This is a genomic window from Oleidesulfovibrio alaskensis DSM 16109 (assembly GCF_000482745.1).
In the GTDB taxonomy this organism is placed as follows: domain Bacteria; phylum Desulfobacterota; class Desulfovibrionia; order Desulfovibrionales; family Desulfovibrionaceae; genus Oleidesulfovibrio; species Oleidesulfovibrio alaskensis.
Map to the genome: position 1 here is coordinate 1 of NZ_AXWQ01000013.1, position 112821 is coordinate 112821.

The following is a 112821-nucleotide window of genomic DNA, read 5'->3' on the forward strand; positions in this document are numbered from 1 at the left end:
CAACTAGCTAATCAGACGCGGACTCATCAGCACCCGGAAGCTTGCAAGCAGAGGCCCCCTTTACCCTTTCAAGACTATCCGGCATTAGCAGTCGTTTCCAACCGTTATTCCGGTGATGCAGGTAGATAATCCACGCGTTACTCACCCGTGCGCCACTTTACTCATCCCCGAAGGAACTTTCGCGTACGACTTGCATGTGTTAAGCACGCCGCCAGCGTTCAATCTGAGCCAGAATCAAACTCTCCAGTTAGAAAACTGAAGCCATAAAATTCTATGGCCAAAATAAAGCTGAACTTATTTCCTGTCCAACTCGCTATTTAATTGTCAAAGAACTCCAAAAGACCCGCCCTTGAAGCAAAAAGCGTTTCTCGCTGCGGGGACGGCCTTTTTAGACGAACCCGTTTTCCGCGTCAACAATTTTTTTACTTTTTTTTTCAAAAACCGCTGAGCGGTGTCTGCAAAGAGCGTTTGTCTGCGCCTCGTTGGCGCGGAGAGGGAATCTACGCTGAAGCAAGAAAAAGTCAACAGCTTTTTTCAAATAAAAACAACAAACATCTCAACACTCTTAATTCATAAGACTTTTGTCATGAAACAAACGCCGTTACAGCATGATAATCCGAGGGCATGTACCACCCTATGCGCTGGCGCACGGCGTGAAGATGCGCTACACACAGCAATCACATTTTATTGACCGGAGAGAACCAAATGGGTTTTTTAAATGCAAGCAGCAGCTTTACGCGCTTCAGGATTACCGACGACATACCCAAGGAACTGTGGGGACAGATACCGGAAAAACTCAAGCAGTTCGGCTTTAAAGAAATAGAGGACACAGCCGATGAACGCGGCTGGGGCTGGGTTTGTTTCGATGATATGCTGGATCCGTGGTGGCGTGCCGCTCCGCCGGAAAAAGGCAGCTACATAACATTTTCTCTGCGGCTTGATACGCGGCGCCTGTCTGCCGCGGTGATCAAGAAGCACCTCGCCCTGGCTTTGCGCGACGAAGAAGCCCGCAACAAGGATCAGGGGAAGAAGTTCATATCACGCGCGCGCAAGACAGAGCTGAAAGAACAGGTTAAGCTTAAACTGATGGCGCGCACGCTGCCGGTTCCGGCAGAATTCAATGTTGTCTGGAACATGCAGACCAACGATGTTTACTTTGCTTCCACCCAGTCAAAGGTTGTCGACCTGTTTACCGACTATTTCACTCTGACCTTTGATCTGCATCTGGAAGAACTGACACCGTACTCACTGGCGCTGCGTCTGCTGGGAGAAGAAATACAGCCCAGACTGGACGCCGTTGAACCTACCAGCTTTGCGTAACCTTAAGGATATATAATGAGCGACACACCATATATGGGTGAACTGACGGATGTTGTTCTGGGGCAGGAATTTCTTACATGGCTCTGGTTCAGAAGCGAAGCAGGCAACGGGCAGTTCCGCACCCCTGAGGGGGTCACTTTCGGACTGTTCATGGAACAGCGCATATCCGTTCAGGGCGGAGAAGGTGAAAGCCTGGAAACGGCCACTGTTTCCGGCCCCATGTCCGAGCTGCGCGAAGCACGGCTGGGTCTTTCCACCGGCAAAAAAGTCAACCGGGCACTGTTGCGCATCGAACGCGATGCCGACACATGGACTGTTTCCGTCAAAGCTGAAGACTTTCAGATGAACAGCCTGAAAACACCGGTTATTGAAAAAGACGGTGAAGATGACGACCCCGATGCTGCATTTCTGGAAAAGATATACCTGATCGAGACATGTCTCGGGTATATTGATGAAGTGTACAGGCAGTTTCTTACGGTACGTCTGGCTCCCGCTGACTGGCAGGAAGAAGTCAAAGCTCTGCGCAACTGGCTTGCAGCCGGAGACTAGGCAGTGAACGCGGCAACGGCAGAAGCAGCGGGACGGAAGGCTGCCGGACTGGCCGTACGGGCCGGCAGACGTCTTTTATGGGTTATGGCGGTGTTCTGGGGCATTACGCTTATCAGCTTTGCCGTCATACATCTGGCGCCGGGGTCGCCCACCGACCTGCAGACAACTCTGAACCCGCAGGCCGGAGCCGACGCCCGCATGCGGCTGGAAAAGCTGTACGGGCTGGACCAGCCGCTGCATGTGCAATACGGGCAATGGGTTAACCGGCTAATCCGGCTTGACTTCGGCATGTCCATGTCCGGAGACATGCGGCCCGTATGGGACAAAATCAGCGAGCGACTTCCGCTGACCGTGGGGATGAACCTTGCCTCCATGCTGCTGACGCTGCTCATTGCCCTGCCTGTCGGCATTGCTTCGGCTTACTGGCAGGGGCGCTGGTTTGACCGCGCCAGCACCGTGCTTGTATTCATAGGCTTTGCCATGCCGGGATTCTGGCTTGCGCTGCTTATGATGCTGCTGTTCGGCATTCATCTCGGCTGGCTGCCCATTTCCGGCATAACGTCTCTTGATTACGCCCAGCTGAGCACCACGGGCAAAATACTTGATGTGGCAGCGCACCTTGCCATGCCGCTGTTTATCTATACGTTCGGAAGCCTCGCCGGCATGTCACGCTTTATGCGTTCTTCCATGCTGGAGGTACTCCGGCAGGATTACATACTGACAGCCCGCGCCAAAGGGCTGGGGCTGGGCACGGTGATTTTCCGCCATGCACTGCGCAACGCCCTGCTTCCGGTCATAACCATTCTGGGGCTTTCTGTACCCGGCCTTATAGGCGGCAGCGTGATCATAGAATCCATTTTTGCCCTGCCCGGTCTGGGGCAGCTTTTCTACGGTGCCGTCATGGCCCGTGATTATCCGCTTATTATGGGAAACCTTGTTCTGGGTGCGGTGCTTACTCTGGCAGGCAACCTGCTGGCGGACGTCTGCTACGGACTGGCCGACCCGCGTATCCGCTCTGCACGGGAGGCTCGCTGACATGGCCGGTTTATTTCCCCTGCGCGTGGGTCTTTTCTTTCGCAAAGCAGCAGGACGTTACGGCATGCTGTGGACCGGCGCAGCCATAGTTGGCAGCATGTCCGTACTGGCGCTGCTGGCACCGTGGATAGCACCCTATGACCCCACGCTTCTCAATGTTCATGCCATACTGCAACCGCCCAGCACGGTGCACCCTTTCGGAACAGATGCACTGGGGCGCGACATTTTTTCGCGCATGCTGTACGGCGCGCGGGTATCTCTCTGGGTAGGGTTTGTGGCGGTAGGCATTGCCGCGGCCATCGGCACTGTTCTGGGGCTGGTGGCAGGCTATTTCCGCGGACTGACCGATGAGATCATCATGCGCTTTGTCGATGTGATGCTCTGCTTTCCTTCATTTTTTCTCATCCTCGCGGTCATTGCCTTTCTGGAACCGAGCCTTGGCAACATAATGATCGTCATCGGCCTGACATCGTGGATGGGAGTGGCCCGACTGGTGCGTGCCGAAACGCTGACCCTGCGGGAGCGGGATTTCATTGCGGCATCACGCCTTGCCGGGGCAGGTACGGTCCGCATTCTTTTTATGCACATTCTGCCCAACGCCATCGCGCCGGTGCTGGTGGCCGCCACACTGGGCGTGGCCGGCGCCATACTGACGGAAAGCGCCCTGAGCTTTCTCGGGCTGGGAGTTCAGCCGCCCATGCCCAGCTGGGGCAACATGCTGATGGAAGGCAAAGACGTGATGGAATTTGCTCCGTGGCAGTCTCTCTTTCCCGGTGCGGCCATACTGATCACCGTTCTGGGGTACAACCTGCTGGGAGAAAGCCTGCGCGACATTCTGGATCCGCGGCTGCGCCGCTGACTCCGCACCGGTCACCGCAACCCTTTCCCGCGTTGTTATGCGGCATTACCTCTTGCCGCCCTATACTCTTGAGGGTAGATACGGTAAAAAAAGTTTTCGCCCAAACCTGTCACCAGTATGTAGTGCACTGAATCATGCTAGAACTGCTTAGAATCCGAAATCTCGCGCTGATCGAAGATATGGAGCTGGAGTTCGCTCCCGGTATGAATGTACTCACCGGTGAAACCGGTGCCGGTAAAAGCTTTATCCTCAAGGCGCTCAATTTTCTTACCGGCGACAGATTGTCAGCCGACATCGTACGCGCCGGAGCTGATAAAGCCACGGTTGAGGCGTTGTTCGCCCTTTCCGACGGCGATCTTATCATCCGCAGAGAACTGACCGCCCACAGCGGACGCAGCCGTCTTTTTATCAACGACAAGCTGAGTTCGCAGGAAACCGTGCGCGACATGCGCTCTTCTCTTATCATCCATACAAGCCAGCACGGGCAGCAGAAACTGCTGCAACCCTCTTTTCAGGCTGCGTTGCTGGACACGTACATGAACCGCCCCGACCTGCTGGAGCAGCGGGACAGCCTGTTGCGCAGCCTGCGCAGCCTTGCCGAAGAAAAAGAAGCCCTGCATGAACGCAGCCGGTCGCTGGCCGACAGGCGGGAACTGCTGGAATTTCAGCAGCAGGAGATAGCCAAGGTTGACCCGCAGCCCGGTGAAGAGGATGCGCTGCTTGAACGTAAACGCCTGCTGCGGGGCCAGACTCAATCAAAGCAACTGGTTGAGGATGCGCTTTCGTGTCTTGGCGGGTACGAGGGAGGTATCATTCCCGCGCTGGGCACGCTGGAAAGCACTCTGCGCCAGCTGGCCGCGGCTCTGCCGGAATACGAGGAGGACGCAACCACCGTGTCCGGCTTCAGGCAGACGCTGCATGACATCGAAGGACGCCTGCGCCGTCAGCCCGTGCACGATGCAGACGAGGAAGATCTGGAAGAAATCGAAGCCCGGCTGTACGAACTTGCGCAACTGAAGCGCAAGCTCAAACGCTCGCTGGATGAGATTGTTGACCTGCAGCGGGAAATCGAGGAAAACCTGTCATTTCTAGATTCGTGCGGGCTGGACCTGAAACGGATAGCACGGCAGGAGCAGGAAACCCGTGAAAAGCTGGCCGCTCTGCTGGAAAAGCTGAATCCGGCACGCCGCAAAGCAGGTGAAAAACTGGCGGCGGACATTGTTGCGGAGCTGAAAGGGCTGGGTTTTTCCGATCAGGTGCAGGTACGTTTTACCCATACTCCGCACAAGCTGGCAGAAAACTGCATTGAAGAAAAAGCCGGAATGCTGTGGCTGCCCAACCCGGGCCAGCCCCCGCAGCCGCTGGATAAAATTGCCTCCGGCGGTGAGCTTTCACGTTTTCTGCTGGCCGTGGTGGGACTGATGGCCAGAGAGGAATCGGCCACGCTGATTTTTGACGAGGTGGATTCCGGCGTGGGCGGACTGACATTGAACAGCGTTGCAGAGCGCCTGCGCTCGCTGGCATCGCAACGGCAGATGCTGCTGATAACACACTGGCCGCAGCTGGCGGCCAAGGCCCAGCGTCACTTTCATGTCCGCAAAGAAGTACATGACGACGCCACATACACCTACTGCACGGCACTGGATGCAAAAGGCATAAGCAACGAGCTGAGCCGCATGGCCGGCGGCGGTGAACAGGGAGAAGCCTTTGCAGGCAATCTGCTGACACCGCACCTGCAGCATCGCTGAAGCGGAAAAGACCGAGGAGACCCGCATGAAACCAACGGACAACATGTCCCAGCAGGAACGGTTTTCCGCGTATGCGGCCAGACTCAGCAAAATGAAAGAAAGCCGCGCGGTACGCGAGATTCTGGAAAGAGAGCTGCTGCTTGAATTTATCAGAATCAACCGTGGCCGCATCAACGAATTTCCACTCATTGAAGCGCAGCAGCGATCCATTTCGGAGCTTTTCACTCTGCGGGGGCTGGAAGACCCGCAGTACGAGCGCGTGAAAAACATCATCACCGGTTTTATACAGTGTCTGAATAAATACGGAAAAGCGCTGGAAAACCAGAACCCCGACGAAACACAGCAGCTGATACCGGAACTTTCCAATCTGGAAGTGCTGCTGGTCAAAAGCATTCAGGGGGTGGTGTTTGTCTCGGCGCTCACGCTTGATAATCTTTCCGAAACGCTCACAGGCTATTTCGGCGAGCAGGCTTACAAGACCATTGATACCATCATTCAGGAAGAAGAACTGGGCGTAAGGCTGTGGCAGCGGTACTTTGAAGCTTTCATCGACAGTTCGGTGGAGACGGCCTTTGCCGCCATGACCCGCGAAGAGCAGTTTTCGCTCGGGCGGGAAGGCAACCTGCTGGTGCTTACTTACCGTTTTGACAACCTGCTGCGCACACTGGACGTTTCACCTGCCGCCCCCGAAAAAAGCCGGATTCAGCTGCGTTTTGAGGATGAAGACGCCAGCTTTGAATCACGCCGCACCCGCAAGCTGGTGATGGATTTTCTGCGCGCGGAAATGGCCCGAACCGGCAAGCCGTGCAGTGAATCGGATCTGGCCCACGTCAGCCAGCTTATCTGTATCGATCCCTGCACCGCCCAGCTTGATGCGGCCAGAACTTTTCTGCATTCCGGCGCCCAGCCCGAAGGCACAACTTTTACGCGGGACAGCGCACTGTTTGTGCTGGAACAGGTGGCGGCCATCGCCGCCGGGGCCATCATCGGCCTTAACGTCATGCGTGAAGATTTTCTGCGTGCGCCGCAGATGCTTACCCCCAAAGAACTTTCCGTTATCCGCGCTCTGCTGGGCCCGTTCAGTCTCAGAGGGCTGCACCGTGTGATCAGCTTTGTGCTGGAAAGCCAGTTTATCGCTATTCTGCGCCGGTGCTTCGGCGAGGATGCCGGTAAAATGCAGATACGCACGGTAAGGGAACGCCGCGTACCTGCGGCTGCAGTGGCTGATCTGGAAAAACTGGGCATGAACCGTATACGCCGCAACAAGATATGGCGGCAGGATCCGGATGATGATGAATCCATGCTTTTTCTGATGGCCTCAGTACAGGAACTGCAAAACATCATGCACCTTTTCCAGATGGAAGCGGCTCTGACTGACGCAGTGACAAAGCTGTGGGATTCCGCTGCGTTCAAAGTCGATATCAGGGTGCACATCAATCTTGAGCTGCTTTCACGCACAACAACCAATCTGAACCAGAAACTGGCTGAAATTCTGGCACGCTTCGGCATCAGCAGGCTCTGACCTGCTCCGCCCCGCCGGGCCGCGCGACGGACACAACTTCTGCGGCAGGCGGCACATAGTTCATTTTTCCGGAACCGCGCAAAAACGCCGGAGACAGCTTTCACTGCCTCCGGCGATATGGTGTACGGTTATTCACTCCACCGGCAATGCTCTGCCGGCCGTCTAAAACAGCGGCATCCGCCGTGCCGGAGTGTCTGCGCTAGGCAGTTTTTTTCTTTGTACCGCCCGCCTTTTCAGGCCTCGCGGCTGGTTTTTTCTTCTTTGCTCCGGCGGCTGCGGGACGCGCGCCGCGTTTTGCGTTTTTACCGCCTGCGGAATTGCCTGAAGCTCCGGCCGTTTTTTTGCCGGTCCTGCCTCCGGAAGAACGACGTGACCTGCCACGTGCGGGCTTGCCGCTGGCGGCGGGGCGGTCATCTGCATCATCGGCAACAATCAAGGAACCATCCTCGGCACGTACCAGCACATCCGCATCACCGGACTGCGCTGCGGGGGCCTGAAAGTCTTCGTGCTCCTGCGGTGCCCCGCCCTGCGCCCTCAGGCGTGCTTCCGCCTTGCGGGCCTGCGCGGCAACGGTCATACCTTTCCTGTCACCGGAACCGCCACGGCGCCGGTCACGCTCTGCGGAACGGTTTCCCTCTTTACGCTGCGGCACACGGCTGTCTTCATGCTCCAGCAGTTCAAGGTCAACCTCAAGCCGGGGTACATTGATGCCGGAAAGCAGCACCCGCACGCTCTGACCCAGCCGGAAGGTTCTTCCCGTACGCTCGCCCATCAGCTCCTGACGTTCGGGGATGAACTCATAGTAATCGTCATGCAGCAGAGAAAGACGCACAAGTCCTTCCGCCATGACCTCACCGAGTTCCACCCAGAAGCCGAAATCGGAAACACCGGAAATAACACCGCTGAATTCCTCGCCCACACGGTCACGCAGGTACAGCACGGTGATACGTTTTAAAATTTCCCGCTCTGCTTCCATACCCGCCCTTTCGCGGATATTCAGCTGATCGCCGATACGCAGCAGCGTGCGCGGCGCAGGCGGCGGCGTGGCACCGGCAAGTCCCAGCGCGTGCTTAAGCGCCCTGTGCACCACCAGATCGGCATAACGGCGGATGGGAGAGGTGAAATGGCAGTAACACTCTGATGCCAGACCGAAATGGCCTTCCAGGTCCGGTGTATACCGTGCCTGCATCATGGTGCGCAGTGCCAGCCTGTTTACCAGAAACTCCTGCTCTGTTCCTTCGGCCGCATGCAGCAGCGTCTGCAGCTGGGCGGCACCGGCCTGAGGCGGCACCTTGTGCGCCAGCGCCGTGCCGCGCATGAGCTTGAAGAAGTTCTCCAGCTTGTCAATGTCCGGCGCAGGGTGCACACGGTACAGCAGGCCTGTTTCTTTTTCCGTCAGAAAACGGGCCACCGCCTCGTTGGCGGCTATCATGAATTCCTCGATCATCTGGTGACCGAAATGGCGCACACGGCGGCCGATATCGACTGTTTCGCCGTAAATGTTAAAAATAATTTCCGGTTCAGGCAGATCAAAATCGAGCGACCCCCTGTCACGCCGCCTGCGCTTCAGCACGCGCGCCAGTTGCTCCGCCTGTTCAAGCATGGGCAGCACAGGCCCCAGCAGCTTGCGCTCGTGCGGGTCTTTCTGCAGCACGGCCCTGTTCACCTGCCCGTAGGTAAGGCGTGCCTTGCTTTCAATAACAGCGGGATAAAAGCGGCTTTTGCCCGGAGTTCCGTCGGCGTAAAAATACACCTCGGCCACCATGGCAAGACGCGGCACCCGCGGATTGAGGCTGCATAATCCGTTCGAAAGCGCTTCGGGAAACATGGGCTCGACAGACTGCGGAAAATAATATGAGTTGGCTCTGGTCAGCGCTTCCTCGTCCAGTGCGGTGCGCGGCTGCACATAATGGCTCACATCCGCTATGGCCACCCACAGCCGCCAGCCGTCGTGTTGCTCTTCCACATAGACGGCGTCGTCAAAATCGCGGGCTTTGGCACCGTCTATGGTCACGAAATCCACATGCCGCAAATCCACACGACCGGCGAAATCGTCCTCGGATGGCTGGTCGGGCAATGCCGCGGCCTGATCCAGAACCTCCTGCGGAAACTCCGTGGGCACGTTATGATTCAGCTTGACCAGCACTTCCTGTGTGGAAACATCCTCTTCCACACCCAGACTTTCAACGGCCACACCGGACCACAGGTTGGGTTCCAGCCGTTCGCCCGGTTCGACCAGCAACAGCTCGTTTTTACGCGGTTTGCCGTCCAGAGCCCCCCTGCTGACAAGCATGCTGAACCTAAGACGTGTGTCGGCAGGCTGCGCCAGCACACCGGCTTTGCCCATCAGCTTGACCACACGGGCGGGTACAAGCTCGTGCCCGCGTTCAAGTACGCGCACAATACGGCCTTCGGGTTTTCTGCCTGCCCGCTCGGAAAGCAGCGCCACCATAACCTTGTCACCGTGCCATGCCTGCCCCATCTGCGCGGGACTGATAAAAATATCGGCCCGGCGCTTGTCTTCGGGCAAAACAAAGCCCACTCCTGAGCGCTGCACTTCCAGCGTGCCGGTAACCATTTTCAACTGTTCCGCCAGACCCCACGAGCCGCCGCGCAGCTGCAGAATGCGCCCTTTGGCCCGCAGGTCTTCCAGCGCTTCCTCCAGCGCCGCCCTGTAGCTTTTGCTCAGTCCCAGCAGCCGGAAGAAATCCTGCAGTTTAAGAGGGCGTTTTTCGTCCTTGAACAGTTGCAGCAGATCACCGCTGCGTACAGGCAGACTCTCGGCCTGCTTTCTTTTCTTTTTACCCATAAAAAAACCTCATGAATCCGGAATGAAAACAAGCCGGAAACGTATAAAAATTTGTAACCGGATCATCCCTGCCCGGCATTGAGCCGCGGGAAGTACCGGCAAGGACGGCAGCCCTCTGCCCGCTTTCTGTAAAGAAAAAAGCCTGAGGGGTGCCTGTCTGCATCAGATGCCGGCATACCGCTGCAAGCGGCATGAAAGGCATGCAGACCGCGGCCGGTGCAAACCGGCCCCGAAAGAACCTTTGAAAAACCGGCAGCTGTCATGCTGCCGTCATCCGGCAACATGCGGACATACGCCACCGTATATCCGGCATGCCGCACCTTCAGCGCAGGCCTGCCAGCCGTTGCCAGCGGCACTGCCACCATTGCGCAAAACCTTCACCGGCCTGCCCTGCCGGAGGTTGCGCGTTCCATACGGAATGAAAATTTGTCTCCAGCGACAGGGTCCACACCGGAACCCCGCACGGTGCCGTCAGTTTTACCGCATCTTTGGGAGTACACACCAGCGGCAGCCCGTAACCGGCCATGCGATCCATGTCCGCCTGTGTATACCCGTGATGGTCGGCAAACACATGATGCCTGACGGGATCATACCCTAAAAAACTGCTGACGGTAACTGCAACCTGAGCAGGGTCGCCCACACCGCTGAAAAGCACATACGGCGCCCCCGCAGGCAGCTGCGCACCTTCATGCGCACCGCAGACAGGTATCAGGGCGCCGGGCCGCAGTGAAAAACCGAACACCGGCACTCCGAAGCTGCCCAGCCGGTTCTCAAAATCCGGAACAAGACCGGAAAACTCACCGCTGCCGCACTTTATGCAGAACGCCGCTGCGCGTGAGAGGGCTTCCGGCCCTTCGCGCCATGAACCGGCAGGCAATACACGCCCCCATTCCGCGTGCAGATCATCTTTTTTCAGCAGAACCAGATCAGTATCGCGGGCTACCTGCACATGCTGGAATCCGTCATCCAGCACAAAAAAATCGGGAGCCAGCCGCTCCTGCGCCCAACGGGCGGACCGGCTGCGCACAGGGTCCACTACCACAGTGGCCTGCGGACAGCTGCGCGCCAGCATCAGCGGTTCGTCCCCCGCATGTGCCGCAGAGCTTTGCGGCGTCACCACATAAGGCAGTCCGGGCGGCGAAGCCTTGTAACCGCGCGTCAGCACCACGGCGTGCAGGCCGTGTACGGCAGCCCACTGCAGCAACCACTGCACCACCGGCGTCTTGCCGCTGCCGCCCCAGCCGATGTTGCCCACGGAAACACACGGAACATCAGTGCCGCAGGCGGCGCCGTTTTCGTACCGGCGTCTGCGCGCCCGCATCAATACACGATATGCCGCGCCCAGCGGACGCAGCAGGGGGTAAAGAGATTTCTGCAACGGCAGAGAAGACATGCAGCCACCACAAAAAAGGGAGCCTCACGGCTCCCTTCGTGTACTCATTTGACGGTTAATCCCGTGCTCCGCCGAAGAGCCTGAGAAGCATCAGGAACAGGTTGATAAAATCAAGGTACAACCGCAACGCGCCAAGAATGGTTCCGCGGCGTATGGCCACCGGATCATCCATGGGAGCGGTTTCACCCATCTGGCGCAGCTGCTGGCTATCGTACGCGGTAAGCCCGGTAAACACAATGACGCCGATGGCGCTGATAACCAGCTCCATCATGGAGCTGCCGAGGAAGATATTAACCACCGAGGCGATAAGAATACCGATAAGCCCCATGAACATGAAGCTGCCCATGGATGTAAGGTCGCGTTTGGTGGTCATGCCATACACCGTCATGGCGCCGAACATGGCCGCCGCGGTGACAAAAGCCTGAAAAACCGAAGCTGTGGCATAAACAATGAGTACGCTGGAGAGCACAACGCCGTTCAGCGCGCTGTACACCATAAACAGCGTGGTTGCCGTGCCTGCAGACATGGTGCCGATGCGGGCCGACATATAAAACACCAGCCCCACAAGGCCGATCATAAGCACAAGAGGCAGCATGGGGGTGCCGAAAATAAGCTGCAGCAGCGCGGGGCTGCTGGCCACCGCAAAAGCGGATACGGCTGTTACGGCCAGTCCTGCCGCCATCCACTGGTACACGCCGCGCATGAAGGCATTGACGACTTCAGTACGGCTCTGGCTGCGCTGGGCGGTTCTCAACATTGTAATTATCCCTCCTTGGGAAATTGAATACAAATTTTTAACGGGCCTGCCCTGTCTGCAAAAGCGGCAGGCGCGTGCAACGCATCCGGCGGAACCGGGTGCGAAACAGGGTTCTACCGGGTGCGGTACCGGCAGGTGCGTTGTGATATAATGGGTAACAACGCTTGCACCGCTTGGCAAGGGTAGAACAATATGGAACAATGCCCGCAGTAAGTAAAGTTCCGTCTCTGACGGCTGAACCTCTGCGCTCCGGCACCCCGGCTGCCGGACACCCAACGGGAGCTGCCATGTCTTATTCCGTCGTATTTCATGTTGACCTTGCCGACCCGGCCCGTCTGGGGCTGGCTCTGACCAATATCGACAACTACCTGAACGCCCTGCCCGAAGAGCAGTTTGAAACAGTCATGGTTGTCAACGGCCCCGCGGTGCAGCTTTTTAAAACCGCTGAAGCCCCGCATGCCGCGCAAATCAAGGCATTGCAGGAACGCGGAGCCTCTTTCCGCCTGTGCGCCAATGCGCTGCGCAAATTCGACATAGCCCGGCAGGATCTGCTGGCAGACTGCATTGTCGTGCCCGCGGGCGTGGTTGAAATAGTGCAGCTGCAGCAGAAAGGATTCGCCTATATAAAACCCTGACGTAACGCGGCGGCCGCCACATGCGGGCCGCCGCGCACTTTTTGCGCACCTGCCTGTCCGCCGCTGCAAAAACGGTGTATGCTGACTGTGTTTACCGGCGCCCTGCCAAGACATCTTTACCGCTCCGGAGGTCCGGCATGGACAAATACCTGTGCATTCACGGCCATTTTTACCAGCCCCCCCGCGAAGACCCGTGGCTGGGCACCGTGCTGCCCGAAGGCAGCGCCGCACCGGCCTGCAACTGGAACGAGCGCATACTGCGTGAAAGCTATGCCCCCATGGGCTGGGCACGCAGGCTGGACGGCTCCGGACGCATTGCAGACATATTGAACTGCTATGAATGGATCAGCTTCAATGCCGGCCCGACCCTGATGCGCTGGCTGGAACGAGATGATCCGCACACCTATGCCCGCATGCTGGAAGCCGACAGGCTGAGCATGTCGCGCTGGGGCCACGGCAACGCACTGGCGCAGGTCTATCACCACATCATTATGCCGCTGGCCGGCAAGGAACAACGCAGGCTGGAAATACAATGGGCACTTGACGACTTCGCCCATCGTTTCGGCAGACAGGCCGAAGGCATGTGGCTGGCAGAAAGCGCCGCAGACACCGCTACACTGGAAGAACTGGCTGCACACGGAGTGCGTTTCACCGTGCTGGCTCCCCGGCAGGCCCGCCGGATCTGCACGCCGGACGGCAGCTGGAACGCCGTGGACGAACATTCTCTGGATGTAAGACGGCCCTATCGTATAGATCTGCCTTCCGGCGCCAGCATCACTGTATTTTTCTATCACGGTGCCATCTCGCGCGCCGTGGCGTTTGAAAAGCTGCTGCGCGACGGAGAAAGCTTCTGGCACCGCATAGCCGCAGCAGCAGGCGAAGGTCTGCTGACACTGTGCACAGACGGAGAAACCTACGGCCACCACTCCACCTTCGGCGAGATGGCACTGGCCCACGTCCTTGCGCAGGCCTATTCCGGCAGAGACGGCATCCGCCCCACCAACATGGCGGCCTTTCTGGCCCGGCACCCTGCAGAATGGCGCGCAGAACTGCACGAACCATCCTCGTGGAGCTGCGTTCACGGCGTGGAACGCTGGCGTTCGGACTGCGGCTGCACGGACGGCGGGCATCCCGGCTGGAATCAGGCATGGCGCAAACCGCTACGGGACGCACTGGACATTGCAAGCCATGCTGTTGACGCCCATTTCGAAAGCAAGGCACCGGCTCTTTTCACAAACCCGCAACAGGCGCTCTCCGGTTTCGGACTGGTGCTGTGCGGTGCGGAGCAGCGGCAGGACTTCGCCGCGCGGCATATCATGCTGTCAGCTGATGACGCCGCGGCCGGTTCAGCTTGGAAACTGCTGACCATGAAAGAACAGATGCTGGCCGCATATGCCAGCTGCGCCTGGTTTTTTGACGAGCTTTCGCGCATCGAACCGGTCAACGCTCTGACCTATGCCCTGCGGGCACTGGAAATCCGGCGCCAGACAGGCGGCGGAGACATTCCCGAAGAGTTTCTGCGGCAGCTTGAAAAGGCCCTGTCAAACAAGCCGGAAGAAGGCACCGGCAGAACCATTTTTGAAAACCGCGTGCTCCCGCGCTGCGAAACACAGGCATCGCTGGTGCTGCAGGCCCTGCTGACCACAGCCTATCAGGGGAGACTGCAGGCCGGAGTACCGGCCTGTGCCTCGTGGCCGGCAGTGGATGTGGAAATAACAGTCGTTCCCGCCGGCACGGACGGGCAACCCGCGGAAAACAGCCGGAACGCGCCCGCCGCCAGCGGCACGGCCCGGATACGCTGGCATCCCGCGGCATGGGATCAGCCGTTCAGCTGGGAGCTGTGCAACACCTGCGGCCGGACGCTCCGGCGCGGCGGCAACATTCTGCTGTCGCCGCCCGACGGTCTGCAGGTTACGGTGACCGGCACACAGGGGGGCGACTCGTCGTGCGGCTTTGACCAGCTGCCATGGAACAAAAAACAGGCGCTGGCCATGACATACATTCTGCATTCGGTGGCCCAGCGGCGGGCGGATGCGCTGGCCCGCACGCCCGATGCCCTTGCCCTGTTCCTGCCGTGGGAGGAAGCGCAGCAGGATCAGCCGGACGCACACCTGTGGGAGGAATTTGCGCCGGAAATGCTGCTGGCGCTGGCCACCGGAACGGGCCCGCAGGACGCCCGCGCACAGGCCGCCGCGGCATGGCTTTACAAGGTGGAACTGCCGGCAGGTGCGCGCCGCAGGCTGGAAGCAACAGCCCAGCAGACCGCGTTGAAACTGCTGGAGTCCCCTGTGCAGTGGACGGCGCTGGAAAAACTGGTACGCACCCTGTCGGAACATGTGGCCGGACTGGACTGGTGGCCCGTGCAGAACCGCGTATGGGCCATGCGTCCGTGGAACGCGCAGGCAGGTGCGGCAGCCCGCGCGCTGGGATTCAGGCCGGACGAGCCGCAGTAGTCCGCGCGCAGCGGTGTTCCCCGATATGATGTTTCCGTACACAAAAACGCCGCAGCAAATGCTGCGGCGTTTTTTGTCTGCAATAAAAACCGCGGCGACCGATAGCGTATGCCCCTACAGGAACCGGCAGCATCCCCCCACAACGACCGGCAGCATGCCACTACAGGGAACGGCGGCATGACCCTACAGAGACCGGCGGCAAGCGCGGTCAGGTCATCTCGCCGCTTATTTCACGGTACAGGTCGGTAATCATCACCACACCGATGACCTTGGGTCCTTCTTTGACCACGGCATAGCTGCGGCCACGCTGTACTATCTGTTCCAGCACCAGCGGCAGGGGCTCATCAGGCCGCAGCACGGTCACATGCCTGTCCATTATCTTGCTGACAGGGGTTGAGCCGGCAACTTTACAGGCGTTGTGAAACACCCTGTCAAAACCGCTTTCGTCAAATCCGTTCAAGGCACTGCCGCGCAGCAGATGCCTTTCCATAAAACGCATGGTGTCCCATACGGAAATTGCACCGGCAAAACTGCCGCCCTCATCGTTGACCAGAGCGCAGATACAGGCGGAATCCCGCGCCTGAAATTCTCTGAGGCGGCGCATGGCCTCGGCCAGTGAATCGGTGGTGCGGACAACGGGAAACTCTTCCCGGGCTATATCCCAGGCTCGTTTACGTAACAGCATATCAGGCTCCTCCGCGCAGACCGCCCGTGCCCCAGCGGCCCGCAGAAAACTGTTTGGCAAAGCGGACACCCCTGTCCGCAGAACGGCGCAGCAACGCCCTTTGCAGCGTATATACAGCACCACCATACAGCAGGGCTGCAAAAAAATCCATAAGAACGGCAGATTGCACAAGCACCCTATGCAACATTTCAGTCAAAGTCGGCAAAAAGGGCTCCCACATGCACCGGCCCGATGACCGTGCGGCGGTTTTTGTCACGCAACCGCCACAAAGCCGCCTGCAGCTGATCAGAACTGATGCCGTTGCGCACAGCGGTATACGCCTCGATAAACGCGGCCAGCGTATCGCAGGTTTTCAGCATTCTTCCGTCGCGCGGGTCAAACCGGTCGTGGTTGTACCTGCTCTGCAAAAGCTCAAAGTCCACCGCCAGTACATTGCCGTTATCCACAACCGCCTCTGTAAACTCCGACCCCACCTCCAGACCAAGATAATACGACAGACGCGCGGCAATGCCCCCGAAGCCCTCTTCTTCCAGCGGGTTCAGCACCTTGCGGCGCAGTTCGGCTTCTTCGTATTCCTTTATCACAGCGTCCAGCTCTTCCACCGACTTTTTTACAGGAGAAATAATGTCGCGGGTCAGCAGCTCCGGCAGGTCGTGAAACAGACCGATGAAAAAATTATTCTGCCTGCGCGCGCCGCATGCGTTGACGGCAAGGCTGAAAAAATACGAATAGCATGCCACCAGAAACATATGGCCGAGCACTGACGTTTCGGGGATGCGCGGTGTCTGCGACCAGCGTTTCTGAAAACGCAGCTGGCCGCACAACGCCGCAAACCGGCCCACTGCCCCCGTGGCATGCCGCAGGCTGTCCATGCCCTTCAGGTCATCAAACCCCGCCAGCTTGGCATCGAACGAAGCTCCGATATCTTCGATTTCGTCGTCAAAACGGTTCAGCGACTCAATAAGCCGGAACTCCCAGTTGCTGGCAAAAAGATGCGCGGCATCCAGAATACGGTCCGCTCTGGAATTTTTTTCCGGACGCTGCACCCACCCGCGCATACGCCCCCAGAAATCTTCGCCCAGTGGCTGCACCAGCGGTTCCAGTTCATCCAGCACCCAGGCCGAAAGCTGGGCATAATGCTGGGCATTGTCCTTGATGCGGTAAAATACGGGCGGCTTGATGTCTGTGATGACAAGACGGTAAAAATAGTCAAAAATGCCGCCTTCGATAATGTCGCTGCCCAGACGCAGACGGCTTGCGTCGTCAAGGTCATCCGAATTCTGCTGGTAAAGCAGCCACGCCACGATCATCTTGTGCGCCTGTTTGTCCACTTCCAGCAGTTCCACAGGGCGCAGTTTGTCATTCCAGCGTTTCATGTAAGAGCCTGCAAATACAAACTGCAAAAGGCTCTTGCGGATGCTCACCATGACGTCCTCCAAATTTTATCCAATAAACTACTTGGCAAAGTAGGCTATCTTGGTATAACCCACAAGGGTTGAAAGCAGATGGCAGGGACTAGCCCTAACCCCGAACCCGTTACCCCTGTTGTCGGGCTTTTTTTCCGTTGACACGAGAAAAAAAACTCCCTATGTAGTTCGCCTTTCGAGCTTCGCAGGTCAAGGAGTATTATAATTATGAAGACGTTCAGCCCTAAGCCGCAGGACATCACCCGCGACTGGTATGTGGTGGATGCCGAGGACAAAATTCTCGGTCGTCTGGCCGCACAGATCGCGCACCGGCTTCGCGGCAAGCATAAGCCTGAATTTGCCCCGCACGTGGACAACGGCGACTTCATCGTCGTGGTCAACTGCGAAAAGATTGCAGTAACGGGTAAGAAACTTTCCGACAAGAAGTACTACCGTTACTCCGGCTACGTTGGCGGTCTGCGCGAGCAGACTCTGGCAAACGTGCTGGCAACCAAGCCTGAGCGTGCGCTTATCAACGCTGTCAAGGGTATGCTGCCGCGCAACCGTCTGGGTCGCGCCATGCTGAAAAAGCTGAAGGTGTACGCTGGCAGCGAGCACCCCCACCAGGCTCAGAACCCTCAGGCTCTTGAGCTTAAGTACTAATACAGAGGTGGAGATACTATGACTCAGGAATTCAATTACGGCACCGGGCGGCGCAAAACCGCCACTGCCAGGACCCGCCTCTACAGCGGAACCGGTAAGATCGTTGTCAATGGCCGTCCCTATGACGAATACTTCCCCCGCAAAAGCCTTCAGATGATCATCCGTCAGCCTCTGGCGCTGACCAAGAACGTCGAAAGCTTTGACATTCATGTCAATGTGCAGGGCGGTGGTGTTCGCGGACAGGCCGAAGCCGTTCGCCACGGTATTTCCCGTGCCCTGCTTGAAGTGGACGTTGAAATGCGTTCCTCGCTCAAGCGCGCAGGCTTCCTTACCCGTGACGCACGTAAGAAGGAACGTAAAAAGTACGGTCAGCGCGCAGCTCGTGCCCGCTTCCAGTACTCGAAGCGTTAATTCCGGCTGCTACGGAACATCACAAGGCAGACCCTCTGGGGTCTGCCTTTTTTTACATCCGCGCCGGTCCGCGGCTGCTGCGCCACCTGCCGCACAGTCCTGCAGCGTCCGCGGTTGACACCGGCCCGCCGCCGCAGCAAACTGCCGCAGACAACACCGCCTTCTTTCACAGCAAGGAAACCAGACCCATATGACGCAGAATACATATATTCCCCGTCCCGAACCATCAGAACAGGACGGGTGCATTATCCTCATCGGCATGGCCGGTTGCGGCAAAAGCACCATAGGCGCGGCGCTGGCCCGGCACATGAACTGGGCACACATGGACAGTGATCATCTGATAGAAGCCCATTACGGCACCACCCTGCAGCAGGTTGCCGACAGCATGGACAAAGAGACCTTTCTGGACGTGGAAAGCGCCGTCTGCCGGCGTATAAACGTACGGCGTACCGTCATATCGACCGGCGGCAGCGTGGTGTACAGAGCCGCGGGAATGGCACATCTGAAGTCACTGGGGCCTGTGGTGTACCTGCAGGTTGATCTGCCGGTGATACTGGAACGCATAAGCCGCAACCCTGACCGGGGTCTGGCCATCGCCCCCGGACAGACTGTTGAAGACCTGTACAACGAGCGCATCGCCCTGTATGAAACCTATGCCGATATAACCGTTCCGTGCACCACAGCCGGTGTACAGGAATGTGTCACGGCCATCAGCGGACTGCTGACGGAGTTGAGATGAAGCACAGCAGAACAGCCGCAGCAAAGCGGAAAACAGGTGTTTTTGCGCGCCTTGCAGACCTGTACACCCGCATGGAACAGGAATACAGCGACAAAGCCCGGGCTGCGGGGCTGACCTGTGCAGGATGCCCCGACAACTGCTGTACGAGCTATTTTCAGCACCACACCCATGTGGAGTGGCTGTACCTGTGGCGCGGCATGAACCGGCTGCCGGAAGCACGCCGCGCGGCATATCTGGCACGCGCAAAAGACGTGGTGGAACAAAGCCGCGACCTGCTCGCCCGTGGCATACGCCCCCGCCTGATGTGTCCTGTCAATGATGACGGGCTGTGCGGCATATACGAGCACCGGCTGATGATCTGCCGGATGCACGGCACCCGCAATGTGCTGGCCCTGCCCGACGGCGGCCTGCGCAGCTTCAGCGGGTGCTTCCGCTTTGTGGAATGCACGGCAGGACAACAGGCCGAGGCTGTGCCCACGGTGGACAGAACCCCCTACTACCGCGAGCTGGCGGCACTGGAAATGGAACACGTGGGCCCCAGACTGAAAAAGTTGCCCCGGGTTGACTTGACGCTTGCAGAAATGCTTTTCTACGGTCCTCCTAAACTGTAACCCTGTATGGCGGTGACACATGAATCGGCCTTTCTCACTGCGGTTCCTGCTGACGGCAGGCCTTCTGGCTGTTCTGACCATGGGCGTGCTGGCAGGATGCTCCGGCCAGAATGTCCGGCATCTGGCTCATGAGACGTGGGGCAGATCCGGCGACAACCACATAGGCATGCAGTTCTGGCGGTTCGGTTTCACCACCGTGGATATGGGCGACAGCGTGGGTGTGATCGGCACCGCCCTGCCCAACTCCGAACTGTATCCGCAATGGGCGGCATGGTACGGGCAGCTGACCATCACGGCATACCTCAGCGACCACACCGGACAGGTCATCGCCCGCGACACGCATACCTATGTTCCGCGTCCCATAGGCAAAGAACGGGGGATTCCGCTGGAATTCACCTTTGACGCCGGCACCGTGGACGCACAGTACATTTCATTCGGCTACCGCATGCTGCTTACCGAACAGCCGCCCGATGCCGTTTCCGGCGGGCAGCAGGGCAGAATGCAGCTTGTACAGGAGGACGCGCTGCGGCAGTAACATAGCTGCGGCATGTTCCTTCCCTCCCCCGCCTTTTGCTTATGAAGCAGAAGCAGCCATATTACCGAAAAGCAGAACGGCCGGCAGCAATGCCGGCCGTTCTGCCATGACAGAAGCATATAATAAAAAAATGACCTGATTGCAGAATGCGGAGCAGCGGCTGCCCCGGACTGCAGCTGCAGGGCACCGCGGCACAGCGGCTGACTGTCGCGGCACAAAAAACGGCCTGTAAAACTACAGGCCGTCGGTGTTATTCAGCAGGTTGCTTGCGGCGTTTTTCCCACAGCTGCATATCTTTCATCTTTTTGCGGCGTTCACGCTGCAACGATTTGCAGACCAGCGGGGTATTCTTTTTAAATCCCCATTTTTCACGGTAGGAAACGGCATCAAGGTCGTGCAGAGCCAGATGCTTTTTAGTGATAATTTTAAAGCTCTTTCCGCACTCAAGGCAGGTAATTGTTTTTTCCTTGATAGAGCGCTGCGCAGCCTGTGCGTCCATCCCCCCGTCAGGAGTCACAGAGCCTTCGCATATTCCTTTGATTCCACTGGCAAGCTTCATGACCATTGACGTAATTTCATCTTCAGTCATATTCCGAACGCTTGCCTGCGCTTTCACAATCTCCAGCGCTTCCTTCAGATAGTCATCCATGTTCACCTCTCTCGCATGGTATATTGCAAGTGCCAGTTTGTTACAGTTGACCCCCAACTTGTACATTTTCATTAAGTCCCTAAAATCACGATGTCAACAACAACCACAGTGTACACCACAGTATGCTGCGTTTGTGTGTCATAATGATCCTGTTATGCCCCGCATGATGCTATCGTACAAAAAAACCGCGTAACGCTTTGTTCCGCCATTGCGTAAACACAGCATAGCGGTGCAAAAGCAATGCGGGCTGTCTTTTTGCGGACGCATCTTATGCATAAAAAAAGGCGGTCCGGGGACCGCCTGTTGCATTGCTCCATAAAATAATTACGGCGCCATTATACCGGCAGCCTGCTATCCCAGCTTTTCCGTCAGCAATCCGGTGACCACGGCAGGATTGGCTTTGCCTCTGGTCTTGCGCATGACCTGCCCCATAAAGAAGCTCATCAGTTTGGTCTTGCCGCCGCGGTAGGCTTCAACCTCTGCAGGGTTTTCAGCCAGCACCTCGTCCACTGCGGTTTCTATGGCGTCCGAATCAGATATCTGCACCAGTCCCTTGGCCTTCACATAGGCTTCCGGCATGGACCCCGATGTGAACAGGTCAGAAAAGATATCGTGCACAATCTTGCTGCTCACCACACCTTCTTCCTGCAGCCGTACCAGTTCGGCCACGGCTTCGGGAGTCATGGCGGCTTCGTTCACGCTGATGCGCCGCTCATTAAGCTCGCGCATGAATTCACCCATCATCAGATTGGCCACCTTTTTCGGCACGCCGCCGTGCCGCACCGCAGCCTCATAAAAATCCGCCAGCTCACGTTCGGCGGTAAGCAGTTCGGCGTCCTGCACAGACAGTCCGTACTGCTCCATAAAACGTGTTCTGCGGAGTGCGGGCAACTCGGGCAGCGCCTTGCGCCATTCCTGCAGCCATCCGTCTTCCAGATGCAGAGGAATAAGGTCAGGATCGGGGAAGTAGCGGTAGTCGTGTGCCTCTTCTTTGCCCCGCATGGATGCGGTGACATTGCGGGCGGCATCGTACAGGCGTGTTTCCTGAACCACTTTTTCGCCGTCTTCCAGCAAATCCTGCTGGCGGGCTATTTCCACTTCAATGGCCCGCTGCACGTTGCGGAACGAGTTCACGTTTTTCAGTTCCGTGCGGGTGCCGAATTCTTTCTGTCCCGCAGGGCGCAAAGAAACGTTGGCGTCGCAGCGAAAGCTGCCTTCTTCCATATTACCGTCACAGATACCGAGATACAGCAGTATGGAGCGCAGTTCCTTCAGATAGGCCACGGCTTCTTCCGCGCTGCGCATATCCGGTTCGCTGACGATTTCAATCAGCGGCGTTCCGGCACGGTTCAAATCCACATAGCTGGCGTTGTCCGCAGCCGAATGAATGTTTTTACCGGCATCATTTTCCATGTGTATACGCGTTATACCGATGCGCTTTGTGCCGCCGTTCACCGGAATATCAAGATGCCCGTGTTCGCACAGCGGCCGCTCGAACTGCGAAATCTGATAACCGTAGGGCAGATCGGGATAAAAATAGTTTTTACGTGCAAACACCGAATCGTTATTGATGGTGCAGTCCACAGCCATGCCCATCATTACAGCGTATTCCACGGCTTTTCTGTTAACCACCGGCAGCACGCCGGGCATGCCGGAACAGATTTCACACACGTTGGTATTGGGTTCGCTTCCGAATTCCGTGGAACAGGCGCAGAACAGCTTCGAGCGGGTGCGCAGCTGGGCGTGCACCTCCAGCCCTATGACGACTTCGTATTCAGCCATACAGATACTCCTTGGACAAAAGCATGTGCCAGCAGGGCGGCCCCGCAGCGCTATGCCTTTCCTTTTCTGTTGCCGTACAGTTCCGGATTCAGATCTGGGTCGTTGTACATCTTGAACTGGTAGTACGTTTTAGGACGCTTCACGCCGCGGGCATAATCGTCCAGCAGCTCCATGACGGCACGACTCAGATCGTGCCGCTGTTCGGCCAGCACGGCCAGCTTGGCGCGGCAGTTTTCTCTGTGCTGCTCCGGCGCGTCTTCGCGGGCGGCCTGTTCCAGCATATGAAACATCTTGAGGCTGAGGATGGACAGCCTGTCCACCGCCATGCCCAGCGATTCTGTATTGATGCGTACCTGCTCATGCGCCGGAGGCAGCAGCGGCTCCATAAGCGATATCATGCAGATATCCACTTTTTCCATGTAGTCGTTGCGCTGCTGGTTGTATCCGTCGATGCGGTATTTGCAGTCCGCGATGACTTCCGGCCCCACATCCTTCCGCCTGGCGATGTCTTCCACATGCCACAGCTTGAAATTCATCAGATGCTGAGCCAGCACCAGCCTGTGCAGCGCGGCCAGTGCCGGTTCATTTTCTGTAACCTGTTTGCCGGCCTGCGTTGCAGTGTCGGGTTCGCTGTCATGCCAGCGGGCGGTGGCATCCGCCTGCGCGTCAAAGGCGCGCTCCAGCCCGCTCTTTATGATTTCAAAAGAAATAGTGCTCATTGTACCGTTCCGGAAACTATATTGCATTGTGCAGGCTATTTAATGCCCGCGTCAAAGAATTTGCCCACGCCGTATTCACGCCGCCGGAAAAACTTGTCCGGTGCAGGGCCGATGATCTGCAGCTCGGGATGTTTTTTCTGCATATCTATGGCGATATGCATTTCCTTGGTGCAGCCGGTGGAATAGGTTGAATCCTTGCCCGACCACACGGGCGGCACTTTGCGGCCCATCAGCGCAAAGCTGGTTTCTATATCCTCTACTGTCTGAAAACGCCAGACATCAATAAGTCCGCTCCGCTGAACACGCTCCCACATGAACATGAGGTCGTCGCCGTCCATGCCTTCAGAAAAATGCTCTGCGGGGTTGATGACGAACACCTGCTCCATGCGCTCGCGCAGATGTGCCACAAAGGTGTCCACCACGCTGATGGCCGTGGCTGTCTGCCCGGGTATGGAACCGATGACGCAGCTGTAGAAAATGATGGTGCGGCCTGCGTGTTTGGCTTCGCGCATACGGCGTATGATGGTGTCCGCCTTGCCCAGCAGATCCTGCTCCGAAAATTTACGCACTCCGGCGGCCCGGGGCTTGGAAGCAAAGTGGAACTCACCCTGCTTGTCTCTGTGAAAACACAGAATGTCGCGGGTATAATCATGGCTGCTTTCTATAAGCACTTCATGATTGCGTCTGCCTTTTGCCAGAATGACATCACATTCCTTCCATGCACGGGCAAAGGTGACACTGGTGCGGTACAGATTAAGCTGTTCGCGCGTTCCGTCCGAAATAACCACAAACCGGTGTTCACGCAGGGTGGCCAGCAGGCTGTTCTTGGTCACGGCCTCGTCATGCAGAAACATGGCGCCCTCCAGCTGCTCTTTAAGCACCGGATCAAACTCGGCATCCCACATGGTGGGGGTTTTGAAGTGAAAGCCTTCCTTGAGCACCAGCACCACCTGATGCCCCATACGCAGCAGCGCCCTGATTATACGCAGGTCATAGATAATGCCGCCGCTCACATCGGGCAGATACATTACTTTCCGACGGGCTTCTTCTTCCGGACCGAAAACCAGCCGCAGTCTGGCGCAGTCACCGCAGGGCTTGTTCAGCTCCGCGGCAAAGTCCACACCTTCCAGACTGGAATTTTTCCACAGTTCGGACATGGTGGAAAGATAAAGCAGACGGCGCAGCTCTATCATATCAAGCTCCCACCGGAAGTCGCGGATATCGGTGCATGCTGCGGGCAGGTCTTCGGGACAGGCCTGCAGGGCCCTGTTCACTTCCGGGCTGCCGGCATTGTCCGCCGCCTGCCGGTTGGCCTGCACTTTGGAATCACGGTAGGGGTCGGGAATGCCGCACTGGGTCAGCACAACGCTTACCAGCCGTTTGACCAGCCGCGAAGGAATGATGATGCCCGATTTTAGCGCCAGCTGAAAACGAAGCCGCGCAAAGTGGATGACACGCCGTTCGTTGAATTTGTCAAAGCCGTGGGCCTTAATCATCATAACGATAAAACGCCATGCACGGGCATACTCGCGCACCAGCTCCATGGGCGGCTGAGGCTGGACAAGCATGCGGAACACTTTGTCGGAACAGGGGAAATAAATCTGGTCTTCGTCCAGAGCCACCATAAACCGCAGCTGTTCGGGCGTGGCAATAAGCGTAGGGTTGAGCAGATGCTCTATATTATTCTCTGTGCGAAAATGATGCAGCCATGCATCCAGCACAGGATCAACCCCCTGGCGCACTTCGCGCACGGAAGCAAGTTCGGGAAGCGCAGTCATTCTAACCTCCGGAAAAACGGCCGCGCATCAGCTTGATGCGGGAACGGCCCGCCCGCGTCCTCTCGGGTCGCGTACAAAGCCTTTGGCACGCAGCCGCGTGAAATAGGTGGAGCCTTCAACAGCGACAAAAAGCAACCCGCGGGAAGCCTGCGTGACGGTGACAAGATCACCCGCCTGCAGGGCAAAGCATTCCTGACCGTCCTGCGTCACATACACTTCCTGCGGCCCTTCCAGAATCCTGATCTCGAACCGCATGGAACCGGCCAGCACCATGGGATGAAAATTGTTGAGAAACGGACAGATAGGTGTGATGGCATAGACAGACATATCGGGATGCACCAGCGGTCCCCCCGCCGATACGGCATACCCGGTGGCTCCGGTGGGGGTGGACACGATAAGCCCGTCCGCACGCAGATCACCCAGCCATTCGCCGTCCACGCCCAGCCCCAGATTGATCACCCGGGCCAGTACGCCGCGGTGCAGCACAACATCGTTGACGGCCGTGCCCTCAAAAACGCAGCGTCCTTCCCGGCTCACGGCAAAATGCAGCGCCAGCCGCTCCGAACACGTCAGGCCGTTTTCCGCCAGCCGGGTAAAAGCCTGCTGCCAGCCTGCGGCTGAAACCTCTGCCAGAAAGCCCACCTTGCCCAGATTGACGCCGAGCAACGGCACATCAAGCCCCACTGCTCTGCGCGAAACACTCAGCATGGTGCCGTCGCCGCCCAGCACCATGATGCACGAAGCACTGCGCGCAAAGTCAGGAAGAGCCGATGCGGTATCGTTTTCTTCCGTTGCCGCTTCTATGCCGCGCGCGGCAAACCATGCCTGCATATCGGCGGCAAGGGCAGCGGCTCCGGCATGGGCCTGCTTGGTGACTATAAAAACTCTTTTCAATTCGCGATGCATGACTATCCCTAGTAGAAAGCACAGATTCCATCAAGAAGCCGTAAGGCTTTGCGGCAGGGACTACCCCACATGCGCCCGCCGGACAAGAATAAAAGCCCGCACCGGCCGCGGCACAGGTGCAAACACCCGCCGACGGCAAAGACAGACTCATGCAACATCAATAATACCGGATTGATACATAACAATGCCACGAAACATTGCGAGCCTGCGCCATTTAGGGTAGTCCCAAGTGGTTCCGTTTCGCCCCTTGCGTTTCGCGGAATGTTTCAACAAGGAGCCCCGATGTCAGACACTGCCAAAATAATGGTCATGGAGCACGCGCTGGACGGCAGCCGCCTGCGGGAAGCGTTTTTTCAGGAAAACGCCGACGCCGTGGTGGATGTGGCGCGTATCATGGCCGTATGCATCGCGCGCGGCGGCAAGGTGCTGCTGTGCGGCAACGGCGGCAGCGCGGCCGACGCGCAACATCTGGCCGCCGAATTCGTGAACAGATTTATTATGGACAGACCCCCGCTGCCTGCCATCGCCCTGACCACCGATTCCTCCGTGCTCACATCCATCGGCAATGATTTCGGGTTTGAGCAGGTTTTCAGCAAACAGGTGCAGGCGCTGGGCCAGCAGGGCGATGTGCTTATAGCCATATCCACTTCGGGCGGCAGTCCCAACGTGCTTGCAGCACTGCGGGCCGCTGCCGAAAAAGGCGTCATCACCGTGGGGCTGACCGGCAAAGGCGGCGGCGCCATGGCCGAACTGTGTGATTACCTCATCGACGTGAAAGACAGCCGCACTCCGCTCATTCAGGAAATACACATAGCCGTAGGACACCTGCTGTGCGGTCTGGTGGACCATTATCTTTTTGAAAACGTGCTTGAACTGCAGCCCTGGCTTGAACAGCCGGCGGAAAGCCGCTAGGCGGGGCTTGCCATATATCCGTTAAGTTTCAGCAAAGAGGAATACCATGCCCATTTACGAGTACACATGCAAAGCCTGTCACAAGGATTTTGAAGAACTGGTTTTCGGTGCGGGTGACACGGTCAAATGTCCGGCCTGCGGCTCTACAAAAACCGAAAAACTAATGTCCTGCTCCTGCTTCAAAACATCCGACGGTCAGGGCGGGTACTCTCTGCCGGCATCATCCGGCGGCTGTTCCGGCTGTTCCGGCGGCAACTGCTCTTCCTGCAAATAACGCCGCCCCGCCAATTCTCTAACTCTCACAGGCGCGCACATGAAAAAAATCGTCATCGCTACCCGCGGCAGCAAGCTCGCTCTCTGGCAGGCAGAACATATCAAAGAACGCATCATGCAGCAGTACCCCGACAGTTTTGAAGTCGAACTGCTGGTTCTGAAAACCAAAGGCGACATCATTCTTGACGTGCCCCTGGCCAAAGTGGGCGGCAAGGGTCTTTTTGTCAAAGAAATCGAAGAAGCGCTGCTGGACGGCCGCGCAGACATCGCCGTGCACAGCATGAAAGATGTTCCCATGGAACTGCCTCAGGGACTGACTCTGGGAGCCATTCCCGAGAGGGAAGTCCCCACGGACTCGCTGCTTTCGGCCAGATACGACGGGCTGGACGCCCTGCCGCAGGGTGCCGTGGTGGGCACAAGCAGTCTGCGCCGCCAGTCACAGATTCTCGCCATGCGTCCCGACCTTGAAGTCAAATGGCTGCGCGGCAACGTGCAGACCCGCATACGCAAACTGATGGACGGAGAATACGACGCCATCATCATGGCCACATCAGGGCTCAAGCGTCTGGGCGAAACGGCTCCCTTTCATTCCGAGCTGGGACCGCCCCTGTTCATGCCCGCCGTGGGACAGGGAGCACTGGGTCTTGAATACCGCAGTGACAGGCAGGACCTTGCCGAGATGCTGGCATTTCTTGACCACCGCCCCTCGCGCATATGCGTCGAGGCGGAACGCGGCTTTCTTTTCGGGCTGCAGGGCGGCTGTCAGGTGCCCATAGCCGGATACGCCGTCATGACCGGCGACAACAGCTTTGAGCTGACGGGACTTGTGGCCGAACTGGACGGCACCGCCGTCATCAGGCGCACTGCCGCGGGCACCGAAGCAGACGCCCGCGATACCGGTCTGACGCTTGCAGCACAGGTAAAGGCCGCCGGTGCCGACGCCATTCTGCAGCGCGTCTATGAAAACGGCCACGCCTCGCCGCAGGCCTGAGTCTGACAAACGCCATACAAAACGGGCGGCGCAGATATTATCTGCGCCGCCCGTTTCTTTCAGAAAGAAACTCCGGAAAATCAGGGCACCATTTCCACCTGATCAATAAAGGTTGCGGGCAGAACCAGACCCCAGCGCGCAAGCCCGCTGCGGCTGAATTTCAGCATGCCCTGTTCGGCCAGTACCGGCTGCACCGGCAGCGGCTCTCCGGCCAGCATGGATTCGACCAGCCCTGCGGCCCTGTGTGCCTGTTCTTCTGCAGAGTGCAGCAGCCCGCCTATGGCAAGCCCCGGTCCCACGCTGAATTCCCATACGGCAAAACACGGTACCGGACTGTGCTCCGCCGTCCAGCGCAGCACCTTGTCATCGGGCACAACACGACCGTCTGCATCACGCAGCGTCTGGTACAGACCGATGATAAGGATATCGGCCCCCTGCCCGCGCGCCGAGAGCACATGTTCACGCCATTGCTGCCAGCTGCCGACGATGCGCGTCTGCAGTTCGATGCCCATGACATTCTGCTCTGCGGCACCGCGCAGAACAGTGCGGAAAATAAGCTGCGACGTTGTGCCGCTGTCAAAAAGCATCAGCGCACGCCTGAGTGTCAGGCCTTCAAGGCGGCTGAGGTAACTCAGCGTGCGCTTCACCAGCGGACGCTCGATGACTCCTGCCACGTTTTCCGGCCCGTGCAGCCCGTAATCGCGCGGGTTGCCGTTGACCCCCATGTAAATAATACGCGCACCTGCCGCCACAAGCTGCGGCCCCAGCAGACGGCAGGCATTGTCGTCGGCCAGCACCACCACATCCGGAGCATGCCGCCTGTACGCATCCATGGCCAGCCCGGCGCGGGCGGCAAACTCTTCCCGGGGCAGACGTTTGGTATCAAGCTCAAAGGTCAGCAGGGTATGCTCCGGCGTCAGCCGCAGGCGCAGGGTCTGCAGCCATTCTGCGTCCCAGGCGTATTCCGCATGGTAGCTCTGAATGACCAGTATGGTGGCCGCAGCGGCACGCGCGGCACACAGTCCGGCAAACAGCAGCGCACACAATACTATGGCAGAAACACGCAGCAGCAAAGCGATACCTCCGTAGTCAGCGCAACGGTACCGCAGCACGACACGGCACGGTATTATTTACCATGCACTAAAACGTAACGGCAAATGTAAGCGAACCGAAATGCTGCCGCCGCTCCTGACTATAAAACTCGCGAGTACGCAGCACATGGGTGTAGGAAACACGGTAGCGGCCGTACATCAGGGCGATGCCCCCGTTTACGTCGGCCACCAGCGTTTTTTTGGCCACATGGTGACTGCTTGTAAATGTGTTGCCGTCCAGAAAAATGTTACGCGCCACGGCCCGCAGGTCTGTACCGGCAAAAAAATACACCCCGAAACCTTCATCGCCGGCATGCAGACGGGGGTCATCGTCGTCTGTGGGGGCACCGATGGCCGCCCCCGGCCTGATAAGTGAAGTGCCGAAATCTGCAGGCAGATTGTACCCGAAGCGCACCTCGCCGCCGGCATTGGCATACGTCAGCACGTTGCCCGCCGTCAGTCCGGCATGCGGAAGCACGTCCCAGCCCCACCCGCTGCCCGAACTTTCGGGGTTCAGCCGCCACGCCCGCTCAAAGGTGACCATAAGCGCAGGCTCGTTGTGCAGCTGGTTTTCCCAGCCTTTGGCGGTGGGAATGTTGCGCACGCTGTGCACGCCGTTCTGGGCAAATTCTCCCAGAGCGGCCGGTCCCACCATACCCATGGTGACCATAAGCGTATCCAGCCTGTCGTGCTGTTTGGCATGCAGCCCCACGGCACCGTACAGATATCCGGCATACGGCCGGTCATCTTCCAGCAGGTGCTCCACCTGTGTGTCCGAAGGCGTGTAAATGTGCTGGCCCAGCGTTAGCGAGACGTTGTACTGCGAGTCCTTACCGGCCTCCAGCGGCAGCTCGTCCAGCAGGCCGTCCAGACTGTCCGGCAGCATGTCATCCGCCGCCAGGGTGGGCAGATCGCGCGATACAAGCGTCATCTGTACGGCATTGGTGTAGTACTGGTCAGTTCCGCCGAACAGGTCGTTTTCAAAATAAAAAAGCAGCGTACGCGTGGATTTGGCCTTGGTGCGTACATAGCTGTCTTTAACGGTTGTCTGCGCCGCGGTGTCGGCGCGCGCCGGCACTGCGCAGCACAGCATGCCGCACAGTGCGAGAAAAAGCGCGATATTCCGCATGCGCGGTCTACTCCTTTTCCACCGGAGCCATGCCCGGCAGATCTATGTCGTACTGCCTGATCAGTGCGTCATTTTCGCGCAGCAGCGCGTAAGTGGACGACCGGCGGAACGAACTGTTTTTGTTGGTACGGTACAGCACGTTAAGATCCCATACCGTGTCCACATCGTTCCAGTCGGGCAGCTGCAGCACCTCAAGACGGGCCCTGCGCATTTTTTCCACCGTGGGCTGATATACGTCCGCCTCGCCCCAGCGTATGCCGTCAAAAACATCGGGACAAAAGCTGTCTTTACGGAATCCGATAAGATAATACCCGCCGTCAAAAGCGGGACCTATGGCCGCATCATAATGCTGCAGATCGTTCAGCGCCTTCTGCACCAGTTCGCAGGGATAGTCCGGTATATCACTGCCCATCAGCACCACGCGGTCATAACCGTCGTCAAAGGCTTTCTGCATGGCATGCTTCATGCGTTCGCCCAGATCAAGCCCCTGCTGTGCCGCAAACATATGCTGCGGGCCCAGCCATGCCTTGAATTTTTCGGGCAGATCGGCGTCACCCGGCACATAACAGATGCGCAGGTCGGCATGCAGGCGCGCAAGCCCCTGCAGCATGTCCTGCACAAAATGCCGGTACAGCATGGCGGCTTTGTCATTGCCCACCACTTCGCCCAGACGCGTTTTCACCTTTCCCGGTTCAGGATACTTGACAAAAAAAAGAATGCAGGATTCGCTCATGATCATCCCCTGTGTGCGCGATACCATCGTGAAAGAGAGTGCGGAGAAACGCCCAGCGCATACAATGCGCGCAAACATACGTTACGCGCCGAGCAGTACAGCAGACCTTCCTTGTGCCAGCGCCGCGCCGATGTGGCAACACGGCTTTTCACTATTTCTATGGGGTCGCCCCTGCGCCGGATGCGGCGCATGATGTCCACATCCTCCATCAGAGGGATATCGGCATACCCGCCCAGCTGCCGGAAATACGCGGTGCAGAAAAACTGCGCCTGATCACCGTAAGGCGTGCGCGTAAGCCTGTTGCGGGCGTCGGCCACCCGCTCCGTCAGCCGGAAAAAAAGGCCCCCGCCATCAATGCCCAGACTGAACGCCCCGGCCTGAACCCGCGAGAGCGCATCCAGCATATGCGCAAAAGCATTATGCGGCAGGCGGGTATCGGCATGCAGAAACAGCAGCACACGCCCCCGGGCGCATGCGGCGGCGGCATTCATCTGGCGTGCCCTGCCTATGGGAGCGTGCCTGTGCAGCACGGCGGCACCGCACAGGCAGTCCGGCTGCGGCAGCGGCTGCTGCGGGTCGCCGTCCGCTATTATCAGCTCAAAGGGCACACCGCCGCTTACCGCCTGCAGATGCTCCGCCAGCCTGCCTGCCATGCCTTGCCCCGCAAGCACCGGCACCACCACGGAAACAACCGCGGGGTCTGCACCGTTTGCCCCGCAGGCCCGACCACCGGAGTTTCCGCTCGTCTTGCAACGCCGGACACAAGTACCGTTCTGACACGTCATTGCCTGATATCCCTGAGTATATAGACAGCCCGGCCGCCTGACAAACGCTATTGCCTGATGACTTTCAGCATATGCTGCGATATACTTTCCCGTTGAGCAACTGCGTATCGCTTTTGCCCAAGCAAATTCACTGCCCGATCAGGAGAATCATGAGCAGACCCAAGCCGCTACCGTCTTCCAAGCTACGCACCAGACTGGACCCCGCACGCATTCCCTGCGACGACAGCCGCACGCTGCCCCGTTCGGCCCCGCGCGGCAGCGCCCAGCCCCGCGCCATGCAGGCGCTGGAAATGGCGCTGCACATACGCGACACAGGCTATAACATATATCTGGCCGGCGAAGCCAATCTGGGCCGCACGTACATGCTGATGGACGTGCTGACGCCCCGCGCCCGCAAAATGCCCGCGCCGCCCGACCAACTGTATGTACACAACTTTGACGACCGCGACCACCCGCGACTTATACTGCTGCCCGCCGGCAAGGGGCGCGCGCTCAAAAACGACCTTGCCCAGACCATAACGCGTATCCGCAAAGAGATTCCCTCGCGCTTTGAAAACGATGCCTATGTCAAAAAGCGCAACGAACTGCTGGAGCGTTTTCAGGACATACGCGACAAGCTGCTCAAGGAAATGGATTCCGTGGCCGTGGGCAAGGGATTCAACCTTGATCTGGATGACGCGGGCGGAGTCACGCTGTACCCGCTTATCGAAGGCAAACGCCTGAGCGAAGAAGAATTTGAACGACTGGACGAAGGACTGCGCAAAAACCTGAAGGTTAAAAGTGACGCGCTGCTCAAGGTAATGACAGGGCTCATGCGCCAGCTGAGCAAAGCCGAACAGAGTTTTTCCGAAGGCGAGCGCTCGCTGGACCGTAAAGTCATGTCCGAAGTGCTGGACACACATCTGAAGCCGCTGGCGGAAGAATACAACAGCGCCTGTGCCTGTGCCGTGCTGTGTGATTATTTTGAAGATCTGCGGGCTGACATGCTGGACAATCTGGACAGCTTTGTGGCCAAGCAGGACACCCCGCAGCAGGGCGATGCCTCCGGTGGTTCCGCCAGTGAAGAGACTCTTGGACGGTACGAGATTAATCTCTTTGTCGATAATTCCGAGCTGAAAGGCGCCCCCATCGTCACCGAAGACCACCCCACCCCCGCCAACCTGCTGGGGTGCGTGGAACGCGAGGCCGAAATGGGCGCGCTGGTCACCGATTTCACGCTGGTAAAAGCAGGCGCCCTGCAAAAGGCCAACGGCGGTTTTCTGCTGCTGCATATGGAAGATATTCTGCAGCACCCCGCCGCATGGGAAGGGCTGATGCGCGCCCTGCGGTCTTCACGTGCGCGCATCGAAGACCCCGACGACGGTGTGGACACCACCAAGACCAAGGGCATAGAGCCGGAACCGCTGGATCTGTCGCTCAAGGTCATCCTCATCGGTGATGAAGAGCTGTACGAACAGCTGACAGAGCACGACGACCGTTTTCCCAAGCTGTTTAAAATCAAGGCACATATGGCCGAAACCATGCGGCGCGACGCTGCAGGGGTCAAAAATTACCTGCACCGCATAGGCCGCATCATAGAAGAAGCCGGTCTGCCTCCTTTCACCCGCGAGGCCATGGCCGGCATTGTCGATCATGGTTCGCGGATTATCGAAGACCAGAAAAAACTGTCGCTCAAATTCCCTCTGGTGCGCGAGCTGATGCTCGAAGCCGCCGCGCTGGCTTCCATGAAAGGAAAAAAAATGGTGGATGGCGCCACGCTGCATAACGCACTGGAAGCACGCCATTACCGCAGCAATCTGTATGAAGAGCTCTTCATGGAGGAATACGACCGCGAGCTGATAAAAGTGGCTACCAGCGGTCAGGCCGTGGGACATGTGACAGGGCTTTCAGTCAGCATGTACGGCGACTTTGAGTTCGGTCTGCCGCACTCCATATCGTGCACGGTGGGCGTGGGCACAGGCGGCATCATCGACCTTGAACGTGAAGCCCAGCTTGGCGGCCCCATTCACACCAAAGCCATGATGATTCTTAAAAGCTACCTGCTCAGCCAGTTCGCCCATAACAAACCGCTGGTACTTTCCGGCAGCCTGTGCTTCGAACAGAACTACGTGGGTGTGGAAGGCGACTCCGCCTCCGGTGCGGAACTGGCCGCGCTGCTTTCGGCGCTGGCTCAGGTGCCCATAGATATGTCGCTGGCGTTCACCGGTGCGGTGTCGCAGTCCGGTTCCATCATGGCGGTGGGCGGTGTGACGCGCAAAATCGAAGGATTTTTCGACCTGTGTGTGCGCCGGGGACTTACCGGCAGACAGGGAGTTATCATTCCGCATGACAACACCGACCATCTTATGCTTAAATACGATGTTCTCAAAGAAGTTGATGCGGGAAAGTTCGCCATATATCCGGTGCGCCACATCACAGAAGCACTTGAACTGCTTACGGGAATAAAAACAGGTAACAGACGCAAGGACGGCTCTTTCACGCCGGACTCGCTGTACCATAAGGTGGACAGACGCCTTGCCGAAATGGGCAGACTGGCCACCAGAGCATTCCGCTCGCGCTGATTCCGACGGATCAGAAAACCTTTTACAGGAGTCACTTTGATGGCAAGACGTTGTGGTGCTGTTCTCTCTCTGCTTGCTTTTCTGCTGCTGGGGGCCGCCGGTGCCCGGGCCGAAAGCGAGCACACACTGAAACTCAACCTCGAAAGCGCGTACACAGCCAAGGCCGACCTTGATGACGGCGGCTCCTTTGCGCGCACATCGACCAGAGTGCGGGCAACATGGAACGAGTTTTCGTTCTTTTACCGTAACGACAACTATGACTGGAGCGACACTTCCGGCATGCGCTTCGGCAGAGACGGCAAGACGCCCTTTGAAAACCTGCAGCGCATCGGCGTGATGTACAACGACACGTTCCGCATCAGCGGACCGTGGTTCACCACTGCCTCGCTGGGCATCACGTCCATGTTCGAAGAAGATTTCGTCAATGACAATCTGACGTTCTTCGGCGGCGGCATGGTGGGGTATGCCTTCAGCCCGCAGGCTTCTGTGGCGGCTGGTATTGCCGGCATACGCACTCCGCTGAAAACATACGCCTTCCCCATGTTCAGCGCACGCTATGCAGAAGGCCCGTGGACCCTGCAGCTGGGCTTTCCCAAAACGGAAGCACGCTATGCCGTGTCTGAGGCGCTGGATGTGCGGCTGGCAGCCGATTACGACATCGGAGTATACAGACTGCGCGACCACAGCCCGCTTGCCAAAGAAGGCTTTCTTGAAATGCGAGAAATCATCACCGGTCTGTACCTTGACTGGAAGCCTCTGGACGGGCTGGTGCTTTCCGCCGGTCCCGAGCTTGTCTGGGGCCGCAGCATGAAGGTTTACGACGACAACGAAAACAGACGATGGGACAAGCAGGAGCCCGACGCTGCCGCAGGCGGCCGGATCAGCATTTCCTACTCATTCTAGCCTCAGCCTCAGGGCATTCAACGGCCGCGCTCCGCAGAGAGCGCGGCTTTTTTTTACATCCTGCCTGCGGCCGCAGACCCCGTCACCACGCCCCGCAGCCCTGTTTTTTTTCTTGCCCTGCCCGCAAAATGTATTACATAGCAACCATGAACGTTTTGCATGCAGCTGCGCCGCGTAGCGCGTTTTCAACCGGCACATCCACAGGCAGACAACTGCGCCTGCGCCGCACAAAGGCGGCATGCCGTGCAGTGCTGCTTGCACTGCTGTTTGCGGTATTGCCTGCAGCGGCCTTTCCTGCCGGTGCAACGTCTCCGGTGCAGTCATCCGGAACCGGTGCAACAGATATTACAGGTGAAGATACTGCTGTACCGGCAGGTTATCGGGGCAGCTACTATACTTTTGCACTGGGCTTTACCGGCAGCGGAAACGAGGCGGAAGTGCTGCGCAAGCTGGATGAGGCAGCCCGGCATGACGACCCCGTGCTGCTTTTTGCCGTCACTCCGGCGGCAGATACGGCAGGTTCTCTGCTTGCAGTGCCCATCACGCCGGAAATCAGCCTGCTGGGCGATTCGTCCGGTGCGCAAGACCTGACCACCTTTTCTGCAGAGACATATGGCAACGCCCGTGCCACGCTGTACTATTCCGATGCCCCCGACTGGGCCATCCGCTCGCAGATTGCCACCGATGTGGTGCCCGTGCCCGCAGGAGATGACGCACAGCGCATGGCTCTGGAAATGCAGGGAGTACGCGCCGGAATATACATGGACTGGTCCCCCACCGAACGTCTGCAGCTTTCTTTCGGGCCTGAATACGGCACGGCCAGAAACATTCCCCTGCTGGGAAATCCCAACCCTGCAGAAGCAGAACATGGCGCCGGAGCCCGTTTTCATTTCCGCTGGAATTTCTGACGGTGTGCCGTTGGCAAACCGGCCGCCCGCACCGCGGGCACAACACAGCTGACCTGCCACCGGAAATCGGGTCCGGTCTGTACAACCTGCGCCTGAGCGCCGTCGTGAAAAGAACATGCGGCGCCACACCGCAAAATGATTCTGCCGGACTGTTACCGCATATGCGGTAACAGTCCGGCAGGGGACTGCTGTTTCAGATATAACGAAGGAAAACCGGTGCGGCAGCAGCCGGTGGCGGCACAAGCTCACCGGCAGTTACGCCCTCGCAGTGCTCAGGCTTTTGCGCGCTGTTCCAGCATGGCCACTGCCGGCAGCTCCTTGCCTTCCAGAAACTCCAGAAAAGCCCCTCCGCCCGTGGATATATAGGATACGCCGTCACGGACGCCGTATTTATCCACAGCGGCCACAGTGTCACCGCCGCCGGCGATGGAAAAGGCGCTGCTTTGCGCCACAGCCCTGCACAGCGCTTCTGTACCGGCACCGAAGGCATCAAACTCGAACACCCCGACAGGTCCGTTCCACACGATGGTTCCTGCTCCGCGCAGCACCTCTGCATACATGGCGGCGGTTTGCGGCCCGATGTCCATAATCATCTCATTCTCGGCCACCTGATCCACCGGCTTGCAGACAGGCGTTGCAGTTTCGGCAAACTCCGTGGCCACCACCACATCCACAGGCACGGGAATCTCTCCTCCGGCTGCGGCTGCGGCCTGCATCAGGCGGGCGGCTTCGGCCACCAGATCTTCTTCATACAGTGATTTGCCCACGGCAAAACCTGCGGCACGGATAAACGTATTGGCAATGCCCCCGCCCACAATAAGCTTGTCGACCTTGGAGGAAAGCGTTTCCAGCAGAGTGAGCTTGGTCGAGACCTTGGAACCGCCGATGATGCCAACTACAGGGTGGCGCGGGGCGCCAAGGGCCTTGCCCAGAGCTTCCAGTTCCGCCGCCAGCAGCGGGCCCGCGCAGGCCACGGGAGCAAATGCGGCAACGGCATGGGTGGAAGCCTGCGCACGGTGCGCCGTGCCGAAAGCATCCATCACATAAACATCGCACAGGGCCGCCATGCGCCTGCCCAGCTCTTCGTCGTTCTTTTTTTCGCCCTTGTTGAAGCGTACATTCTCTGTCAGCACCACGCCGCCTTCGGGCACATCCACCCCGTCCAGCCAGTCCCGCACCACCGGCACGGGGCAGCCCAGAATATCGGCCAGCCGTGCCGCCACAGGCGCCATGGATGCCGATTCGTCAAACGCGCCTTCTGCCGGACGGCCCAGATGCGACATCACCATAACCCGTGCTCCTGCCTGCATGGCAAGGCGGATGGTAGGCGCGGCTGCGCGCAGCCTGTTGTCGTTGGCCACCGCCCCGTCCTTGATGGGAGCGTTCAGGTCCTCGCGGATAAGCACACGCTTTCCGCGCAGATCAAGATCAGTCATTTTCAGTACGTTCATATGAAGTCTCCTGCGGGCTAAGACTGAAGGATACAGCATAAAAAAGGTGCGAATGTGATCATGCATCACACCCGCACCTTTTGTTGTACATGGAACAGCGTCCGGGGTCATCCCCGAAAAACGCTACAGCACTTCTTTTGCCACGGCAGCCACATTGTCTGCCGTAAAGCCGAAGTGTTCGAACAGCACCTTGCCGGGGGCGGATTCGCCAAAGGTGGTCATACCCACCACGCGGCCTTTAAGCCCCACGTATTTCCACCAGAAGTCAGAAGCGGCGGCTTCAACGGCCACACGGGCCTCAACAGCTGCGGGCAGTACCGATTCACGGTAGGCGGCGTCCTGCCGGTCGAAGATATTGCTGCACGGCATGGAAACAAGCCGTACCCTGCGGCCTTCGGCTGTCAGCCTGTCGCAGGCTCCGGCGGCCACGCCCACTTCCGAACCGGTGGCGATAAGGATGACTTCCGGGGTACCCTCGCAGTCACGCAGCACATAACCGCCGCGGGCGATGTTCCGCACTGCGGCATCATCACGCTGCATGAAAGGCACACCCTGCCGCGTAAACGACAGCGCTGTGGGGCCGTTTTTGTATTCAACGGCACTCTGCCAGGCAACCTGAGTTTCCACGGTATCGCAGGGGCGCCACACATGAGCCCCGGGAATAAGACGCAGACCGGCCAGCTGTTCCACCGGCTGGTGCGTGGGGCCGTCTTCGCCCACACCGATGGAGTCGTGCGTCAGCACCCAGACGGTGCGGATGCCCATCAGCGCGGAAAGACGGAACGCATTTTTGGCGTAATCGGAGAAGATGAGGAACGTACCGGCGTAAGGCAGGAAGCCGCCATGCAGGGTCAGGCCGTTCATGATGGCACCCATGGCGAACTCACGCACACCATAGGAAATATAGTTGCCGCCCCAGTTGGCGCTGTCCAGCAGCCTGCTGCCGCTCCATTTGGTACCTACGGAGCCGGTAAGGTCGGCGGAACCGCCCACCATTTCGGGCAGCGCAGGGCCGATGGCTTCAAGCGATTTGTTGCAGGCCTTGCGGGTGGCAAGGTTTTCGGCAGCGGCCACAATCTGCGCCAGTGCTTTTTCGCAAAGCTCCTTCCAGCCTTCGGGCAGATCGCCTGCCATGCGGCGGGTGAATTCCGCGGCAAGCGCAGGGTGTGCTGCGGCATAAGCAGCAAACATGTCATCCCATACCTGCTGGGCGGCAGCGCCTCTGGGCCGTGCGTCCCAACCTGCATACACATCGGCCGGAATCTCGAACGGAGGATGATTCCAACCTATGTTGGCGCGGGTGGCGGCTATTTCATCCGCACCCAGCGGCGCACCGTGCACTTTGCTGGAATCAGCCATATTGGGGGCGCCCATGCCTATCTTGGTCTTGCAGCAGATCAGGCTGGGACGTCCTGTTTCTGCTCTGGCTTCTTCAATGGCTTTGCGCACGGCTTCGGCATCGTGCCCGTCCACACCGGCCACCACATGCCAGCCGTAGGCACGGAAACGGGCGGGGGTATCATCGCCGAACCAGCTGTCAATACGACCGTCAATGGAAATGCCGTTATCATCGTACAGCGCCACAAGCTTGCCCAGGCCCAGCGTACCGGCCAGAGAGCAGGCTTCATGCGACAGACCTTCCATCATGCAGCCGTCACCCAGAAACACATAGGTGTGGTGATCGACAACGGTGAATCCGTCGCGGTTGAAGGCTTCGGCCAGCATGCGCTCTGCCATGGCCATGCCCACGGCCGTGGCGATGCCCTGCCCCAGCGGGCCGGTGGTAGTTTCCACGCCGGGGGTCACGCCGTATTCGGGGTGGCCCGGAGTTTTGGAATGCAGCTGCCGGAAATTTCTGATGTCGTCGATGCTGAGATCGTAGCCGGAAAGGTGCAGCAGCGAATAAATAAGCATGGAACCGTGTCCGTTGGAAAGCACGAAGCGGTCGCGGTCTGCCCAGCCGGGGTTGGCGGGGTTATGCTTCATGAAATCGTTCCACAGAACTTCGGCCATGTCGGCCATACCCATGGGCGCACCGGGGTGGCCTGATTTGGCCTTTTCCACGGCGTCCATGCTGAGTGCGCGGATAGCGTTGGCAAGATCCTTGCGGGAAGCCATCTGATCCTCCTGAAGAGTGACTGATTGCCGGTGCGTAAACCCGCGCCGGCTGGTGCATCCCTAGTCGCTTGAAGCGGGGAAGACAACCACTGAAATCATTTTTCAAAAAACGGCGGCACCGACGACACCGCGGCACCATCCGCCGGACGCGACTGTTCATCCGCACAGGAATCAAGCCGGAAGCCCGAAAAAGGGGCACGTGTTACCGTGCCCCGTTCCATTACATGACTGCTACCGGGCTGCCGCTGCCTGAAAGGCATCGTGCCGCTGACGATAGGGAGGATGCCCGAAAAAAGCAGATCCGGAGACCAGCACATCCGCCCCGCGGCGCACCAGCTCCGGTGTGTTTTCAGGATCCACGCCGCCATCTACCTGAATGAGGGTTTTCAGCCCTCTGGCGGTGATCATGGCGGAAAGTTCTTCTATTTTTCGCATGGTGAAGGGTATGAACTTCTGCCCGCCGAAGCCGGGGTTGACGCTCATGATCAGCACCATGTCTAGCTGATCCAGCACGTACTCAAGCACACAGAGCGGCGTATGCGGATTGAGAGCCACGCCGCACTGAACGCCCATGCGGCGGATTTCGCTCAGGGTACGCTCCAGATGGTTTGTGGCTTCGGCGTGCACCACCAGCATATCGGCACCGGCGTCGGCAAAATCCGCTATATAGCGTTCGGGTGCCTGCACCATCAGGTGCACATCAAAAAAAAGTCCGCTGGCTTTGCGCAGCTTTTTGATGATGGGTGCTCCCAGCGTGATGTTAGGCACAAACATGCCGTCCATGACATCCCAGTGCACCCACGAAAGGCCTGCGTCTTCAAGAGCGGCAAGTTCGTCCGCCAGCCTTCCGTAGTCGGAAGAAAGCAACGAAGGAGATAAAATCATAGTGGTTCCCCGGGACCGTTACATGCGGTCCGTTCCGGCAGCGTGCAGCATGGTGCGCAGCACCTGAAGCTCGTCTATGACTTCCCGCACGATACCGTTTTCAGCCACAGGCGCGGCAGGGGCGCATGTCTGCGGCTCCGCCTGCTGCTTCCGGCTGCTTTGCTGTTCCGCCAGCACTTTTCTGGCGCCTTCAATGGTCAACCCCTGCTCATGCAGCATGTACCGTATCTGCCTGAGCAGCGCTATGTTCTCTTCGGTGTACAGGCGCTGACCGCTTTCTGCACGCTCCGGCACCAGCTGGGGAAACTCCGTTTCCCAGAAGCGCAGAACATACGTCTTCAGGTTGAGTAATCTGGCGGCTTCGCCTATCCGGTAAACGGTGCCTGACATGCCTTCTCCCTTTGCTGGAAGCAGCACGCACCAGCCGGTGCTGCGGATGTCCGTCCGTGCCGCGGCAAGGGCATATGCCCGCAGGCGGCGCGTCAGCCACGTCCGACCATATGACGGAATGCCGACGAAACGAATGATTCCCTGCTGTTAAGCGCAACCTTCACAGCACTGTCCGGCCGCACGCCGGACAGTGCTGTGGCGGATATATGCGTCTAGATACGGACTCCCAATGCTTCCGTAAGCGATTCTGCCACTTTGTCGCGTTCCTTGTCCACTTCCTTGTCCTTGAGGGTACGCTCAGCATGTCTGAACGTAAGCCGGAAGGTCAGGTTGCGCTCCGGAGTCCCGCCTTCAGGCGTTTCCGGTTCAAACACGTCAACCAGCACGATGTCGCTGAACAGCTTCAGGCTCATGCCGCGTACATGGTCTGTCACGGCAGACACAGGCACGGAGGCAGACGCCATGACGGTGATGTCGCGCTTGACCGGCGGAAACACCGGCAACGCGCTGAACTGCACCGCCACATCGCGGCAAAGGGTACGCAGCGCGTCCAGATCGATTTCCGCCATCCACACGTCCTTGCGGGCATGATAGGCATCGGCGATATCGGGTTTTACGCGGCCTGCCACGCCCGCGCACACACTGCCCGCGCGTATTTCCACGCAGGGCAGCAGCCAGCTGTGATCCTTGCGCAGGGTAAAGGCAGCCGGACCGAGATTAAGCACGCGCAGCAGATGCTCCACAATACCCTTAAGGTCTTCGTAGCCGGCATCTTCTTCGCGGCGGGGCCAGCCGTCCTGATAGCGCTGACCGTAAACCAGCAGCCCGAGCCTGCCCGATTCACGCGCGGTAGTGTCAGACGACTGGTCGGCCTCGAATATGTGCGCCAGTTCAAACACCTGAAGTCCGGTGCTGCCCTGAGCAAGGTTGTGCCGCAGAGTGTTCAGCAGACCGGGAGCAAGTTCTGTGCGCAGCACGTCCTGCTCCGAGGTCAGCGGATTCATGATGGATATGCGGTTGCCGGCAGGCAGGCCGAGAAAATCAAGATCCTTGTGCCCCACAAAGCTGTAGTTCACAGCCTCGTTAAGCCCCAGACCGCGGCCCCATGCCTTGATACGCGCCCAGAATTCATATTCGCTGTCCGTACGGCCCTGCTCCAGCGGCTTGGAAACTTTGGGCAGCACGGGAGGAATGTTGTCCATACCGTAAACACGGCCGACTTCTTCTATCAGGTCGGCTTCGCGTTCAAGGTCGTGCCGGTGACTGGGGGCGGTTACCGTCCATTCGGGCGTATCAGCACCGCTCAGCGTGCATCCGAGCTTCTGCAGCGTTTCACGGCAGAAGCCGTCATCAAGCGATATGCCCAGAAGCGCTGCAGCACGGGCGGGGCGGAACCGCAGCTGTGCAGCCTGCCACGGAGCGGGCTCTGCACGGCATACGCCGGGACGCAGCACGCCGCCGCTCAGTTCGCACATCAGCTGGGCTGCGCGGTTCATGGCAAATGTGGAAAGCACCTGATCCACACCGCGCTCGAACCGGTAGGAAGATTCACTGCTCAGCCCCAGCCTGCGGGCTGTTCTGCGAATGGTGGCCGGTTTGAAGACGGCGCATTCCAGAAACACCCTGCGGCTGGCATCGTTGATTTCAGTGTTGGCTCCGCCCATCACACCGGCCAGCGCCACGGCTTTGGCGCCGTCCCTGATGAGCAGGTCCGATGCCTTGAGCACCCGTTCCTGACCGTCCAGAGTGGTAAAGCGCTCACCCTCCGCCGCCGTTTCCACGACGATGCGTGCCCCTTCAAGCAGGTCAAGGTCAAAGGCATGCAGCGGCTGGCCGAGTTCCATAAGAATATAGTTGGTCACATCCACAATGGCGGAAATGGGACGCACACCCACCGACTTGAGCCGGTGGCGCATCCAGAGCGGAGAAGGACAGGTGCTGATACCTTCGATGATGCGGCCCTGATACACTGGGCACTGCGCACCGTCTGCAATGGCTATGGTCACGTCACTGCCGGCGTCTTCGCCCTGTTCGCGCAGTTCAAGCTGCGGCATGGTCAGCGGCAGATCAAAGGCAAGCGCCACTTCGCGTGCCAGCCCCAGAACAGAAAGGCAGTCTGCCCTGTTGGGGGTGATGCTGATATCGAGCACCGTGTCGTCAAGCTGCAGCAGGTCGACCAGCCGCACGCCGGGTACAGAATCCTGCGGCAACACCATGATGCCGTCGGATTCGTCGGAAAGCTCAAGCTCGGATTCGGAACAGATCATCCCGCAGGAAGGCTGTCCGCGCAGCTTGGCTTTTTTGATTTTCAATCCGGAAGGCATGGTGACGCCCACTTTGGCCACCGGCACCTTCTGTCCGGCAGCCACGTTGGGCGCGCCGCACACGATATCCAGCACCTCGGTGCCTACGTCCACCCTGCACACGGACAGCTTGTCCGCTTCGGGGTGGCGGCCGCATTCAAGCACATGGCCCACTACTATGTCGGCTATGGCGTCGAACGGGCGGATAATTTCCTCAAGCTCAAGACCCAGCATGGTCAGCCGGTCGCCCAGCTCCTGTGCCGTGCCTGTATAGGGAACAAATTCCCGCAGCCAATTAAGACTAAGAAGCATCCTCGTCTCCCGTGGCCGGACAGCGAGTCCGGTCATGCAGGCTTGAATTCTGGTTTGCCGCGCATCCGGCAGGCCACGCAGCGGGGCACATGCAGCGCCCCGCAGCAAATACGCAACAGGTCATCCGCACCGGCCCGCAGGCCGCGCGGCACAACCGCATCAGGCAAACTGCCGCAAAAAGCGCACGTCGTTCTCAAAGAACATACGCAGATCGCCGATGCCGTATTTGAGCATGGTCACACGCTCCACACCCAGACCGAATGCAAAACCGGAGTAGACTTCAGGATCATAGCCGACGGATTTGAAGACCTCGGGGTCTATCATGCCGCAGCCCAGAATCTCCACCCAGCCTGTGGTCTTGCACACGCGGCAGGGCGCACCGTCTTTATGATAGCCTTTGCCCCCGCACATGCAGCACGAGATATCAACCTCGGCACTTGGCTCGGTAAAGGGAAAAAAGCTGGGACGGAAGCGCACTCTGGTGTCTTTGCCGAACACCTGCTGCAGAAACGAGGTAAGCGTGCCCCGCAGATCGGCCATGCTGACGTTACGGTCGACCATGAATCCTTCAATCTGATGAAACATGGGCGTATGCGTAAGGTCGGAATCGCGGCGGTACACCTTGCCCGGAGCGATGGCGGCCACGGGGGGCTTGCGCTCTTTCATGGTGCGCACCTGCAGGGGCGAGGTGTGCGTACGCAGCAGGATATTTTCCGTGACGTACAGCGTGTCCTGCATGTCGCGGGCGGGATGCTCCGGCGGCATGTTGAGCGCTTCAAAGTTGTGGTAGTCGTTCTCCACCTCGGGACCGGTGACGATATCATAGCCAAGCCCTTTGAAGACCTGACAGATTTCGTCCATCACCTGCGTCACGGGGTGCAGCGAGCCGACACGGGGCATACGTCCGGGCATGGAAGGATCGAAACGCGACAGCTTTTCGGCTTCGCGTTCTTCTTCCAGCGCGGTTTTGCGCCGGTCGAACAGGTTATTGAGTGATTCCTTGACGGCGTTAGCCGTCTTGCCCACCACGGGACGCTCCTCGGGAGCGAGTTCAGGCAGGCGGCCCATGATCTGCGCAAGGCGGCCTTTACGGCCGAGAAAATCAATGCGCAGCTCTTCCAGCATTTCTAAAGAAGAAGCCTGATCCAGGCCCTTGGCAAGGTCCGGGACCAGGCTCTCCAATTCATTGACCAGGGTCATAGGGATGGAGTCCCGATTCGTATCTAGCTGAGTTTCGACTTCACGAGTTCCGCCAGCTTGGCGAAGTCCTCTTTTTCACGAACGGCGAGATCGGCCAGCACCTTGCGGTTGAGTTCGATTCCGGCCAGAGCCAGGCCGTGGATGAACTTGCTGTACGAAACACCGTTTTCACGTGCTGCTGCGTTGATACGCAGAATCCAGAGCTTACGGAACTCACGCTTACGAACCTTACGGTCACGGGTGGAGTAGGCAAGCGAGCGTTCTACGGCTTCCCGCGCGGTACGGTACAGTTTGCTGCGACCACCGCGGTAGCCTTTGGCCATCTTCAGGTACTTTTTATGGCGTCTGTGAGTCGCCATTCCTCTCTTTACACGCATGGATTACCTCCATTTATGAACTCCGCGAGGCGAGAGACCGGCCAGCGGAGCCTGCTATGAAAATCCGGATGCCGCCTGCGCCTAGGCGTAGGGCAGCATGCGCTTGACAGCCTTTTCGTTGGTCTTGTCCACAAGCGCGGGTTGTCCAAGCTGCATTTTGCGCTTGGAAGCCTTTTTGGTCAGAATGTGACGCATATTCTTGCGACGGCGCTTGAACTTGCCGGAGCCGGTCACAGAGAAGCGCTTTGCAGCGCAGCGTCTGGTTTTGATCTTAGGCATGTGATCACTCCTTGCCATATGCTTCGGCCGTGCGGCAGTGCTGCCGCCGACCGGACGAAACATGCCCGGTACGGGCAGCTCCGTGTTACTTCCATCCCTGGTCAAATCTGAAAGGAGCACAGTACGACGTGCGCACTTCTCCCCAGAACGGAGAAAAGGCGATACATCCGCGCAATGCTCAAGTCAAGTCGAGAAATTTACACTTTCTTGGCGAGCGGTGTCAGCAGCATATGCAGGGTACGGCCTTCGGCGCGGGGCTCCTGCTCCACCTTGGCGATATCTTTGGTATCTTCCTGCGCGCGCTGCAGCAGCATCATGCCTCTGTCCTTGTGGACAATCTCACGACCGCGGAAAAACACAGTAACCTTGCATCTGTCACCGTCTTCAAGGAACCGGCGGATGTGCTTGAGCTTGGTCTGGTAATCATGTTCGTCCGTCTTGGGCCGAACCTTGATTTCCTTGACCTGAATGACAGTCTGCCGTTTTTTGGCTTCCTGCTTTTTCTTCTGCGCCTCGTACTTGTACTTGCCGTAATCCATAACCCTGCAGACAGGGGGCACGGCACCAGCAGCCACCTCAACAAGATCCAGTCCCTGTTCCTTGGCGACGGCAACTGCGTCGTTACGGGACATAATACCAAGCTGGCTGCCATCTGCATCGATGACACGAACTTCGCGTGCACGAATCTGCTCGTTGCGACGCGTCACGTCCTGCGGCTCCTGCCGACGAAACTTAGGAGAAGCTATAGCGCATCCCTCCACTTTTAAACGGTTCCTCACAATCGGCCCTGATGATGTCCACTACCTCATCCAGCGTCTTAAGGCCAAGATTATCACCCTTTCTCAGGCGCACGTTCACGCCGCGGGCTTCCACTTCCTTGTCACCGATGACGAGAATGTAGGGAATCTTTTCCAGCTGTGCCTCACGTACCTTGTAGCCGAGTTTTTCATTGCGGGTGTCCACTTCCACGCGGATACCCTGCGCCATAAGAGCGGCGCGGGCTTCTTCGGCAAACTCGTTCTGGGCGTCCGTCACGGTGAGCAGACGTGCCTGAACAGGAGCCAGCCACGTGGGGAAGGCACCGGCAAAATGCTCTGTAAGCACACCGATGAAACGCTCAACCGAGCCAAGAATGACGCGATGCACCATAACCGGTCGATGGCGTTCACCATCCTGTCCGATGTACACCAGATCAAAGCGGTCAGGCAAGGTGAAATCACACTGCACCGTGGCGCACTGCCACTCTCTGCCCAGGCAGTCGCGCAGTTTTACGTCAATTTTAGGCCCGTAAAAGGCGCCGTCGCCCTCGTTAATCTCGTAGGGCAGTCCCTGCCCTTCCAGCGCCTTCACAAGCGCGCTGGTGGCGCGGTCCCAGTCTTCGTCGGAACCGATGGACTTTTCGGGACGGGTGCTCACTTCCATGGAATATTCAAAGCCGAACACGCCCATGACATCCCGCACAAAATTCAGCACACCCACGATTTCGCTTTCCAGCTGGTCAGGAGTGCAGATGATGTGCGCATCATCCTGCGTGAACTGGCGCACCCGCAGCAATCCGTGCAGAACACCGCTTTTTTCATGGCGGTGCACCACGCCCAGCTCAAAAAGGCGTACGGGCAGGTCGCGGTAGCTGTGGCTGCGTGATTTATAGATGAGCATATGAGCCACGCAGTTCATGGGCTTTACGCCGTAGGGCTGCTCATCAATATCCGTAAAATACATGTTTTCACGGTAGTTGTCATAGTGACCGGATTTTTCCCACAGCTCGCGGCGCAAAATCTGCGGCGTCTGCACAATCTGGTAGCCGCGCTTCAGGTGTTCCTTACGCTCGAAGTCTTCCAGAATGGCGCGCACAAGCGCCCCTTTGGGATGCCAGTACACCATGCCCGAGCCGCCTTCTTCCTGAAAGCTGAACAGGTCAAGCTGCGTGCCCAGCTTGCGGTGGTCACGCTTTTTCGCTTCCTCTATTCTGTTCAGATAGCTTTTCAGCTCTTTTTCATCAGGAAAAGCCGTGCCGTACACACGCGAAAGCATGGCATTCTTTTCATCACCGCGCCAGTAGGCGCCGGCAACGGACATCAGCTTGAAGGCATTGATACAGCCGGTATCGGGAATATGAGGACCGCGGCACAGGTCGACAAAGTCGCCGCTGCGGTAAATGGAAACAATATCGTCGGGCACGGCGTCGATAAGCTCAAGCTTGTAGGTCTCGCCCATGTCGGCAAACATTTTCTTTGCCTCATCCTTGGACATGACACTGCGCTCGAACGGATGCGCCGCCTTGATGATCTTGTCCATCTCTGCTTCGATGGCTTCAAGATCATCTGCGGTGAACGGACGCTCGTAGTCGAAATCGTAATAGAAGCCGTTTTCAATGGCAGGCCCGATGGTCACCTTTACGCCGGGGAAAAGGCGCTGCACGGCATCGGCCATTACGTGGGCCGCACTGTGGCGGATAAGACCAAGCCCTTCGGGCGAGTCTGCATAGACAGGCTCAAGGGTTTCGCAGGCGGTCGGAACGGTCGCGGTCAGATCGAGCATGGTGCCGCCGCAACGGGCAGCCAGCACTTTTTTAAATTTCTTGCCGCTCAAGGCCTGCTTGAGCACGTCCCGGCAGCTTGCGCCGGACTCGACCTCCACCACTGATCCTTCGATGGAAACCTTCACCTTGCAAACTCCTTGCTAATCAATTTATCCGCCACCAATGACAAAAAGGGGGAGGCTACGGGCCTCCCCCTGCTTTGTTCGATGTGGTAGGCACGGGCAGGATTGAACTGCCGACCCCTTCCGTGTCAAGGAAGTGCTCTCCCACTGAGCTACGCGCCTACATCGCGAGGCAGAGGCGCAACCTATACAGGACCCCCTTCCTTGTCAAGCGACTTTTTCTTTTTTTCCATTTTTTCTGTCACGCGCGCCCAGTATATCATGTATGCACAAAATAATGCTGCTAGGGTGCACATTGTTATGCCCTTTTGTGACTCCGGTCACATCCCCTGCCCCGCAGGACGGCTATGGTGTCTTTAACAACGGCAGACAACCTGCCCCGCTCCGGCGGAAACCAGCTGAACCCGGAAGAACCGGACAGGATTCCGGTTTATTTCGAAACCAAGCCGAAGGAGTACAGTATGTTTTGCAACCAGTGTGAACAGACAGCCAAGGGAACCGGCTGCACCGCCATGGGCGTGTGCGGCAAGCAACCCGAAGTTTCCGACCTTCAGGACGCCACCGTATACGCGCTGCGCGGCCTTGCCATAGCAGCACAGGACGCTGCAGCCAAAGGCGTGAGAGAACAGGGCATGGGCCATTACACCGCCGCCCGTCTTTTCAGCACGCTGACCAACGTGAACTTCGACCCCGACCGCTTTGTGCCGTGGGTGCACGAAATAACGGCCATGCGCGACGACCTTGTACGCAAGGCAGGCCTTTCCTACACCTCCGGACCGGCGGCATTTGTTCCCGGTGCCGATGCGGCGGCCATAGTGCAGCAGGCGGCGGAACACGGCACCCTGACTCTGGCACCTGACGAAGACATCCGTTCGTGCATGCAGATTCTGCTCTACGGTATGAAAGGCGTGGCAGCTTACGCCGACCATGCAGCCATTCTGGGGCAGGAAGACAACGCGGTGTACGACTTTCTGTACAAAGGTCTTGCCGCGGGCTTTGACGGAAAGGCCCGTGATCTGAATGACTGGGTCGGGCTGCTGCTTGAATGCGGCAACGTGAACCTGCGCACCATGGAACTGCTGGACGCCGGCAACACCGGCACCTACGGTCACCCCGTGCCCACGGAAGTGCCTCTGGGACACAGAAAGGGCAAAGCCATACTGGTATCAGGCCATGACCTTCGGGATCTGCATGAACTGCTTAAACAGACCGAAGGCACCGGCATCAACATTTACACCCACGGTGAAATGCTGCCCTGCCACGGCTACCCCGAGCTGAAAAAGTTCCCCCATTTCTACGGACATTTCGGCACCGCATGGCAGAACCAGCACAAGGAATTCCCGCAGTTCCCCGGCGCCATCCTTTTCACCACCAACTGCATCCAGAAACCGCAGGCATCGTATCAGGACAATGTCTTCACCACCGGGCTGGTGGGCTGGCCGGGCCTGACACACTGCGAAAACCGGGATTTCTCGGCCGTCATCAAACGCGCACAGGAACTGCCCGGTTTCACGGAAGACGCTCCCGGCAAAACCGTTATGACCGGATTCGGCCACAATGCGGTGCTGGGCGTGGCAGGGGCAGTTGTCGACGCGGTGAAAAGCGGCGCCATCCGCCACTTCTTCCTTGTCGGCGGCTGCGACGGAGCCAAGCCCGGCCGCAACTACTACACCGAATTTGTGGAAAAAGCGCCGGCAGACACTGTCATCCTGACGCTCGCCTGCGGCAAATTCCGCTTCTTTGACAAAGAACTCGGCACCATAGGCGGCATTCCCAGACTGCTGGACGTGGGACAGTGCAATGATGCCTATTCCGCCATTCAGATAGCAGTCGCACTGGCAAAGGCTTTCGACTGCGGCGTCAACGACCTGCCCCTTTCTCTGGTGCTGTCGTGGTACGAACAGAAAGCCGTGGCCATCCTGCTGACGCTGCTGGCACTGGGCATCAAGGACATCCGCCTCGGCCCGTCACTGCCTGCTTTTGTCAGCCCCAATGTGCTGAACTTCCTTGTCGAAAACTACAACATCAAGCCTATTTCCACGGCTGAAGAAGACCTGAAGGCCATTCTGGGTTAACAGCGCCGCGGCGGGAGGCTCTGCCTCCCGCCGCCCTCTGAGGCGTATTCCCCGTGCCCATGCCCGTCCTGCGGCCATGCGCACCCGGAGTACCCGCAAGCACACAGTGCGGTACCGGCAAACACACCGCCGCTCTCATGCGGCATCAGTCACACGGGGGAAATATAATGAAAAAACAGATACGCAAAATAATACAGATAGATGAAGAGCGCTGCGATGGCTGCGGCCTGTGCGTGCTCGACTGTGCCGAAGGCGCCATAGCCATCATCGACGGCAAGGCGAAACTGGTCAAGGATTCCTACTGCGACGGGTTGGGAGCCTGTCTGGGTGCCTGCCCGCAGGATGCCCTGCACATCATAGAGCGCGAAGCCGACGAATTTGACGAGGAAGCCGCCATGGAACACGTACGCCGGCGCGATGCCGCGACCGGACAACCGCCGCAGCCCGTACGCCCGCATCATTCAGGGGGCTGCCCCGGGTCCATGGTACGCTCGTTCGGCGCAACCGGACAGCAGAGCCCGCAGCTGGCACAGGCTCATCAGCCGGCCGCCGGTCCCGGCCACTGGCCGCTCAAAATACGGCTGGTGCCGCCCACAGCGCCGTTTCTCAAAGGGGCCGACGTGCTTGTGGCCGCCGACTGCGCGGCTGCCGCTTCGCCTCAGTTTCACAGCCGGTTTGCCGCAGGCAAAGTGGTGCTCATAGGCTGCCCGAAATTTGACGATACCGCAGCCTACGCCCAGCGGCTTGCCGACATACTGACAACCAGCGGCATAGCTTCTCTCACCGTGCTGCGCATGGAGGTACCCTGCTGCAGAGGCCTTTCAGAAGCGGTGAACAGCGCTGTGCGCCAGTCCGGCAGTTCCGTGCAGATAAACGAGGTCATCATGACCTGTCAGGGGCACGAGGCGCAGAACACCCTTTTCGGCTGACGGCAATGCCGGCCGGCACAGGCCCCGCCGCTGACGGCGGGGCTTTTTTGCGTCCGGCCGTCAGCAGATAAGATTCTCATGGCTGCAGGGCTGACACCCCCCGCAGCCGTTGTTATATCCATGGTAAACCAGCAGTAAGGGAGGTTTTATGCAGCCCGTCAAAAAAATACTATACGCCACCGATCTTTCAGAAGATTCCCGCCATGCGCTTTCGTACGCGTTCAGTCTGGCGCAACAGTACGGAGCAGCGCTGCATGTGCTGCATGTGCTGCCGGACGTAAAGCAGAACTACCTGACCACATCGGGGCTGGATTTCGCCACAGTGTTTGACGATGCCACATGGCGGCTGTTCACTCCGGAACAGCTTGTGGAAGCCAAACACAAGGTAAGAGGGCGCATTACGGGCATATGCAGTCTGGAAGGACTGGCGGACACAGCCTGCATGCCCGTGGCGGAAAACATCGAGGTGGCCGTGGGGCAACCTGCCGATGTCATTCTGGAACGCGCTCCGCAATTTGACATGGTGGTCATGGGTACACAGGGACACGGACGGTTGACCGGTCTGCTGCTGGGCAGCGTGACCCAGAAAGTCGTTTCGCGCTGCCCGGTGCCTGTTCTGGTGGTCCGCCTGCCGGAAGCTGATCACAAGGTCTGACAGACCGGCAGCACATACACAGCGTCCCCGCTACGCGCTACAGCGACTCATGCCCTTCGGCCAGTGCGGTCAGGTATTCACGGTCTGTAATGGTGATGGTGCGGCCTTCCATGGTTATGGCCCCTGTTTCCACCAGTTTTGCCAGTGCCCGCGAAAGAGTTTCACGCGCAGTGCCCAGCACACCCGCCAGCAGACTTTTGGAAACATCCAGCCTGATAACGTCCTTGTGCCCTTTTTTCACACTGAGATGCAGCAGATACGCCGCCAGACGCTGGGGAATCTCCTTGAGGGTCAGCGCCTCCACCTGCCGGGTGAACATGCGCAACTTGCGCGAAAGGGCAGCCAGCATGTTCATTGCCAGTGACGGGTCTTGGGCAATGCGGTCCACAATACCCCTGCGCGGCAAAAAAAGAACGCGGCTCTGTTCCACCGCCATGGCATTGGCCGGAAAGACATCGTTCTGAAACACAGCCACCTCGCCGAAAGGTTCTCCCGCGCCGAACACATGCATCACAGCCTCGCGTCCGTCCGGAGCCGTCTTGAATATTTTGACACGGCCATCCAGCACTATGTACAGCCCTTCTGCACGCGTTCCTTCGACAAAAATAATCTGCCCCTTGTCCACCGGCCTGTCCACGGCTATGGATGCCATGGATTCCAGCTGCTGAGCCGACAACCCGCTGAAAAGGGGAATACGCCCCAGAAAAAGACTGTTTTCCATTCTGTTCTCCGCTCCGTGCGGCACCTTGCCCACAAAGCCGACAATGATTACACCATGGTTCATACGCAGACAGCACCGCGACACCACGGCGCGGTGATTTCATAGTCACATACTTACGGAGGATTACACAGCATGGCAAGCACCCCGCGGAACATCGCCGGAAGAGTGGAAGAGCTGCTACGGGAAGAACTGCTGGAAATGGGCGAAGACCCTTCGCGCCTTGAACCGCACGAAATTGCCGAAAACATGCGGTGCGAAGTACGCCCGGACGACAGCATGATATACAGCTGGAAAGGAACCCCCATCCTGCGCGTACAGCCTGAACATCATCAGGACGGCAGCGTCACATGGCGCATGTTCACCCGCGACGAGGTCATGACCCCGCAAACTGAAATACTGCAGTAAAGGAGCCCTGATGCAACCTTTCACCGTCACCCCCATCGGCGTGCTGCGCACCCCGCATACATCGCGCGAAGGAATGCCCATACAGCCCACGGGAGCTTCGGCATGCAGAGGAGAAGCCCGCATCAATCCGGAACTGGCAGACGGGCTGAAAGATCTGGAAGGCTTTTCCCATCTTATCCTGCTGTATCACTTCCACGAGTCCAGCGGGTACGATCTCACGCTCACGCCGTTTCTGGATACCTGCAAAAGAGGGCTTTTTGCCACACGCTCGCCGCGGCGTCCGTGCGGTATCGGCCTTTCCGTGGTGCGGCTGACGGCGGTACACGGCAATGTGCTGGAACTGGAAGGCGTAGACATGCTGGACAACAGCCCGCTGGTGGACATCAAACCCTATGTGCCGCGCTTTGACACGCCGCAGGGTGACATACGCTGCGGCTGGCTGGAAAATACCGCCGAGCAGGCGCAGGAAATGAAGTCGGATGACAGGTTCGTACAGCGCGACAGCACACGCTGACCCCGCCCGCGGCCGCGCGGCACACAACACACAGACACTGACCGCTGAAACAAAGGATATTCCCATGCACGATTCCACACTCCAGCAGTTCATCGAAAAAGAATTCCCCTTTCACGTTCATCTGGGAGTGCGCGCCGACTATCTGGGCCGTGATGCGGTACGCCTGTATATCCCATTTGCACCGCAACTCATAGGACATACGGGGCGGCCCATGATTCACGGCGGAGTCATAGCCAGCCTTGTGGATATATGCGGCGGTTTTGCCGTATGGGCTCACTGCAAGCCCGAAGACCACGTGGCCACCATCACCCTGAGCGTTGACTACCTGAGGCCTGCCAATCCGGCGGACCTGTATGCCGAAGCACGCATCCGGCTGCTCGGCAACAAAGTGGGCAACGCCCATGTCATGGTCTGGACGGCGGACAACAAAGACGTGAATGTGGCCGAAGGGCGCGGGGTGTACAACATCCGGCGCGGATAATTCCCCTCCGCCGCACAGCCTCCTTTCTCAAAAAAAGCAGCGCCGTATCCATCAGGATACGGCGCTGTATTCATTGACGCACAAAAACAGAATTACAATGCCGCCGCACGGTCAAGGCGCGCCAGCGTGCGTTCCCTGCCCAGCAGGCCCATGACGGCGGAAAGGTCGGGTCCACCCATGGCCCCCAGCAGGGCCACACGCAAAGGCGGCCCCACGGCCTTGAATTTCAGCCCGTTGTCAGCCACATAGCGCTGCAGCACTTCATGGGCGGTGTGCCCGTCAAAGTCAGCACAGGCGGCAAGCGCCTGCCGCAACGCAGCCAGATGCCCGCGGCCTTCAGCCGTCAGTGCCTTTTCCACGGCTTTGGCATCAAACTCCAGCGCGTCATCAGCACAGAGCACGGGTTTCATGGCTGCTGCCAGCTCCACAAGATCGTGGGCGCGTTCCTTGTACAGGCCCGCCGCAACAGTCAGAAAAGCTGCATCAATCTGGCCGTATCCCGTTTCTGCCAGAAAAGGCCGCACAAGACCGGCCAGCTGGTCGTCGGGAGTTTCCCTGATGTACTGACCGTTAAGCCACTGCAGCTTTTCCGGATCGAATCCCGCAGCGGAACGCGACAGATTATCAGTGGAGAACTTCTCTATCAGCTCATCCAGCGAAAATTTTTCCTGATCTCCGTATGACCAGCCGAGCCGTACCAGATAGTTCACAAGCGCCTGAGGCAGCAGGCCGGTTTCTTTATAATCTATAACCGCCTTGGCCCCGTGCCGCTTGGAAAGCTTCTGTCTGTCCGGCCCCAGAATCATGGGCACATGGCCGAATTCCGGCACGGGCAGTCCCAGAGCTTCGTACAGCAGAATCTGCTTGGGGGTGTTGTTCACATGGTCGTCGCCGCGCAGCACATGTGTTACGCCCATGGTGGCATCGTCCACCACCACGGCAAGGTTGTATGTGGGCGAACCGTCGGCCCGCCGGATGATCATGTCGTCCAGCTCGCTGTTATCAAAGGCTATGGTGCCCTTTACCAGATCGGTAAACACCGTCTTGCCGGTAAGCGGCGCCTTCAGCCGCACCACGCGGCCTTCACCGCCCTGCAGGCCGCGCTCGCGGCAGCGGCCGTTGTATTTGGGCTTCAGCCCGCGGGCCCGCGCGGTTTCACGCATGGCTTCCACTTCTTCGGGCGAACATTCGCACCAGTAGGCCTTGCCCTCTGCCAGCAGCCTGTCGATGTACTCGTTGTACAGGTCAAAACGGCGGCTCTGGTAGACAGGCTCGCCGTCCCAGTCCAGCCCCAGCCATGCCATGGAAGCCAGAATGGAGTCTGTGTACTCCTGCTTCGAGCGTTCCATGTCGGTATCTTCGATACGCAGCACAAATTCACCGCCGAAATGGCGGGCCAGCAGCCAGCTGAACACGGCGGTGCGTGCACCGCCGAGGTGCAGATGCCCCGTAGGGCTGGGAGCAAATCGCGTTACAACCTTGCTCATGATGCTTCCTTGGTGCGCTCTGCGAACAGAGCGCCGTTGGACGGGGCGGCGCGCCCCGCGGCTAAATATGTAAAAGGGCGAACACCATGTCCGCCTGAAAAAATACCTGCTTCGGGCTCGCAGCGCCCGGGCGTTTTACGTACTTGCTAACCGGTACCGTGTCAAACGGCAAAGGCGGCGCAGAATCTCTGCGCCGCCGGTACAGCAGCGTTGACGCGCGCCGGCCAGATGCCGGCCAAATGCGGTCAGATGTCGGCCAGTTGTCGGCCAGATGCCAGACAGACGCCGGACAGCGCCCGGTCCGTCACAACACAGTGACGGTGCTTTTGCGCAGCCAGTCCGCAGGGTGATAAGTCAGTTTTGCCTTACGCAGACCCTCGTCGCCCAGATCCTGCTCGCGGTTCACATATGTATATCCTGTGCCCTCATGCTCAACAAAAATCTGATTGATTGCCTGATACACCCCGCGATACTCCGAACGCGCCTTTTCAAAATGCACCACCAGAGTATCGTCTGTCAGTGCTTCGCCCACGGTATAGGCCACCATCACATCATTGACATACAGCGCACCGCCCTTCAATCCGGGTATGGTGTCCCAGTATTCCAGCACACGGATGACCGCTTCATTTTCCGCCAGCAGGGTTTCCGACTCTTCGCATTCACGCGAAAGACACCATTCCTGCTGCAGCTGCAGCACGGCTTCTATGCAATCAGCCGTCATGGGATGGTACTGCCAGTCATACTGCTTCTTGAACTGATTCACATGGTTCTTTTTTTTATGGTACTTGTTGCCCGAAAGCGTAGCCAGCTTTTCCGCGTCGTACAGATAGTCCCACTGATCGCGGTCCTCCTGCACCTGCACGCCGTCGCCCAGCGCCGCCTGCCACAGGTCGGCAAGCTGCTGCGGTACGCGTATAAAGGTTCTGCCCGCCGTCATCATGGGGCATTTTGCCCAGTCGGCCACGGCGTTCCAGTCACCCACGGGCGCCCAGTAACCCACTTCCGGTCTGGTCTGGCGTATCCAGAAAAGATTGGGCGTGCGGCCCACTTCCAGCCCGTATTCGTTGGCCCAGCCCCACAGATTGGTAAAACTGTAATCAGAAGCCCGCGACGGTGTGCCGGAGAAAAGAGTCAGATACTCTTCCATCACGTCCATGGTCAAAGGTTTAAATTCCACTGCGCACATTGCTTTTCACTCCTTCAAGAGCCGCCCCTGCAGGCGTCTCCGTGGTGTTCTTTCTGTTGCCGTTGCGCTTGATCATGCTGAAACGGCTCCAGTCGTGGTACCAGAACAGCCAGAGCATGGTACCGGACTGGAATATCTGTGAAATCAGCATGGCTACAAACACACCTTCGGAGTTCCCCCACACATGGTGCCCCATGACATAGGCCACCGGCAGCCGCACCAGCCATGTGGCGGAACTGTACACAATAAAGGTGTACAGCGTGGCGCCGGCGCCGGTCATTATGCCGCCCAGCGTCATGCTGGCCACGGTGAAGGGAATGGATACAAGATTATATTTCAGATACACGGCCGCCTGCGCCTGCACCGCCGGTTGCGGCGACAGAAAAGCGCAGATTTCCGGCACAAAAGGCCACATGAAAACAGCAACCACCGTTAACGACCCGCAGGCCATCAGCAGAAGACGCAGCCCCACGCGTTTGGCCTCGGCCTTGCGCCCGGCCCCCAGAAAATGCCCGACCAGAATACTGGCTGTCATATTAAAAGCGAACGCAGGCAGAAACAGCAGAGATTCTATGCGCATGCCTGCCGTCATACCGGCCAGCGCATCAATGCTGCCCGCAGGCAGCGAGCCGGTAATGGCAAACAATACCAGATACCCGGTCTGCCACATTATCTGCATGCCGCCTGCCGGAAGCGCCACCTTGATAAGATACGGTGCCGCACAGCGGGCCCAGCGCCACGGAGCGCCGGAGTCGCGCCGCAGCAGGCCTTTTCTGACCAGCATCACCATGTTGAACAGCGCACCGGCCGTAATGGAATAGAATGTGGCCCATGCCACACCGGCATAGCCCATCTGCGGAAAGCCCCACCAGCCCAGCCCCAGACCAAAATCCGCCACGGTGTTCACCAGACTGACAATCATCATGCAGCCCAGAGGAATCAGCACCATTTTGCGGGCGCGGAACATGGCATTGGTCATGTTGAGCATGTAGTACATGGGCAGCACATACAGATACACGTCAAAAAAATACGACGTGATGGGGCGGATGCGTTCCGGCACCTGCAGCAGGTTGAGAAACGGCTCCTTGAACAGCATGCCGCAGACCAGCACAACCAGACTCATGACAACGCCCAGCTTGATGACCAGCGCCACATAGCGCCGCGCGCGCCTGTACAGTCCGGCCCCGGCGGACTGACCTATGGCCGCCACGGAAGCATTGGCCACGGCTATACCCACCACCATCAGAAAAAAAAGACACTGCGTGATGATACCCAGCGATGCCTGTACATCCTGATGAATTTTGCCTGCCACCCACACATCCACAAAACCGATGATGAAATGAAAAAACATCATCATCATCTGCGGCCATGTAAGGCTGAAAATGGCGGTATCGGAACCGGAATCCGGTTCGGGCGCAGCGGCGCCTGCCCGCGCCGCCTGCATGGTTCGGGTACTATCCGACGACATATATGAACCTGCCTTGCAGGGTAATGCAGAACCTGCTGATTTCACAGAATTCTGCCACCGGTTAACTGAAAACAGCCTGAAAGTATGCCTCAGCGGAAAAAACGGGTCAACGCACCGGAAAGTAACTGTGGCTTGATCTCTTTGTACGCATTATGTACAAAATATGTACAAAGAGACCTCACCCGTTTCACAGGAGGCACCATGCACATATTCAAAAACGAAAAAGAAACAAAACGCGTCATCTTCAACATTGATTCCGGCCTTGCCCTGCGGCTGGAAAGAGCAAGACACCGGGCAAGAAAACTTTCCCGCAAGCTTAATGTCGACGAAGCCGTGGACCATGCACTGGAAGCTTTTCTGGCCGAAGCGGAGCACAGGCTGGACGCGCTGGCGCAGAAAAAAAACGCCGCACCCGCCGCACAGGGCCCCATCATAATGGGTCCTGCGGCAGCCGAAGAAGACAGCCGGGGCGACACTTCGGCCGTGGTGCTGCGCAAAAGCATGGTGCCGGAACAACGGAACAGACAACGCTGACGTAAGAGTAAGTCTCCGCTGCCGCATGGCAACACCCTGACCGCACACCCGTTGCACGAAATCATTCCCCGCGGCACCGGCTCGGGACGAAACGGCAATGACGGACTGCCCGCAGCCTGAAAACCCGCAGAAAAAAGCTGACAGCCCGCAGGTACGGCGCGGCGTACAGCCAAGTACACGCGCCGTGCTCCTGCCCTCAACCGGCAGCAGGATGCCGGTTGAGGGCAGGACCGTGACACACGCGGAAAGCCGGAGCTTTCCGGCCAGTCTGATGCTCCGGCGCTGCCGCACGCGGACAGCCAAACAAAAAAGCGCACCAGAGGTGCGCCCCGTGCCGGTCCTGAAGCCGTAAAAACAATCAGCCGTCCAGAATGTCTCCCGCCGGCAGACGGTGAACAGTGCCGCTCTCATCTTCCAGCAGCAGCCAGCCGTTGTCATCCACATCGCGGACTTTTCCCGTCAGCACGGCATCCCCCCTGCCCAGCCGTATACTGCTGCCGGTTATGCCCGCCAGCTGCTTCCACCGGGCCACCACCGCGGCACCGCCGCCGCTGCGGAACAGTTCATAAGCTTCTTCCAGCGCTTCAAGAACCGCGCGGGCCACTCCCGCACGGGGCAACTGCGGCTGCTCCGTACCGTGGTGCGCCTCAAGCGCCCCGCGCAGCGAAACAGCCCGCATACCATCCCTCTCCAGCTCGGAACAGACGGTATTCACGTTGATGCCTATGCCCGCAACGGCATAGTCCAGCGCATCGACAACCAGTCCTGCTTCAATAAGCACACCGCTCAGCTTGCGGCCATGCACAAGCACATCGTTGGGCCATTTGGGCATTGCAGGCAGACCCGTAAGCCCGCGCACCGCCCCCACCACGGCAACCACAGTCATCAGGGTCAGCACGGGCACCTGCTGCGGGGCGCACTGCGGGCGCAGCACCACAGACATATACACCCCCCCGCGGGGCGAAAGCCATGTCCGGCCCTGCCGCCCGCGCCCCGCCGTCTGGCAGTCGGCCAGCACCACAGACCCTTCTGGTGCTCCGCGCTCCGCCAGCACCCGGGCCTCCATGTTGGTTGACGGCACGGACTCCATGTGCAGCACCGTGCCCCGCCCCAAAAGCCGGGTTCCCAGACCGTGGCATACCGCTGCAGGATGCAGGCTGTCCGCATCGCCTCCCAGCCGGTACCCCCGCCTGGTCATGGCCTCCACAGGGTACCCTGCGTCGCGGATAAGCCGCATGTGCTTGGAAACGGCAGCACGCGACATTCCCAGAATCCGGCTCAGTTCCTCACCGGAAACCCAGTTGCCGTCATGCTTTCGCAGCACTTCCAGTATGGCACCGCGTACAGCGCCGCCTTTTCCCTGTTCCTGAAAAGCCAATTGTAAACCCATTTGAACTTAAAAAGTTGACAATAAGCCGTCACGCAGGCTAGGAGTCGGCCGTTGACCGCGCCGGGCGGTCTTTCCTGACATGCTGCCACGCTGCAAGGATACACGCCCATGACCATAAACCCTGACGACCTGTGCCGCCGCATTATGGCGGACCCTGAAGCCTGTGCCACGGAAGATGAGGCACTGCGGCTTCTGGAACTGCCCGCCGAGCAGACTCTGCCGCTTATCGCCTGTGCCCAGCGCATACGCACGGCACATGCCGGACCGGCGTTCACCTGTGCCATTGTCAACGCCCGTTCCGGACGCTGCCCCGAAAACTGTTCATTCTGCGCACAGTCGGCCCATTATGCCACAGGTGCGCCCGAACACCCCATGCTGAACACCGCCGCACTGGTGGAGCACGCCCTGAAGCTGGCCGACGCCGGTGCGGACAGATTCGGCATTGTGACCAGCGGCACACGCCCCGCCCCCCGCGAACTGGAAACAGTATGCGAAGCCGTGGTCCGCATACGGGCGCGCACGCACCTTTCGCCCTGCGCATCACTGGGCCAGCTCAGCCCGCAGGCAGCTGCAATGCTGCGGCAGGCGGGACTGGAGCGCTACCACCATAATCTGGAAACCGCACGCAGTTTCTTTGCATCGGTATGCACAACGCATGACTACGACGAAGACATATATACCGTCAAACTGGCGCGCGAGGCCGGACTGGCTGTGTGCTGCGGAGGCATACTGGGGCTGGGCGAAAGCCGCGCGCAACGGGCGGAGCTTTCCGGTCAGATAAAACGGTGCAGGGCAGATTCGGTGCCGGTCAACCTGCTGACCCCTGTGGCAGGCACGCCGCTGGAGCGCATGGATCCGCTGCCGCCGTTTGAAGCGCTGCGCACCATAGCCGTATTCAGATTCATGCATCCGCAGGCCGACATACTGGTGGCCGGAGGCCGCGAACATGTGCTGGGCGAATACCGTTCGTGGACATTCATCAGCGGCGCCAACGGGCTGATGGTGGGCAATTATCTGACAACCGCGGGCCGCAGCACCGCTGACGACTACACCATGCTGCGCCATATGGGAGTACTCCGATGAACGCACTTCAACCCGACACGGAACGGCTGCGCGCACTGGACGCGGCCCATGTATGGCACCCCTTCACCCAGATGGCGACGTGGCACGAAGACGCGCCGCTGATAATCGAAAAAGCCCGCGGCAACTGGCTGGTGGATACCGACGGCAACCGCTATCTGGACGGGGTTTCTTCGCTGTGGACCAACGTGCACGGCCACAGACACCCGCATATTGATGCGGCCATACGCGCCCAGCTGGACAACGTGGCACATTCCACGCTGCTGGGTCTATCGAGCCGCCCTGCCATTGAGCTTGCGGCCATGCTGGCCCGGATAGCCCCGCAGGGACTGAACCGCGTCTTCTATTCCGACAGCGGCTCCACTGCGGTGGAAGTGGCGCTGAAGATAGCCTACCAGTACCAGAAGCAACGCGGCCCCGCCGGAGAAGGTCGCAGCAAGTTTTTATGCCTGCGGGGAGCGTACCACGGCGACACCGTGGGGGCCGTTTCGCTGGGCGGCATAGACCTGTTTCATGCCGTGTACGGCGGGCTGCTGTTTGAAACCGTACGGGCCGAGGCACCGTACTGCTACCGGTGCCCCTTCGGCCGGCAGAAAGAATCATGCCGCCACGAGTGCTTCACCCATCTGGAAGAAACGGCCACACGCCACGCGCCGGAACTGGCCGCCATGGTCATAGAGCCGCTGGTTCAGGGTGCCGCCGGTCAGATAACACACCCCGACGGTTATCTGGCCCACGCCCGCGCCCTGTGCGACAGGCTCGGTATTCTGCTTATCGCCGACGAAGTGGCCGTGGGTTTCGGCAAAACCGGAACCATGTTTGCCTGCGAACAGGAAAAAGTGGCTCCCGACCTGCTGTGTCTGGCCAAAGGCATTTCCGGCGGATATCTGCCGCTGGCAGCCACCATGGTGACCGACGCCGTATACGAGGCTTTTTTGGGCGACCACGCGCAATGCCGCACGTTTTTCCACGGGCACACCTATACCGGTAATGCGCTGGCATGTGCCGCAGGCATAGCCAGCCTGCAGCTTTTCCGCACCGAAAGCACACTGGAGCGGCTGCAGCATATCATCACCATATACGATGCACTGCTGCGGCAGCTGGAAACACTGCCCCATGTGGGCGATATCCGCCGCAGGGGCATCATGACCGGCATAGAGCTGGTGGAAGACCGCGCCACACGCCGTCCGTATCCTTTTGCCCTGCGCACCGCGCACAAGGTGGTGCTGGCAGCACGCAGGAGAGGAGTTATCATCCGGCCGCTGGGCGACGTGCTGGTGCTCATGCCGCCCCTGAGCATCACCGCGCAGGAGTGCGGCCTGCTGGTCGAAGCCACGGCGGAAGCCATACAGGAAGTGACCGGAGGCCCCCGTGTCTGAAAAAAATATGCCTGAAAAAACTGTGTCTGAGCGGGACGGGGAAAGTTCGGACGCCCCCCGTGATACCGCCATGTCCGGCGCGCAAAAACACCCCGCAGAAAAAATGGGCCGGAAAAGCTCCGCGGCTGTTCCCGCCGCCCGTACCGCTTCCGTCTTCTGCTGTTTTCCTGCGGATGATCCTGTCTACGCAGAGCATTTTCCCGGTGCGCCCTGTGTGCCCGGCTCGCTGCTCATGCAGGCGTTTATCCGCGCCGCGGAACAGATGACCGGCCCTGCACCGGACGCGGGACAATGGACATTCACGGGGGTACGCTTCCGGAAGTTTGTGCCGCCCGGCACTCACGTCTGCACGGTCAGCGCAGTCACGGACGGCAGCGGCAGCGCATACCGGTGCACCCTGCTTGTGGACGGCGTCGCCGCCGTCACAGGAACCATACAATGCGCCTAAGCCATACCCGCGGATGTGTACTGGTGGCGGGCGGCGGCAGCGCGCTGGGCACCGCTTCGGCCACGCTGCTGGCCCGTGCGGGCGTACCGCTGTGCCTGACGGCAGGCAGCGCAGAGGCAGCCGCCCGCATACACAACGCTTTCAGCGCAGCGCACCTATCCTGCCCGCCGGTACTCATCGTGCGCATGGAAGACACAGCCCGCGCCGATGCCCTGCCGGAACAGGCGGCAGCAGCCGCAGGCATGCCCGCGGCATATCTGCTGGACCTGATGCATACGGATCATGAAAGCCTGCTGGCATCGGCATCACCGGACACAATCAGCGCATACATAGAAGCCAATATAACATGGCGTGCCCGTCTGGTGCGTGCGGTCAGCCGCCATATGCTGCACCGCCGCTGCGGCCGCATGGTTTTTGTCTCGTCAACGGCTGCGGCGCTGCCCGCCGCCGGACAGGGACTGTATGCCGCGGCAAAACTGGCTGCCGAAGCCCTGTACCGCAGCACCGGTACAGAACTGGCCGCACGGGGCATCACAACATGCTCGCTGCGTCTCGGATATGTGGCTGCAGGGCGCGGAGCCCGCTATCTGAAGCAGCATCCGGACCTGCTGCAGCGCATTCCGCTGCAACGGGCGGTGGACGTGCACGAGGCTGCCGGAGCACTGGCGTTCCTTCTCAGCGACGAAGCCGCCGCCATCAACGCCACCGCCATCACCATGGACGGCGGTCTGACCGCCTGCAAATAAAAGGAGACCACAGCATGACTCAGCAGACCGCCCCCTGCGCCGTGACAGAACGGGTCATCGGCATCATCGCGGAAGTTCTCGATATTCCGCCGCACACCATCACTCCGGAAACCCGCGTATTACGCGATCTTGAAACCGAATCCATCGATCTGCTCGAATTCGGCGTGGGGCTCAATGCGGCATTCGGCATACCGGTCGCCGACGACACGGTGTTTCTCACCTCACTGCGCGTGCACCTTGAAGAAGCCCGGCATGCAGATGCTGACCCGTACAAAATGATGGCAGGACGGTATCCTCACCTGAGCTGCGACCGCGTGGCCTGCATACTCCGCACACTGGATGATGGGCCCGTGCTGAGCGTACAGGATATTGCGGATTACGTGCTGCACGCCCTGCGCGCCGGACAGCATGAAAAGGCTCCGAGCCATGCAGGCTGAACGCAGGGTGGTCATCACCGGCGCCGGTGCCGTCACCCCGCTGGGGCATACACCGCAGGACATCCGGCAGTCGGTGATGACCGGCCGCACCGTATTTGAACCTACTTCCGTGCCGGCGGGGTATGCACAGGCACCGGCGCAGTTCGATGCCGACGATGCACTGCGGGGCTGGCGGCACCGGCGCTATCTTAACCGCGGTGCGGCCATGGCCGTGCATGCCGCACGTCAGGCTGCCGGTGCTGCCGGTTTTGCTGCGGGTCTGCCCGGATACTGCGGAATATTCGCCGGAAGCGGTCCGCATCTGGATATGGACAGCGACTACGCACAGCCGCAGCATCTTCCGCAACGGCATGATACGCTTTGTGCCTTATGGATGCTGCGCTATCTGCCCAACACGGCAGCTTCGGCCATCAGCCAGTTGCTGGGCGCCCGCGGCGAAAGTCTGGTGACCGGTACTGCCTGCGCGGCCTCGCTGCAGGCAGTGGGAGAGGCCTTCCGCCGCATCCGCCACGGGGTACTGCCTGTGGCGCTGGCCGGCGGAGGCGATTCGCGCCTGTCATACGGCGGCCTTTTGGCCTATGCCAAGGCGGGCGCACTGGCTCCGTGTTCTGAAGACACTCATGCCGCAGCAGCAGCGGCATGCAGGCCCTTTGACACCGGTCGGCAGGGATTTGCCGCAGGTGAAGGAGCCGCTTTTTTTGTACTGGAATCGCTGGACCATGCGCAAAAACGCGGCGCTGTTCCGCTGGCTGAAGTATGCGGATACGGCTGCAGCATGGACGGCCACGCCATGACCGCACCGCACCCGCAGGGCATGCACGCGGAACAGGCTGTCAGAACCGCTCTGCACGAAGCAGGGGCCGGACCGGCCGATGTGACCGCCGTCTGTGCACACGGTACGGGCACGCTGCGCAACGACACCGCCGAATCAGTCATGCTCACGCGGCTTTTTGCCCCGACCGGACACCGGCCGCCGGTTCTTGCCCTCAAATCATGGACAGGACACTGCGCCTCTGCCTGCGGTGCCGTGGAACTGGCCGTACTGCTGGCCTGTGCCCGGCACGGTTTTCTGCCCCCCGTGCGCAACCTGCAGGCTCCGCTGTGCGACAGTCTCTCGTTTGTCCGCCGCATTCAGCCGTGCACCGCTGCAGAGCTGTACGCTGCCGGACGTCCGGAAAAGCTTTCCGCCCTGACGCTTCTGCAGAGCTTCGGGTTCGGCGGCCAGAACGCCGCGCTGGCGGTACGTCCCTTCCGCGCATCAACCGCCGCGGCAATACAGGATGACAATATACCGGCATGAAACATAAAAACACTATCACGCTGCGCTGCAACGCCGCTCCGGCGCCGGAAACGCTCCATACGCCGGCCACGGCCCTGTTCGTTGTACCCGCCGCGGTAAGTGCGGTCTGCAGCAGCAGCATACGGGGGACAGTACGCGGGGGCGGGCATTCCGGCGAGCCATGGTTCATGACTGAAGCACTGGCCCAGTTTGCCGCGCTGCACACCCGCTGGCTGTGCGGTTTTTCCTGCCACGCATTTCTGCTCTCGGTACGGCGCATGCCCCATATACGCCTTTCTGCCGCCGACCTGCCCGCAGGGGCAACCGCACCGGTGCATGTGCTGCTGACATCACGCACCGGTTCGGACAGCAGGCACGCATTTGAATACACCGTGCAAATGCAGCTGGGTGCCCGCACCGTGCAGGGAATACTGCTTACCGGCACCCTGCCCTATGACGACAGATTTTCAGCTGACCGGCTGCAGAAGCGTTACAGGGAGCTTTTCGCATGGCTTACGCGGCATTGAACGCGCGGTTGCGGGCACTGACGGCCGCAGGACTGTACCGCAGACGCATCTGTCAGGAATCCCGTCAGGGAAAATGGGTGACCGTGGACGGCAGGCAACTGTTGAATTTTGCCTCAAACGACTATCTGGGACTGGCAGCGGATACAGACTGGCAGGCTCAGGTGGCCCGCTGCTTTGCACAGCATCCCCCGTCCGCCTCTGCTTCGGCTCTGGCGGGGGGGCACTCGCGCACCATCAGGGCCGCCGAAGAATCACTTGCCGAATATTTCGGCTATGCGGAATGCGTGCTGCTGCCCAGCGGTTATCAGGCCAATCTGGCCCTGCTGCAGGCGCTGGCCTTTTGCGGCGATACAGTGCTGTACGACAAACGCATCCATGCCAGCACTGCAGCAGCCGTACGCGCCGGTGCCGCAACGCCCTGCGGTTTCCGCCACAACGATACACGGCACCTTGCCCGCAGGCTGGAAAAAACGGACAAGCCGGACAGTACGGGCACAAAAGTTATTCTGGTGGAATCGCTGTACAGTATGGACGGCGACAGTCCGGACTTTGCCGCACTGCACCGGATCAAGGAACGGCATAACGCCATACTGGTGGCAGACGAGGCGCACGCCTTCGGCGTGCTGGGCACAGAAGGCAGAGGGCTGGCAACCGGCAGTGCCGACATGGCTGTGGGCACGCTGGGAAAAGCGCTGGGACTGTTCGGTGCATTCATTCTGCTGCCGCGCGGCGGAACAGAATTGCTGTGCAATCTGGCGTCGCCCTTCATTCACTCCACGGCACTGCCCGACGCGCACGCCGCATGCGCGGCCATGCTGCCCCGGCGCATTGCACGCATGGAGGAACAACGCGACCGTGTGGCCCGGCTGAGCCGTCTCATGCGGACGGAACTGCAGGGGCTGGGGCTGCCTGTGCACGGCACAGCGCACATCATCACGCTGGAAACAGGCGACGAAGCACTGACAAGCCGGACAGCTGCCGCGCTGCGGCAGCACGGTATTCTGGCACTGGCGGCACGGCACCCCACCGTGCCCGCACGAAGAGCCGTCATACGTCTGGGCATGACGGCTCTGCATTCGGCCCGCGACGTAGAGGTATGCGTGCGGAGCCTTACGACGATCCTGCGAGGTATTGTATGAATCATCGTGAACCGATGCCCCTGCACCTGTTTGTCACAGGAACGGACACCGGTGCGGGAAAAACCGTGGTCAGCCTGCTGCTGCTTAAAGTTCTGCACGGGCGCGGGCACATGCCCCGTTACTTCAAACCGCTGCAGACCGGCTGTATTTCTCCCTCGGATGCGGACAGTGACGCCCGTTTCATCCATAACTATCATGAGCCGCTGCGGAACATTGCGCCGGAACATTCCACGGGGCTGTGCTTCAAGTCTCCCAAGGCTCCGCTCTATGCCGCACGCGACGAAGGCCGCGGCATAGAGGCGGAAACCGTCTTGCGCAGGCTGGCATCCCTGCGCAGGGAAAAGGCGCCCCTCGTGGCGGAAGGAGCAGGCGGGCTGCTGGTACCGGTAACCCCGCACGCCACCGTTATCGATATTATCGAACAGTCGGGCATGCGGCCCGTACTGGTGGCCCGCACGGGGCTGGGCACCATCAACCATACGCTCCTTTCACTGGAGGTGCTCAGGCTGCGGAACATAAAACCGGCAGGGATTGTGTTTGTCGAGGCAAGGGATGAACCCACGCCCGCAGCCATGATTCAGGAAAACATGGACGCCGTGTCCGCATTTTCCGGAATATCCGTCAGCGGCGTTGTGCCGCATATTTCTGATTTTCATTCACCGCCCCCGCAGGCTCTGGCCGTCGTGGAGCGGCTTGTGGACGGGATGCTTTAGCCCCGTCCGCCTGCCACCCGCACAGACCCGCCGGTCTTTTCCGCATGCTCCGGAAAGCAGGCCAGCAGGTCGTCCAGAGTTTCGCGGCGGCGGATAAGCCGGTCGCGGCCGTCTTTGTCCACCAGCACTTCGGCCGGACGCAGACGCTGATTGTAGCTGGAACTCATGGCAAAACCGTAGGCTCCGGCATCCAGCATGGCGATGATGTCGCCTTCCTGTATCTCGGGCAGGTCGCGGGCGGCAGCCATGATATCGCCTGATTCGCAGATATTGCCCACGATGGTCTGCTGCATGGTTTCCTGCTGCGGAACACCGTCTTCGCGGTATATCTCCACATCATGAAAAGCGTCGTACATGACCGGACGCTGCAGAACGTTGAACCCGAGATCTGTACCGGCAAAGCGGCGTTCGCCGTTGTTTTTGACGGCATGCACGGTACCCAGTACCACGCCGCACTCAGCGGTCACATAGCGGCCCGGCTCGATCATAAAGCGTCCGTTGTATCCCGTGCGTTCCGCCCATCTGCCGATGCAGTCATCCAGCATGCGGCCCGTGGCTTCCATGTCCAGCCGGGGCTGTTTTTCATATTTGCGGTACGGAATGCCGAATCCTCCGCCGAAGTCGATGACCTCCAGCGAATCCCACTGTTCCGCCTCGCGCAGAAGAAACTCCACGGCTTCCAAGTAGCTGTCCGGCTCCATGAACAGCGAACCGATGTGCTGGTTAAGCCCTGCAAGAGTCAGGTTGTGCCGCTTGAGAATGCGGCGCACGGCATCGCCGTCGTCCGGCCCTATGCCGAATTTCGTTTCCTTGCCGCCGGTGACAACCTTTTTGTGGTGTCCCGCGCCGATGCCTGGATTGATGCGGATCATCACCTTGCCGCCGGGGTTCACCTGCCCCAGCAGATCAAGCTGCGACAGAGAGTCCACGCTGACCAGCAGACCGTGATCGACAGCATTGCGCAGTTCTTCGGCAGAAACGTTGTTGCAGACGTAGGTTATTTCGTCGGGCGTGAATCCCGCCGCAAGATGCATGGCGATTTCGCCGGGAGACATGGCATCCACCACCAGTCCTTCGGAACGGATAATGCGCAGCAGCGAAAGATTGGCATTGGCCTTGGCCGAATAATTGACCCGGAACCCCGGATGACTGCTCAACCCTTTCAATTCGCGGCATCTGCGGCGCAGTACGTTTTCATTATACACGTACAGCGGGCTGCCATAGGTTTCCACCAGCTCCATGGGTGTGGAAAGCCCGTAAAAATCCAGTTCATCTGTCACGGCGGAACGAACGTTCGACATTATTTCCCCCTTGTGGGACTCTCCTCCGGTTCTGCACCGCTCATGCCGGACCGGATCTTGATAAGTTCAATTTCATTCAGCAGCGCCTCGCGCATCAGATACACCAGATGCTCGTTGGCGGAGTACAGACACTGCCCTGTTCTGGCGGCCTGATCCACCACGCCGGTAATCACTTCGCGCGTGTCGGCAATAAGCTTGATATGCCCCGTACCCGCGGCATTATGCATAAAAATGGCTCCGGAAATCTGCGGGTCGGCATCCGACAGAATAACCACCTTGAGTCCGCGGGCGGCACAGGCGGCCATGTCTTCCTTCAGCTGCGCGGCATTGCCCGAATGCATCGAAATATACACGCGCAACTGCGCCAGACGCAGCATGTTGCGCACTTTATCCATGGTGTTCTGATACCCCGTCACCGTCAGGTAGGGCATTTCCACCGGCTGCTCTTCGGGCAGATGCTGTTCGAGAAACTCCAGAGTCTCGTCACAGTGCCTGCGTATGGTGACCAGCAGCTCCTTGCGGGGTGTGGGCACATACTTGCTGGTGTCGTCGCTGGCCACCACGGCCCCGCCCTTTTCCACCAGACTGGATAACGCCGCATATGCGTTGGAACGCGATATGCCCGCCAGCTTTGCCGCCTCATATCCTGTAAGCGCACCGTGCCTGCACAGCGTCACGTACATGATGGATTCCTGCTGGGTAAACCCGAACCGCTTAAGAGCCTTTATGATTTCGCTATCCATGCAATTTCCTGCCACGCCTAACGTGGTACTATTTAGTACTACTAATTACCCTGAACCCGGTTGTCAATATCCGGTCTGCAAAAAAACACCCTGCGGCCGGAGGCATGCCCGGCCGCAACCGGCCAGACAGTGTACGCCGCCTCGGCCTGCCGGGCAACGCGGCAGCCACCCCTTTACGCGGAGACTTACTTTTTTTAGCGTAAACAGCAGCCTGCCGTGCACGGCAACGCGCAAACAAAGGATGGTACAATGCAACACCCCGTACATGAAAGCACCATAGCCGCACAGACTGCCGCCATACTGCCACAGGTCATCAGCTGGCGGCACGACCTGCACCGCATACCCGAACCCGGGCAGGCCGAAGAAAAAACCGCCCGCTATGTTTCCGCCTGCCTCGAATCTCTGGGCATAACGCACAGCACGGGCATTGCCGGTCACGGCATCTGCGGCATCATCGACACCGGACGGCCCGGTCCCACCGTGCTGCTGCGCGCGGACATGGATGCGCTGCCGGTGACAGAACTGGCCGATGTGCCGTTCAGGTCCGCCCATGACGGCTTCATGCATGCCTGCGGTCACGACTGCCATATGGCCATGCTGCTCGGGGCGGCGGGCATATTGCGGCACCTGGCGGACGAGCCGCACAGCGGCATGTGCGGTGCCGTCAAGCTGATCTTTCAGCCTGCCGAAGAATACCCCGGCGGAGCAAAGCCCATGATTGAAGCCGGTGTGATGCAAAATCCCGCCGTGGATTACTGTCTGGGGGCGCATGTATGGCCCACGCTGCCCGAAGGCACAGTATCGGCCTGCTCCGGTCCGGTTATGGCCGCCATGGACAGGTTTGACATAACCATCAGAGGCCGCGGAGGCCACGCCGCCAAACCGCACCATTGCGTGGATGCACTTGAAACCGCCACGCAGGTTGTTTCGGCCATGCAGCGCATCATCAGCCGCAAGGTCGACCCGCTCAAACCCGCGCTGCTCACCGTAGGGCAGTTCAATGCGGGAACCGCATTCAACGTCATTCCCGGCGAAGCCTTTATCAGCGGCACGCTGCGCACTTTCGATGCGGACATCCGCAAACAGTGGGAACCGCTGCTGCGGCAGGTCACGCAAGGTGTGTGCAGCTCCATGGGCGCCACCGCAGATATACTGTTCAGCCCCGGCTACCCTGCCGTGGTCAACAACGCAACAGTGACGGACATAGTCCGTCAGGCTGCCGCGCATACAGACGGGGTCACCTGTCCGGACCGCCATGAGCAGAGCATGGGCGGCGAAGATATGGCGTATTTTCTGCAACGCGCTCCGGGGTGCTTTTTCTTCATCGGCAGCGGCTTTGAAGGCTGCGCTCCGGCCCATAACGCACATTTTCAGGTGCACGACCACATACTGGCCCACGGTATCGAAATTTTCTGCCGGGCCACATTGCGGCTGCTGCTGGACAAACCGGCAGCCACAGCCTGAGGTCTTTGGCTTTGCCTGTTAATACAGGCTGTAAGCCACATGAGACACGCACAGAAGCATAAGAAACGTTTTGACTTTCATGGCTGAACAAGCCAAGGTGACGATGTTTCTTTATGCCAAAAACCATGCAAGGAGTTTTTACATGGCAATCAAAAACGGCGACACCGTGCGTGTCCACTATACAGGAACTCTTGATGACGGCACGGTGTTCGACTCATCCCGCGACCGTGAACCGCTGGAATTCACCATGGGCGAAGGTATGCTCATTCCCGGTTTTGAAGCGGCTCTGATGGGTCTTGCCGCTGGCGATACCACCAAGACCACCATCCAGCCCGAAGACGCCTACGGCGAGCCCAATGACGAACTCATTCTGGCCGTTGCGCGTGAGCAGGTGCCCGACCACATCACCCCCGAAGTGGGTCTGATGCTGCAGGTGCAGACTGAAGAAGGCATGATGGATGTGACCATCACCGACGTAACCGACGAACAGGTCGTGCTGGACGCCAACCACCCGCTGGCCGGCGAATCCCTGACCTTCGAAATAGAAGTGATGGAAGTTCTCTAAGCCTCAGTGCCGCCCGTGCGGCTTTGACAGGGCGCCGCGGTGTATACCGCGGCGCCCTTTTTTTTGCAGCACGGAAAAAAGGCCGGAGAGGCGAACCTCTCCGGCCGGTTACCGGTATGATGATGCGGCGGGGGATGCAGTTATAGCGACCCTATCTGGTACACCACCGTGGCCACCGCAAAAGCCAGAATGGTGTTGAAGACAACGCTGAACCCTGCCCAGCCCCACGAACCGGCCTCCTGCTTGATGGCTACCACAGCCACAAAGCACGGAGCGTACAGCAGCACAAAGAGCATGAGCGCCAGCGCACGGGCGGGATTCCACGACGGGTCGTTGGCTATGCGTTCTGCCAGACTGCCGCTTTCTTCGGGGTCAACCTCGCCCAGTGAATACGCGGTGCCCAGTGTGGATACGATAACTTCCTTGGCCGCGATGCCGCCCACCAGAGCAATGTTGGTACGCCAGTCAAAGCCGGCCACAGAGGTTACGGATTCAATGGCAGTGCCCACACGTCCCGCTGCGGAGTACCGCAGTCCGGCCATGGCTTCTTCCGCATCCACTGCGGCAAGGGCTTCTTCCATGGGGGCCACATCATGGCCTTCGGCCTCGGCTGCTTCCATCTGACCGGTTATAAGCTGCCGCTGGCTTTCAAACTGCGCCACCTGAGTATCAGGCAGCTCCGGAAAGGTCATGGCAACCCAGAGCAGAATGGAAATGGCCAGAATAACGGTACCCGCTTTTTTAATGTACTGCCACGTACGCTCCCATGTGTGAATGAGCAGTCCGCGCAGCGTGGGAATACGGTAGGGAGGCAGTTCCATGACAAAGGGAGTGGATTCGCCTTTGATAAGCGTGGAGCGCAGCAGGCGTGCCACAAGCAGCGCCGCCACCCAGCCGCCCAGCGTCAGCGAGAACATGACAGCCGCTTCATTATCGGCAAAGAAAATACCCACAAAAAGAATGAATACAGGCACTTTTGCACCGCAGGCCATGAAAGGCGCCGTGATGAGCGTGGCCAGTTTTTCCTTGCGGCTGCGCAGGGTGCGCGTGGCCATAACGCCGGGCACGGCACAACCGCCGGCAATACCGCCGGAAACGATGAACGGCATTACCGAGCAGCCGTGCAGGCCGAACATGCGGAAGACCCTGTCCAGCATATAGGCGATACGCGCCATGTAGCCGGAGTCTTCCAGAAACGCGATCTGCAGGAACATGAACAGAATAAGCGGCACAAACCCCATGACACCGCCCACGCCGTCTATGATGCCGGATACGATAAGCGATTTCAGCAGGCCGTCGGGCAGTGCGGCAGAGGCGGTCTCGTTAAGCCAGCCGAACATTTCTTCCACCCAGCCCATGGGAATTTCACCGATGGCGAAGGTAATTTCATAAATAAGGTACAGCAGCCCCAGCATGATCAGCGGGCCGAACAGCTGATGGGTAAGCACTTTGTCAAGACGGTCGGAAAACTGAATACGGTCCGTCATCTCGTCGCGGCGCTTCACCACGCCGTCACGCAGCACGGAAGCAATGAACCCGTAGCGGTAGTCGGCTATGACAGCTTCGGGGTATGTATTGAGCGTGCTCTGCAGGTGGTCGGCCACTTCCTTGACCTGCGCTTCCAGCTCCAGCGCCAGCGGACCGGCATCACGGCCGAGACGCATCATTTCCTCGTCGCCTTCGATATATTTGATGGCCACCCAGCGTGCGGGGTATTTATCAAGAAATTTTTCCGACTCGATACGCGCAGTCATGGCGCGCAGCACAGGGTCGATGTCTGCCCCGTAAGAAATCTCCAGCGGAGTCCATGGCTGCTTGCTGCGGGAATCGCCGAATTCCACGGCATCCTGAAGCAGTTCTTTCACGCCCTCGCCGCTACGGGCAACGGTTTCGCGCACGGGCACACCCAGAGTTCTGGAAAGACGGGCCACGTCAATCTCGATACCCTGCTTGCGGGCTTCGTCCATCATGTTCAGCCCGAGCGCCACGGGTACGCCCATTTCAAGAAACTGCACGGCAAGATACAGGTTACGCTCAAGCGCAGCCGAGTTGAGCACGTCCACCACCACATCGGGGCGTTCGTCCACCACATAGCTGCGGGCAACCAGTTCTTCCTGCGTATAGGCGGTAAGAGAGTACGTGCCCGGAAGGTCGATGATGTGCACTTCCCGTCCATCAAGGCGCACTCTGCCCTCTTTTTTATCCACGGTGATGCCCGGATAGTTGCCCACATGCTGGCGGGCGCCTGTCAGTGCGTTAAAAGCCGTGGTTTTGCCGGAGTTCGGGTTACCGGCAAGTGCAATGGTAGTAATTTTCATTCCTGATTCCTGTTCCCCATACTGTTGAGCCGGACCGCGGAAGCTTCCGGCCCCCGCAACTGCCGGAAACATCCCCTGTTCCGGCAGGCTGCCGTGTCGCGACCCGTTTTACGTTCAACCAGACGTCTGACGATGCCTGCACCTTGCAGCCGTGCGGCTACACTGCTTCCACTGTGATGTAGTCTGCCTCGTTGTTGCGCAGCGACAGGGTGAAGCCTTTCAGACGCAGCGCCACCGGATCCTGCAGCGGAGCCCTGCCCATGATTTCAAGCTCCGCACCGGCAACCAGCCCCATATCACGTATGCGGCGGCCCAGTTCTCCGCCTGCGCTTACAGAAACAATGCGGGCCCGTTGCCCGACCTTGAGCTGGCGCATCGGAATTGACTGACTCATTGTGTTCCCCTTTTCCCCCCGCGACTGCCTGCGTCAGGGGTGTGAAATTGAAAATCCTTCTCATCGAATGGCCGTAAAAAAAGCGTGTGAGACATCATCACGCATCCGGCCCAGTCCCTGAACCTGCTATTTATGATTGGCTCCGCCGCAGCAGGTGTGCTGCGAAGAAGACTTGCCTTTGATATCCTTTATCTGCCCGCTGCCGCATCCGCCGCTGCATCCGCAGCCGCATCCGCCGGACCGCTTGCGCGTGTACCTGTAAACCAGATACACCACCGCCAGCAACACAATGACCGCCACAACGGCTGTCTCCCAGTTCATAGCAACTCCTCGGATTAGTTAAGGGTGCACCGCAGCACGGTCGGCATCGGCGGTATCGCACAGGGGTTCGCACAGCACCTGATCGGCCATGCCGTTACCCAGCACAACGCAGCAGTTGCGTACTTTCACGCTGCAGGGTCCGCCATTACGCGGGCCGCCGTTGCGCGAGCACACTTCCACTTCCGTGCCGGGGGTCAGCCCCAGCGCGCACAGCCTGCCCCGTGCTTTGGGGCAGTCGCCCAGCGCGCTTACACGTACCTTTTCACCAACCGCAACCTGATTCAGCTTACACTGACAACCCATAGTTAATCCCCTTGAATGAGCTCCACTTAATCCCGCATGAGAATGATTGTCAAGTTCCTTTTCAGCTTTTCGGAGGATGTCCTGCCGCGCGGTCTTTTTGCTCCGCCGCACCGCTCTCAGGTAAAAAAAGAAACGAACAACGCCACGAGATACGGCTTTTACATGCAGCCGCATCACTCCGGTACGCAGTAAGTGAGGGCTTTACAAAGACGGTACAGTTGCCTAGGTTTCAGATAATTCACAGACAGGAATGTTTATATGCCGAAAACAGTTGTCATTGTAGAGGACATGGGCATTGTCCGCGAAGGGGTGCGTGCGCTGTTGGGCGGCTGCCCCGGGTACCGTATTGCCGGAGAAGCCTCTGACGGCATAGAGGCCCTGCAGGTCGTGGAGCGGTGCGCTCCGGACGTGGTGCTGATGGATATAGGCATGCCGCGCATGGACGGTGCAGACGCCATACGCGAAATCAAGCGCCGTTTTCCCCGCACAAAAGTCATAGCCCTGACCGCGCATAACAAAAGCGCGCTCATTTTCCGCACGCTTCATGCCGGGGCAGACGGATACATGCTGAAAACCGGCAACTGTGAAACACTGGTCGGCGCCATACAGACGGTGCTTGAGGGACGGCGGTATATCAGCCCCGACATTTCCCAGTCGCTCATCGACTCGTTAGCGGGTTCAGACCCCATGGATTTCGCCAATCCCATCGACACGATATCTGTCAGAGAAAAACAGGTGCTCAAGCTGATAGCCAGAGGCATGGGCAACAAAGAAATCGCAGCGGAGCTGTGCATCAGCCACAAGACCGTGGAAAAACACAAAGCCAGCCTCAAACGTAAACTGAGAGTGAACAGCAACGCGGAGATGGCCACGCTGTCCATGGAGTACGGTCTGCTGGAACCCTGAGCCGCGTCACCCGCCGCACAATATACAGCCGCGCCCGCTCCACCGCGGGCTGCAACCTTCTTTGCCCCCCTGCATCGCGGGATACCCGCAAAAATTACCGTGCTTCCAGCGCTTCGCAGGCTGTATCCAGCAGGGCACCCGCAACCGCCGCATGACGCATGCATTCCTGCCTGTCCCGCACAATCAGCGCCTGTTCCAGCCCGTAAGCCGCCTGCGCCATATCGACCCATCCGTATTGCATGGCGGCGCCTTTCAATGAATGAGCGGCATCCGCACCGTCCTGAAAAGCCCCGGCCGACATGGCATCGGTTACGGCACGCAGCAGCCTGCGGGCCTCATCCAGCAGGGCGGGCAGCAGATGATGCAAAGCGGCGGGCACCTGCCGCGTCACAGCCGTATGCATATATACCTGTCCTTTCAGCTGCCCGCGTACCGTGCAAAAGGGCGGACCGGTAACCGGCCCGCCCTGCTATACGGCACGCGGCGCCCCGCAGGGCGGCGTTATGATTTCTTCTTTTTTTTGTCACGGCATTCTCTGCACTCACCGTACAGGTACATCCTGTGGCTGGTCAGCACAAAGCCGTGTTTCGCGGCCAGCTCTTCCTGAAGCAGCTCAATGTGCTCGTCCAGCACCTCGATATTTCTGCCGCAGGTTTCGCAGATAAGATGGTCATGGTGCTTGCTGCCGTACTTCTGCTCATACCTGGCCACCCCGTCGCCGAAGCGGACTTCCTTGGCTATGCCCGATTCGCTGAGCAGCTTCATGGTGCGGTACACAGTGGCCTGTCCCACGGAAGGGTCTTCACGCTTGACCTTCTCGTACAACTCCTCGGTGGTAAGGTGGCCATCCTCCCGCAGAAACACATCCACAATCAACATCCGTTGCGGGGTCATTTTCAGGCCGTTGGCAACGATGTAATCCGTGAATACCTGTAACGGATCTTTCATAGGCGACTCCAGAGGCTCTGTATGACCGGACAGTATCCGCAAGACTGACAATACGCAACCTTGCGGATTACATAATGCTCTTCACTGCCCAGCCGTTCCGCTCCGCAGCCTCTTCCACTCCGGCCCCGCCCAGAACGCACACAGTGCCTGTCCGGGCCGCCTCGGCCAGCACATCGGCAAAGCGGACAAAGTCTTCGGGGGTGGTGGACAGAATCTCATCACGCATCTGCTGGCGGCGTTCTTCCGTATCACCCGTCAGTGTGCGCGCCAGCGATGCCATGCCGCGGTCATGGGGCAGCATATGGGCGTCCAGTTCGCCGATGGCTCCCACCACCGAGGTGACCAGCTCATCCTTTGTCAGAGACAGCGAACGCAGATATTCAGCGCTGCGGTCATACACGTCAAGCGTGGCTTCCAGATTGGGGTCGCGGTACGACACCTGTGCCAGAACACCGCTTGCACGGTCAAAGGCGCAGAAAGCACCGTAGGCCCCGCCCTGCACCCTCACCTTGTCCCACAGCCAGGCCATGCGCAGATGCTTGAAAATCACATTGGCCGAACCGTGATACCGGTACCCCAGACTGTAAAGGTCGGCCGCCTTGCCCACGTAGTTAACCTGCGACGGGACGCACAGTGCCTCATGCACAGGACGGATATCGGCAAACCAGGCCGGGGGTACATCCTGTCCTTCGGGCAGCGAAGCGGCAAAAGACGATGCATGCGGCATGGCCGCTGCCAGTGTTGATCCGCTGCCCGTCATGTTGAGCACCGCACCGGCTCTGCCCACCAGCGCCTGACGGACGGCCGTCAGGTCGGCCAGCACGCCGTTCCAGTCTTCATCAACACGCCGCACAAGTTCGCGCAGGTATTCCAGCGCAGCCAGACCGTCCATCTGTTCACCCAGCCAGCCGCTTTTGCCGAAATGCGACCGCAGACGCGACATGACCACCATATGTCCGGCAGGTACCAGACGGTGCTCCATACGCGCTTTTTCTTCCAGCAGAATGGACCGGAAGCGCTCTTTCTGGTCAAGCTGCGCGTCCAGCAGCACATCGCGCATCAGTTCAAACAACGCTGCGGCGTTAGCCTGCGTCGCCTTGCCCTGCACAAACAGACGGGCATCGGGAGTACGGTCGTCCACACGGGTCAGCACCACGCTGTCGGCATCTATACCGCCTGTCTTGCAGGCTATGCGCATGCCCATCTCCACAAAATCATACCGCGATGTGCCCATTTCCACCATGGCCCTGCCCAGCAGCGGCACCAGCGGCACCAGTCCCGCGGGAATCCTGTTCAGGCTGAACCCTGCATCGACATACAGAATACCTTTGGCGTCAATGTCGTGCGTTATCAGACGCATGCCGTCCAGCGGCGATTCCTGTGCCGGTATGGGCGTATTGACGACGGCAAGGTCATGCAGCCCCAACCGCGGTATGGTGGACAGCGCCTCGGGAGTATCAGGTTCTTCCTGCATGCGGCGCAGTTTTTCGGCATTGGCGCGCACGGCCTCAAGCCCCTGCTCATCCAGCGAGGCACGCACAGCGGCCAGCCGCGACTTTTCTCTTTCCGCACGGGCTTTGTCGCTGTTTTCAGCAGGCACCAGCACCACCGTGGCCCTGTGCGTGTTGTCCAGCAGCCAGCGGCGGATAAGATTTTCAAACACGGGCTCACCGGCGGCCACACGCGCCCTGATGGCGTTGACGGGCTTTTCAAATGCCAGCTGCGAAAAAGGATCGCCGTCATAAAGCCACGTGGTCAGCGCGCGGGTCATCACCGCCAGCCCCACGGGAAAACGGCCCGTATTGTTTTCGCGCAGATCGAATTCCACCGTGTTCATGGCAGCCTCGATGCTGGCGGCAGGCACGCCGTCTTCGGCCAGCCCGCGCAGCACCGAAAAAATCAGACTGCTGATCTGTTCCTCATCTGCGGGGTCTATCCCTTTGAGTCCGGTGGAAAAATACAGCTGCCGCAGTTCATTTTCCAGTCCGCCTCCGGCAAGATCTTCACCCAGTCCCGACTCTATGAGCGCCTTGCGCAGCGGCGAGGCAGGCAACCCCACCAGAATGTGGTCAAGCATCTGCAGGGCAAAGTTGGTCTCCGCGTCGGATGTTTCCGGCAGCAGCCAGTTGACGGTCATCATGCCCCGCCTGTCGCTGTCCGCACCGGCGGCGTACGGTACTTCCAGACGTTTCGGCGTATCAAATGTCTGCTGCAGCGGCACTTCGGACTGAACATCCAGCGGACCGAAACGGTCCAGCAACTGCGACAGCACGGCCAGACGACGGTCTTCCGGATCATCGCCCCAGAAATAAAAACGTGCGTTGGCAGGATGGTAGTACGTTTCATGAAACGCCTTGAACGCCTCATACGTCAGATCCGGAATATGTTCCGGATTACCTCCGGAATCGAGCCCGTAGGTTATGTCAGGAAAAAGCGCCTGCTGCGAACGTTCGGCAAGAATGCTTTCAGCAGACGAATACACGCCCTTCATCTCGTTGAAGACCACGCCTTTGTAGGTCAGCGTGCCGTCCTGCGCCGTCTCGTAATGCCAGCCTTCCTGCTGAAATATTTCGGGAGTGATCCGCGGGAAAAACGCGGCGTCCAGATACACGTCCACAAGGTTGTAAAAATCGGCCAGATTGGTACTGGCAACCGGATAGCACGTTTTGTCGGGATAGGTGAACGCATTGAGGAACGTCTGCAGAGAACCTTTGAGCAATTCCACAAAAGGTTCTTTCACAGGGTATTTTTCTGACCCGCACAAGACCGAGTGCTCCAGAATATGCGCGACACCCGTGGAATCGTGCGGCGGTGTGCGGAAGCTCACCCCGAAGACCTTGTTTTCGTCGTCGTTGGACATGGAAAGCAGCGCGGCACCGGTGGCATCGTGCCGCCACAACCGCGCTCTGCTGGAAAGCTCTTTTATCTCGCGTTCTTCTACCAGTGTAAAACCATGCTTGTGCAAGGTGAACCTCCCGTATCCGGATACTCGAAAAAAACTCCGCTCTGGGCGGCAGTTCAAGACTAATGACAATAGCTGCAGATACCTGCGGCGCAGCGCATGCGGCGTATGTCCGGCAGCCGGACACAACCGCGCCAGCGGAATATAGGCACCCCTGCGGGGAAAGCAAGGATCACTGCAAAATGCAACACCGCGCAGCCCGCCGTACCGCGCGCAGACCAGCACCGTGCACGGCGGTTCCGGCACACTACCCCATAGCGATGATAATGAAAACCAGTCTGAATTCCGGCGGAACTGCCGTGGCGCGAAAACCGTCAGCACCTGCCGGACAACGCACTGCGCGGTGCAAAAAAGCTATTCCAGCCGCCGGCTGATCACACGCATAACACAACGGCACTGCCTGTCCAGTTCGCACCACAGATCTTCCAGATCCGCCGTACCGCCCGAGCGGGCCTGCCGCTCTATACGGCGGGCAACCTGCGCGGGTCCGTACGAAACCATATCCAGAAAAGAACCGGCCATACTGTGGGCGATACCGGCCACATCGGCCAGCCGGCCTTCGGTGACGGCTCTGTACCCCTTATCCAGTTCCTGCGGCAGCGTTATCATCATCCGGCGGTAGAGTGTTGTCACATCCTCCGGTTCCAGTCCGAAATCCTCCGCAATCTGCACTGCGGACATGACCATGCAGTCATCTGCCGGCTCGCAGGCCGCCGGGGGCTGCTGCCCGCCCGAAATCCGTTCATACAATGCGCACAAATCCTGCAGCTGCGCCGCAGTAAGGGGAACCTGCAGCACACAGACAAAACCTTCGGGAGCAGCCCGTTCGACCTGCTCTCCCGCGCCGGTTCCGGATTCAGGCATCAGAGCGGCCACCGGCAGTTCTGTTCTGACCGTACTGACAGATACCGTACGCAAGGCTGCATAAAACCGCAGCGCCTGCCCTGCCGCCGAAGTGAAATCGAGCACCACAAGGCAGGGTTGTGCCCCGAGCAGCACTTCCACTGCGGCGCCTTCATCCTCCACCAGCCGCACATCAGCACCACATGCGCCCAGACGGCTGCCCACTTCACGCACCATGCTGCCGCATCCCAGCACCAGCACCGCGTCGCCACGCTGCTTCATGGCTGCTTCACGCTCCTTTCTCCGCCGCGGGGGCGGCCAGTTCCACACGGTTTCTGCCGTTTGCCTTGGCCCTGTACAAAGCCTCATCCGCTTGTTCCATAAGGTCATGAGGCAATACAGGCACCGATCCGGCTTCCATACAGGCCACGCCCAGCGACACCCTTATGGTGGTCTCGCGTCCGCCGCCCACAGGAATTATCTGCTCTTCCACAGCCGCGCGTATGCGTTCCGCCAGCGCGGCGCCACCGTGCATGTCCGTACGCGGCACCACCACGGCAAATTCTTCGCCACCCACGCGCGCCAGCACGTCTTCGGTGCGCACACAGCCACGCAGTGTGGAAGCCACAGCCATCAGCACCACGTCACCGGCCTGATGGCCCAGCGTGTCGTTGACTTTTTTGAAGTGATCAAGATCGAGCATGATGACACACATGGGTGAGTCCTCGCGCTGATGGCGGGCCACTTCCTGCCCCAGCCGCAGATCAAAATGACGCTTGTTGAAAAGAGAAGTGAGAGGATCGATAAGACAGAGACCGGCAAACCGGCGTTCGTGCCTGCCGATGATAAGGCCGAACAGCATGAATACCAGCACGGTACCCACAAGCATGTAGGCAAACAGCCAGCGTTCATAAAGCGGATGCTGAGGATGGATATCGCACAACCACCTGATGACAAACCAGCCAAGAGGGGCACCCAGCCCCAGTGCGGCACCCTGCAGGGGCCTGCGCAGGGCCTGCAACAGCGAAACGGCTCTGGTCGTCAGCATGGTGCGGTCTCCTAACGGGGCGGGCCGTCCTGCCGACGGCCACGGTTCAGCGCATCCATGACCGTGCTATACGGAACACGTCTTCATAATCCAGCCTGTCGCGGATACCCAGGCACAATTCCGTGGACATGCGCATTTTATCCTGCACATCGCGCAGCAGCACCATTTTGTGCTCGCGCAGCCATTTACGGACAAAAGGAGCATCCATACCATCGATAACCAGCGCAAGACCGTCCACAAAGTACGTCGAAGTTATGACGGGAAGATACGGCTGGCAGGCATCTTTGCCCTGCTGTCTTGCAAGCAGCACGTAAAAAAGCAGCGTGACCATCAGCTTGTCGTCCTGCTGCCGGTGGCTGACATCAAAATATCTGTCCTGCACGGCTTCACGCTCGCTCATCAGCTTAAGCAGTTCATGCGCCAGCGACAGGGCCCGCTGCTCCGTAAGCGGGCAGCGGGGGAAACGCGCCGCCATCTTGGCCATGCTTTTTCTGGGGTTTTCCCCCTGTGCGATATCCATCAGCGCTATACGCATAAGGTCATAACGGCGCTCAAGTTCGGACAGCACGGTTTCTTCGCGCGCTGTGGCCAGCAGCCGTATGCGCGACTCACTCATGGAGCCGGAGCATATTTCCAGCAGATGACGCACAAAAGGCTCGGGGGTATGTTCCGCCTCGCTGTAAAGCGCTTTCATGCTGCGTCTGCCGCCCGCCAGTTTTTTTAGCGCCAGCCAGTACGCGGCCACACCTTCCAGCGGCATTTCAAGAATATCAATTTCGCGGTGTTCGTGCATGGAGCATCCCGGCTGTATCGCTAAAAGCTGACAGAACAAAAACCCTGCGGCACTACATAGCATATAGTGTTGCCGCGTCGTCTTTCAAGCTTTTTCAGCCGGATACCGCAAAAAATAAAAGGCCCCGCATGGGGGCCGGATGTGTGCCGCTGCGCGCGGGGCAGAAGCAGGCAGTGCGGGTGCTACAGTTCCACCACGGAATTCTCTGTGCGGGCAAACTCGCACCAGACATAGGCATCCGCAGCATCGTCATTAAGCCACCGGGAACCGTCGGCCAGATAGCGGAACTGATACTGCCGCCCGGTTTCCAGCCCCACCTCAACCGAAAAAGAACCGTCCTTGAGACGCTTCATGGGGGTGGAAGTTTCATCCCAGCCGTTAAAGTCACCCACCACGGCAACATGCTGCACGCCGGAAACCGCTTCGGCGGGCAGACGGAAGCGCACCCTGCAACGGGGCTTCGTTTTCAGAAACTGTTTGCTAAGTGACATGCCGACCTCCAGAATTGCATGGACCAGGGTTTACCGGTATCACGCCTGTCCGTTTCCGAATAATGGTTTTTTTCGTATCCCACTATCAGCCCAAACACACCACGGCGTCCAGCCGCAAAGCAAAAAAAGACTCCGGATTCCCTCATTGCGTGCCATGGACACCAACCATAAAAAAATAATGCCCCCCTTTACCGCCCAAGGCAGCCCGCAGCAGTCTGTGCAGTGCCTAACCATGCGCCATACTGCGGCAAACATACTTATGCCGTATATAGTGCTGCCGACATGCCTGTGCCTGATACGGGTTGAGCTTTGTTGACACCAGTTAACTTAGAGTGGTAACGGCGTTACTGAGTAATGGTACCGTTGTCCCGGACAGTCTGCCGTCAATAAAGGCCGACCTTTAGCCCTGCTGCCGACCATGAAAAAAACAACGTTCACAGTAGGCGAAGCCGCAGAGCTTCTGAGCTGCCATAAAGAGACCATCAGGCGCGCCATAAAAGACGGCAGCCTGAGGGCCGCGCAGCTGGGACGCGGGTACCGCATTTCCCGGGCCGATCTTGAAGCTTTCTGGACGGCAAAAGGCGGAGGATCTCTTTTTGAACAGGAGCCGCCCGAAGGCACTGCGCCTGCCCCGCCCGAGCCTGCACGCAAAGAAAAGCCGAAGAAACCCAAAGGTCCGGAGCAGCTGACCCTGCCCACTTCGTAAGAGGAGGTTGCGGCATGAGTACAACCCAAGGCAACGGTGTTATGGAAAAACTGACCCTGCAAAGCGATACCGGAGCGGATATCACCTTCCGCGGACGTCTGTTCTCCGAAAGTTCGTATTTTGATGAAGAGACAGGCATGATGACCCGTCAGCGGCTGTATGTGACGGATCAGAACCAGCAGGTATATTCCATAGTCACCAGCGACGGACGCAGAAAAGAACGCAGAGTCTACCTGCTGAAGGCGGAAGAGGGCGTCTGCCGGATTAACAACGGCCTGTACGACGTCACCGTGCCCGTGGAGCTGCTGATGCTGGCCGTACGCGGTCTGTGCGGCCTGACGGAAAGCGAGCAGAGCACGGATTTCTTTGCCGCGCTGGAAGAATCGCTCAAAGCTGCCAACGCCTGATCACCGGATGGTACGCCGGTCGGCCCCTTGTATGCAAAGGGCCGTCTGTTGTGGTGCCGCACGCTTAAAAGCTGCGGCCGAAAAGCTGCGACTGTAGAACTGCGACTGAAGGACTGCGGTCGAAAATCCGCAGCTGAAGCCGTGTGCCGTTCCACCGCCTGCGTTCTGAAGAAAACGCGGCCTGTACATGCGCGCGGAGCACATTCCCCGCCCCCCGAAGCCGCGCGACCGTGTGCCAGTTTGTGCCCGTGCGCCTGCGCGCTTTCAGCGGCGCATGAAAACAGATCCCCCCCCTAACAGCATGCATCGCCGGACCGCACCGTGCCGGCTCCCGTGCGGCTCCCGTGCGGCGGAAAACGTCGTGCTCAGCTCAGCACCGCGGGAAGCCACAGGCGGAATGTGGTGCCTTCACCCTCGCGGCTTTCAAATCCTACGGAACCTTTGAGATAGTTGTTGGTAAGCAGCTTCATGCTGTATGTGCCAAGCCCGCGCCCCGTTCCCTTTGTAGAAAAAGAACGCTGGAACACAAGCCACCGATGTGCCTCTGGTATGACGCAGTCGTTTCTGGTGTAAAATTCTGCGCCGCCGTCTGCCGGACAGCAGCCCACCGCCACGCAACCGTCCTGCGGCGAGGCTTCCATGGCGTTTTTCAGCATGTTCAGCATGACACGGCGCAACAAGGTCTGATCGCTTTCTATCATCAGACTTTCCGCCGGTGCCTGCACGTCGAAATGCACCCCTTGGGCCATTTCCATCTGCTGTACCGATTCCAGCACATCATTCATCAGTTCAGCCAGACACAACCGTGCGGGGCGGATACTCAGTTCATCCGATTCTGCGGCCAGAAGCAGACGCTGAGCCATGATCTCGTCTACCAGTTCTTTGGAAAAGCGATGCATAAGCAGACTTTCACCCTTCAGGTCCAGCGGAACCTCTTCAAGAATCATCTGCGCAAGGTTCTGCAGTCCGCCTGCCGTATTCAGTATGTCATGGAAGAAAATCCGCTCCAGTGCGCGGCGTCTTTTTTCGTCGCTGATATCGTGGATGGCGAACAGTACAAAATGCTCATCGTGCACAGTAAGCGGCGAAGCGCAGATTTTCAGGTCATAGGCCACCAGCACTTCATCTTCGCGCTTGGTTATGCGGCATTCCGCTTCGCGGCGTCTGCCACTCAGTCCGCACAGTATGGCGTGCACGGCTTCACAGCTGTGGCATGCGGGCGAGGTGCCGCATCCGGCCGCAGTGCAGCAGGCGTGTTCGCACGAAAACAGTTCGCCCGGGCGCATGCCTATCACCCTGTCTGCAGTTTTTTCACCCAGCAGAGACAACAGATTGCGGTTGGCAAAAACAATCTGTCTTGTATCATTAAGAATAACGACAATATCCGTTACTGAATCGAGCAGTGTGACCAGTGTTTCATCTGCAAAAAGCCTGCGCTGGCGTGCAAGCTCCGGCAATGTACTGCGTCGTGCGGGGGCAAAGTGTGTTTCAGCAGGCATAGCAACCTCAAAATGAATTGTCTGTAGGCAATGACCTACAATAAAACAACAGCATTTCCAAGCACTCCGGCGCTGTGTATAAAAAAAGACCTGCAGGGCAGGTCTTAATAGTTAGCAACAGCGATAGTACGCAGAAACAATGCAGAATCAGTCCTGCAACAGTGTTCCCGCAACAACTGCCGCATGATTGGGCGGTCCGAACCCCTTACCGGGGGCATAGCTTTCACGCAGGCAGAGGTTGAGATACTGCTGGGCTTTCAGAATGGCCCTGTCGAGCACATGCCCCTTTGCCAGCATAGTGGCGATGGCAGCCGAAAGCGTGCAACCTGTTCCGTGGTTGTTGGGCGTATCAACCTTTGTCTGCGGCATGGACACAGGCTCTCTGTTGGGCAGCCCCAGCCAGTCGATCAGGGTGTCGGTGCCCTCAAAGTGGCCGCCCTTGAGCAGCACGGCACGCGGCCCCATATCCAGCAGACGGCGGATAGCCTCTGCCACATCTTCTTTGGTCTCCACCGCCATACCGGCCAGCAGCTCGGCCTCGGGCCGGTTGGGCGTCAGCAGATAGGCCAGCGGCAGCATGCGTTTTTTCAGCGCCTCCACTGCATCCTCCTGCAGCAGACGGTGTCCGCTCTGGCTCACGCACACAGGGTCCACCACCAGAGGAAAACGTGCCTCCTGCGGCAAAGCTTCCAGCACATCGGCCACAGCCTCGATAATAGGCGCAGAAAAAAGCATGCCGGTCTTTGCAGCGCGCACGGGAAAGCCTTCCAGCACCGTTTCCAGCTGCAGGCGTACAAAATCAGCATCGGGGGCATGAATGCCGGTGACACCCAGACCGTTCTGCGCGGTAAGCGCTGTAATGACACTCATGCCGAAGCCGCCCAGCACCGTCATGGTCTTCAGGTCGGCCTGAATTCCGGCCCCGCCGCCGGAATCGGAACCGGCAATGGTAAGAACACACGGAGTCTCAGACATATATCCTCACTTTATCATGACCGCGGCGCCGCAGGTCACACCACGGCGTCCATCAGCATATTATCGCGGTGGATGGCTTCCGGGTACTGGTTGTCACCCAGAATGGCCGTAAGTTCCGCCGTGCGGTGGCCCATGATGCGCCGCAGGTCGGCGGCGGGATAGTTGCTGAGGCCCACCGCCACCACGGCACCGGCCGCAGAAGTGACACGCACAAGCGCACCACGCCCGAAGCCCCCTTCAACACCGATGATTCCGGCAGGCAGCAGGCTTTTGCCCGCCTCAAGCGCTTTTACAGCACCGTCATCCACCACCACCGATCCTGTGGGATCGGCGTGATACGCCAGCCAGAATTTGCGTGCCGAAACAGTTTTCTTTTCCGGTCGCACCCATGTTCCGGGTTCGTCACCGGCAAAAGCCCGCAGCATGGCATCGGGCTTGCGTCCGGGCAGAATAAGCGTGGGCACCCCAAGCTGTGCTGCCCGCCGTGCCGCCAGCAATTTTGAATACATGCCGCCCGACCCCACAGCGGTTTTACCGCCGCACATCACGTCCAGATTAAGCCCGTGCACATTTTCTATGCATTCCATGACACGCGCATCGGGGTTGGTGTCGGGGTTGTCGGCATATACTCCGCCGGCCGATGTCAGATTGATGAACAGGTCGGCATCCACCACATTCAGCAGCAGACTGGCCAGACTGTCATTGTCGCCGAATTCCAGTTCGCGTACGGCCACTGTGTCGTTTTCATTGACAATGGGCACGGCATGCCAGTCCATAAGTGCCGCAAACGTGTTGCGGGCGTTAAGAAAACGGTGACGGCTGCGCAGGTCGTCCTTGGTGAGCAGTATCTGCGCGGAAATAATGCCGTGTCTGCCGAACGCCTCGTCATAATAATGCATGAGACGGCTCTGCCCCACGGCCGATGCCGCCTGCTTGTGCGGCATGCCTTTTATCTCGCAGCAGCGCCGCAGCACGGCACGCCCGGCCGAAACCGCACCGGAGGACACCAGCACCACATCTACGCCGCGGCCGTGCAGGTCGGCAATCTGGGCCACCAGATTATCCACCACGCCCACATCCAGCCCGTTGCCGGAAGTAAGCACCGCACTCCCCACCTTGATAACCACTCTGCGGGCGGAATCCAGAACCTGCCCGCGCTCGGTCTGCCAGTCCATGGCTTTCAGACGCCTCCGCTAAAAGACTATTCGCGCACCCAGACTACTTCCACATCAAATTCCTCTTCGGGTTCAGGCTCTATCTGGCGCGAAGAATCAAGAGGAACATTCCTGTCCAGTTCGGCGAGCATTCGCCACATTTCACTTACAACCGCGTCCAGTCCTTCACCTTCCAGAGCGGAAATGAAGAAAATCCGGCGGCCGTCAGCTTCGGCTCTTGCGCGCAGCCCGTCAACCTCTTCAGGAGGCAGCAGGTCTATTTTGTTGACAACCTGAATCTGTTCGCGGCTGCCCAGCGTTTCGTCAAAACGCTGCAGTTCGTCGTTGATCAGGTCGAAACCGGCCCACGGGTTTTCCATGTCCACATCTTCTATGCTCAGAATGTGTACCAGAAAACGTGTGCGCTCCACGTGCTTGAGAAAACGGTGCCCCAGTCCCTGCCCTTCGTGAGCACCTTCAATCAGGCCCGGAATGTCGGCGATGACCATGCGTCTGTCCGGATCAAATTCATCCATCATCACGCCCAGATTGGGCACAAGCGTGGTGAAAGGGTACGCGGCGATTTTAGGCTTTGCCGCCGAAACCTGAGATATGAAAGTCGACTTACCGGCATTGGGCAGACCCAGCAGACCGGCATCCGCCAGAATTTTAAGCTCAAGCCTCAGAGATTTTTCTTCGCCCGGTTCGCCCGGCTGTGAAAAACGGGGAGCCTGCATGGTGGATGACTTGAAATGTTCATTTCCCTTGCCGCCACGGCCACCGTGGGCAATGACGACTTCTACGTCCGGCTCCGAAAGATCGGCGATAAGGCTTTCGGCACCGTTTTCACCGCGCTCGAAAACCAGCGTGCCCACGGGCATTTCCACCACCAGATCCTTGCCGCCGCGGCCGTGCATCTGGCTGCCCTGGCCGGGACGGCCGTTTTCTGCCTGATATACCCGCTTCAGACGGAAATCGTACAGGCTGAGCAGGCGAGTGGATGCCTTGAAGACCACATTTCCGCCATTTCCGCCGTCCCCGCCGTCCGGTCCGCCTCTGGGAATGAATTTTTCTCGGCGGAAAGAAACACAGCCATGGCCGCCGTTGCCAGAAATAGCTTTGATTACTGCTTCGTCTACAAAACGCATAAATATCTGCCTGCTGCAAAAAAGTGTCGTTACATGCCGCCCGGAAGGACAGCAAAAAAGCCCCGCCGTACACCAACGATGCCATAAAGCGTCCCGCGTGGAAACAGCACGCCGTATCCGCCGGATTGCCGCCCGCAACTGCTGCAGACGACAGCCCAACGAAAAATAGGGCGAAAGACGCAATGCGACTTTCGCCCTTGACGTATCGTCAGAAAAGAGACGGGCTTACTGCTCCGCGGGCAGCACGTGCACGCGGGTGAGAACCCTTCTCTTACGGGTAAATTTTTCGTAGGTCACCACGCCGTCGCACTTGGCGAACAGGGTGTAGTCTTTACCCAGACCCACGTTGTTACCGGGGTGAACTTTGGTGCCCAGCTGACGGACAAGAATGTTGCCAGCCAGAACGGACTGTCCACCGAAGCGTTTTACGCCACGCCGTTGGGCGTTAGAGTCGCGACCGTTCTTGGAACTGCCGCCTGCCTTTTTATGTGCCATGACTCGGACTCCTTACTTGTTAGGCCGTAATGGTCTTGATTTTCAGGGCAGTGTAGTCCTGACGGTGGCCCTGTTTCTTGCGGGAGTCGTTACGACGCCACTTGCGGAAAGTGATGACCTTTTCACCACGGCCATGCTCGATAACTTCGGCGGTCACCTTGGCGTTTTCCACATAGGGAGCGCCCACAGCGAACTTGTCGCCGCCGAGCATGAGAACTTTATCAATAGCAATTTCGCTACCGGCATCGGCGGCCAGCTTTTCGACGAAGATCTTGCAGCCTTCTTCGACACGGAACTGCTTGCCACCCGTTTCGATAATCGCGTACATTTCAAAACCTCCAATGAAATGGGGAGAGGCAGAGTTATCCTCTTTTTCAGCGGGAGTCAACAACAATTTCCGCAGCCATACTCTCCGCCAGCCAACCCCTTCCCATATCCTTCTCCTGATATATTTGCAAGCATCAGCCACGGCAAGGTCCCGAACACGGCAAAACGCACAAAACTAATCACAACATAACAAGCTGATATAAAATCAAAAACAACAATCGCAATTACTATTTTTCACAGAAGACTATTTTTATAAGTGACAACCGTTCAAAGATAACCTATTTCTCTCCCTGAGTGTGTCTCATCTCGTGTCCGGGGAGAAGCACCGCACCAAGGCCCTCCCCCAAGGCTTGTTCTCCCCGGACCCCTTTTCTCTCTTTCTCCCCCTTTCATTATCTCTTTATTCCACGCCATGTTTTGCGTATGTATGACGTTCTGCACGTCTGCATACCACATCAATGAACACGAGGTTTTGGAATGAAAGGCATCATTCTGGCGGGCGGTTCAGGCACGCGCCTGTACCCCATCACCCGCGGCGCCTGCAAACAGCTGCTGCCGGTATATGACAAGCCCATGATATATTATCCGCTTTCCGTGCTGATGCTGGCAGGCATCCGCGAGGTGTGCATCATCTCCACGCCTGCCGACCTGCCGCGTTTCCGCGATATTCTGGGCGACGGTTCCGCGCTGGGGCTCAGCTTTTCCTACATTGAACAGCCAAGCCCCGACGGACTGGCTCAGGCTTTTGTACTGGCACGCGACTTCATTGCCGGTCAGCCTGTCTGCCTTATACTGGGCGACAACCTGTTTTACGGCACCGGACTTGCCACCCTGCTCGAAAATTCCGCACGCCTGCAGCAGGGGGGCATCGTTTTCGGCTACAAGGTGCGCGACCCCGAACGGTACGGCGTGGTGGAATTTGATAAAAACGCGCGTGTGATCAGCATAGAAGAAAAGCCGCAGAGCCCCAAGTCGCGCTATGCCGTCACCGGACTGTATTTTTATGACGGCCGTGTGGCCGATGTGGCGGCCGGGCTGACTCCGTCTGCCAGAGGCGAGCTGGAAATAACCGACCTGAACAACGAGTACCTGAAACAAGGCAGGCTGCAGGTGGAATTTCTGGGACGCGGCGTGGCGTGGCTGGACACCGGCACATTTGAGTCACTGCATCAGGCATCGTCTTTTGTACGCGCGGTACAGGACAGACAGGGCCTGAAAATAGCCTGCATTGAAGAAATCGCCTACCGCAAGGGATACATCTGCGCCGACAGACTGCGCGAACTGGCAGCCCCCATGATGAAAAACGAATACGGCAAGTACCTCATGGAGGTCGCCTCCGAAGCGTTGCGCTAGCCGCAGACCTGCCACCGGAAATCACGGCGCAGACGGGCTTTGCGCCAGATCAGGAGCATGGCGGCGCGGCATCGCCTGTCACGCGCCGTACGCGCCCCGCAGTCGCAAGCAGCAAAAAGCCGGCTCCTTCCGGTCAGGAAGAAGCCGGCCTGCAAAACACCCAAAACACCCAAAAACCATTGACGCGCTGCGAAACAGCACGGCAATACATCAACCGCATAAGCGCAAACAACGGCACCGGCAAGCGGCCTGCTGGCCTGTGGCGGCCCGCCATGCCGCGACAGCATTGAAGCAACTATACAAGGTGACCGGCGCGGATAAAAAAAGTATATCCGCCTCCGCGCGGCACATCCTAGTGGTCGAGATGCTCACCTTTGCGGATACGGTAAAATGCGGTGTACAGAATGATAGCGAAATAAATGAAGATGAGGCTCACACCCACAAAGCCCTGCGGGGTGGAGTGCATCATGTTGTGAAACAGCTCGGTTAGCATGGCACAGCTCCTTGTTGTTCGGCGTTGCCGAAATGTGACGACTGCTGTCTACTTGCCGGAAAATCAGCGCATAAGTCAAGTTCCGTTTTGTGATTTTGCGCACAAATAAAACATAGCATACGATAATTACAGAACATTCCTGAACGAGCAAACACTCGCTTTATAAGAGCAGCACAAACATGAACACCCCGACCACTCCCGCCGAAGGCGACATACTGCACCTGCAGCCGCACACACTGACCACCGGAGGCCGCGCTCTGGCCCGCCACGGCAGACTGGCCGTTTTCATCGACAACGCGCTGCCCGGCCAGACAGTGACAGCCCGCGTGACCAGATGCCGCAAAAATTATGCAGAAGCCACACTGCTTGGCGTTACCGCTGCCGCAGACTATCAGACCGAGCCTTTTTGCCGCCATTTTGCAGAATGCGGCGGGTGCAGCTGGCAGCACATGCCGTATGCCATGCAGCTGGAATGGAAGCAGCGTCTGGTGCACGACGCTTTTGTGCGCATCGGCAGAATTGCGGAACCGCCCGTCCTGCCCGCGCTGGCATCGCCCGCACAGCGCTTCTTTCGCAATAAAATGGAATTTGCTTTTGAAAATGACAGTCCGCAAGGAATCCGCCTTGGTCTGCGCGCCAGAGGTTCGCATGACGTGATCAATATAAGCGAGTGCCAGCTGCAGTCGCAGCGCTGCGTGCGCATCGTGGATTCGGTAAGGCGCTGGGCCGCACAGACCGGACTGACAGCATGGGACGTGCGCGGCGGAGAAGGATTTTTCCGCTATCTTGTCATCCGCGAAACTCTGTATACCGGCCAGTGTATGGTACAGTTGATTACCGGTCCGGAAAAAACCGGCGGCAATGCGGGAGCCCGTGCGGTCAGACAGCTCGGCGATCTGCTGGCAGAGAGCGGCGAAGGTATCACATCCTTTATACATGGCGAACGCCGCTCGCCCGTACAGGCCGCGTATGCCGAAAAGACCTTGTACAGCACAGGAGACAGCCACCTGACGGAACAACTGAACGGCAGGACGTTCACCATGGCTCCGCATGCCTTTTTCCAGACCAACACAGCGGCGACGGAGATTCTGAGCAGAACCGCCGCTGACTATGCCGGTCAGGGCGGCGTACTGTGGGACCTGTACTGCGGAGTGGGCACCATGGGACTGGGCATGGCTGATCAGGTAACGTCGGTGACGGGCATGGAAGTATCTGAAGAAGCCGTACAGTTCGCCACACTGAACGCCCGTAATCAGCAGGTGCCGCAGGCCCGTTTTTTGGCGGGCGATGTACGCAGACTGCTTATCAGGCACAAGGAAAAACCCGACATAGTCATCACGGACCCGCCCCGCGCCGGCATGCATCCCGATGTGCTCTCGGCTCTCATATCCCGCGCACCGCGCAAAATTGTCTACATATCGTGCGATCCGGCCACGCAGGCGCGTGACGCAGCGGCTCTGACAGACAGCTACCGGCTTGAAGCTGTGCAGCCCGTTGATATGTTTCCTCATTCTGCGCATATAGAAAGCGTCGCCCTGTTTTCAATACGATGACGGCATGGGCCGGAATATCCTCGCCGGACTGATTCTGCAGGATTTACCGGACTGCCCCGACGCCCTTTCCGGCGCACTTTATAGCGCGGCAGCATGCGCTGAAGCCGCACAGCTGCAACGCCAAGGATGAGCCGCCAGTCCGCCGCGGAAAAATGCAGCCGCTGCCGCGCGATGCCGTCACCTGCCAACACCCGACAGCGCTCAGGCACGACGGAAAGGAGCACCGGACACAGGCCAGAAAACCACACAGAAAAGCTTGCCCAACCCGGCTTCAACCGGCACCGTGCGGCACAGCCTGTGGCAGCCCGCCGCTATTTTTGCATTGCCGCCGCAACGCGATAAACGTACACTGCCGGCGCCGTCCGCGTGTCGTTCCGTACACGGCAAAGCGGCACCAGACCCCGGACTGCAGCGGCTCTAACATCAAGGAATACACGCAGCTGCCGAGCTTGTGAAAAATTTCTAAAAAGGCTGTCAGCAACCCTTGTAATTCGTTGACTTGCCCTATCAGCCGTGATAAATCGGTTTCCACTTGTGAAGGAATGCACGAACATAAACCTCACAGTGGGCGCTGTCGGGGCGTGGGAGTGCAATCCGCTATGTTCTTTAAGAATCAGTTCAAGGTCAAAGACAGGTCGTACTTTGACGCGCTGACCGTAGCCGGTTCCATGGGACTGCATATGGTCACGCACACTCTCGTGGGGGGAGTGGCAGGGTACTATCTTGATGAATGGTTAGGGACCAAGCCCTGGCTGCTTCTGACTTTTCTGATATTCGGCATCGTTGCCGGATTCAGAAGTGTCTTTCAGGACACGAAGAGACTGTCGAGAAAACAGGCGAAGAGCGATGCTGAGAAGTTTGATTCTAAGGATTGACAGGCATCTGTGGACCAAGGGGTTCAAGGCGCAGGAAATCCGGACGGTCGCTCGGAACCAGATTCTTCTGACTCTTGGTGCAATCCTGGCAGCAGCGGCGCTGGGATGGAAGTTTCAATGGCTTTTCTGGTTCGCGCTGTGCGCGGGACTGGCTTTATGGAACTTTTATTCACTGGCGCAGTTCATTCAGCATCTCATTCTCCGGACTTTTACCAGAGACATGGTGCTGGGGATGCTGCTGCGGTTTTACGGCAGGCTGGGTGTGACCGGTATAACTATGGCCGGTCTGATTGTTTGGCTCGATGTATCGCCCTTTGTGTTGATCGCAGGTTTTTCAACCGTTGTGGCGACCACACTGGTCTGGGGTCTTTCCAGACTGGCCGGGCATAAAGTCAAGGAGGCATGAGGGAATGGCAAGTGGGCTGCCGCATCCGGTACTCCTCAGTGATCTGGTCGGACTGGGTCACATCAATGTCGGCGGACAATCCGTCGAATTCAAGCACGTTTTTTACACATGGTGTGTCATGGCGATGCTGTTCGCGGTTTCATTCATTGTCCGCGGCAAAATCAAAATGGTTCCCGGAAAACTGCAGAACATCTTCGAAGTCATCATCGGAGGACTTGAAGAGTTTGTAGTTTCCATCACGGGCGAAGACGGACGCAAGGTTTACCCTGTCCTCATCGTCTTTTTCCTTTTCATTCTCTGCATGAACCTGACCGGTCTTGTGCCCGGCTTTGACGCGCCGACCGCGAACATCAACACCACCGCTTCGCTGGCGCTGTTCTGCTTTATCTACTACAACTACATCGGCATCCAACGCTGGGGCGCCGGTTACATCAAACACTTCATGGGACCCATGTGGTGGCTTTCGCCCCTCATGCTGCCGCTGGAACTTATCAGCCACACCGCCCGTCCGCTTTCGCTCTCTCTGCGTCTGTTCGGTAACATCCGCGGTGAAGAATTCGTGCTGATTCTGTTCTTCATGCTGGCACCCATCATCGGCACAATTCCGATCTACTTCCTGTTCACTCTGGCCAAGGTACTGCAGGCGTTCATCTTCTTCATGCTCGCCACCATCTACCTTAAAGGCTCTCTGGAACACGCCCACTAATGGGGGAAATGGTCTTAGACCAACAACATAACCTAACTTACACGTAGGAAGGAGTTATCATGCGCAAGTTTCTGATGATCGCCCTGAACACCCTGGCTATTCTTTCTGTCGCAAGCCTCGCATTCGCCGCTGACGGCGGTGCCGGCGACGGCCTCGTCCTCTTCGGTGCAGCCATCGGTATGGCTATCGCCGCTGCAGGTTGCGGTATCGGTCAGGGCATGGGCCTGAAGGCTGCTTGTGAAGGCACCGCCCGCAATCCCGAAGCCGGCGGCAAAATCATGGTTACCCTGATTCTGGGCCTTGCCTTTGTTGAATCTCTGGCAATTTACGCCCTCGTTGTTAACCTGATGCTGCTCTTCCGGTAGTCGGAACATCTCAGGCGATTTCGAGGAGGCCGGGTTTCCCGGCCTCCTTTTGTAGTTTTGACTCGTTATTTATTTCACATTCACCATCAACTGTAGTATCGTCACCTTTATGAGCGTTAAGAGCGAACATATCCCCCGTGCGACTATCCAGCGACTGGCCGTTTATGTGCAGGTGCTGGAAAGCCTGCAGCGGGACGGCACCGAGGTAATCTCGTCCGAGCCACTGGCCAAGGCCTGCAATGTCAACGCATCCCAGATACGTAAAGACCTTGCGTATTTCGGTGAATTCGGCGTTCGTGGTGTCGGCTACTACGTCAAAAATCTCATCGAATCCATCACCAGCGCACTGGGCGTTGACCGTGAATGGAAAACGGTGCTGATAGGCGTGGGCAACCTTGGACGCGCCCTGCTGAACCACAAGGAATTCAAGCTGCGCGGTTTTCACATTGTGGGCGCATTCGACTGCGACCCCTTCAAGATCGGCGAAGAAATTTCCGGTCTGGAAGTAGTGTGCACCAAGCGGCTGAAAGAACGTGTGGGAGATCTGGGCGTGGAAATAGGTATAATCACCACCCCGCCGGAACGTGCGCAACGTGCTGCAAACCACCTGATTGAAGCGGGTATAAAAGGCATACTGAACTATGCTCCGGCGCGTATCACCGTGCCGGATGATGTTTCCGTGGAGTATGTGGACTTTTTCCACCATCTCTACGCGCTGTCTTTCAATATCACGTTCAACAAAAACAAATAGCAACGCGCAGCATACCGAGTCTGCCGCCCTTTCCCTGCGGAAAAGCTCAGACCGGATACAGCCGTTACGCTGCACGGAATACCGGCCGCACCGCCCGGTTTCCCGCAGCAGCATTCAGGCAGGAGCCGCAGCCCCTGCGTTGACAGACAATCACAGGCCGAAGCGCCGTTCCGCACAGAGCCGGCGGAACGCAGCAGCACGGCCTTTTCGTGTTTCCTTTGCCATAAAGGAATAAGTACGCATGCAACCAATTGTATTACTGACTGATTTTGGCCTGTCAGACCCATATGTGGGACAAATGAAGGCTGTACTGCACACCCTTGTTCCCGACGCTCCCGTGCTCGACCTGAGCCACGGTGTTCCGCCGCACGGAGTCATGCAGGCAGCTTTTTTTCTGGCAGCCAGCGCGCGGTATTATCCGGCAGGCACACTCTTTGTGGCCGTGGTTGACCCCGGAGTGGGCACCGGCAGACCGCTGCTGTATGCCGAATCAGCAGGCAGGTTTTTTCTGGCACCGGACAACGGGCTGCTGACCTGCGTGCTGGGGCAGGACGCCCGCATATTCCGGCTGGAAAGTACCGCACAGCAAACCGCATTTGCCTGTGTCCGCTGTGCCAGCCTGAAGCCTGCCACAGAACAATACCATGCGGATGCCCACCCGATGCAAACAGTGCCGCCGTCGGCCACCTTTCACGGACGTGACATTTTTGCCCCGCTCGCAGCCATGCTGCGCCGCGGTCCGGCCACCGGACTGCCGGCGCATCCTGTCCGGCCGGAGGATATTACAACACCTGACTGGAACCGTGCCCGCGGCAGCAGCAGCCGTCTGGAAGCCACAGTGATGCATGTGGACAGATTCGGCAATCTCCTGCTTAATGCCTCAGCGGAGCAATGGCTGCCGGTGGTGGACGCATGGCAGAAGCGCACCGGTTCAGCCGCCGGGGTGGTTATGCGGCACGAAAATCACCCCCCTGTCATGCTGCATGTGGTAGAGACCTACGCGCTGTTGCCGCACCTGACCGACTCTGTACCGGCCCGTGTAACAGTATCGGACAGAGTAACAGTATCGAACAGAGTAACAGCATCAAACGGAGTAACAGTATCGGCCGGATCGCCCGCGGGACTGCTGGCGTCCAGTCAGGGCTATCTTGAAATCGCCTGCAACTGCCGGCCTGCATCGCAGGTGCTCGGTCTGCGTACCGGCAGCAACATCATACTCACCCCTGCGGAGAACTCCCATGCCTGAACAGCAGCCTCCTGCCACCGCGTCCGGTTTACTGATCCGTGAGTGGCAGGTATTTCTGGACGGTCTGGCCTTTATGACGCGGCTGAACCCCGCCCGTATGATTGCCGAAGGAGCTCTGGCCGCCACCATGCGTCAGATGCCGCTGTACGGGCTGCTCATCGGGGCATTGTGCACGGTGCCGCTGTGGACGGGAATGACTGCGGGGCATGCGCTGGCCGGCAGCTGGCTGTATGTGGGGCTGGGCATGTGGCTTACACGCGGACTGCACTGGGACGGCTGGGCCGACCTGTGGGATGCATGGGGCAGCAGCGCAACCGGTGACAGGTTCTGGCAGATAATGAAAGACAGCCGTACCGGTGCATTCGGCGTCATGGCCATAGTGCTCGGCATGGGCGGCCAGATGATGTGTTCTGCCGAGATACTGCAGGGCATGCCTGCGGCACAGGCGGCAGGAGTGCTCATATGGGCGCCTGCACTGGGACGCACGGCATGCGTGCTGTTGTCCTTTTCCGGCACACAGGCAGCGTGTTCGTCACTCGGCAGGCAGTTTCTTGATGGCGCCACCCCTGCAGCGCTCGGCATCAGCGTAGTGCTGTGCGCCTTTTCCGGCGTCTGGCTGACAGGTGTCAGAATTCTGTTGCTTTCGCTGGTGTTTCTAGCTCCCGGCATTATTGCCCTCAGGCGGCTTTCGCGCAGGCAAAACGGCCTCAACGGCGATTTTATGGGCGCAATAATCATATGGGGCGAACTCTCGGCCCTGCTGGCGGGTGCTCTGGCCTGATCTTTGCTTTGCCTGTAGCTGGCGACTGCACACGTTGCAGCCGTACATTCCGGCTATATGATATTGTCTTCACAGCACCCATTATCTAAAGAGGTTTTCCGCATGGCGGGGTCTTTCAAATTCAAGCTGCAGCAGGTATTGGACTACCGGACGCAGCTTGAAGAGCAGGCAAAGATGGAATTTGCCCGTGCCCAGCAGCAGTACCGCCATCAGACGGCTCTGGTGGAACAGCTCCGCCGCAAGCTTGATATCCAGCTGCAGCAGCTGTATGCATCGCCCACCATGAGTCAGGCGGAACGCTGGCTGGCGCACAACTATATTCAGGCCATCAAGCAGGACATTCAGGCCGCGGAACAACGCCTGCTGCAGACAGCCCAGCAACTGACCCGCGCGCGGCAGAACCTCATCCAGAAAGCGCAGGAGCGCAAACTGCTGGACAAGCTGAAAAGCAAACAGGCCGAGCGGCATGATCTGGAAGAAAAGCTGAAGGAACAACACACCAATGACGAAACAGCCACACTTCGCTACCAGCCTCCGTCTTTCTAAGCTGTGCAAATGGCTCTTTTTTGTTGCCTGCATAAAGCTGGCAGTCATCGGCACCCTGATGTGGGACGGCACCCTTTCCGGCTTTTCACTGCAGCCGCCGGCACCGCTTAGCGTGGCCGGTATCGCCCCGGCTGCATCGTCAAAATCAGAAGCTCTGGCCACAGGCAACGGTGCAGGCGGAACTGTCAGCTCCGGCGGCACGGCATCGGTGGCGCAACCTGTTGCAGCCGTAGCGCAGCAGCGGCCTGTCATTGCCGCATCGCAGGCACTGGCAGCGGAAAGCACGCCTCCGGCAGCGGATGCCGCAGGAACCGACATGCAGCGCGAAGCGCTGCTGCGTAAAGAAGAGGAGCTGAACCGCAAAGAAGCTGATCTGCGCAAGCTGGAAAACGAGCTGGATACAAAAATCCAGAACCTGCAGGCGCTGGAAGAACGTCTGGGTAAAATGCTTGAAGAAGCGGGCGAGACCAAAGACAAGAAACTGCGTCATCTTGTGGATGTGTATTCCAATATGAAAGCCAAGCAGGCAGCTGCCGTACTGGAAACGCTGGACGAAAAAATCGCTGTCAGAATTCTGGCAGGAATGCGTGGCAGGCAGGCAGGGGAAATTCTGTCGTTTGTCGATGCACAGAAAGCGGCCCGCCTTTCCGAAGCGCTGACCAAAATGCAGCTGCCGTTCGAGTAGTATGGCCCGGCTGAAGCTTATCATAGCCTATGCAGGCACGCGCTATGCGGGCTGGCAGATACAGTGTCTTCCGGCCGGACGGCCCCATGCCGTGCAGCAGCCCACAGTGCAGCAGGCGGTGGAAGATGCCGCAAAAGCCATACTGGGCAGCGCTGTCCGCGTGCACGGAGCGGGGCGCACCGATTCGGGCGTTCACGCCGAAGGTCAGGTCGCCCATCTGGACATTCCCGATGCCAAAGCCGCCGTTGACTGGCGGCGGGCTCTCAACGCCAAGCTGCCCGAAGACATATCGGTTCTGCAGGCCGCCGTTGTGCCGGACGGCTTTCATGCCCGCTTTGACGCCGTAAAAAAACGCTACACCTACCGTATATGGCTTACCCGCGCTTTTGTGCTGCCGCAGCGCCGTCCCTTTGTGCATATGACCGGCCCGCTGGACATCGCCGCCATGGACGCGGCAGCCGCGTTCATGACAGGCACACACGATTTCGCTTCGTTCCAGAATGCAGGAACCGAACTGGCCACCACGGTACGCACGGTCTACAGCATAACACGCACCCCCGGACTTGCTCCCGATGATTTTCCGCGCAGCCACGACACTACCCCCCGTGCCCCTCTGGAACTGGCATGGCATTTCGAGGCAGACGGGTTTCTGAAGCAGATGGTACGCAACATGATGGGCCTGCTGCTGTGGACCGGTACGGGCAGATGCGCACCGGAGGATGTACCGGCTATCATCGCCGCCCGCGACAGGCGGCTTTCAGCCCCCACAGCCCCCGCATGCGGGCTGACCATGGAGCGTGTTTTCTACCCGGACGAATGCTGCCCCCCCGAAAGCTGACAAAAAAAAGCGGCCGAAGCCGCTTGCATTCTTTCCGGAAATATCCGTAACCGGCAGCGCATATCAGGTATATCTGGGTTCTTCCTCACGGATGACCTGAAATGCTTTATTAGCCTTGACAATACCGCTTATTCCCCAGAATTTGCGCACCCCTTCCACGGTGCCTTCCAGCAGATCATCAGTATCGGTATCAAGCAGCAGCACGTCGCCCACTTTCAGCCGCAACAGCTGGTTGCCGGTTATCTTCGTCTCCCCGAAGCGTATTTTCATTTCCACCGGAGTTTCCAGCAGACGCTCCTTCAGACGGGCAACCCATGCATGGTCCACTTCCAGCCGCTCGGTCTGAAAGCTGGCATGCAGCTTCGAACGGATAGGTTCGATGGTGGCATACGGCAGACACATAACCAGCGAACCGATGGCCGATTCCAGTTCCACCTCAAAGGTGATGACCACAACAACGTCACTGGGCGGCACAATGGCAGCAAACTGCGGGTTGATTTCAGAACGGACCAGCTCAAGGTTCACCTCATGCACCGGCCGCCACGATTCTTCCATGTTATCAAGCGCAATTTTGATAACCCTGTCCACAATGGCCTGTTCTATGCGCGTGAACTCGCGGCCTTCAATTTTGGGCTGACTGCCTGCCCCGCCGAAAAAGTTTTCCACCAGAGCGAAAACAAGGCGTGAATCGACCACGATGATGGCATTGCCGCGCAGCGGTTCCATCTTGAAAATATTGATGCTGGTAGGCACGGGCAGCGAGCGCATAAAGTCACCGAACTTGGTCATATCTATGGATATGGGGTTCAGTTCCACACGCTTGCGCACGGCGTTGCTCAGCGCGTTGGTGCACAGACGGGCAAAGCGGTCGTTGACGATTTCCAGAACCGGCATACGCCCGCGGATGATTCTGTCCTGATTGGCAAGGTCAAAAGACACAATGCCGGAATCATCCTCCGGTATATCGGATTCTGTTTCTATCTCGCCGCCGGAAAGCCCCCGTAACAGGGCATCCACTTCATCCTGTGCCAGAATTTTGTTCATACAGAGAGTCAGGCTCCGTGCTGGTTACCACGCCCGCGGAACGGACGGACATCATAAAAAAGAACCGGCAGAACCAACCGGCAAATACCGCCGTTTGCTCTTTCTGACCGGAAAATGATGCATAATAAATGCCATTATTGCCCTAATCCGGGCAGACATCAAGCCCCGAAACGGCGCCGTGCCACTTCAAGGTCTTCCTTACGCAGATACCCGAGCATCACCAGCACATCTTCCAGCCCGTATTCCGAACCGGTCTGGGTCTTGTAGTCTCTGGCTTTCTGCAACTGCGCCGGAGTAATGCGCCTGCCGCGTACCAGACTTTCCAGCACGGCATTCTCGCCGCGGGCGATCTTTGCGGGTTTTTCCAGCATATCGGAATAATCCGCAGCGCCTTCCTGCCCCGTCTGCACGGCTTCCTGCGTCATAAACCCGAGATCGATGGGCGGCAGTCCCTTTTCAATGTCATTCAACTGGATACGCAGCATTTTTTCGCGCCGCCGCAAATCGCTCACCCGCTCCGCAGCCTCTTCTCTGCCCAGACTCAGCTTCTGCTGTTCGGAACGCAGTCTCCGGATCATGTCCAGATTTCTTGCCGTAATGACATGATTGCTGATCACGCCGCCGATGGTCAGCACAAAAATGATCAGTATGGTCACAAACAACGTCATCCGGATATCCTGCCGCAGTGTCCGCAAAAAAAAGTTGCATGGCGCCACAACACACACATGGTCTCTGTTATCTGATATATCAGATTTTATCTTGCCGCAACGGGCAGATACAGGCATGCAGACAGGGGACGGCCCTGCCTTGTCCTCCGGTTGTGCGAAAAACGGCGGCCTGTATGATTCATCATATATGCAAAGCTGCACCTTTTCACTGATATTCTGAATAATTGCCGCAGCACACCGCACAGCAGGCCGCGGCAAAGCGTAATATTGTGCCCCCTGTACGCCGGACGCAGCACAGGGTATGATGGCTGCAGGACAGCATGCCGGCTTTACGGCCCGCGCTGCATTCATATATCACATTCCGGCCACAGATCACAGACCATGCCCGTCATCACCATTACAGACCATCTAGGCAACAGCACCGAAGCAGAAGCGCCCGCAGGCGCCCCGCTTTCGCGCGCGGTATACACCAGCGGCGCCGTGCCCGCACCGCCGCTGTGTTCCGGCATCGGACGCTGCGGACTGTGCCGCATGCGCATCAGTCCCGCGCCGGTTCCCCACGCCGACGATTTGGCCTTTTTTTCTCCAGCCCGGCTGCAGCAGGGCTGGCGGCTGGGCTGCCGCCACAGCGTCAGCGACGGATTGCGCATAACTCTGCCGCACATACCGCCGGTACAAAGCGCCACACGGCCCGCAAAAACCACCGGACAACTGGGGCTGGCGGTTGACCTGGGCACCACAAGCCTGCACTGGGCCGCGGTAGACACAGCAGCAGACACCCTCAGCATTGTGGCGCAGGGACAGGAGACAAACCCGCAGATGGGTGCAGGCAGCGAGGTCATGTCGCGGCTGGCTGCGGCCGCTGATCCGGCAGTGCGCGGCAGGCTGGCGGCTCTGGTCAAAAGCAGGCTGGCCGCCCTGACAGATTTTCTGCACCGCGAAACAGGACAGCCGGTCACCTCGCTCTGTGTGGCCGGCAACGCTGCCATGACATACATTCTGCTCGACCTGCCGGTGGAAGGCCTGAGCCGGGCACCTTACAGGCTGGATTACCGCGGCGATGAAACCGTCCGGCTGTGCGGCACGGCGCACAATACAGACACCCCGCTGCCGCCGGTTTACATTCCGCCGGTTCCCGCACCTTTTGTCGGAGCGGACATCAGCGCCGGAATGGCCACACTGCTGTGCGATGAATCCGCACCGCCTCCGTATCCTTTTGTTCTGGCCGATCTGGGCACAAACGGCGAATTTGTACTGGCGCTGTCTCCCGCACATTCAATAGTGACCAGTGTGGCCATGGGCCCCGCTCTCGAGGGCATAGGCATGACCCACGGCAGCATGGCCTGCCCGGGCGCGGCCACGGCATTCAGCGCCACCCCGCTCGGTCTGGTGCCCGCAGTGCTGGATGCGCAGGGCATCCCTGTCGTCAGCCCTCCGGCATCGCTGCGCCCCGCCGACATAAAAGCGGGAGCCATGGCCGCAGCACAGAGCATCCGCAGCATAAGCGGCACCGGCTACCTTTCGCTCATCACTGTTCTGCTGCAGACAGGGGTCATCACTCCTGACGGGCAGTTCAACACACAGCCGTCCTCCGTGGCGGGCCGCAGACTGGCACGCGCCGTTGTGCATGACAGCCCGCAGGCCCCGACTCAGGGAGCCTGCCTGCGTCTCAATGCCTCGGTTACACTTTCGGCCCGCGACATTGAAGAGATTCTAAAGGTGAAAGCCGCTTTCTCGCTTGCTTTTGAACGCCTGCTGTGCGAAGCCTCGCTCTCGCCGGCGGATGTGCGCCGTGTCTTTCTGGCAGGTGCGCTGGGACAGCACGTTTCTCCGGCCGATCTTGAAACACTGGGCTTTCTGCCCCGCGGACTGGCACAATGCACCACGGCGGCGGGCAATACCGCCCTGCGGGGCGCCATGCACATGCTCACCCGCCATCACTGCCGTACCCGCGCCGCGCAATGGAGCGCAGGCGCCATTGTGGCCGATCTGACTTCAGACCCCGCATTCACCACCAACTTCATGCGCCATATGCGCTTTTCATAATATTATGCATCAAGGAATACTCACTCCGCCTACGCGGCAGACTCAGGATATTCTGGCCCGTTACAGACAGATACTGGCCGGAGTCATGCCGCTGCGTCAGGCACACCGGCGCGAACTGCCCTATGCCATCCGCGATCTTTCACGCGTACTGACCAGCGAGCGCACAGACATGCGCAAAGGCTACTGGACAGCCCCCAGACAGATCAGCGCCTACGTACACTATTTTCTTCCGTGGAACCTGTACCGGCTGTCATGGCTGCTGCCTTCGCTGGACCTGAAGCTGGACACCCCGGCGCGGGGGGATTCTCCTCCGGTGCTGCTCGATCTGGGCAGCGGGCCGCTGACCATGGCTCAGGCCCTGTGGATATGCCGCCCCGAACTGCGCAGCGTACCGCTGACGTTCATCTGTGCCGACATGTCTTCCAAACCCATGGAACAGGGACTGGAGCTGCTGACCGCACTGGCCCGTTCGGAAGGTGCGGAACTGGCATGGCGCGTAAAACTGGTACGCGCTCCGCTGGAGGCGGTTCTGCGTGAAAACAGAGGGAAAATCGACCTGCTGACAGGCGCCAATGTGCTCAACGAACTGCGCCCCGGAAAACGGCAGCAGCCCGGCGAACGCATGGAGTCCGTTATCAGAGGCATAGCATCGGCGCTGCGCCGCGGCGGACACATGCTGATGATGGAACCGGGCACTCGCCACGGCGGGCAGACGCTGTCGCGCGCAAGAAGCAATCTTATGGAATGCGGCTGCGCCCCGCTGGCACCCTGCCCCCACTACGGTGAATGTCCCATGAACGGCAGCGCTGACAATGCTTGGTGTCATTTCAATATGCCGTCTCATCTGGCACCGGACTGGCTGCGGCAGCTGACCGGCGAAGCACGGTTTGAAAAGCGCAACGTCAGCCTGAGCTATCTGTACGCATGCCGCGTGCCGCCCGCTTCCGGCGAGGCAGTTCAGGAATCCCGTCCCGTTGCCCCCATCCGCCCACCGGCACGCCCTGCACCTGTTTCCGAAGCGGATGCAGAAGACATTCTGGATGAATGGGATGACTGGGACGACGATACAGGCACCGTCACCGCACATTTTCCGCAGCGCGACACCGGTCTGGTCCGGGTGATTTCCGAACCGTTCTCAGTGCAGGACCATCCCGCCAGTGCACGCTACTGCTGTTCCGCATACGGCCTGACCTTGCTGCGCAACTCGGAACGTATCCGCTCGGGTGCGCTTGTGCCTGTATGCTGGCCGCTGGACATCCACGACCGTCGCTGGCGTGACGCCAAATCAGGCGCAGTCATGGTGGAAGCGCGGACATATACCGGCAGTCCGGCTGCAGAGACAGACTGCGCCCCCGCCCTGCGTGCGGCCCGGCCACAGCAACCGGCAGACCGGCGCAACGACCGGTACCGCACACACCCCGATACGCAGCCCGATACCCGTCCCCGCCGGCATTCCGATGCACAATCCGGCAGGCGTGCAAATGACAACCGCAGGGATGACGAACGCAGAAACGACGGACGCAGGGATGACGGACGCAGGGATGACGGGCGGAAAACACGCCACGACGGCAGCCGGCCTGACAGAAAAGGCCCTCAGGCAGCCGACCCCGCGAAAAAGGGTGCGGACCGGCACAAAGGGAAAAACACGGCAGGCAGCAGCCGCAAGCCGAAAAAAACAACAAAACCGGCACCGTCATCGGGCGGCAGACGAGGACGGTAATCCGGAACGCAGTGGAGACGCGCAGGCAATGCAGATTATCGATCTGGGGTGCATACCCTACGCCGAAGCCGTGGAAATACAGACCGGACGGGTGCAGGAGGTTGCCGCAGGAGCGGAAAACACCCTGTACCTGCTGGAACACCCGAAGGTCATAACCTTCGGGCGCAACGGCGGCCGCGAAAACCTGCACGTGGACGACAGCACTCTGGCTTCCATGGGTATAGAGGTGGCGCAGACCACCCGCGGCGGCAACATAACCTGCCATTTTCCCGGCCAGCTTGTCGCCTACCCCGTCTTCCGCATTGCGGGGCGCCCCGGTGGCATGCGGGCCCTGTTTTACAGTCTTGAGGAAGTGGTCATCAGGACGCTGGCCCGTTTCGGGCTGCAGGCCTTCCGCAGTGAAGGCCGCCCCGGTGTCTGGATAGAAAACCGCAAAATATGCTCCATCGGCATTGCCATGCGCCGGTGGACCTCGTACCACGGGCTGGCACTCAACGTGTGCCGCGATGTAAGCCTGTTTGACATGATAACGCTGTGCGGCCTGACAGATGCCCGCGCCACGTCACTGCAGGCCGAATGTAACGATGACAGCATCACCCTGCAGGAGGTGAAAGATGTCTGCGCAGGAGAATTCCGCGCCGTTTTTGCGCATCCCCCCGTGGCTGCGCACCAGAATTCCGTGTAACCGCACCTATACGGCCACCAGAGAGCTCATAGGCGATCTTAATCTGCATACGGTCTGCCAGTCGGCCAAGTGTCCGAACATGTTCGAGTGCTTTTCCAGCCGCACGGCCACATTTCTCATTCTGGGCGGTACCTGCACGCGCAACTGCGCCTTCTGCAATATTGAACCGGGTGACGTACTGCCCCCCGACGCCGGTGAACCGCAGCGCGTTGCGCTGGCTGCAGCGCGGCTGGAACTGAAGCATGTGGTCATAACATCCGTCACCCGCGACGACCTGCCCGACGGCGGTGCCGCCCACTTTGCAGCCACCATACAGGCCGTGCGCAGCCGGCTGCCCCGCTGCACGGTGGAAGTGCTCATACCCGACTTTCAGGGAGATGCCGCAGCCCTGCAGACAGTGCTGCAAGCCCGCCCCGACGTGCTGAACCACAACGTGGAAACCCCGCCCGCGCATTACAGCCGCATACGCCCGCAGGCAGACTATAGTCAGAGCCTTGAGCTGCTGCGCAGAGCACGCGCAGCCGGTTTTACCGTAAAAAGCGGACTGATGACCGGACTGGGGGAAACGGACGCCGAGGTGCTCGGTGTCATTGACGATCTTTGCGCCACGGGCTGCAACATAGTAACCGTGGGGCAGTATATGCGGCCTTCGCGCAGCCACCCCGCAGTACAGCGGTATGTCCATCCCGACATGTTCGAAGAGTATGCGGCTTACGGACGCGCACGGGGCATACCGCATATGTTCTGCGCTCCTCTGGTGCGCAGCAGCTACAATGCATCCATGTTCGTGCAGGAAAAAAACTGACGGCAGTCAGCCGCAGAGGCAGGCATATAACACAACAGCCGGATGTTTTCAGAACATCCGGCTGTCTGCATATCCGCTGTCGGAAAAAGGTGCGCGGCGCTCCGCCTCTTCGCTCAGGAAAGTTCCCAGTCCTTGATGCGCAGATCAACCGAGGCAAGGCCGTTGTATCTGTCGATGCGCGGAGTGTAGGCAAGACGCATTTTTCTGCCGCGCATGTCGCGTGGCAGGTTATCGGCCTGCCGCCATGCCTTTGCCCGCAGGGTCACCCCGCATGACGGGTCCAGCAGTTCCAGCTGCATATGATTTTTGCCGAACCGGCGGTTACCGCGCACTTCAAGCACAGGTGACGAAAATGTCGGTTCCGCGTTACCCATGCCGAACGGCTGCAGCAGTTCCAGCTCCTTGAGCATGGCAAAATCGGAAGCCCGCGCAAAACCAAGCTCGGCATCCACCTTGAGCGACGCCGTCAGAGGATGCGGACCGCAAGACTCGACCACAACGGCATGAAAGCGCTCACGCAGGGCATCAACTCCGGCGTGGTCAAGACTCATGCCTGCCGCCTGCCGGTGTCCGCCAAAGCCCAGCAGCAGGTCAGCGCAGCGGGTCAGTCCCTCGTGCAGATGAAATTCCGCCGTGCTGCGGCCCGAGCCTTTCACCACGCCGCCCTCATCGCACAGGATAAGCGTGGGGCGGTAAAACTCTTCCACAATGCGTGAAGCCACAATGCCTATGACACCCGCATGCCAGTGGGGCGCGTACAATACCAGTCCCATCCGGTCCTGCTGTGCTGCGGCCTGCTCTCTGGCTTCCTCCAGAATGCGCTCTTCCTCTTCTTTGCGTTCCTGATTCATGGCATCCAGACGGGCGGCAAGCGGAGCAGCCGCCGCATAGTCCGGTGCCAGCAGCAGCGAAAGAGCCGTATCAGCTTCTCCCAGCCTGCCTGCCGCATTGATGCGCGGTGCCAGTCCGAAAGCAACCTGACCGGCACCCAGAGAGGCGGAAACACTGTATCCGCTCACTTCCTTCAGCGCGGCTATGCCGGGGCGTCCCGCTTCAGTCATTACCAGCAGGCCGTTTTTCACCAGAATCCTGTTCTGACCGGAAAGATCGACCACATCGGCAATGGTGCCCAGCGCCACCAGATCAAGCAGGGGGCGGATATCCGCTTTTACACCGGTGCGCTGTGCCAGCCTGCTGTTGAGTGCAGCCATGAGAAAAAACGCCACGCCAACTCCTGCCAGCGCAGGACAGGGGCAGTCCGCCAGACGCGGGTTGCAGATGGCGTGTGCCTGCGGCAGACTTTCACCCGGCAGATGGTGGTCGGAAACAACCACGGTCATTCCCAGTTCGCGGGCACGGGCAACGGATTCATGGTCGGATATGCCGCAGTCCACAGTCAGCAGCAGACGCACCCCCTCCTGCGCCAGCCGCTCCACCCATGCCACGTTCATGCCGTAGCCTTCTTCAAAGCGGTTGGGAATATGATGGCGCGCCGCGATGCCGTGCGCGGCCAGAAAACTTTTAACCAGCGCGACGGATGTCACGCCGTCCACGTCGTAGTCGCCCCATACGGCAAACGGCAGTCCCTGCGCCAGCCCGTCATCCAGCACTGCGGCCGCCTGTGCAAGTCCCGGCCAGCAGTCCGGCGGGGCGAGGTGGCGCAGCCCCGGGCTCAGATACACATCCATGTCTTCAGGCGTGTGCAGGCCCCGTGTCCACAGCAGTTGCACCAGCAGTTCGGAAACACCCAGACGCTCAGCCCACAGGGCCGTTTCACCGGGCAGAGGTTCTGTCCCGCGCGGTATCCAGTTTTTAGCCACAACAGCCTCATCTCTTTATAAAAAACAAAAAAACAACGGCAGGCCGCCGCATGGGGGTATCCCACATTGCGGGCCACCGCATGAATGTTCCAGAATGTCAGCCAAGCAGCGCGGCCAGCTGCCCGATGCGCTCACCCGCAAACTGGGCTTCCAGCGCCATCTGCAACCGGCCGGCATCGGCAGTGTACTCTTTGAGCAGCTGCAGCGCCGCAGCCGGAGGCGGCGTACCACGCTCAAAGGCAAGAAGCAGGGCATCGGCCAGTTGCACGGCACCTGCCCCGCGCGCATGCGCGGCATCGGCAAAATGCGGGCCGTGATGCCAGCTGATGGGTTCCGTCAGTGCCGCGGGCAGCTGCCAGTAAGCCAGCACACGGGCACCGGCCAGCGCATGGTCAAGGCCCCACCAGCGCTCTTCGGCCTTGCAGTCCGGCAGCGATTCCTGCCGTGCCAGCCCGCGTATGCCGAGCCAGTCATCCGGAGCCAGCGCCGCTATGAACAGTTTGCCGATATCATGCAGCAGCCCGGCAGTGTACAGCATTTCGGGATCAAGATCTTCGGTGCCAGCCGCTATTATACGGCAGAATGCCGCCACGCGCAGCTGATGCAGCCAGTAGCCGGCGGTACAGAACCGGTCCGGCAGAGGATGCATGCGCGCCACGGAGGAAAATCCCAAAGCCAGTACCAGATTGCGCACCTCGCGCATACCCAGCACGGTCACGGCGCGCCCCACGGTGGTTACCTCGGCCTGCAGACCGTAATAGGCGGAATTGGCCAGAGAAAGAATACGCACGGCCAGCGAAGGGTCGCGGCTGACCAGTTCGCCAACCTCGGAAAGCGAAAGCCGGGAGTCATCACCGGTTCCCGCAAACAGATCGCGCATAAGCCCGTGATCCACGGGAAGCGCCGCCTGAGCTTCCAGTGCCCGCTGCAGAAACGCATGTGCCCTGTCCTGTCTGTTCACGGGTGCTCCTGTGTTTCGCGTACATCCGCCCGCTCTGCCCGGCATGCGGGGCGGCCCCCCCTACAATTCTATGGGCGTGGCCGCTCCGTTTTCTTCGGGCTTTGCCGTATCCTGTTCCGCAGCCGGCTTCCCGTCCCGTGCTTCCGGCGCCTGCTGTTCTGCGCCGCCGTTCTGTCCCTGTTCCTGTGCAGCCTTGATGCGGCGCAGCATGTCCAGCGCGGCACCTTTCATCTCCTGCGGAACAAGATCCTTGGCTTTCATCCATGCCAGAAACTTGCCTGCCGCTTCCAGCGAGGGGTTGGCATCCAGACATTTGAGCAGGTGCTCCATGGTGCGTGTATAGTCTTTCATCTCCAGACAGGCCCGCGCCATGTTGTACTGCAGGTTTTCATCGCTGCCGGAAAGCTCCAGCGCACGTTCGTAGTACTCGATGGCCTGCTCGAACATCTTGTTTTTGCGCAGACTGATACCGAATTCGTTGAACAGGTGCTTGTGCTCCGGCTCAAATGCCGCCTCCAGCTTGACCAGCCGCTCAAAGATATTGTCCGCCTTGGCCGATTCTCCCCGTTCAAGATAGGTAAGTCCCAGCCCGAAGTTGGCACGCACGTTTTCTTCGTCCACCTTCAGGGCATTGCCGTATTCAAACTCCGCGCTGAAATGCTCGCCCCGTGAACGGTGCCTGTCGGCACGGGCCACGGTTTTGTTCAGTTCCTGCATTTTGGGAAACACAGTCTGCACATAGAATTCCGGTTCGGGCTGAAAGGTGCTCAGCACATCGTCCAAAGCCACCTTGCGCTTGGGACCGGAAGGAATGTAGTTGCTGTTCAGGGGCTGCACCTCCACCACACCGTCGTCCAGTTCCTCCACCATCCAGAATGCTTTCTGAATGGTTTTACGGGTCGTGGTTCCCGTGCCCACCTTACGGACTTCCTGCGTGGAAAAAACGCCTTTGATACGTTTTTTTTCCTGCCTGCCGCCGGCAGCTGCGCCTTGTTCCTGCTGCATATTCACACTCCTTCTGACAATGACAGGCGGTCTACGCCTGCCGGACAGATTCCATGATGCTGTACGCGGCCCCGGCCGGGTCAGCGGCTCCGGTAACGGGTCTGCCCACAACCAGATAGTCGGAACCGGCCCGCGCAGCCTGCTGCGGGGTCATGGTTCTGCGCTGGTCGTCATCCGCCGCGGCGGGCCGGATGCCCGGAGTAAGACAGATGTAGTCTGTACCGCAGCTTTTTTTGATGCTTTCAACTTCATACCCCGAACACACGACACCGTTCAAGCCCCACTCTCTGCCGGAGCGCGCCAGCACATCCACCACGCTGTCCAGCGGCAGGTCAAGACCGGCAGGCAGATCCTGCTGGGCCATACTGGTAAGCACTGTCACGCCCAGCAGCACCGGCGGCGCAGCAAGCCCCTTGCGTTCACAGCCTTCCTGCAGCCCCTGCACGGCGGCCTGCGCCATACGGGCGCCCCCCAGCAGATGAATGTTGACCATGTCCGCACCGGCGCAGACCGATGAACGCACCGCACCGCGGACGGTATTGGGAATGTCGAAAAACTTCAGATCGAGAAAAACAGAAAAACCCATGTCTTTGAGACGGCGCAGGATGTCCGGCCCGGCGGCCGTGTACAGTTCAAGCCCCACCTTGACCCAGGGGCAGCTTCCTTGCAGCCGTGCAGCCATGGCAACAGCCTGTTCGCTTTCAGGATAATCAAGAGCAACCACAAGTTCCGGCATCATCATCTCCAATCCTGCAGCAGTTCGTCCACCAGTTCCGGGCGGCAGGTGGGCGACAGGGTGGCAGCCAGATACGCGGCACGCAACTCGTCATACGCCTGCTCCAGATTGTCATTCACTATCCAGGCGTTGAACCAGTGGGCCTGCTGCAGTTCGCGGCGGGCGTTGGCCAGACGACGGCGGATGGTATCTTCGGGGTCGGTGCCTCTGGCACGCAGCCGGCGCTCAAGCTCGGCACCGGACGGCGGCAGAATAAACACATAGCAGCCCTGCTTAAGCGAACCACGCAGCTGCGCCGCGCCCTGCACATCGATGTCAAAAAGCACATCACGCCCGCGGGCCAGCAGCTGGCGGGTGTCTTCCAGCGGGGTTCCGTAAAAATTTCCGTGCACTTCGGCCCATTCGGCAAAAAAGCCTTCATCACGCAGCCGGATGAACGTTTCTTCATCGACAAAGTTGTATTCGCGCCCGTGCTCTTCGCCCGCACGCGGCTGGCGTGTGGTGTAGGATACAGAAAAGGCAAACCGGGGGAATTCTTCCAGCAGGCGGCGGGTAAGCGTGGTTTTTCCTGTGCCAGAGGGCGCGCAGAGCACCAGCACTATGCCGGAACGGGGACGGACCATTAACTGTTTTCCTCCTGAATGAAACGTTGTCCTATGGTTTCCGCCTGAATGGCGGACAGTATGACATGGTTGGAATCGGTGACGATGATGGACCGCGTCTTGCGGCCCTGTGTGGCGTCGACAAGCCGCCCCTGATCACGGGCTTCCTCACGCAGTCTGCGCATGGGAGCCGATGCG

General features: G+C 58.9%; 113 protein-coding genes, 1 tRNA gene and 1 rRNA gene (1 of these 115 only partly in view). 56 read left to right on the forward strand and 59 right to left on the reverse strand.

Features of this window, described 5'->3' with window-relative positions; genetic code table 11:
• Nucleotides 1-250 (reverse strand): 16S ribosomal RNA (locus tag H586_RS0108225); the annotation flags it as partial.
• A gap of 455 nt (nt 251-705) precedes the next feature.
• On the opposite strand from H586_RS0108225, the gene rdgC reads away from it, so the two are divergent.
• The 6 genes from rdgC to H586_RS0108255 all read left to right on the forward strand — a co-directional run bounded on the left by rdgC (nt 706) and on the right by H586_RS0108255 (nt 7033).
• Entirely contained in the window at nt 706-1320 is a 615-nt protein-coding gene (gene rdgC, locus H586_RS0108230) for a recombination-associated protein RdgC (protein ID WP_011368429.1), read from the forward strand.
• Between the two features lie 15 nt (nt 1321-1335).
• Nucleotides 1336-1869, forward strand: coding sequence for a hypothetical protein (locus tag H586_RS0108235; RefSeq protein WP_011368430.1), 534 nt, complete (start codon nt 1336-1338; stop codon nt 1867-1869).
• A gap of 84 nt (nt 1870-1953) precedes the next feature.
• Nucleotides 1954-2904, forward strand: coding sequence for an ABC transporter permease (locus H586_RS0108240; RefSeq protein WP_049753953.1), 951 nt, complete (start codon nt 1954-1956; stop codon nt 2902-2904).
• A 1-nt stretch (nt 2905) separates the two neighbouring features.
• The gene (locus H586_RS0108245; protein ID WP_011368432.1) at nt 2906-3763 is read left to right on the forward strand and encodes an ABC transporter permease; all 858 of its coding nucleotides are present in this window, start codon (nt 2906-2908) and stop codon (nt 3761-3763) included.
• Between the two features lie 134 nt (nt 3764-3897).
• On the forward strand, nt 3898-5511 hold the full coding sequence (locus tag H586_RS0108250) for a DNA repair protein RecN (protein ID WP_027181806.1): 1614 nt from the start codon (nt 3898-3900) through the stop codon (nt 5509-5511).
• Nucleotides 5512-5536: 25 nt separating this feature from the next.
• Nucleotides 5537-7033 carry a hypothetical protein gene (locus tag H586_RS0108255; RefSeq protein WP_027181807.1) on the forward strand — a complete coding sequence of 499 codons (1497 nt, stop codon included), beginning with the start codon at nt 5537-5539 and terminating at the stop codon, nt 7031-7033.
• A gap of 199 nt (nt 7034-7232) precedes the next feature.
• Here the strand turns inward: H586_RS0108255 and rnr are convergent, their stop codons facing one another.
• The 3 genes from rnr to H586_RS0108280 all read right to left on the reverse strand — a co-directional run bounded on the left by rnr (nt 7233) and on the right by H586_RS0108280 (nt 11992).
• On the reverse strand, nt 7233-9842 hold the full coding sequence (rnr, locus tag H586_RS0108265; protein WP_027181808.1) for a ribonuclease R: 2610 nt from the start codon (nt 9840-9842) through the stop codon (nt 7233-7235).
• Nucleotides 9843-10164: 322 nt separating this feature from the next.
• Nucleotides 10165-11235 carry a tetraacyldisaccharide 4'-kinase gene (lpxK, locus tag H586_RS0108275; RefSeq protein ID WP_011368436.1) on the reverse strand — a complete coding sequence of 357 codons (1071 nt, stop codon included), beginning with the start codon at nt 11233-11235 and terminating at the stop codon, nt 10165-10167.
• Nucleotides 11236-11290: 55 nt separating this feature from the next.
• Complete coding sequence (locus H586_RS0108280) at nt 11291-11992, reverse strand: Bax inhibitor-1/YccA family protein (protein WP_011368437.1); 702 nt, start codon at nt 11990-11992, stop codon at nt 11291-11293.
• A gap of 287 nt (nt 11993-12279) precedes the next feature.
• Here H586_RS0108280 and H586_RS0108285 point away from each other — a divergent pair, with 287 nt between their 5' ends.
• Nucleotides 12280-12627: a DsrE family protein gene (locus tag H586_RS0108285; RefSeq protein ID WP_011368438.1), complete on the forward strand. Its 348-nt coding sequence runs from the start codon at nt 12280-12282 to the stop codon at nt 12625-12627.
• A gap of 137 nt (nt 12628-12764) precedes the next feature.
• A complete protein-coding gene (locus H586_RS18690; protein ID WP_034618948.1) occupies nt 12765-15080 on the forward strand; it encodes a DUF3536 domain-containing protein in 2316 nt (771 codons plus the stop codon).
• 208 nt (nt 15081-15288) lie between these two features.
• Here H586_RS18690 and H586_RS0108295 read toward each other — a convergent pair whose 3' ends face one another.
• Together H586_RS0108295 and H586_RS0108305 are read right to left on the reverse strand one after the other, a co-directional pair.
• A complete protein-coding gene (locus H586_RS0108295; protein ID WP_011368440.1) occupies nt 15289-15765 on the reverse strand; it encodes a CBS domain-containing protein in 477 nt (158 codons plus the stop codon).
• Nucleotides 15766-15953: 188 nt separating this feature from the next.
• Nucleotides 15954-17192: an HD domain-containing protein gene (locus tag H586_RS0108305; protein ID WP_027181811.1), complete on the reverse strand. Its 1239-nt coding sequence runs from the start codon at nt 17190-17192 to the stop codon at nt 15954-15956.
• A gap of 207 nt (nt 17193-17399) precedes the next feature.
• Here H586_RS0108305 and rplM point away from each other — a divergent pair, with 207 nt between their 5' ends.
• From rplM to H586_RS18695, 5 genes are all read left to right on the forward strand, one after another.
• Entirely contained in the window at nt 17400-17834 is a 435-nt protein-coding gene (gene rplM, locus H586_RS0108310; RefSeq protein WP_011368442.1) for a 50S ribosomal protein L13, read from the forward strand.
• Nucleotides 17835-17852: 18 nt separating this feature from the next.
• Nucleotides 17853-18245, forward strand: coding sequence for a 30S ribosomal protein S9 (gene rpsI / locus H586_RS0108315; protein ID WP_011368443.1), 393 nt, complete (start codon nt 17853-17855; stop codon nt 18243-18245).
• Nucleotides 18246-18435: 190 nt separating this feature from the next.
• A complete protein-coding gene (thrB, locus tag H586_RS0108325; RefSeq protein WP_051363943.1) occupies nt 18436-18984 on the forward strand; it encodes a homoserine kinase in 549 nt (182 codons plus the stop codon).
• Nucleotides 18981-19595, forward strand: a complete 615-nt coding sequence (locus tag H586_RS0108330; RefSeq protein WP_011368445.1) for a hypothetical protein — start codon at nt 18981-18983, stop codon at nt 19593-19595. The genes thrB and H586_RS0108330 overlap by 4 nt, the downstream gene beginning before the upstream one ends.
• A gap of 19 nt (nt 19596-19614) precedes the next feature.
• Complete coding sequence (locus H586_RS18695; protein WP_011368446.1) at nt 19615-20130, forward strand: hypothetical protein; 516 nt, start codon at nt 19615-19617, stop codon at nt 20128-20130.
• A 250-nt stretch (nt 20131-20380) separates the two neighbouring features.
• Here the strand turns inward: H586_RS18695 and H586_RS0108340 are convergent, their stop codons facing one another.
• From H586_RS0108340 to H586_RS0108360, 5 genes are all read right to left on the reverse strand, one after another.
• Nucleotides 20381-20779 carry a Ros/MucR family transcriptional regulator gene (locus tag H586_RS0108340; protein WP_027181814.1) on the reverse strand — a complete coding sequence of 133 codons (399 nt, stop codon included), beginning with the start codon at nt 20777-20779 and terminating at the stop codon, nt 20381-20383.
• A gap of 351 nt (nt 20780-21130) precedes the next feature.
• Nucleotides 21131-22561 carry an Asp-tRNA(Asn)/Glu-tRNA(Gln) amidotransferase subunit GatB gene (gene gatB, locus H586_RS0108345; RefSeq protein ID WP_027181815.1) on the reverse strand — a complete coding sequence of 477 codons (1431 nt, stop codon included), beginning with the start codon at nt 22559-22561 and terminating at the stop codon, nt 21131-21133.
• 50 nt (nt 22562-22611) lie between these two features.
• On the reverse strand, nt 22612-23280 hold the full coding sequence (locus H586_RS0108350; protein ID WP_011368449.1) for a DUF4254 domain-containing protein: 669 nt from the start codon (nt 23278-23280) through the stop codon (nt 22612-22614).
• Nucleotides 23281-23315: 35 nt separating this feature from the next.
• The gene (locus H586_RS0108355; RefSeq protein WP_011368450.1) at nt 23316-25058 is read right to left on the reverse strand and encodes an ARMT1-like domain-containing protein; all 1743 of its coding nucleotides are present in this window, start codon (nt 25056-25058) and stop codon (nt 23316-23318) included.
• Between the two features lie 27 nt (nt 25059-25085).
• Nucleotides 25086-25964 (reverse strand): NAD(+)/NADH kinase, encoded by an 879-nt coding sequence (locus H586_RS0108360; RefSeq protein ID WP_011368451.1) that lies wholly within the window; start codon nt 25962-25964, stop codon nt 25086-25088.
• A gap of 282 nt (nt 25965-26246) precedes the next feature.
• On the opposite strand from H586_RS0108360, the gene H586_RS0108365 reads away from it, so the two are divergent.
• Genes H586_RS0108365 through hemC form a run of 3 tightly spaced genes read left to right on the forward strand, consistent with a single transcriptional unit; the run spans nt 26247 to nt 28140 of the window.
• The gene (locus H586_RS0108365) at nt 26247-26876 is read left to right on the forward strand and encodes a D-sedoheptulose 7-phosphate isomerase (protein WP_011368452.1); all 630 of its coding nucleotides are present in this window, start codon (nt 26247-26249) and stop codon (nt 26874-26876) included.
• Nucleotides 26877-26922: 46 nt separating this feature from the next.
• Nucleotides 26923-27150, forward strand: coding sequence for an FmdB family zinc ribbon protein (locus tag H586_RS0108370; RefSeq protein ID WP_011368453.1), 228 nt, complete (start codon nt 26923-26925; stop codon nt 27148-27150).
• Between the two features lie 39 nt (nt 27151-27189).
• Complete coding sequence (gene hemC, locus H586_RS0108375; RefSeq protein WP_011368454.1) at nt 27190-28140, forward strand: hydroxymethylbilane synthase; 951 nt, start codon at nt 27190-27192, stop codon at nt 28138-28140.
• Between the two features lie 80 nt (nt 28141-28220).
• On the opposite strand, the gene H586_RS0108380 is transcribed toward hemC, so the two are convergent.
• The 4 genes from H586_RS0108380 to H586_RS18700 form a co-directional block, all read right to left on the reverse strand.
• Nucleotides 28221-29213, reverse strand: a complete 993-nt coding sequence (locus H586_RS0108380) for an ABC transporter substrate-binding protein (protein ID WP_051363944.1) — start codon at nt 29211-29213, stop codon at nt 28221-28223.
• A 67-nt stretch (nt 29214-29280) separates the two neighbouring features.
• On the reverse strand, nt 29281-30360 hold the full coding sequence (locus tag H586_RS0108385; RefSeq protein ID WP_011368456.1) for a lipid A deacylase LpxR family protein: 1080 nt from the start codon (nt 30358-30360) through the stop codon (nt 29281-29283).
• A 7-nt stretch (nt 30361-30367) separates the two neighbouring features.
• A complete protein-coding gene (locus tag H586_RS0108390; RefSeq protein WP_034618949.1) occupies nt 30368-31093 on the reverse strand; it encodes a TIGR04282 family arsenosugar biosynthesis glycosyltransferase in 726 nt (241 codons plus the stop codon).
• A gap of 2 nt (nt 31094-31095) precedes the next feature.
• Complete coding sequence (locus H586_RS18700) at nt 31096-31878, reverse strand: TIGR04283 family arsenosugar biosynthesis glycosyltransferase (protein WP_081701802.1); 783 nt, start codon at nt 31876-31878, stop codon at nt 31096-31098.
• A 149-nt stretch (nt 31879-32027) separates the two neighbouring features.
• Between H586_RS18700 and H586_RS0108400 the strand changes: the two genes are divergently transcribed.
• The 3 genes from H586_RS0108400 to H586_RS0108410 all read left to right on the forward strand — a co-directional run bounded on the left by H586_RS0108400 (nt 32028) and on the right by H586_RS0108410 (nt 36250).
• Entirely contained in the window at nt 32028-34439 is a 2412-nt protein-coding gene (locus H586_RS0108400; protein WP_027181818.1) for a Lon protease family protein, read from the forward strand.
• A 39-nt stretch (nt 34440-34478) separates the two neighbouring features.
• On the forward strand, nt 34479-35342 hold the full coding sequence (locus H586_RS0108405) for a hypothetical protein (RefSeq protein WP_027181819.1): 864 nt from the start codon (nt 34479-34481) through the stop codon (nt 35340-35342).
• A 146-nt stretch (nt 35343-35488) separates the two neighbouring features.
• The gene (locus H586_RS0108410) at nt 35489-36250 is read left to right on the forward strand and encodes a hypothetical protein (RefSeq protein WP_155891367.1); all 762 of its coding nucleotides are present in this window, start codon (nt 35489-35491) and stop codon (nt 36248-36250) included.
• 272 nt (nt 36251-36522) lie between these two features.
• On the opposite strand, the gene H586_RS0108415 is transcribed toward H586_RS0108410, so the two are convergent.
• The 11 genes from H586_RS0108415 to H586_RS0108475 form a co-directional block, all read right to left on the reverse strand.
• Nucleotides 36523-37701: a phosphoglycerate kinase gene (locus tag H586_RS0108415; RefSeq protein WP_027181821.1), complete on the reverse strand. Its 1179-nt coding sequence runs from the start codon at nt 37699-37701 to the stop codon at nt 36523-36525.
• A 123-nt stretch (nt 37702-37824) separates the two neighbouring features.
• Nucleotides 37825-39819, reverse strand: a complete 1995-nt coding sequence (gene tkt / locus H586_RS0108420) for a transketolase (RefSeq protein WP_011368463.1) — start codon at nt 39817-39819, stop codon at nt 37825-37827.
• Nucleotides 39820-40050: 231 nt separating this feature from the next.
• Entirely contained in the window at nt 40051-40704 is a 654-nt protein-coding gene (gene rpe / locus H586_RS0108430) for a ribulose-phosphate 3-epimerase (protein WP_011368464.1), read from the reverse strand.
• 18 nt (nt 40705-40722) lie between these two features.
• Nucleotides 40723-41094: a MerR family transcriptional regulator gene (locus H586_RS0108435; protein ID WP_027181822.1), complete on the reverse strand. Its 372-nt coding sequence runs from the start codon at nt 41092-41094 to the stop codon at nt 40723-40725.
• A 212-nt stretch (nt 41095-41306) separates the two neighbouring features.
• Nucleotides 41307-43709, reverse strand: coding sequence for a phenylalanine--tRNA ligase subunit beta (gene pheT, locus H586_RS0108440; RefSeq protein WP_027181823.1), 2403 nt, complete (start codon nt 43707-43709; stop codon nt 41307-41309).
• Between the two features lie 159 nt (nt 43710-43868).
• Nucleotides 43869-44909, reverse strand: coding sequence for a phenylalanine--tRNA ligase subunit alpha (gene pheS / locus H586_RS0108450; RefSeq protein ID WP_011368467.1), 1041 nt, complete (start codon nt 44907-44909; stop codon nt 43869-43871).
• Between the two features lie 23 nt (nt 44910-44932).
• Nucleotides 44933-45286, reverse strand: a complete 354-nt coding sequence (gene rplT / locus H586_RS0108455; protein WP_011368468.1) for a 50S ribosomal protein L20 — start codon at nt 45284-45286, stop codon at nt 44933-44935.
• A gap of 81 nt (nt 45287-45367) precedes the next feature.
• The gene (gene rpmI, locus H586_RS0108460; protein ID WP_011368469.1) at nt 45368-45565 is read right to left on the reverse strand and encodes a 50S ribosomal protein L35; all 198 of its coding nucleotides are present in this window, start codon (nt 45563-45565) and stop codon (nt 45368-45370) included.
• Nucleotides 45566-45762: 197 nt separating this feature from the next.
• Nucleotides 45763-46311, reverse strand: coding sequence for a translation initiation factor IF-3 (infC, locus tag H586_RS0108465; protein WP_011368470.1), 549 nt, complete (start codon nt 46309-46311; stop codon nt 45763-45765).
• The gene (gene thrS, locus H586_RS0108470; RefSeq protein ID WP_011368471.1) at nt 46298-48232 is read right to left on the reverse strand and encodes a threonine--tRNA ligase; all 1935 of its coding nucleotides are present in this window, start codon (nt 48230-48232) and stop codon (nt 46298-46300) included. The genes infC and thrS overlap by 14 nt, the downstream gene beginning before the upstream one ends.
• Before the next feature lie 84 nt (nt 48233-48316).
• Nucleotides 48317-48391: transfer RNA gene (locus tag H586_RS0108475), tRNA-Val, on the reverse strand.
• 299 nt (nt 48392-48690) lie between these two features.
• Here H586_RS0108475 and hcp point away from each other — a divergent pair.
• The 3 genes from hcp to H586_RS0108495 all read left to right on the forward strand — a co-directional run bounded on the left by hcp (nt 48691) and on the right by H586_RS0108495 (nt 51888).
• Nucleotides 48691-50304, forward strand: coding sequence for a hydroxylamine reductase (hcp, locus tag H586_RS0108485; RefSeq protein WP_027181825.1), 1614 nt, complete (start codon nt 48691-48693; stop codon nt 50302-50304).
• 167 nt (nt 50305-50471) lie between these two features.
• Nucleotides 50472-51233, forward strand: a complete 762-nt coding sequence (locus tag H586_RS0108490; protein WP_027181826.1) for an ATP-binding protein — start codon at nt 50472-50474, stop codon at nt 51231-51233.
• Between the two features lie 148 nt (nt 51234-51381).
• Nucleotides 51382-51888, forward strand: a complete 507-nt coding sequence (locus tag H586_RS0108495; RefSeq protein WP_027181827.1) for a universal stress protein — start codon at nt 51382-51384, stop codon at nt 51886-51888.
• A 37-nt stretch (nt 51889-51925) separates the two neighbouring features.
• Here the strand turns inward: H586_RS0108495 and H586_RS0108500 are convergent, their stop codons facing one another.
• Complete coding sequence (locus H586_RS0108500) at nt 51926-52609, reverse strand: Crp/Fnr family transcriptional regulator (protein ID WP_011368475.1); 684 nt, start codon at nt 52607-52609, stop codon at nt 51926-51928.
• Nucleotides 52610-52741: 132 nt separating this feature from the next.
• Between H586_RS0108500 and H586_RS0108505 the strand changes: the two genes are divergently transcribed.
• The 3 genes from H586_RS0108505 to H586_RS0108515 all read left to right on the forward strand — a co-directional run bounded on the left by H586_RS0108505 (nt 52742) and on the right by H586_RS0108515 (nt 54009).
• Entirely contained in the window at nt 52742-53014 is a 273-nt protein-coding gene (locus H586_RS0108505) for a hypothetical protein (protein WP_011368476.1), read from the forward strand.
• Between the two features lie 10 nt (nt 53015-53024).
• Nucleotides 53025-53528, forward strand: a complete 504-nt coding sequence (gene tsaA, locus H586_RS0108510; RefSeq protein ID WP_027181828.1) for a tRNA (N6-threonylcarbamoyladenosine(37)-N6)-methyltransferase TrmO — start codon at nt 53025-53027, stop codon at nt 53526-53528.
• Between the two features lie 64 nt (nt 53529-53592).
• Entirely contained in the window at nt 53593-54009 is a 417-nt protein-coding gene (locus tag H586_RS0108515; protein WP_011368478.1) for a PaaI family thioesterase, read from the forward strand.
• Between the two features lie 92 nt (nt 54010-54101).
• Here H586_RS0108515 and gltX read toward each other — a convergent pair whose 3' ends face one another.
• From gltX to H586_RS0108530, 3 genes are all read right to left on the reverse strand, one after another.
• Nucleotides 54102-55496, reverse strand: a complete 1395-nt coding sequence (gltX, locus tag H586_RS0108520; RefSeq protein WP_027181829.1) for a glutamate--tRNA ligase — start codon at nt 55494-55496, stop codon at nt 54102-54104.
• Between the two features lie 304 nt (nt 55497-55800).
• Nucleotides 55801-56682: a DUF2156 domain-containing protein gene (locus H586_RS0108525; protein WP_027181830.1), complete on the reverse strand. Its 882-nt coding sequence runs from the start codon at nt 56680-56682 to the stop codon at nt 55801-55803.
• Nucleotides 56663-58150, reverse strand: a complete 1488-nt coding sequence (locus H586_RS0108530; protein ID WP_011368481.1) for an MATE family efflux transporter — start codon at nt 58148-58150, stop codon at nt 56663-56665. Before H586_RS0108530 ends, H586_RS0108525 begins: the two co-directional genes overlap by 20 nt.
• Before the next feature lie 201 nt (nt 58151-58351).
• On the opposite strand from H586_RS0108530, the gene H586_RS0108535 reads away from it, so the two are divergent.
• Nucleotides 58352-58684, forward strand: a complete 333-nt coding sequence (locus H586_RS0108535; protein WP_027181831.1) for a hypothetical protein — start codon at nt 58352-58354, stop codon at nt 58682-58684.
• Between the two features lie 358 nt (nt 58685-59042).
• Here H586_RS0108535 and H586_RS0108545 read toward each other — a convergent pair whose 3' ends face one another.
• The gene (locus tag H586_RS0108545; protein WP_027181833.1) at nt 59043-60062 is read right to left on the reverse strand and encodes a biotin--[acetyl-CoA-carboxylase] ligase; all 1020 of its coding nucleotides are present in this window, start codon (nt 60060-60062) and stop codon (nt 59043-59045) included.
• Between the two features lie 120 nt (nt 60063-60182).
• Between H586_RS0108545 and bioB the strand changes: the two genes are divergently transcribed.
• The 9 genes from bioB to bioD are packed head-to-tail and all read left to right on the forward strand — an operon-like array spanning nt 60183 to nt 67822.
• Nucleotides 60183-61157 (forward strand): biotin synthase BioB, encoded by a 975-nt coding sequence (bioB, locus tag H586_RS0108550; RefSeq protein ID WP_011368485.1) that lies wholly within the window; start codon nt 60183-60185, stop codon nt 61155-61157.
• Nucleotides 61154-62533 (forward strand): adenosylmethionine--8-amino-7-oxononanoate transaminase, encoded by a 1380-nt coding sequence (bioA, locus tag H586_RS0108555; protein WP_027181834.1) that lies wholly within the window; start codon nt 61154-61156, stop codon nt 62531-62533. The genes bioB and bioA overlap by 4 nt, the downstream gene beginning before the upstream one ends.
• A complete protein-coding gene (locus H586_RS20035; RefSeq protein ID WP_051363945.1) occupies nt 62526-62981 on the forward strand; it encodes a 3-hydroxyacyl-ACP dehydratase FabZ family protein in 456 nt (151 codons plus the stop codon). Before bioA ends, H586_RS20035 begins: the two co-directional genes overlap by 8 nt.
• Nucleotides 62972-63727, forward strand: coding sequence for an SDR family oxidoreductase (locus H586_RS0108565; protein WP_027181835.1), 756 nt, complete (start codon nt 62972-62974; stop codon nt 63725-63727). The genes H586_RS20035 and H586_RS0108565 overlap by 10 nt, the downstream gene beginning before the upstream one ends.
• Nucleotides 63728-63741: 14 nt before the next feature.
• Nucleotides 63742-64164, forward strand: coding sequence for an acyl carrier protein (locus H586_RS18710; RefSeq protein ID WP_011368489.1), 423 nt, complete (start codon nt 63742-63744; stop codon nt 64162-64164).
• Complete coding sequence (locus H586_RS18715; protein ID WP_234702948.1) at nt 64136-65464, forward strand: beta-ketoacyl-[acyl-carrier-protein] synthase family protein; 1329 nt, start codon at nt 64136-64138, stop codon at nt 65462-65464. The genes H586_RS18710 and H586_RS18715 overlap by 29 nt, the downstream gene beginning before the upstream one ends.
• Nucleotides 65461-65970, forward strand: a complete 510-nt coding sequence (locus H586_RS0108580) for a hypothetical protein (protein WP_027181836.1) — start codon at nt 65461-65463, stop codon at nt 65968-65970. Before H586_RS18715 ends, H586_RS0108580 begins: the two co-directional genes overlap by 4 nt.
• Entirely contained in the window at nt 65952-67109 is a 1158-nt protein-coding gene (locus H586_RS0108585) for an aminotransferase class I/II-fold pyridoxal phosphate-dependent enzyme (RefSeq protein WP_027181837.1), read from the forward strand. The genes H586_RS0108580 and H586_RS0108585 overlap by 19 nt, the downstream gene beginning before the upstream one ends.
• Complete coding sequence (gene bioD, locus H586_RS0108590) at nt 67106-67822, forward strand: dethiobiotin synthase (protein WP_027181838.1); 717 nt, start codon at nt 67106-67108, stop codon at nt 67820-67822. Before H586_RS0108585 ends, bioD begins: the two co-directional genes overlap by 4 nt.
• Here the strand turns inward: bioD and lysA are convergent.
• Both lysA and H586_RS0108600 read right to left on the reverse strand, forming a co-directional pair.
• Nucleotides 67819-69123: a diaminopimelate decarboxylase gene (gene lysA / locus H586_RS0108595; RefSeq protein ID WP_027181839.1), complete on the reverse strand. Its 1305-nt coding sequence runs from the start codon at nt 69121-69123 to the stop codon at nt 67819-67821. The two genes, bioD and lysA, sit on opposite strands and share 4 nt — an antisense overlap.
• Complete coding sequence (locus tag H586_RS0108600) at nt 69123-69866, reverse strand: TrmB family transcriptional regulator (protein ID WP_011368495.1); 744 nt, start codon at nt 69864-69866, stop codon at nt 69123-69125. The genes lysA and H586_RS0108600 overlap by 1 nt, the downstream gene beginning before the upstream one ends.
• A 249-nt stretch (nt 69867-70115) precedes the next feature.
• Between H586_RS0108600 and H586_RS0108605 the strand changes: the two genes are divergently transcribed.
• Both H586_RS0108605 and H586_RS0108610 read left to right on the forward strand, forming a co-directional pair.
• A complete protein-coding gene (locus H586_RS0108605) occupies nt 70116-71330 on the forward strand; it encodes a M20 metallopeptidase family protein (RefSeq protein WP_027181840.1) in 1215 nt (404 codons plus the stop codon).
• A 142-nt stretch (nt 71331-71472) separates the two neighbouring features.
• Nucleotides 71473-71895 (forward strand): FKBP-type peptidyl-prolyl cis-trans isomerase, encoded by a 423-nt coding sequence (locus tag H586_RS0108610; RefSeq protein ID WP_011368497.1) that lies wholly within the window; start codon nt 71473-71475, stop codon nt 71893-71895.
• A 140-nt stretch (nt 71896-72035) separates the two neighbouring features.
• Here H586_RS0108610 and feoB read toward each other — a convergent pair whose 3' ends face one another.
• The 4 genes from feoB to H586_RS0108630 all read right to left on the reverse strand — a co-directional run bounded on the left by feoB (nt 72036) and on the right by H586_RS0108630 (nt 75231).
• Complete coding sequence (feoB, locus tag H586_RS0108615) at nt 72036-74213, reverse strand: ferrous iron transport protein B (RefSeq protein WP_011368498.1); 2178 nt, start codon at nt 74211-74213, stop codon at nt 72036-72038.
• A gap of 157 nt (nt 74214-74370) precedes the next feature.
• On the reverse strand, nt 74371-74607 hold the full coding sequence (locus H586_RS0108620) for a FeoA family protein (protein WP_011368499.1): 237 nt from the start codon (nt 74605-74607) through the stop codon (nt 74371-74373).
• A gap of 126 nt (nt 74608-74733) precedes the next feature.
• Nucleotides 74734-74928, reverse strand: a complete 195-nt coding sequence (locus H586_RS20955) for a FeoB-associated Cys-rich membrane protein (protein WP_011368500.1) — start codon at nt 74926-74928, stop codon at nt 74734-74736.
• 18 nt (nt 74929-74946) lie between these two features.
• Complete coding sequence (locus tag H586_RS0108630) at nt 74947-75231, reverse strand: FeoA family protein (RefSeq protein WP_011368501.1); 285 nt, start codon at nt 75229-75231, stop codon at nt 74947-74949.
• A gap of 258 nt (nt 75232-75489) precedes the next feature.
• Here H586_RS0108630 and H586_RS0108640 point away from each other — a divergent pair, with 258 nt between their 5' ends.
• Nucleotides 75490-76137, forward strand: a complete 648-nt coding sequence (locus H586_RS0108640) for a response regulator (RefSeq protein ID WP_011368502.1) — start codon at nt 75490-75492, stop codon at nt 76135-76137.
• 94 nt (nt 76138-76231) lie between these two features.
• Here the strand turns inward: H586_RS0108640 and H586_RS0108645 are convergent, their stop codons facing one another.
• From H586_RS0108645 to H586_RS0108675, 7 genes are all read right to left on the reverse strand, one after another.
• Entirely contained in the window at nt 76232-76540 is a 309-nt protein-coding gene (locus H586_RS0108645; RefSeq protein WP_011368503.1) for an Hpt domain-containing protein, read from the reverse strand.
• A gap of 98 nt (nt 76541-76638) precedes the next feature.
• Nucleotides 76639-77085, reverse strand: a complete 447-nt coding sequence (locus tag H586_RS0108650; RefSeq protein ID WP_011368504.1) for a Fur family transcriptional regulator — start codon at nt 77083-77085, stop codon at nt 76639-76641.
• 67 nt (nt 77086-77152) lie between these two features.
• On the reverse strand, nt 77153-80050 hold the full coding sequence (locus tag H586_RS0108655) for an insulinase family protein (protein ID WP_027181841.1): 2898 nt from the start codon (nt 80048-80050) through the stop codon (nt 77153-77155).
• 351 nt (nt 80051-80401) lie between these two features.
• On the reverse strand, nt 80402-81172 hold the full coding sequence (locus H586_RS0108660; protein WP_011368506.1) for a hypothetical protein: 771 nt from the start codon (nt 81170-81172) through the stop codon (nt 80402-80404).
• 7 nt (nt 81173-81179) lie between these two features.
• Nucleotides 81180-81938 carry a GGDEF domain-containing protein gene (locus tag H586_RS0108665; protein ID WP_011368507.1) on the reverse strand — a complete coding sequence of 253 codons (759 nt, stop codon included), beginning with the start codon at nt 81936-81938 and terminating at the stop codon, nt 81180-81182.
• Between the two features lie 46 nt (nt 81939-81984).
• On the reverse strand, nt 81985-82731 hold the full coding sequence (locus H586_RS0108670; RefSeq protein WP_011368508.1) for a hypothetical protein: 747 nt from the start codon (nt 82729-82731) through the stop codon (nt 81985-81987).
• Nucleotides 82732-82913: 182 nt separating this feature from the next.
• The gene (locus H586_RS0108675; RefSeq protein WP_027181843.1) at nt 82914-83222 is read right to left on the reverse strand and encodes an isoamylase early set domain-containing protein; all 309 of its coding nucleotides are present in this window, start codon (nt 83220-83222) and stop codon (nt 82914-82916) included.
• A 418-nt stretch (nt 83223-83640) separates the two neighbouring features.
• On the opposite strand from H586_RS0108675, the gene H586_RS0108680 reads away from it, so the two are divergent.
• Both H586_RS0108680 and H586_RS0108685 read left to right on the forward strand, forming a co-directional pair.
• Entirely contained in the window at nt 83641-83928 is a 288-nt protein-coding gene (locus tag H586_RS0108680; protein WP_011368510.1) for a helix-turn-helix domain-containing protein, read from the forward strand.
• A 14-nt stretch (nt 83929-83942) separates the two neighbouring features.
• The gene (locus H586_RS0108685; RefSeq protein WP_011368511.1) at nt 83943-84335 is read left to right on the forward strand and encodes a hypothetical protein; all 393 of its coding nucleotides are present in this window, start codon (nt 83943-83945) and stop codon (nt 84333-84335) included.
• Nucleotides 84336-84700: 365 nt separating this feature from the next.
• Here H586_RS0108685 and H586_RS0108695 read toward each other — a convergent pair whose 3' ends face one another.
• From H586_RS0108695 to rplU, 6 genes are all read right to left on the reverse strand, one after another.
• Nucleotides 84701-85834, reverse strand: a complete 1134-nt coding sequence (locus tag H586_RS0108695) for an ATP-binding protein (RefSeq protein ID WP_027181845.1) — start codon at nt 85832-85834, stop codon at nt 84701-84703.
• A 147-nt stretch (nt 85835-85981) separates the two neighbouring features.
• On the reverse strand, nt 85982-86809 hold the full coding sequence (gene thiD / locus H586_RS0108700; RefSeq protein WP_027181846.1) for a bifunctional hydroxymethylpyrimidine kinase/phosphomethylpyrimidine kinase: 828 nt from the start codon (nt 86807-86809) through the stop codon (nt 85982-85984).
• A 35-nt stretch (nt 86810-86844) separates the two neighbouring features.
• Entirely contained in the window at nt 86845-87984 is a 1140-nt protein-coding gene (gene proB, locus H586_RS0108705; RefSeq protein WP_011368514.1) for a glutamate 5-kinase, read from the reverse strand.
• 26 nt (nt 87985-88010) lie between these two features.
• Complete coding sequence (obgE, locus tag H586_RS0108710) at nt 88011-89111, reverse strand: GTPase ObgE (protein ID WP_011368515.1); 1101 nt, start codon at nt 89109-89111, stop codon at nt 88011-88013.
• A gap of 225 nt (nt 89112-89336) precedes the next feature.
• Nucleotides 89337-89606 carry a 50S ribosomal protein L27 gene (rpmA, locus tag H586_RS0108715; protein ID WP_011368516.1) on the reverse strand — a complete coding sequence of 90 codons (270 nt, stop codon included), beginning with the start codon at nt 89604-89606 and terminating at the stop codon, nt 89337-89339.
• Between the two features lie 19 nt (nt 89607-89625).
• Nucleotides 89626-89934: a 50S ribosomal protein L21 gene (gene rplU, locus H586_RS0108720; protein ID WP_011368517.1), complete on the reverse strand. Its 309-nt coding sequence runs from the start codon at nt 89932-89934 to the stop codon at nt 89626-89628.
• A gap of 476 nt (nt 89935-90410) precedes the next feature.
• Here rplU and rfbA point away from each other — a divergent pair, with 476 nt between their 5' ends.
• On the forward strand, nt 90411-91286 hold the full coding sequence (rfbA, locus tag H586_RS0108725) for a glucose-1-phosphate thymidylyltransferase RfbA (RefSeq protein WP_027181847.1): 876 nt from the start codon (nt 90411-90413) through the stop codon (nt 91284-91286).
• A gap of 352 nt (nt 91287-91638) precedes the next feature.
• On the opposite strand, the gene H586_RS20895 is transcribed toward rfbA, so the two are convergent.
• On the reverse strand, nt 91639-91779 hold the full coding sequence (locus H586_RS20895) for a hypothetical protein (protein WP_011368519.1): 141 nt from the start codon (nt 91777-91779) through the stop codon (nt 91639-91641).
• A gap of 179 nt (nt 91780-91958) precedes the next feature.
• Between H586_RS20895 and rlmD the strand changes: the two genes are divergently transcribed.
• The 11 genes from rlmD (at nt 91959) to truA (ending at nt 100531) form a co-directional block, all read left to right on the forward strand.
• Nucleotides 91959-93332, forward strand: a complete 1374-nt coding sequence (gene rlmD / locus H586_RS0108740) for a 23S rRNA (uracil(1939)-C(5))-methyltransferase RlmD (RefSeq protein ID WP_034618952.1) — start codon at nt 91959-91961, stop codon at nt 93330-93332.
• A gap of 599 nt (nt 93333-93931) precedes the next feature.
• Nucleotides 93932-94207: an AtpZ/AtpI family protein gene (locus H586_RS0108745; protein WP_011368521.1), complete on the forward strand. Its 276-nt coding sequence runs from the start codon at nt 93932-93934 to the stop codon at nt 94205-94207.
• On the forward strand, nt 94179-94613 hold the full coding sequence (locus H586_RS0108750) for a hypothetical protein (protein WP_011368522.1): 435 nt from the start codon (nt 94179-94181) through the stop codon (nt 94611-94613). Before H586_RS0108745 ends, H586_RS0108750 begins: the two co-directional genes overlap by 29 nt.
• Nucleotides 94614-94617: 4 nt before the next feature.
• Nucleotides 94618-95319 carry a F0F1 ATP synthase subunit A gene (atpB, locus tag H586_RS0108755; protein WP_011368523.1) on the forward strand — a complete coding sequence of 234 codons (702 nt, stop codon included), beginning with the start codon at nt 94618-94620 and terminating at the stop codon, nt 95317-95319.
• 59 nt (nt 95320-95378) lie between these two features.
• Nucleotides 95379-95684: an ATP synthase F0 subunit C gene (gene atpE, locus H586_RS0108760; protein WP_011368524.1), complete on the forward strand. Its 306-nt coding sequence runs from the start codon at nt 95379-95381 to the stop codon at nt 95682-95684.
• Between the two features lie 109 nt (nt 95685-95793).
• Nucleotides 95794-96435, forward strand: coding sequence for a redox-sensing transcriptional repressor Rex (locus tag H586_RS0108765; RefSeq protein WP_011368525.1), 642 nt, complete (start codon nt 95794-95796; stop codon nt 96433-96435).
• 241 nt (nt 96436-96676) lie between these two features.
• Entirely contained in the window at nt 96677-97681 is a 1005-nt protein-coding gene (locus H586_RS18725; protein WP_081701804.1) for an SAM hydrolase/SAM-dependent halogenase family protein, read from the forward strand.
• Nucleotides 97674-98462, forward strand: a complete 789-nt coding sequence (locus tag H586_RS0108775) for an adenosylcobinamide-GDP ribazoletransferase (RefSeq protein ID WP_011368527.1) — start codon at nt 97674-97676, stop codon at nt 98460-98462. Before H586_RS18725 ends, H586_RS0108775 begins: the two co-directional genes overlap by 8 nt.
• A 102-nt stretch (nt 98463-98564) precedes the next feature.
• The gene (fliJ, locus tag H586_RS0108780; protein WP_011368528.1) at nt 98565-99008 is read left to right on the forward strand and encodes a flagellar export protein FliJ; all 444 of its coding nucleotides are present in this window, start codon (nt 98565-98567) and stop codon (nt 99006-99008) included.
• Nucleotides 98965-99693 carry a MotE family protein gene (locus H586_RS0108785; RefSeq protein WP_011368529.1) on the forward strand — a complete coding sequence of 243 codons (729 nt, stop codon included), beginning with the start codon at nt 98965-98967 and terminating at the stop codon, nt 99691-99693. Before fliJ ends, H586_RS0108785 begins: the two co-directional genes overlap by 44 nt.
• Before the next feature lies 1 nt (nt 99694).
• Nucleotides 99695-100531, forward strand: a complete 837-nt coding sequence (gene truA, locus H586_RS0108790; protein WP_011368530.1) for a tRNA pseudouridine(38-40) synthase TruA — start codon at nt 99695-99697, stop codon at nt 100529-100531.
• Nucleotides 100532-100594: 63 nt separating this feature from the next.
• Here truA and fliM read toward each other — a convergent pair whose 3' ends face one another.
• Together fliM and H586_RS20640 are read right to left on the reverse strand one after the other, a co-directional pair.
• Complete coding sequence (gene fliM / locus H586_RS0108795; RefSeq protein ID WP_011368531.1) at nt 100595-101575, reverse strand: flagellar motor switch protein FliM; 981 nt, start codon at nt 101573-101575, stop codon at nt 100595-100597.
• A 158-nt stretch (nt 101576-101733) separates the two neighbouring features.
• Nucleotides 101734-102243 (reverse strand): hypothetical protein, encoded by a 510-nt coding sequence (locus H586_RS20640; RefSeq protein WP_011368532.1) that lies wholly within the window; start codon nt 102241-102243, stop codon nt 101734-101736.
• Between the two features lie 381 nt (nt 102244-102624).
• On the opposite strand from H586_RS20640, the gene H586_RS0108805 reads away from it, so the two are divergent.
• Genes H586_RS0108805 through lipA form a run of 4 tightly spaced genes read left to right on the forward strand, consistent with a single transcriptional unit; the run spans nt 102625 to nt 107499 of the window.
• The gene (locus H586_RS0108805; RefSeq protein ID WP_027181852.1) at nt 102625-104289 is read left to right on the forward strand and encodes an ASKHA domain-containing protein; all 1665 of its coding nucleotides are present in this window, start codon (nt 102625-102627) and stop codon (nt 104287-104289) included.
• 4 nt (nt 104290-104293) lie between these two features.
• Nucleotides 104294-106009 carry a small ribosomal subunit Rsm22 family protein gene (locus tag H586_RS18730; RefSeq protein ID WP_081701805.1) on the forward strand — a complete coding sequence of 572 codons (1716 nt, stop codon included), beginning with the start codon at nt 104294-104296 and terminating at the stop codon, nt 106007-106009.
• A gap of 28 nt (nt 106010-106037) precedes the next feature.
• Entirely contained in the window at nt 106038-106694 is a 657-nt protein-coding gene (lipB, locus tag H586_RS0108815; RefSeq protein ID WP_011368535.1) for a lipoyl(octanoyl) transferase LipB, read from the forward strand.
• On the forward strand, nt 106624-107499 hold the full coding sequence (lipA, locus tag H586_RS0108820; protein WP_027181854.1) for a lipoyl synthase: 876 nt from the start codon (nt 106624-106626) through the stop codon (nt 107497-107499). The genes lipB and lipA overlap by 71 nt, the downstream gene beginning before the upstream one ends.
• Before the next feature lie 113 nt (nt 107500-107612).
• On the opposite strand, the gene recJ is transcribed toward lipA, so the two are convergent.
• The 6 genes from recJ to H586_RS0108850 form a co-directional block, all read right to left on the reverse strand.
• Entirely contained in the window at nt 107613-109319 is a 1707-nt protein-coding gene (recJ, locus tag H586_RS0108825) for a single-stranded-DNA-specific exonuclease RecJ (protein ID WP_027181855.1), read from the reverse strand.
• Nucleotides 109320-109416: 97 nt separating this feature from the next.
• Nucleotides 109417-110280, reverse strand: coding sequence for an HDOD domain-containing protein (locus tag H586_RS18735; protein ID WP_051363948.1), 864 nt, complete (start codon nt 110278-110280; stop codon nt 109417-109419).
• Nucleotides 110281-110340: 60 nt separating this feature from the next.
• Nucleotides 110341-111285 (reverse strand): tetratricopeptide repeat protein, encoded by a 945-nt coding sequence (locus H586_RS0108835; RefSeq protein WP_011368539.1) that lies wholly within the window; start codon nt 111283-111285, stop codon nt 110341-110343.
• A gap of 31 nt (nt 111286-111316) precedes the next feature.
• Nucleotides 111317-112021, reverse strand: a complete 705-nt coding sequence (gene pyrF / locus H586_RS0108840) for an orotidine-5'-phosphate decarboxylase (protein WP_027181856.1) — start codon at nt 112019-112021, stop codon at nt 111317-111319.
• Nucleotides 112022-112023: 2 nt separating this feature from the next.
• Nucleotides 112024-112644, reverse strand: coding sequence for a guanylate kinase (gene gmk / locus H586_RS0108845; RefSeq protein ID WP_011368541.1), 621 nt, complete (start codon nt 112642-112644; stop codon nt 112024-112026).
• Nucleotides 112644-112821, reverse strand: partial view of a DUF370 domain-containing protein gene (locus tag H586_RS0108850; RefSeq protein ID WP_011368542.1) — the 3' portion only. 77 nt of this gene lie beyond the right edge of the window; only the last 178 of its 255 coding nucleotides appear in the window; the start codon falls outside the window, past its right edge; it ends in the stop codon at nt 112644-112646. Before H586_RS0108850 ends, gmk begins: the two co-directional genes overlap by 1 nt.

What these genes read in the sequence shown, in the direction of transcription:
- rdgC (WP_011368429.1), top strand. Translation starts at nt 706, where the DNA reads ATGGGTTTTTTAAATGCAAGCAGCAGCTTTACGCGCTTCAGGATTACC.
- H586_RS0108235 (WP_011368430.1), top strand. Translation starts at nt 1,336, where the DNA reads ATGAGCGACACACCATATATGGGTGAACTGACGGATGTTGTTCTGGGG.
- H586_RS0108240 (WP_049753953.1), top strand. Translation starts at nt 1,954, where the DNA reads ATGGCGGTGTTCTGGGGCATTACGCTTATCAGCTTTGCCGTCATACAT.
- H586_RS0108245 (WP_011368432.1), top strand. Translation starts at nt 2,906, where the DNA reads ATGGCCGGTTTATTTCCCCTGCGCGTGGGTCTTTTCTTTCGCAAAGCA.
- H586_RS0108250 (WP_027181806.1), top strand. Translation starts at nt 3,898, where the DNA reads ATGCTAGAACTGCTTAGAATCCGAAATCTCGCGCTGATCGAAGATATG.
- H586_RS0108255 (WP_027181807.1), top strand. Translation starts at nt 5,537, where the DNA reads ATGAAACCAACGGACAACATGTCCCAGCAGGAACGGTTTTCCGCGTAT.
- rnr (WP_027181808.1), bottom strand. Translation starts at nt 9,842, where the DNA reads ATGGGTAAAAAGAAAAGAAAGCAGGCCGAGAGTCTGCCTGTACGCAGC.
- lpxK (WP_011368436.1), bottom strand. Translation starts at nt 11,235, where the DNA reads ATGTCTTCTCTGCCGTTGCAGAAATCTCTTTACCCCCTGCTGCGTCCG.
- H586_RS0108280 (WP_011368437.1), bottom strand. Translation starts at nt 11,992, where the DNA reads ATGTTGAGAACCGCCCAGCGCAGCCAGAGCCGTACTGAAGTCGTCAAT.
- H586_RS0108285 (WP_011368438.1), top strand. Translation starts at nt 12,280, where the DNA reads ATGTCTTATTCCGTCGTATTTCATGTTGACCTTGCCGACCCGGCCCGT.
- H586_RS18690 (WP_034618948.1), top strand. Translation starts at nt 12,765, where the DNA reads ATGGACAAATACCTGTGCATTCACGGCCATTTTTACCAGCCCCCCCGC.
- H586_RS0108295 (WP_011368440.1), bottom strand. Translation starts at nt 15,765, where the DNA reads ATGCTGTTACGTAAACGAGCCTGGGATATAGCCCGGGAAGAGTTTCCC.
- H586_RS0108305 (WP_027181811.1), bottom strand. Translation starts at nt 17,192, where the DNA reads ATGGTGAGCATCCGCAAGAGCCTTTTGCAGTTTGTATTTGCAGGCTCT.
- rplM (WP_011368442.1), top strand. Translation starts at nt 17,400, where the DNA reads ATGAAGACGTTCAGCCCTAAGCCGCAGGACATCACCCGCGACTGGTAT.
- rpsI (WP_011368443.1), top strand. Translation starts at nt 17,853, where the DNA reads ATGACTCAGGAATTCAATTACGGCACCGGGCGGCGCAAAACCGCCACT.
- thrB (WP_051363943.1), top strand. Translation starts at nt 18,436, where the DNA reads ATGACGCAGAATACATATATTCCCCGTCCCGAACCATCAGAACAGGAC.
- H586_RS0108330 (WP_011368445.1), top strand. Translation starts at nt 18,981, where the DNA reads ATGAAGCACAGCAGAACAGCCGCAGCAAAGCGGAAAACAGGTGTTTTT.
- H586_RS18695 (WP_011368446.1), top strand. Translation starts at nt 19,615, where the DNA reads ATGAATCGGCCTTTCTCACTGCGGTTCCTGCTGACGGCAGGCCTTCTG.
- H586_RS0108340 (WP_027181814.1), bottom strand. Translation starts at nt 20,779, where the DNA reads ATGGATGACTATCTGAAGGAAGCGCTGGAGATTGTGAAAGCGCAGGCA.
- gatB (WP_027181815.1), bottom strand. Translation starts at nt 22,561, where the DNA reads ATGGCTGAATACGAAGTCGTCATAGGGCTGGAGGTGCACGCCCAGCTG.
- H586_RS0108350 (WP_011368449.1), bottom strand. Translation starts at nt 23,280, where the DNA reads ATGAGCACTATTTCTTTTGAAATCATAAAGAGCGGGCTGGAGCGCGCC.
- H586_RS0108355 (WP_011368450.1), bottom strand. Translation starts at nt 25,058, where the DNA reads ATGACTGCGCTTCCCGAACTTGCTTCCGTGCGCGAAGTGCGCCAGGGG.
- H586_RS0108360 (WP_011368451.1), bottom strand. Translation starts at nt 25,964, where the DNA reads ATGCATCGCGAATTGAAAAGAGTTTTTATAGTCACCAAGCAGGCCCAT.
- H586_RS0108365 (WP_011368452.1), top strand. Translation starts at nt 26,247, where the DNA reads ATGTCAGACACTGCCAAAATAATGGTCATGGAGCACGCGCTGGACGGC.
- H586_RS0108370 (WP_011368453.1), top strand. Translation starts at nt 26,923, where the DNA reads ATGCCCATTTACGAGTACACATGCAAAGCCTGTCACAAGGATTTTGAA.
- hemC (WP_011368454.1), top strand. Translation starts at nt 27,190, where the DNA reads ATGAAAAAAATCGTCATCGCTACCCGCGGCAGCAAGCTCGCTCTCTGG.
- H586_RS0108385 (WP_011368456.1), bottom strand. Translation starts at nt 30,360, where the DNA reads ATGCGGAATATCGCGCTTTTTCTCGCACTGTGCGGCATGCTGTGCTGC.
- H586_RS0108390 (WP_034618949.1), bottom strand. Translation starts at nt 31,093, where the DNA reads ATGAGCGAATCCTGCATTCTTTTTTTTGTCAAGTATCCTGAACCGGGA.
- H586_RS18700 (WP_081701802.1), bottom strand. Translation starts at nt 31,878, where the DNA reads ATGACGTGTCAGAACGGTACTTGTGTCCGGCGTTGCAAGACGAGCGGA.
- H586_RS0108400 (WP_027181818.1), top strand. Translation starts at nt 32,028, where the DNA reads ATGAGCAGACCCAAGCCGCTACCGTCTTCCAAGCTACGCACCAGACTG.
- H586_RS0108405 (WP_027181819.1), top strand. Translation starts at nt 34,479, where the DNA reads ATGGCAAGACGTTGTGGTGCTGTTCTCTCTCTGCTTGCTTTTCTGCTG.
- H586_RS0108410 (WP_155891367.1), top strand. Translation starts at nt 35,489, where the DNA reads ATGAACGTTTTGCATGCAGCTGCGCCGCGTAGCGCGTTTTCAACCGGC.
- H586_RS0108415 (WP_027181821.1), bottom strand. Translation starts at nt 37,701, where the DNA reads ATGAACGTACTGAAAATGACTGATCTTGATCTGCGCGGAAAGCGTGTG.
- tkt (WP_011368463.1), bottom strand. Translation starts at nt 39,819, where the DNA reads ATGGCTTCCCGCAAGGATCTTGCCAACGCTATCCGCGCACTCAGCATG.
- rpe (WP_011368464.1), bottom strand. Translation starts at nt 40,704, where the DNA reads ATGATTTTATCTCCTTCGTTGCTTTCTTCCGACTACGGAAGGCTGGCG.
- H586_RS0108435 (WP_027181822.1), bottom strand. Translation starts at nt 41,094, where the DNA reads ATGTCAGGCACCGTTTACCGGATAGGCGAAGCCGCCAGATTACTCAAC.
- pheT (WP_027181823.1), bottom strand. Translation starts at nt 43,709, where the DNA reads ATGCTTCTTAGTCTTAATTGGCTGCGGGAATTTGTTCCCTATACAGGC.
- pheS (WP_011368467.1), bottom strand. Translation starts at nt 44,909, where the DNA reads ATGACCCTGGTCAATGAATTGGAGAGCCTGGTCCCGGACCTTGCCAAG.
- rplT (WP_011368468.1), bottom strand. Translation starts at nt 45,286, where the DNA reads ATGCGTGTAAAGAGAGGAATGGCGACTCACAGACGCCATAAAAAGTAC.
- rpmI (WP_011368469.1), bottom strand. Translation starts at nt 45,565, where the DNA reads ATGCCTAAGATCAAAACCAGACGCTGCGCTGCAAAGCGCTTCTCTGTG.
- hcp (WP_027181825.1), top strand. Translation starts at nt 48,691, where the DNA reads ATGTTTTGCAACCAGTGTGAACAGACAGCCAAGGGAACCGGCTGCACC.
- H586_RS0108490 (WP_027181826.1), top strand. Translation starts at nt 50,472, where the DNA reads ATGAAAAAACAGATACGCAAAATAATACAGATAGATGAAGAGCGCTGC.
- H586_RS0108495 (WP_027181827.1), top strand. Translation starts at nt 51,382, where the DNA reads ATGCAGCCCGTCAAAAAAATACTATACGCCACCGATCTTTCAGAAGAT.
- H586_RS0108500 (WP_011368475.1), bottom strand. Translation starts at nt 52,609, where the DNA reads ATGGAAAACAGTCTTTTTCTGGGGCGTATTCCCCTTTTCAGCGGGTTG.
- H586_RS0108505 (WP_011368476.1), top strand. Translation starts at nt 52,742, where the DNA reads ATGGCAAGCACCCCGCGGAACATCGCCGGAAGAGTGGAAGAGCTGCTA.
- tsaA (WP_027181828.1), top strand. Translation starts at nt 53,025, where the DNA reads ATGCAACCTTTCACCGTCACCCCCATCGGCGTGCTGCGCACCCCGCAT.
- H586_RS0108515 (WP_011368478.1), top strand. Translation starts at nt 53,593, where the DNA reads ATGCACGATTCCACACTCCAGCAGTTCATCGAAAAAGAATTCCCCTTT.
- gltX (WP_027181829.1), bottom strand. Translation starts at nt 55,496, where the DNA reads ATGAGCAAGGTTGTAACGCGATTTGCTCCCAGCCCTACGGGGCATCTG.
- H586_RS0108525 (WP_027181830.1), bottom strand. Translation starts at nt 56,682, where the DNA reads ATGTGCGCAGTGGAATTTAAACCTTTGACCATGGACGTGATGGAAGAG.
- H586_RS0108530 (WP_011368481.1), bottom strand. Translation starts at nt 58,150, where the DNA reads ATGTCGTCGGATAGTACCCGAACCATGCAGGCGGCGCGGGCAGGCGCC.
- H586_RS0108535 (WP_027181831.1), top strand. Translation starts at nt 58,352, where the DNA reads ATGCACATATTCAAAAACGAAAAAGAAACAAAACGCGTCATCTTCAAC.
- bioB (WP_011368485.1), top strand. Translation starts at nt 60,183, where the DNA reads ATGACCATAAACCCTGACGACCTGTGCCGCCGCATTATGGCGGACCCT.
- bioA (WP_027181834.1), top strand. Translation starts at nt 61,154, where the DNA reads ATGAACGCACTTCAACCCGACACGGAACGGCTGCGCGCACTGGACGCG.
- H586_RS0108565 (WP_027181835.1), top strand. Translation starts at nt 62,972, where the DNA reads ATGCGCCTAAGCCATACCCGCGGATGTGTACTGGTGGCGGGCGGCGGC.
- H586_RS18710 (WP_011368489.1), top strand. Translation starts at nt 63,742, where the DNA reads ATGACTCAGCAGACCGCCCCCTGCGCCGTGACAGAACGGGTCATCGGC.
- H586_RS18715 (WP_234702948.1), top strand. Translation starts at nt 64,136, where the DNA reads ATGAAAAGGCTCCGAGCCATGCAGGCTGAACGCAGGGTGGTCATCACC.
- H586_RS0108580 (WP_027181836.1), top strand. Translation starts at nt 65,461, where the DNA reads ATGAAACATAAAAACACTATCACGCTGCGCTGCAACGCCGCTCCGGCG.
- H586_RS0108585 (WP_027181837.1), top strand. Translation starts at nt 65,952, where the DNA reads ATGGCTTACGCGGCATTGAACGCGCGGTTGCGGGCACTGACGGCCGCA.
- bioD (WP_027181838.1), top strand. Translation starts at nt 67,106, where the DNA reads ATGAATCATCGTGAACCGATGCCCCTGCACCTGTTTGTCACAGGAACG.
- lysA (WP_027181839.1), bottom strand. Translation starts at nt 69,123, where the DNA reads ATGTCGAACGTTCGTTCCGCCGTGACAGATGAACTGGATTTTTACGGG.
- H586_RS0108600 (WP_011368495.1), bottom strand. Translation starts at nt 69,866, where the DNA reads ATGGATAGCGAAATCATAAAGGCTCTTAAGCGGTTCGGGTTTACCCAG.
- H586_RS0108605 (WP_027181840.1), top strand. Translation starts at nt 70,116, where the DNA reads ATGCAACACCCCGTACATGAAAGCACCATAGCCGCACAGACTGCCGCC.
- H586_RS0108610 (WP_011368497.1), top strand. Translation starts at nt 71,473, where the DNA reads ATGGCAATCAAAAACGGCGACACCGTGCGTGTCCACTATACAGGAACT.
- feoB (WP_011368498.1), bottom strand. Translation starts at nt 74,213, where the DNA reads ATGAAAATTACTACCATTGCACTTGCCGGTAACCCGAACTCCGGCAAA.
- H586_RS0108620 (WP_011368499.1), bottom strand. Translation starts at nt 74,607, where the DNA reads ATGAGTCAGTCAATTCCGATGCGCCAGCTCAAGGTCGGGCAACGGGCC.
- H586_RS20955 (WP_011368500.1), bottom strand. Translation starts at nt 74,928, where the DNA reads ATGAACTGGGAGACAGCCGTTGTGGCGGTCATTGTGTTGCTGGCGGTG.
- H586_RS0108630 (WP_011368501.1), bottom strand. Translation starts at nt 75,231, where the DNA reads ATGGGTTGTCAGTGTAAGCTGAATCAGGTTGCGGTTGGTGAAAAGGTA.
- H586_RS0108640 (WP_011368502.1), top strand. Translation starts at nt 75,490, where the DNA reads ATGCCGAAAACAGTTGTCATTGTAGAGGACATGGGCATTGTCCGCGAA.
- H586_RS0108645 (WP_011368503.1), bottom strand. Translation starts at nt 76,540, where the DNA reads ATGCATACGGCTGTGACGCGGCAGGTGCCCGCCGCTTTGCATCATCTG.
- H586_RS0108650 (WP_011368504.1), bottom strand. Translation starts at nt 77,085, where the DNA reads ATGAAAGATCCGTTACAGGTATTCACGGATTACATCGTTGCCAACGGC.
- H586_RS0108660 (WP_011368506.1), bottom strand. Translation starts at nt 81,172, where the DNA reads ATGAAGCAGCGTGGCGACGCGGTGCTGGTGCTGGGATGCGGCAGCATG.
- H586_RS0108665 (WP_011368507.1), bottom strand. Translation starts at nt 81,938, where the DNA reads ATGCTGACGACCAGAGCCGTTTCGCTGTTGCAGGCCCTGCGCAGGCCC.
- H586_RS0108670 (WP_011368508.1), bottom strand. Translation starts at nt 82,731, where the DNA reads ATGCACGAACACCGCGAAATTGATATTCTTGAAATGCCGCTGGAAGGT.
- H586_RS0108675 (WP_027181843.1), bottom strand. Translation starts at nt 83,222, where the DNA reads ATGTCACTTAGCAAACAGTTTCTGAAAACGAAGCCCCGTTGCAGGGTG.
- H586_RS0108680 (WP_011368510.1), top strand. Translation starts at nt 83,641, where the DNA reads ATGAAAAAAACAACGTTCACAGTAGGCGAAGCCGCAGAGCTTCTGAGC.
- H586_RS0108685 (WP_011368511.1), top strand. Translation starts at nt 83,943, where the DNA reads ATGAGTACAACCCAAGGCAACGGTGTTATGGAAAAACTGACCCTGCAA.
- H586_RS0108695 (WP_027181845.1), bottom strand. Translation starts at nt 85,834, where the DNA reads ATGCCTGCTGAAACACACTTTGCCCCCGCACGACGCAGTACATTGCCG.
- thiD (WP_027181846.1), bottom strand. Translation starts at nt 86,809, where the DNA reads ATGTCTGAGACTCCGTGTGTTCTTACCATTGCCGGTTCCGATTCCGGC.
- proB (WP_011368514.1), bottom strand. Translation starts at nt 87,984, where the DNA reads ATGGACTGGCAGACCGAGCGCGGGCAGGTTCTGGATTCCGCCCGCAGA.
- obgE (WP_011368515.1), bottom strand. Translation starts at nt 89,111, where the DNA reads ATGCGTTTTGTAGACGAAGCAGTAATCAAAGCTATTTCTGGCAACGGC.
- rpmA (WP_011368516.1), bottom strand. Translation starts at nt 89,606, where the DNA reads ATGGCACATAAAAAGGCAGGCGGCAGTTCCAAGAACGGTCGCGACTCT.
- rplU (WP_011368517.1), bottom strand. Translation starts at nt 89,934, where the DNA reads ATGTACGCGATTATCGAAACGGGTGGCAAGCAGTTCCGTGTCGAAGAA.
- rfbA (WP_027181847.1), top strand. Translation starts at nt 90,411, where the DNA reads ATGAAAGGCATCATTCTGGCGGGCGGTTCAGGCACGCGCCTGTACCCC.
- H586_RS20895 (WP_011368519.1), bottom strand. Translation starts at nt 91,779, where the DNA reads ATGCTAACCGAGCTGTTTCACAACATGATGCACTCCACCCCGCAGGGC.
- rlmD (WP_034618952.1), top strand. Translation starts at nt 91,959, where the DNA reads ATGAACACCCCGACCACTCCCGCCGAAGGCGACATACTGCACCTGCAG.
- H586_RS0108745 (WP_011368521.1), top strand. Translation starts at nt 93,932, where the DNA reads ATGTTCTTTAAGAATCAGTTCAAGGTCAAAGACAGGTCGTACTTTGAC.
- H586_RS0108750 (WP_011368522.1), top strand. Translation starts at nt 94,179, where the DNA reads ATGCTGAGAAGTTTGATTCTAAGGATTGACAGGCATCTGTGGACCAAG.
- atpB (WP_011368523.1), top strand. Translation starts at nt 94,618, where the DNA reads ATGGCAAGTGGGCTGCCGCATCCGGTACTCCTCAGTGATCTGGTCGGA.
- atpE (WP_011368524.1), top strand. Translation starts at nt 95,379, where the DNA reads ATGCGCAAGTTTCTGATGATCGCCCTGAACACCCTGGCTATTCTTTCT.
- H586_RS0108765 (WP_011368525.1), top strand. Translation starts at nt 95,794, where the DNA reads ATGAGCGTTAAGAGCGAACATATCCCCCGTGCGACTATCCAGCGACTG.
- H586_RS18725 (WP_081701804.1), top strand. Translation starts at nt 96,677, where the DNA reads ATGCAACCAATTGTATTACTGACTGATTTTGGCCTGTCAGACCCATAT.
- H586_RS0108775 (WP_011368527.1), top strand. Translation starts at nt 97,674, where the DNA reads ATGCCTGAACAGCAGCCTCCTGCCACCGCGTCCGGTTTACTGATCCGT.
- fliJ (WP_011368528.1), top strand. Translation starts at nt 98,565, where the DNA reads ATGGCGGGGTCTTTCAAATTCAAGCTGCAGCAGGTATTGGACTACCGG.
- H586_RS0108785 (WP_011368529.1), top strand. Translation starts at nt 98,965, where the DNA reads ATGACGAAACAGCCACACTTCGCTACCAGCCTCCGTCTTTCTAAGCTG.
- truA (WP_011368530.1), top strand. Translation starts at nt 99,695, where the DNA reads ATGGCCCGGCTGAAGCTTATCATAGCCTATGCAGGCACGCGCTATGCG.
- fliM (WP_011368531.1), bottom strand. Translation starts at nt 101,575, where the DNA reads ATGAACAAAATTCTGGCACAGGATGAAGTGGATGCCCTGTTACGGGGG.
- H586_RS20640 (WP_011368532.1), bottom strand. Translation starts at nt 102,243, where the DNA reads ATGACGTTGTTTGTGACCATACTGATCATTTTTGTGCTGACCATCGGC.
- H586_RS0108805 (WP_027181852.1), top strand. Translation starts at nt 102,625, where the DNA reads ATGCCCGTCATCACCATTACAGACCATCTAGGCAACAGCACCGAAGCA.
- H586_RS18730 (WP_081701805.1), top strand. Translation starts at nt 104,294, where the DNA reads ATGCATCAAGGAATACTCACTCCGCCTACGCGGCAGACTCAGGATATT.
- lipB (WP_011368535.1), top strand. Translation starts at nt 106,038, where the DNA reads ATGCAGATTATCGATCTGGGGTGCATACCCTACGCCGAAGCCGTGGAA.
- lipA (WP_027181854.1), top strand. Translation starts at nt 106,624, where the DNA reads ATGTCTGCGCAGGAGAATTCCGCGCCGTTTTTGCGCATCCCCCCGTGG.
- H586_RS0108835 (WP_011368539.1), bottom strand. Translation starts at nt 111,285, where the DNA reads ATGCAGCAGGAACAAGGCGCAGCTGCCGGCGGCAGGCAGGAAAAAAAA.
- pyrF (WP_027181856.1), bottom strand. Translation starts at nt 112,021, where the DNA reads ATGCCGGAACTTGTGGTTGCTCTTGATTATCCTGAAAGCGAACAGGCT.
- gmk (WP_011368541.1), bottom strand. Translation starts at nt 112,644, where the DNA reads ATGGTCCGTCCCCGTTCCGGCATAGTGCTGGTGCTCTGCGCGCCCTCT.